This is a genomic window from Nonomuraea sp. NPDC051298, assembly GCF_055586305.1.
Genome location: NZ_JBVJIM010000001.1, coordinates 819,225 through 931,820 on the forward strand (window position 1 = coordinate 819,225; position 112,596 = coordinate 931,820).

Annotated in this window: 105 protein-coding genes, 1 other RNA gene and 1 pseudogene (2 of these 107 running past the window's edge); 54 read left to right on the forward strand and 53 right to left on the reverse strand. The window is 71.2% G+C overall.

Annotated features, from left to right (window positions below):
* Window positions 1-175, reverse strand: the start of a protein-coding gene (locus tag ACZ6S0_RS03995) for an OmpA family protein (RefSeq protein WP_465913082.1). The gene continues 1,166 nt to the left of window position 1, outside the view; the window shows 175 of its 1,341 coding nt (coding positions 1-175); it begins with the start codon at window positions 173-175; its stop codon lies beyond the left edge, outside the window.
* Between the two features lie 815 nt (window positions 176-990).
* Here ACZ6S0_RS03995 and ACZ6S0_RS04000 point away from each other — a divergent pair.
* Together ACZ6S0_RS04000 and ACZ6S0_RS04005 are read left to right on the forward strand one after the other, a co-directional pair.
* Window positions 991-1,350 carry a DoxX family protein gene (locus ACZ6S0_RS04000; RefSeq protein ID WP_465913083.1) on the forward strand — a complete coding sequence of 120 codons (360 nt, stop codon included), beginning with the start codon at window positions 991-993 and terminating at the stop codon, window positions 1,348-1,350.
* 7 nt (window positions 1,351-1,357) lie between these two features.
* The gene (locus ACZ6S0_RS04005; RefSeq protein WP_465913084.1) at window positions 1,358-2,002 is read left to right on the forward strand and encodes a TetR family transcriptional regulator; all 645 of its coding nucleotides are present in this window, start codon (window positions 1,358-1,360) and stop codon (window positions 2,000-2,002) included.
* 209 nt (window positions 2,003-2,211) lie between these two features.
* Here the strand turns inward: ACZ6S0_RS04005 and ACZ6S0_RS04010 are convergent, their stop codons facing one another.
* Window positions 2,212-2,613 (reverse strand): hypothetical protein, encoded by a 402-nt coding sequence (locus ACZ6S0_RS04010; protein WP_465913085.1) that lies wholly within the window; start codon window positions 2,611-2,613, stop codon window positions 2,212-2,214.
* A gap of 149 nt (window positions 2,614-2,762) precedes the next feature.
* On the opposite strand from ACZ6S0_RS04010, the gene ACZ6S0_RS04015 reads away from it, so the two are divergent.
* The 4 genes from ACZ6S0_RS04015 to ACZ6S0_RS04030 all read left to right on the forward strand — a co-directional run bounded on the left by ACZ6S0_RS04015 (window position 2,763) and on the right by ACZ6S0_RS04030 (window position 5,718).
* Window positions 2,763-3,524 carry a TetR/AcrR family transcriptional regulator gene (locus ACZ6S0_RS04015; RefSeq protein ID WP_465913086.1) on the forward strand — a complete coding sequence of 254 codons (762 nt, stop codon included), beginning with the start codon at window positions 2,763-2,765 and terminating at the stop codon, window positions 3,522-3,524.
* Window positions 3,521-4,111: a GNAT family N-acetyltransferase gene (locus ACZ6S0_RS04020; protein ID WP_465913087.1), complete on the forward strand. Its 591-nt coding sequence runs from the start codon at window positions 3,521-3,523 to the stop codon at window positions 4,109-4,111. Before ACZ6S0_RS04015 ends, ACZ6S0_RS04020 begins: the two co-directional genes overlap by 4 nt.
* A 123-nt stretch (window positions 4,112-4,234) precedes the next feature.
* On the forward strand, window positions 4,235-4,705 hold the full coding sequence (locus ACZ6S0_RS04025) for a TetR/AcrR family transcriptional regulator (RefSeq protein WP_465913387.1): 471 nt from the start codon (window positions 4,235-4,237) through the stop codon (window positions 4,703-4,705).
* 182 nt (window positions 4,706-4,887) lie between these two features.
* Complete coding sequence (locus ACZ6S0_RS04030; protein WP_465913088.1) at window positions 4,888-5,718, forward strand: maleylpyruvate isomerase family mycothiol-dependent enzyme; 831 nt, start codon at window positions 4,888-4,890, stop codon at window positions 5,716-5,718.
* Window positions 5,719-5,919: 201 nt separating this feature from the next.
* On the opposite strand, the gene ACZ6S0_RS04035 is transcribed toward ACZ6S0_RS04030, so the two are convergent.
* Window positions 5,920-6,366 carry a MarR family winged helix-turn-helix transcriptional regulator gene (locus tag ACZ6S0_RS04035; RefSeq protein WP_465913089.1) on the reverse strand — a complete coding sequence of 149 codons (447 nt, stop codon included), beginning with the start codon at window positions 6,364-6,366 and terminating at the stop codon, window positions 5,920-5,922.
* 71 nt (window positions 6,367-6,437) lie between these two features.
* Window positions 6,438-7,142 carry a sulfite exporter TauE/SafE family protein gene (locus ACZ6S0_RS04040; RefSeq protein WP_465913090.1) on the reverse strand — a complete coding sequence of 235 codons (705 nt, stop codon included), beginning with the start codon at window positions 7,140-7,142 and terminating at the stop codon, window positions 6,438-6,440.
* Between the two features lie 229 nt (window positions 7,143-7,371).
* Between ACZ6S0_RS04040 and ACZ6S0_RS04045 the strand changes: the two genes are divergently transcribed.
* Entirely contained in the window at window positions 7,372-7,587 is a 216-nt protein-coding gene (locus tag ACZ6S0_RS04045; RefSeq protein WP_344886070.1) for a hypothetical protein, read from the forward strand.
* Window positions 7,584-7,916 (forward strand): type II toxin-antitoxin system PemK/MazF family toxin, encoded by a 333-nt coding sequence (locus ACZ6S0_RS04050; RefSeq protein WP_465913091.1) that lies wholly within the window; start codon window positions 7,584-7,586, stop codon window positions 7,914-7,916. Before ACZ6S0_RS04045 ends, ACZ6S0_RS04050 begins: the two co-directional genes overlap by 4 nt.
* Window positions 7,917-8,488: 572 nt before the next feature.
* Here the strand turns inward: ACZ6S0_RS04050 and acnA are convergent.
* Both acnA and ACZ6S0_RS04060 read right to left on the reverse strand, forming a co-directional pair.
* The gene (gene acnA, locus ACZ6S0_RS04055) at window positions 8,489-11,239 is read right to left on the reverse strand and encodes an aconitate hydratase AcnA (RefSeq protein ID WP_465913092.1); all 2,751 of its coding nucleotides are present in this window, start codon (window positions 11,237-11,239) and stop codon (window positions 8,489-8,491) included.
* Between the two features lie 143 nt (window positions 11,240-11,382).
* Window positions 11,383-12,111, reverse strand: coding sequence for a metal-dependent hydrolase (locus ACZ6S0_RS04060; protein ID WP_465913093.1), 729 nt, complete (start codon window positions 12,109-12,111; stop codon window positions 11,383-11,385).
* 287 nt (window positions 12,112-12,398) lie between these two features.
* Between ACZ6S0_RS04060 and ACZ6S0_RS04065 the strand changes: the two genes are divergently transcribed.
* The 3 genes from ACZ6S0_RS04065 to ACZ6S0_RS04075 all read left to right on the forward strand — a co-directional run bounded on the left by ACZ6S0_RS04065 (window position 12,399) and on the right by ACZ6S0_RS04075 (window position 14,462).
* Complete coding sequence (locus ACZ6S0_RS04065; protein ID WP_465913094.1) at window positions 12,399-13,130, forward strand: PadR family transcriptional regulator; 732 nt, start codon at window positions 12,399-12,401, stop codon at window positions 13,128-13,130.
* A 34-nt stretch (window positions 13,131-13,164) separates the two neighbouring features.
* Window positions 13,165-13,692 carry a DUF1707 SHOCT-like domain-containing protein gene (locus ACZ6S0_RS04070; RefSeq protein WP_465913095.1) on the forward strand — a complete coding sequence of 176 codons (528 nt, stop codon included), beginning with the start codon at window positions 13,165-13,167 and terminating at the stop codon, window positions 13,690-13,692.
* Between the two features lie 89 nt (window positions 13,693-13,781).
* Entirely contained in the window at window positions 13,782-14,462 is a 681-nt protein-coding gene (locus tag ACZ6S0_RS04075) for a DUF6879 family protein (RefSeq protein WP_465913096.1), read from the forward strand.
* Window positions 14,463-14,470: 8 nt separating this feature from the next.
* Here the strand turns inward: ACZ6S0_RS04075 and ACZ6S0_RS04080 are convergent, their stop codons facing one another.
* From ACZ6S0_RS04080 to ACZ6S0_RS04095, 4 genes are read right to left on the reverse strand one after another with little or no spacing between them, the layout of a single operon-like run.
* A complete protein-coding gene (locus ACZ6S0_RS04080) occupies window positions 14,471-15,070 on the reverse strand; it encodes a response regulator transcription factor (RefSeq protein ID WP_344886091.1) in 600 nt (199 codons plus the stop codon).
* On the reverse strand, window positions 15,067-16,176 hold the full coding sequence (locus tag ACZ6S0_RS04085) for a sensor histidine kinase (RefSeq protein ID WP_465913097.1): 1,110 nt from the start codon (window positions 16,174-16,176) through the stop codon (window positions 15,067-15,069). Before ACZ6S0_RS04085 ends, ACZ6S0_RS04080 begins: the two co-directional genes overlap by 4 nt.
* A complete protein-coding gene (locus ACZ6S0_RS04090; protein WP_465913098.1) occupies window positions 16,173-17,288 on the reverse strand; it encodes a sensor histidine kinase in 1,116 nt (371 codons plus the stop codon). The genes ACZ6S0_RS04085 and ACZ6S0_RS04090 overlap by 4 nt, the downstream gene beginning before the upstream one ends.
* A 49-nt stretch (window positions 17,289-17,337) precedes the next feature.
* Window positions 17,338-18,411, reverse strand: coding sequence for a glycoside hydrolase family 18 protein (locus tag ACZ6S0_RS04095; protein ID WP_465913099.1), 1,074 nt, complete (start codon window positions 18,409-18,411; stop codon window positions 17,338-17,340).
* 147 nt (window positions 18,412-18,558) lie between these two features.
* Between ACZ6S0_RS04095 and ACZ6S0_RS04100 the strand changes: the two genes are divergently transcribed.
* The 5 genes and pseudogenes from ACZ6S0_RS04100 to ACZ6S0_RS04120 all read left to right on the forward strand — a co-directional run.
* Entirely contained in the window at window positions 18,559-19,473 is a 915-nt protein-coding gene (locus ACZ6S0_RS04100; protein WP_465913100.1) for an LLM class F420-dependent oxidoreductase, read from the forward strand.
* 98 nt (window positions 19,474-19,571) lie between these two features.
* Window positions 19,572-21,185 (forward strand): 3' terminal RNA ribose 2'-O-methyltransferase Hen1, encoded by a 1,614-nt coding sequence (locus tag ACZ6S0_RS04105; protein ID WP_465913101.1) that lies wholly within the window; start codon window positions 19,572-19,574, stop codon window positions 21,183-21,185.
* The gene (locus tag ACZ6S0_RS04110; protein WP_465913102.1) at window positions 21,169-23,631 is read left to right on the forward strand and encodes a polynucleotide kinase-phosphatase; all 2,463 of its coding nucleotides are present in this window, start codon (window positions 21,169-21,171) and stop codon (window positions 23,629-23,631) included. The genes ACZ6S0_RS04105 and ACZ6S0_RS04110 overlap by 17 nt, the downstream gene beginning before the upstream one ends.
* Before the next feature lie 97 nt (window positions 23,632-23,728).
* Window positions 23,729-25,129, forward strand: coding sequence for a sugar porter family MFS transporter (locus tag ACZ6S0_RS04115; RefSeq protein WP_465913103.1), 1,401 nt, complete (start codon window positions 23,729-23,731; stop codon window positions 25,127-25,129).
* Window positions 25,130-25,139: 10 nt separating this feature from the next.
* A pseudogene (locus ACZ6S0_RS04120) lies at window positions 25,140-25,430 on the forward strand (mismatch-specific DNA-glycosylase); the annotation flags it as partial.
* Between the two features lie 63 nt (window positions 25,431-25,493).
* Here ACZ6S0_RS04120 and ACZ6S0_RS04125 read toward each other — a convergent pair.
* A complete protein-coding gene (locus ACZ6S0_RS04125; RefSeq protein ID WP_465913104.1) occupies window positions 25,494-26,228 on the reverse strand; it encodes a TetR/AcrR family transcriptional regulator in 735 nt (244 codons plus the stop codon).
* Window positions 26,229-26,301: 73 nt separating this feature from the next.
* Between ACZ6S0_RS04125 and ACZ6S0_RS04130 the strand changes: the two genes are divergently transcribed.
* Entirely contained in the window at window positions 26,302-26,616 is a 315-nt protein-coding gene (locus ACZ6S0_RS04130; RefSeq protein WP_465913105.1) for a DUF1330 domain-containing protein, read from the forward strand.
* A 2-nt stretch (window positions 26,617-26,618) separates the two neighbouring features.
* On the opposite strand, the gene ACZ6S0_RS04135 is transcribed toward ACZ6S0_RS04130, so the two are convergent.
* The 5 genes from ACZ6S0_RS04135 to ACZ6S0_RS04155 all read right to left on the reverse strand — a co-directional run bounded on the left by ACZ6S0_RS04135 (window position 26,619) and on the right by ACZ6S0_RS04155 (window position 30,608).
* Window positions 26,619-27,737: a methyltransferase domain-containing protein gene (locus ACZ6S0_RS04135; protein WP_465913106.1), complete on the reverse strand. Its 1,119-nt coding sequence runs from the start codon at window positions 27,735-27,737 to the stop codon at window positions 26,619-26,621.
* Between the two features lie 168 nt (window positions 27,738-27,905).
* Window positions 27,906-28,451 (reverse strand): class I SAM-dependent RNA methyltransferase, encoded by a 546-nt coding sequence (locus tag ACZ6S0_RS04140; protein ID WP_465913107.1) that lies wholly within the window; start codon window positions 28,449-28,451, stop codon window positions 27,906-27,908.
* A gap of 140 nt (window positions 28,452-28,591) precedes the next feature.
* Entirely contained in the window at window positions 28,592-29,056 is a 465-nt protein-coding gene (locus ACZ6S0_RS04145; RefSeq protein WP_465913108.1) for an NUDIX hydrolase, read from the reverse strand.
* An 89-nt stretch (window positions 29,057-29,145) separates the two neighbouring features.
* Window positions 29,146-29,595, reverse strand: coding sequence for a hypothetical protein (locus ACZ6S0_RS04150; protein WP_465913109.1), 450 nt, complete (start codon window positions 29,593-29,595; stop codon window positions 29,146-29,148).
* A complete protein-coding gene (locus ACZ6S0_RS04155; protein WP_465913110.1) occupies window positions 29,592-30,608 on the reverse strand; it encodes a radical SAM protein in 1,017 nt (338 codons plus the stop codon). The genes ACZ6S0_RS04150 and ACZ6S0_RS04155 overlap by 4 nt, the downstream gene beginning before the upstream one ends.
* 231 nt (window positions 30,609-30,839) lie before the next feature.
* On the opposite strand from ACZ6S0_RS04155, the gene ACZ6S0_RS04160 reads away from it, so the two are divergent.
* The 3 genes from ACZ6S0_RS04160 (at window position 30,840) to ACZ6S0_RS04170 (ending at window position 33,596) form a co-directional block, all read left to right on the forward strand.
* Window positions 30,840-32,231, forward strand: a complete 1,392-nt coding sequence (locus ACZ6S0_RS04160; RefSeq protein WP_465913111.1) for a hypothetical protein — start codon at window positions 30,840-30,842, stop codon at window positions 32,229-32,231.
* A gap of 10 nt (window positions 32,232-32,241) precedes the next feature.
* Window positions 32,242-32,739: an NUDIX domain-containing protein gene (locus ACZ6S0_RS04165; protein ID WP_465913112.1), complete on the forward strand. Its 498-nt coding sequence runs from the start codon at window positions 32,242-32,244 to the stop codon at window positions 32,737-32,739.
* Window positions 32,740-33,368: 629 nt separating this feature from the next.
* Entirely contained in the window at window positions 33,369-33,596 is a 228-nt protein-coding gene (locus tag ACZ6S0_RS04170) for a hypothetical protein (RefSeq protein ID WP_465913113.1), read from the forward strand.
* A 154-nt stretch (window positions 33,597-33,750) separates the two neighbouring features.
* On the opposite strand, the gene ACZ6S0_RS04175 is transcribed toward ACZ6S0_RS04170, so the two are convergent.
* The gene (locus ACZ6S0_RS04175) at window positions 33,751-35,001 is read right to left on the reverse strand and encodes a class I SAM-dependent RNA methyltransferase (RefSeq protein ID WP_465913114.1); all 1,251 of its coding nucleotides are present in this window, start codon (window positions 34,999-35,001) and stop codon (window positions 33,751-33,753) included.
* A gap of 67 nt (window positions 35,002-35,068) precedes the next feature.
* On the opposite strand from ACZ6S0_RS04175, the gene ACZ6S0_RS04180 reads away from it, so the two are divergent.
* Entirely contained in the window at window positions 35,069-36,700 is a 1,632-nt protein-coding gene (locus tag ACZ6S0_RS04180; protein ID WP_465913115.1) for an alpha/beta hydrolase, read from the forward strand.
* Here ACZ6S0_RS04180 and ACZ6S0_RS04185 read toward each other — a convergent pair.
* Window positions 36,687-38,738, reverse strand: a complete 2,052-nt coding sequence (locus tag ACZ6S0_RS04185; protein ID WP_465913116.1) for an APC family permease — start codon at window positions 38,736-38,738, stop codon at window positions 36,687-36,689. The two genes, ACZ6S0_RS04180 and ACZ6S0_RS04185, sit on opposite strands and share 14 nt — an antisense overlap.
* A gap of 103 nt (window positions 38,739-38,841) precedes the next feature.
* Between ACZ6S0_RS04185 and ACZ6S0_RS04190 the strand changes: the two genes are divergently transcribed.
* Entirely contained in the window at window positions 38,842-39,507 is a 666-nt protein-coding gene (locus ACZ6S0_RS04190; RefSeq protein WP_344875194.1) for a potassium channel family protein, read from the forward strand.
* Window positions 39,507-40,166 carry a potassium channel family protein gene (locus ACZ6S0_RS04195; protein WP_465913117.1) on the forward strand — a complete coding sequence of 220 codons (660 nt, stop codon included), beginning with the start codon at window positions 39,507-39,509 and terminating at the stop codon, window positions 40,164-40,166. The genes ACZ6S0_RS04190 and ACZ6S0_RS04195 overlap by 1 nt, the downstream gene beginning before the upstream one ends.
* 136 nt (window positions 40,167-40,302) lie before the next feature.
* Here ACZ6S0_RS04195 and ACZ6S0_RS04200 read toward each other — a convergent pair whose 3' ends face one another.
* The 7 genes from ACZ6S0_RS04200 to ACZ6S0_RS04230 all read right to left on the reverse strand — a co-directional run bounded on the left by ACZ6S0_RS04200 (window position 40,303) and on the right by ACZ6S0_RS04230 (window position 44,996).
* The gene (locus tag ACZ6S0_RS04200) at window positions 40,303-40,551 is read right to left on the reverse strand and encodes a hypothetical protein (RefSeq protein WP_465913118.1); all 249 of its coding nucleotides are present in this window, start codon (window positions 40,549-40,551) and stop codon (window positions 40,303-40,305) included.
* Window positions 40,552-40,823: 272 nt separating this feature from the next.
* On the reverse strand, window positions 40,824-41,495 hold the full coding sequence (locus tag ACZ6S0_RS04205; protein WP_465913119.1) for a DUF3159 domain-containing protein: 672 nt from the start codon (window positions 41,493-41,495) through the stop codon (window positions 40,824-40,826).
* Between the two features lie 4 nt (window positions 41,496-41,499).
* Window positions 41,500-41,886, reverse strand: a complete 387-nt coding sequence (locus tag ACZ6S0_RS04210; protein WP_344875202.1) for an OB-fold nucleic acid binding domain-containing protein — start codon at window positions 41,884-41,886, stop codon at window positions 41,500-41,502.
* A 28-nt stretch (window positions 41,887-41,914) separates the two neighbouring features.
* On the reverse strand, window positions 41,915-42,553 hold the full coding sequence (locus ACZ6S0_RS04215) for a DUF3710 domain-containing protein (protein ID WP_465913120.1): 639 nt from the start codon (window positions 42,551-42,553) through the stop codon (window positions 41,915-41,917).
* A gap of 82 nt (window positions 42,554-42,635) precedes the next feature.
* On the reverse strand, window positions 42,636-43,115 hold the full coding sequence (gene dut, locus ACZ6S0_RS04220; RefSeq protein WP_465913121.1) for a dUTP diphosphatase: 480 nt from the start codon (window positions 43,113-43,115) through the stop codon (window positions 42,636-42,638).
* Window positions 43,112-43,666 (reverse strand): PaaI family thioesterase, encoded by a 555-nt coding sequence (locus ACZ6S0_RS04225; protein ID WP_465913122.1) that lies wholly within the window; start codon window positions 43,664-43,666, stop codon window positions 43,112-43,114. The genes dut and ACZ6S0_RS04225 overlap by 4 nt, the downstream gene beginning before the upstream one ends.
* A 76-nt stretch (window positions 43,667-43,742) precedes the next feature.
* Window positions 43,743-44,996, reverse strand: coding sequence for an AI-2E family transporter (locus tag ACZ6S0_RS04230; RefSeq protein WP_465913123.1), 1,254 nt, complete (start codon window positions 44,994-44,996; stop codon window positions 43,743-43,745).
* A gap of 202 nt (window positions 44,997-45,198) precedes the next feature.
* On the opposite strand from ACZ6S0_RS04230, the gene ACZ6S0_RS04235 reads away from it, so the two are divergent.
* The gene (locus tag ACZ6S0_RS04235) at window positions 45,199-47,355 is read left to right on the forward strand and encodes a DUF6351 family protein (RefSeq protein WP_465913124.1); all 2,157 of its coding nucleotides are present in this window, start codon (window positions 45,199-45,201) and stop codon (window positions 47,353-47,355) included.
* Window positions 47,356-47,474: 119 nt separating this feature from the next.
* Here ACZ6S0_RS04235 and ACZ6S0_RS04240 read toward each other — a convergent pair whose 3' ends face one another.
* Entirely contained in the window at window positions 47,475-48,335 is an 861-nt protein-coding gene (locus ACZ6S0_RS04240) for a helix-turn-helix domain-containing protein (RefSeq protein WP_465913125.1), read from the reverse strand.
* Window positions 48,336-48,471: 136 nt separating this feature from the next.
* On the opposite strand from ACZ6S0_RS04240, the gene ACZ6S0_RS04245 reads away from it, so the two are divergent.
* Window positions 48,472-49,344 carry an aldo/keto reductase family oxidoreductase gene (locus ACZ6S0_RS04245; RefSeq protein WP_465913126.1) on the forward strand — a complete coding sequence of 291 codons (873 nt, stop codon included), beginning with the start codon at window positions 48,472-48,474 and terminating at the stop codon, window positions 49,342-49,344.
* 35 nt (window positions 49,345-49,379) lie between these two features.
* On the opposite strand, the gene ACZ6S0_RS04250 is transcribed toward ACZ6S0_RS04245, so the two are convergent.
* Window positions 49,380-50,615, reverse strand: a complete 1,236-nt coding sequence (locus tag ACZ6S0_RS04250; protein ID WP_465913127.1) for an MFS transporter — start codon at window positions 50,613-50,615, stop codon at window positions 49,380-49,382.
* A 57-nt stretch (window positions 50,616-50,672) separates the two neighbouring features.
* Between ACZ6S0_RS04250 and ACZ6S0_RS04255 the strand changes: the two genes are divergently transcribed.
* Window positions 50,673-51,182 carry an ArsR/SmtB family transcription factor gene (locus tag ACZ6S0_RS04255; protein ID WP_465913128.1) on the forward strand — a complete coding sequence of 170 codons (510 nt, stop codon included), beginning with the start codon at window positions 50,673-50,675 and terminating at the stop codon, window positions 51,180-51,182.
* Window positions 51,183-51,187: 5 nt separating this feature from the next.
* Here ACZ6S0_RS04255 and valS read toward each other — a convergent pair whose 3' ends face one another.
* Window positions 51,188-53,698, reverse strand: coding sequence for a valine--tRNA ligase (gene valS, locus ACZ6S0_RS04260; RefSeq protein WP_465913129.1), 2,511 nt, complete (start codon window positions 53,696-53,698; stop codon window positions 51,188-51,190).
* A gap of 78 nt (window positions 53,699-53,776) precedes the next feature.
* Here valS and ACZ6S0_RS04265 point away from each other — a divergent pair, with 78 nt between their 5' ends.
* Entirely contained in the window at window positions 53,777-54,061 is a 285-nt protein-coding gene (locus tag ACZ6S0_RS04265; RefSeq protein WP_344875221.1) for a DUF4235 domain-containing protein, read from the forward strand.
* Here ACZ6S0_RS04265 and ACZ6S0_RS04270 read toward each other — a convergent pair.
* Genes ACZ6S0_RS04270 through ACZ6S0_RS04280 form a run of 3 tightly spaced genes read right to left on the reverse strand, consistent with a single transcriptional unit; the run spans window position 53,994 to window position 57,939 of the window.
* A complete protein-coding gene (locus tag ACZ6S0_RS04270; protein WP_465913130.1) occupies window positions 53,994-55,427 on the reverse strand; it encodes an alpha,alpha-trehalose-phosphate synthase (UDP-forming) in 1,434 nt (477 codons plus the stop codon). The genes ACZ6S0_RS04265 and ACZ6S0_RS04270 overlap by 68 nt on opposite strands.
* 26 nt (window positions 55,428-55,453) lie before the next feature.
* Window positions 55,454-56,995: an FAD-dependent monooxygenase gene (locus tag ACZ6S0_RS04275; protein ID WP_465913131.1), complete on the reverse strand. Its 1,542-nt coding sequence runs from the start codon at window positions 56,993-56,995 to the stop codon at window positions 55,454-55,456.
* Entirely contained in the window at window positions 56,992-57,939 is a 948-nt protein-coding gene (locus ACZ6S0_RS04280) for an MBL fold metallo-hydrolase (RefSeq protein WP_465913132.1), read from the reverse strand. The genes ACZ6S0_RS04275 and ACZ6S0_RS04280 overlap by 4 nt, the downstream gene beginning before the upstream one ends.
* Before the next feature lie 110 nt (window positions 57,940-58,049).
* On the opposite strand from ACZ6S0_RS04280, the gene paaI reads away from it, so the two are divergent.
* Genes paaI through ACZ6S0_RS04295 form a run of 3 tightly spaced genes read left to right on the forward strand, consistent with a single transcriptional unit; the run spans window position 58,050 to window position 60,335 of the window.
* Complete coding sequence (paaI, locus tag ACZ6S0_RS04285) at window positions 58,050-58,421, forward strand: hydroxyphenylacetyl-CoA thioesterase PaaI (protein ID WP_465913389.1); 372 nt, start codon at window positions 58,050-58,052, stop codon at window positions 58,419-58,421.
* A complete protein-coding gene (gene paaK, locus ACZ6S0_RS04290) occupies window positions 58,418-59,725 on the forward strand; it encodes a phenylacetate--CoA ligase PaaK (protein WP_465913133.1) in 1,308 nt (435 codons plus the stop codon). Before paaI ends, paaK begins: the two co-directional genes overlap by 4 nt.
* A 4-nt stretch (window positions 59,726-59,729) precedes the next feature.
* Window positions 59,730-60,335, forward strand: a complete 606-nt coding sequence (locus ACZ6S0_RS04295; protein WP_465913134.1) for a TetR/AcrR family transcriptional regulator — start codon at window positions 59,730-59,732, stop codon at window positions 60,333-60,335.
* A 42-nt stretch (window positions 60,336-60,377) separates the two neighbouring features.
* On the opposite strand, the gene ACZ6S0_RS04300 is transcribed toward ACZ6S0_RS04295, so the two are convergent.
* The 4 genes from ACZ6S0_RS04300 to ACZ6S0_RS04315 all read right to left on the reverse strand — a co-directional run bounded on the left by ACZ6S0_RS04300 (window position 60,378) and on the right by ACZ6S0_RS04315 (window position 63,876).
* Window positions 60,378-61,205, reverse strand: coding sequence for a hypothetical protein (locus tag ACZ6S0_RS04300; RefSeq protein WP_465913135.1), 828 nt, complete (start codon window positions 61,203-61,205; stop codon window positions 60,378-60,380).
* Window positions 61,206-61,297: 92 nt separating this feature from the next.
* Window positions 61,298-61,597 carry a DUF4193 domain-containing protein gene (locus tag ACZ6S0_RS04305; protein WP_020542847.1) on the reverse strand — a complete coding sequence of 100 codons (300 nt, stop codon included), beginning with the start codon at window positions 61,595-61,597 and terminating at the stop codon, window positions 61,298-61,300.
* Window positions 61,598-61,918: 321 nt separating this feature from the next.
* Window positions 61,919-63,184: a sensor histidine kinase gene (locus ACZ6S0_RS04310; RefSeq protein ID WP_465913390.1), complete on the reverse strand. Its 1,266-nt coding sequence runs from the start codon at window positions 63,182-63,184 to the stop codon at window positions 61,919-61,921.
* 38 nt (window positions 63,185-63,222) lie between these two features.
* Entirely contained in the window at window positions 63,223-63,876 is a 654-nt protein-coding gene (locus tag ACZ6S0_RS04315; RefSeq protein WP_344875238.1) for a response regulator transcription factor, read from the reverse strand.
* 233 nt (window positions 63,877-64,109) lie between these two features.
* Here ACZ6S0_RS04315 and ACZ6S0_RS04320 point away from each other — a divergent pair, with 233 nt between their 5' ends.
* Window positions 64,110-64,274 carry a hypothetical protein gene (locus ACZ6S0_RS04320; RefSeq protein ID WP_344875240.1) on the forward strand — a complete coding sequence of 55 codons (165 nt, stop codon included), beginning with the start codon at window positions 64,110-64,112 and terminating at the stop codon, window positions 64,272-64,274.
* A 102-nt stretch (window positions 64,275-64,376) separates the two neighbouring features.
* Here the strand turns inward: ACZ6S0_RS04320 and ACZ6S0_RS04325 are convergent, their stop codons facing one another.
* Entirely contained in the window at window positions 64,377-65,165 is a 789-nt protein-coding gene (locus ACZ6S0_RS04325) for an inositol monophosphatase family protein (RefSeq protein WP_465913136.1), read from the reverse strand.
* Window positions 65,165-67,141: a S9 family peptidase gene (locus ACZ6S0_RS04330; RefSeq protein WP_465913137.1), complete on the reverse strand. Its 1,977-nt coding sequence runs from the start codon at window positions 67,139-67,141 to the stop codon at window positions 65,165-65,167. Before ACZ6S0_RS04330 ends, ACZ6S0_RS04325 begins: the two co-directional genes overlap by 1 nt.
* Window positions 67,142-67,197: 56 nt before the next feature.
* Between ACZ6S0_RS04330 and ACZ6S0_RS04335 the strand changes: the two genes are divergently transcribed.
* Window positions 67,198-68,178 carry a ferrochelatase gene (locus tag ACZ6S0_RS04335; protein WP_465913138.1) on the forward strand — a complete coding sequence of 327 codons (981 nt, stop codon included), beginning with the start codon at window positions 67,198-67,200 and terminating at the stop codon, window positions 68,176-68,178.
* Here the strand turns inward: ACZ6S0_RS04335 and ACZ6S0_RS04340 are convergent.
* On the reverse strand, window positions 68,169-69,344 hold the full coding sequence (locus ACZ6S0_RS04340) for a lytic transglycosylase domain-containing protein (protein ID WP_465913139.1): 1,176 nt from the start codon (window positions 69,342-69,344) through the stop codon (window positions 68,169-68,171). The two genes, ACZ6S0_RS04335 and ACZ6S0_RS04340, sit on opposite strands and share 10 nt — an antisense overlap.
* 92 nt (window positions 69,345-69,436) lie before the next feature.
* Between ACZ6S0_RS04340 and ACZ6S0_RS04345 the strand changes: the two genes are divergently transcribed.
* The 3 genes from ACZ6S0_RS04345 to ACZ6S0_RS04355 all read left to right on the forward strand — a co-directional run bounded on the left by ACZ6S0_RS04345 (window position 69,437) and on the right by ACZ6S0_RS04355 (window position 72,753).
* Window positions 69,437-70,639: an MFS transporter gene (locus ACZ6S0_RS04345; RefSeq protein ID WP_465913140.1), complete on the forward strand. Its 1,203-nt coding sequence runs from the start codon at window positions 69,437-69,439 to the stop codon at window positions 70,637-70,639.
* Window positions 70,640-70,740: 101 nt separating this feature from the next.
* A complete protein-coding gene (locus ACZ6S0_RS04350) occupies window positions 70,741-71,418 on the forward strand; it encodes a polysaccharide deacetylase family protein (RefSeq protein ID WP_465913141.1) in 678 nt (225 codons plus the stop codon).
* A 57-nt stretch (window positions 71,419-71,475) separates the two neighbouring features.
* Window positions 71,476-72,753 (forward strand): D-arabinono-1,4-lactone oxidase, encoded by a 1,278-nt coding sequence (locus tag ACZ6S0_RS04355; protein ID WP_465913392.1) that lies wholly within the window; start codon window positions 71,476-71,478, stop codon window positions 72,751-72,753.
* An 18-nt stretch (window positions 72,754-72,771) separates the two neighbouring features.
* On the opposite strand, the gene ACZ6S0_RS04360 is transcribed toward ACZ6S0_RS04355, so the two are convergent.
* A complete protein-coding gene (locus ACZ6S0_RS04360; protein WP_465913142.1) occupies window positions 72,772-73,518 on the reverse strand; it encodes a hypothetical protein in 747 nt (248 codons plus the stop codon).
* A 112-nt stretch (window positions 73,519-73,630) separates the two neighbouring features.
* On the opposite strand from ACZ6S0_RS04360, the gene ACZ6S0_RS04365 reads away from it, so the two are divergent.
* Together ACZ6S0_RS04365 and sepH are read left to right on the forward strand one after the other, a co-directional pair.
* A complete protein-coding gene (locus tag ACZ6S0_RS04365; protein WP_465913143.1) occupies window positions 73,631-74,578 on the forward strand; it encodes a protease inhibitor I9 family protein in 948 nt (315 codons plus the stop codon).
* 160 nt (window positions 74,579-74,738) lie between these two features.
* Window positions 74,739-78,071, forward strand: a complete 3,333-nt coding sequence (gene sepH, locus ACZ6S0_RS04370) for a septation protein SepH (RefSeq protein WP_465913144.1) — start codon at window positions 74,739-74,741, stop codon at window positions 78,069-78,071.
* Between the two features lie 72 nt (window positions 78,072-78,143).
* Here the strand turns inward: sepH and ACZ6S0_RS04375 are convergent, their stop codons facing one another.
* Complete coding sequence (locus ACZ6S0_RS04375) at window positions 78,144-79,757, reverse strand: PH domain-containing protein (protein WP_465913145.1); 1,614 nt, start codon at window positions 79,755-79,757, stop codon at window positions 78,144-78,146.
* Window positions 79,754-80,257, reverse strand: a complete 504-nt coding sequence (locus tag ACZ6S0_RS04380) for a PH domain-containing protein (RefSeq protein WP_465913146.1) — start codon at window positions 80,255-80,257, stop codon at window positions 79,754-79,756. Before ACZ6S0_RS04380 ends, ACZ6S0_RS04375 begins: the two co-directional genes overlap by 4 nt.
* Before the next feature lie 1,001 nt (window positions 80,258-81,258).
* On the opposite strand from ACZ6S0_RS04380, the gene ACZ6S0_RS04385 reads away from it, so the two are divergent.
* The 4 genes from ACZ6S0_RS04385 (at window position 81,259) to ACZ6S0_RS04400 (ending at window position 86,939) form a co-directional block, all read left to right on the forward strand.
* Window positions 81,259-81,807 (forward strand): YbhB/YbcL family Raf kinase inhibitor-like protein, encoded by a 549-nt coding sequence (locus ACZ6S0_RS04385; RefSeq protein WP_465913147.1) that lies wholly within the window; start codon window positions 81,259-81,261, stop codon window positions 81,805-81,807.
* A 184-nt stretch (window positions 81,808-81,991) separates the two neighbouring features.
* On the forward strand, window positions 81,992-83,824 hold the full coding sequence (locus ACZ6S0_RS04390) for a hypothetical protein (protein WP_465913148.1): 1,833 nt from the start codon (window positions 81,992-81,994) through the stop codon (window positions 83,822-83,824).
* 78 nt (window positions 83,825-83,902) lie between these two features.
* Window positions 83,903-86,146: a SulP family inorganic anion transporter gene (locus tag ACZ6S0_RS04395; protein ID WP_465913149.1), complete on the forward strand. Its 2,244-nt coding sequence runs from the start codon at window positions 83,903-83,905 to the stop codon at window positions 86,144-86,146.
* A gap of 151 nt (window positions 86,147-86,297) precedes the next feature.
* Window positions 86,298-86,939 (forward strand): class I SAM-dependent methyltransferase, encoded by a 642-nt coding sequence (locus ACZ6S0_RS04400; protein WP_465913150.1) that lies wholly within the window; start codon window positions 86,298-86,300, stop codon window positions 86,937-86,939.
* A 67-nt stretch (window positions 86,940-87,006) separates the two neighbouring features.
* On the opposite strand, the gene ACZ6S0_RS04405 is transcribed toward ACZ6S0_RS04400, so the two are convergent.
* Together ACZ6S0_RS04405 and ACZ6S0_RS04410 are read right to left on the reverse strand one after the other, a co-directional pair.
* Window positions 87,007-87,174 (reverse strand): hypothetical protein, encoded by a 168-nt coding sequence (locus ACZ6S0_RS04405; RefSeq protein WP_465913151.1) that lies wholly within the window; start codon window positions 87,172-87,174, stop codon window positions 87,007-87,009.
* Window positions 87,175-87,341: 167 nt separating this feature from the next.
* Window positions 87,342-88,091 carry a DUF6461 domain-containing protein gene (locus tag ACZ6S0_RS04410; protein ID WP_465913152.1) on the reverse strand — a complete coding sequence of 250 codons (750 nt, stop codon included), beginning with the start codon at window positions 88,089-88,091 and terminating at the stop codon, window positions 87,342-87,344.
* 236 nt (window positions 88,092-88,327) lie between these two features.
* On the opposite strand from ACZ6S0_RS04410, the gene ACZ6S0_RS04415 reads away from it, so the two are divergent.
* Complete coding sequence (locus tag ACZ6S0_RS04415; RefSeq protein WP_465913153.1) at window positions 88,328-88,732, forward strand: ankyrin repeat domain-containing protein; 405 nt, start codon at window positions 88,328-88,330, stop codon at window positions 88,730-88,732.
* A gap of 117 nt (window positions 88,733-88,849) precedes the next feature.
* Here the strand turns inward: ACZ6S0_RS04415 and rnpB are convergent.
* From rnpB to ACZ6S0_RS04435, 4 genes are all read right to left on the reverse strand, one after another.
* Window positions 88,850-89,244, reverse strand: an RNA gene (gene rnpB, locus ACZ6S0_RS04420) — RNase P RNA component class A.
* A 70-nt stretch (window positions 89,245-89,314) separates the two neighbouring features.
* A complete protein-coding gene (locus ACZ6S0_RS04425) occupies window positions 89,315-90,634 on the reverse strand; it encodes a bifunctional RNase H/acid phosphatase (protein WP_465913154.1) in 1,320 nt (439 codons plus the stop codon).
* Window positions 90,631-91,371 carry a zinc ribbon domain-containing protein gene (locus ACZ6S0_RS04430; RefSeq protein ID WP_465913155.1) on the reverse strand — a complete coding sequence of 247 codons (741 nt, stop codon included), beginning with the start codon at window positions 91,369-91,371 and terminating at the stop codon, window positions 90,631-90,633. The genes ACZ6S0_RS04425 and ACZ6S0_RS04430 overlap by 4 nt, the downstream gene beginning before the upstream one ends.
* A 2-nt stretch (window positions 91,372-91,373) precedes the next feature.
* A complete protein-coding gene (locus ACZ6S0_RS04435) occupies window positions 91,374-92,174 on the reverse strand; it encodes a Nif3-like dinuclear metal center hexameric protein (protein ID WP_465913156.1) in 801 nt (266 codons plus the stop codon).
* A 106-nt stretch (window positions 92,175-92,280) separates the two neighbouring features.
* Here ACZ6S0_RS04435 and ACZ6S0_RS04440 point away from each other — a divergent pair, with 106 nt between their 5' ends.
* The 3 genes from ACZ6S0_RS04440 to ACZ6S0_RS04450 all read left to right on the forward strand — a co-directional run bounded on the left by ACZ6S0_RS04440 (window position 92,281) and on the right by ACZ6S0_RS04450 (window position 96,033).
* Window positions 92,281-93,741, forward strand: coding sequence for a flavin-containing monooxygenase (locus tag ACZ6S0_RS04440; RefSeq protein WP_465913157.1), 1,461 nt, complete (start codon window positions 92,281-92,283; stop codon window positions 93,739-93,741).
* Between the two features lie 95 nt (window positions 93,742-93,836).
* On the forward strand, window positions 93,837-94,865 hold the full coding sequence (locus ACZ6S0_RS04445) for a dipeptidase (protein WP_465913158.1): 1,029 nt from the start codon (window positions 93,837-93,839) through the stop codon (window positions 94,863-94,865).
* A 70-nt stretch (window positions 94,866-94,935) separates the two neighbouring features.
* The gene (locus ACZ6S0_RS04450) at window positions 94,936-96,033 is read left to right on the forward strand and encodes a M20 family metallopeptidase (protein ID WP_465913159.1); all 1,098 of its coding nucleotides are present in this window, start codon (window positions 94,936-94,938) and stop codon (window positions 96,031-96,033) included.
* Between the two features lie 483 nt (window positions 96,034-96,516).
* Here ACZ6S0_RS04450 and ACZ6S0_RS04455 read toward each other — a convergent pair whose 3' ends face one another.
* Complete coding sequence (locus ACZ6S0_RS04455) at window positions 96,517-96,912, reverse strand: SSI family serine proteinase inhibitor (protein WP_465913160.1); 396 nt, start codon at window positions 96,910-96,912, stop codon at window positions 96,517-96,519.
* 929 nt (window positions 96,913-97,841) lie between these two features.
* Between ACZ6S0_RS04455 and ACZ6S0_RS04460 the strand changes: the two genes are divergently transcribed.
* The 4 genes from ACZ6S0_RS04460 (at window position 97,842) to ACZ6S0_RS04475 (ending at window position 101,911) form a co-directional block, all read left to right on the forward strand.
* On the forward strand, window positions 97,842-99,278 hold the full coding sequence (locus ACZ6S0_RS04460; RefSeq protein ID WP_465913161.1) for an Nramp family divalent metal transporter: 1,437 nt from the start codon (window positions 97,842-97,844) through the stop codon (window positions 99,276-99,278).
* 22 nt (window positions 99,279-99,300) lie between these two features.
* Complete coding sequence (locus tag ACZ6S0_RS04465; protein WP_465913162.1) at window positions 99,301-99,648, forward strand: VOC family protein; 348 nt, start codon at window positions 99,301-99,303, stop codon at window positions 99,646-99,648.
* A 73-nt stretch (window positions 99,649-99,721) separates the two neighbouring features.
* Window positions 99,722-100,690: a helix-turn-helix transcriptional regulator gene (locus tag ACZ6S0_RS04470; protein WP_465913163.1), complete on the forward strand. Its 969-nt coding sequence runs from the start codon at window positions 99,722-99,724 to the stop codon at window positions 100,688-100,690.
* A 99-nt stretch (window positions 100,691-100,789) separates the two neighbouring features.
* Entirely contained in the window at window positions 100,790-101,911 is a 1,122-nt protein-coding gene (locus ACZ6S0_RS04475) for a C45 family autoproteolytic acyltransferase/hydolase (protein WP_465913164.1), read from the forward strand.
* On the opposite strand, the gene ACZ6S0_RS04480 is transcribed toward ACZ6S0_RS04475, so the two are convergent.
* The 3 genes from ACZ6S0_RS04480 to ACZ6S0_RS04490 are packed head-to-tail and all read right to left on the reverse strand — an operon-like array spanning window position 101,872 to window position 105,586.
* Window positions 101,872-103,380, reverse strand: a complete 1,509-nt coding sequence (locus ACZ6S0_RS04480; RefSeq protein WP_465913165.1) for an AMP-binding protein — start codon at window positions 103,378-103,380, stop codon at window positions 101,872-101,874. The genes ACZ6S0_RS04475 and ACZ6S0_RS04480 overlap by 40 nt on opposite strands.
* Window positions 103,380-104,423, reverse strand: coding sequence for an acyl-CoA dehydrogenase family protein (locus ACZ6S0_RS04485; protein ID WP_465913166.1), 1,044 nt, complete (start codon window positions 104,421-104,423; stop codon window positions 103,380-103,382). Before ACZ6S0_RS04485 ends, ACZ6S0_RS04480 begins: the two co-directional genes overlap by 1 nt.
* Window positions 104,420-105,586: an acyl-CoA dehydrogenase family protein gene (locus tag ACZ6S0_RS04490; RefSeq protein ID WP_465913167.1), complete on the reverse strand. Its 1,167-nt coding sequence runs from the start codon at window positions 105,584-105,586 to the stop codon at window positions 104,420-104,422. Before ACZ6S0_RS04490 ends, ACZ6S0_RS04485 begins: the two co-directional genes overlap by 4 nt.
* Window positions 105,587-105,732: 146 nt before the next feature.
* Here ACZ6S0_RS04490 and ACZ6S0_RS04495 point away from each other — a divergent pair, with 146 nt between their 5' ends.
* The 3 genes from ACZ6S0_RS04495 to ACZ6S0_RS04505 all read left to right on the forward strand — a co-directional run bounded on the left by ACZ6S0_RS04495 (window position 105,733) and on the right by ACZ6S0_RS04505 (window position 108,898).
* Window positions 105,733-107,070 carry a sensor histidine kinase gene (locus ACZ6S0_RS04495; protein WP_465913168.1) on the forward strand — a complete coding sequence of 446 codons (1,338 nt, stop codon included), beginning with the start codon at window positions 105,733-105,735 and terminating at the stop codon, window positions 107,068-107,070.
* A 169-nt stretch (window positions 107,071-107,239) separates the two neighbouring features.
* Window positions 107,240-107,839, forward strand: a complete 600-nt coding sequence (locus ACZ6S0_RS04500) for a TetR/AcrR family transcriptional regulator (protein WP_344875312.1) — start codon at window positions 107,240-107,242, stop codon at window positions 107,837-107,839.
* A 66-nt stretch (window positions 107,840-107,905) separates the two neighbouring features.
* A complete protein-coding gene (locus tag ACZ6S0_RS04505) occupies window positions 107,906-108,898 on the forward strand; it encodes an AurF N-oxygenase family protein (protein ID WP_465913169.1) in 993 nt (330 codons plus the stop codon).
* Here ACZ6S0_RS04505 and ACZ6S0_RS04510 read toward each other — a convergent pair.
* A complete protein-coding gene (locus tag ACZ6S0_RS04510) occupies window positions 108,855-109,625 on the reverse strand; it encodes a class I SAM-dependent methyltransferase (protein ID WP_465913170.1) in 771 nt (256 codons plus the stop codon). The genes ACZ6S0_RS04505 and ACZ6S0_RS04510 overlap by 44 nt on opposite strands.
* Before the next feature lie 51 nt (window positions 109,626-109,676).
* Between ACZ6S0_RS04510 and ACZ6S0_RS04515 the strand changes: the two genes are divergently transcribed.
* Window positions 109,677-110,354, forward strand: coding sequence for a copper resistance CopC family protein (locus ACZ6S0_RS04515; protein WP_465913171.1), 678 nt, complete (start codon window positions 109,677-109,679; stop codon window positions 110,352-110,354).
* Window positions 110,351-111,397: a copper resistance D family protein gene (locus ACZ6S0_RS04520; protein ID WP_465913172.1), complete on the forward strand. Its 1,047-nt coding sequence runs from the start codon at window positions 110,351-110,353 to the stop codon at window positions 111,395-111,397. Before ACZ6S0_RS04515 ends, ACZ6S0_RS04520 begins: the two co-directional genes overlap by 4 nt.
* A gap of 27 nt (window positions 111,398-111,424) precedes the next feature.
* Here ACZ6S0_RS04520 and ACZ6S0_RS04525 read toward each other — a convergent pair whose 3' ends face one another.
* On the reverse strand, window positions 111,425-112,596 hold the 3' portion of the coding sequence (locus ACZ6S0_RS04525; protein WP_465913173.1) for a hypothetical protein. Its footprint extends 22 nt past the window's final position; 1,172 of the gene's 1,194 nt are visible here — the last part of the coding sequence; its start codon lies off the right edge, out of view; the stop codon is at window positions 111,425-111,427.

Sequence of the window (112,596 nt, forward strand, 5' to 3'; positions counted from 1 at the left end):
CGCCGATGCCGGAGGCCCACTTGATCGCGCCGAGGGGGCGGGTGCGGTCGCCCATCTCGCCAGGCCAGGACAGGTGCTTGTCGGTGCCGGTGTTGGACAGGCGGATCTGGGCGATGAGGTGCCTGCCCTTGACGCGGTTGAGGCCGACGACCTCGACCTTGAGGTTCTCGGTCATGGTGCTGCGGGTTTCCGCCAGGGCCGGCCGGGCGTCTTGATCCGATGCCGTGGCAGTGGCAGTGGCAGTGGCGGGGGCAGTGGCGGGGGGAGCGCTGCCGGCCGGGGCACTCGACGTCGGCGGAGTGGTGGCGGGCGGGGGCGCGGCGTCCTTCATCGGCAGCACCCCGCACCCGGCCAGCGTGAGTATGGCGGTCAGGACCAGGATCCGATGAGGAATGGGGGAGAACATATCGTGTCCGAAATGTTGGCGCTCGGGCCGCGTGAGAGCGATGCGAACACTCCGGCCCGAGGTGTCCCGCCCGTCAGTCGCGCGCATGCGACACCACCAGGAACGAGCCCCGAGCCACCACGTCCATCACCGGCTTGATGGTCGCGTGCGGGTCATAATCCCGCGCGTTAGAGCCGGTGGGGATTGCACCAGCGAGGGCTACGGCAACTCCTGCGGCCCGTAGTTTTCTATGCATTGGAGACCCCTTTCTCGGATGGCCTTGGGTAAATACGTGCGGAGTGGGGGACGGCGAGCTGCGGTCGTTCGATCGCGGTCTTTACTTACTCCATGCGTGTCGCACTTGTAGTCGATGACGATTCCAGCACCCGTCATGTCGCGCCCGCGCTGCCTGCAGCCCTCGTACGTGGCGCGGTTCGCGAAACGGCACCCACACGGCCTCGATCGAGGTTTGGACCTGGATTCGCGGCGTTGGTGCCGATCGCGTCACGCACCCCTCCTTCCGGCAAAGCCAGTCTCCATCTCCGTACTATACGGTATGGTACGGCACGAGTGCATCGTGAGCACTTCATGGCCCGAGGAGAGAGATGTCAGCATTGCCCGATCCGGTTTGGCCGGTTGTCGTCCTAGCGATCATCCAGGCCGGTGATGCCGTCCTGTGCATCAAGCCCGTTCCGTTCATCGCCCAGTGCCTCGAAGACGTGAACTGGCCGCGACGTTACTGGTGGATCATGCCACCGCTGAAGTTCGCCGCCGCGGCCGGTCTGATCCTGGGAATCTGGCTGCCGTATCTCGGCGCCGTGACCTGTGCCGCGCTCGTCCTCTACTTCATGGTCGCCATCGCGATGCACATCGCGGCTCGAGACTTCGGCCGTAACCTCTTCCTCAACGCCACCGCCATGCTGCTGATCTGCATCGCGGTCGGCGTCTTCAGCTTCATGGCATGAAGCCCGCATGCGCCTCGGCAAGCGCGGCGCACTCCATACCCAGTGGTACGTTTTCCCGATGAGCACGGCACGAGACCGGTGGCTGGACGAAGGCCTGAAGGTCCTCGCAGAAGAAGGAGCGGCAGGGATTCGAATCGACCGGATCGCCGCTCGACTTAACCTGTCGAAAGGGTCGTTCCACCATCACTTCGATGGCGCCGAGGGATACAAGAAAGCGCTTCTCTCTCATTTCGAACATCTGTCGATCGAAATGTTCGAAAATGCAATTTCCGAGGTCGGTGAATCCGCTGGTGCCCGGGTGATACTTGCACGGCTGACGAAACTCGTCCGCCCTGGCGGCACAGGACTCTATCGTCCAGAACTCGACGTCGCATTGCGGGCGTGGGCGACATGGGATGCGGATGTGCGTGCCGTGCAGACTCGCCTTGACGAGGCCAGACTGTCTGCACTCCAGCGGGTGTGGCGATCAGTCGTCGCCAGCGACGAGGAGGCCCGGACGGCGGCCCTGTTGCCCTACCTGCTCGCGGTCGGAGCAACTGTCGTCTTTCCTCCCGTCGACGCCGACCAGCTTCGCGACCTCTATGAAATCCTCCTACCACTCGTGCCGGATAGCTCCAGCCGGACACACGATGACACGACGTCACCGCCGTGACCTGGCCAGGCGCCGGCCCTCTACCTTTCCCCAGTCATGAGGAGCATGGGCCCCGCAGGAGGCTGGAACGGGTGTAGCTCGTGCTCAATGATCTATGTGATCAAGCAGAGAGGACCTGTTCGTTCTGGCAGCCGGGGGCGTGACCCCGTATCCAAAGTGCGGTGGGGCGCCAACGGTGTCGTGCCTGCCGAAAACTCCGTCCGTGCAGTTCAAGCGGCACTTGAGTGTTCGTGCAGGGTGCCACCGAGCCGGTCCCGTCGTACGTTCAGATCGATGATGGAACCCGGGACTGCACGTAGCGATGCCGCCCGAGCCAGGGCTTGATGGGCCGGGTGGGCGGTGACGCCCAGGACGCGGACGCGTCGGGTGGCGGGCTCGATGACGGCCAGGATGTACTGACACTGCCCGTTCAAGGTGACGGTGTCAGCTTGGGACCACAGGAAGTCGGCCCACGCCGTGGACGCCCGCTCGGGTGCCGGATCAACACCTTCCTGCTTGAGGATCTCGCAGGCGGTGGAGGGCGCGACCTTGATACCGGGGGTGGTGAGGCACACCTCGCGAAGGACCAGGAAAGTCGTTTGACCTGCACGGATGACATTATCGGCAGGCACAGTAGGCGGCATCTTGCAGGTTCTGGGCCGCCGCGGTCGGCTCGGCGGCAAGATCGGCGGCTTTCTCCCACGCCCCGGCCTGCCGCCTGCCCACTATCTCCGTTCGATGTATAGTGTAGGAGGTACAGTGTAAGGCGTACAGTGATTTGATGCGGAGGCGTGTCATCGACAAGGGGCAAGAGATACCGGCGATCGTCGCGCGAATGTGGGGTCAGGAGCCCAAGACGTCTCACGGGCCACGGCCGAGCCTGACCCTGGGCCGGATAACCGAGGCCGCCATCGGGATCGCGGATGCCGAAGGGCTGGCGGGGGTGCGGATGAGCAGTGTGGCGGCGCGTCTCGGCGTGTCGCCGATGACGCTGTACGGCTATGTCGGCAGCAAGGAAGACCTGCTCACAGCGATGGCGAACGCGGCCACGCCCCCGCCGCCCGAGCCCGGCGGGCAGCACTGGCGGGACTATCTGGCCGCCTGGAGCCGGGCCTACCGCGACTTCCTGCTCGGCAGCCCCTGGCTGCTGGAAGTGTCGCCACTGGCTCCGCCGACCGGGCCGCGCGCGCTGGACTGGCTGGACCGGTTGCTGGTCGCGCTGTCCGGCGTCGGGTTGGAGCCCGGCGAGTGCGTCAACATCGCCACCGCCCTGTCCGCGTACGCCGTCAGCTCCGCCGCCCTCGCCCACAGCCTGCGGGGCGGAGCGGACGAGACGGGCATGGCGGGGCCCGGCGACTATGGCGCGATACTCACCCGCCTGGTCGACGCGGCGCGCTATCCGGGCCTGTCAGCGGCCCTCGGCGCCGGCGCCTTCGGCGGTGCGCAGGAGTGGGTCGAGGACGCCGACTTCACCTTCGGGCTCGGCCTGCTCCTCGACGGCATCGAGACACTCATCGCCCTGAGAGCGAAGGAAGAACGATGATCGAAGTAGTACGCGCCGCCGACCTGGGCGAGAAATACCGCCGAGCCATAGCCGCAGTCTTCGTCGACGGGTTCGGCCCCGACTTCTCCTTCTTCTCCAAAGACCCCGTGCAACTCACCGAAGCCCTGGAGCACGCTCTGGTGCTTGACCTGTTCTACGTCGCCCTCGCCGACGGGCAGCCCGCCGGGATCGTCGCCTGCACCAACGGCAGGCAACCGTCGCTCCGACACGACGGACGCCAGTTCCGCCGGTATCTCGGCCTCTACAAGGGAACCGTCGCCGACATCGTCTTCAGTCGCAGGTTCGGCCCGACGCTCCCGTACGCCGAGGACAAGAGGGCCTCACTTGAGTTCGTCGCCACCAGCGCGATGCACAGAGGCCAAGGCGTGGGCACGGCCTTACTGTCCCACCTGCTCGCCCTGCCCCAGTACGACGAATACGTGCTGGAGGAGATCTCCGACATCAACGCTCCGGCCCTGCGCTTGTACGAGAAGCTCGGCTTCCGCGAGTACAAGCGGAAGAAGGTGCGCCACACCAGGTGGTCAGGGATCAACTTCTACATCTCCATGCGGCTCGTTCAAAGCTGACGTATGAGCGCACCATGCGAGTGGCGTGCGCGGATCTGTGCCGCGACAGGAACGATCAGGAGACGGCTCTGGGAACATTCAGCAACACGGAGGGTCGACGGATGAACGACGCTCAGGCAGGCCCTGGTCGAGCTCATCGAGGAGCACGGCTTCGAGCGGCTCACGGTCGGGCAGATCACCGAGCGGGCCATGGTGAGCAGGGCCGCCTTCTACCGCAACTACCGCGACAAGTACCAGCTCGTGGAGCAGATCTTCGACGAGGCCATGACCGACCAGCCCAGCACGCCCGTGCTGGAGCGGTGGACCGGCTTCTTCGAGCACATCGACCATTACCACCGCCTCTACGGCGCGCTGCTGGGCAGCAACGGCAGCACCTGGTTCGCCCGCAGGATGCAGGCCACCCTCGCCGACATGACCGCCCAGCACCTGCCCAAGGCACCCGGGGACCTGGTCCCCACCCTCCTGGGAGGGATGTTCCTCCAAGCCATCGCCTGGTGGCTGGACACCGGCAGGCAGATCCCCGCGCGAGAGATCGCCGCCCAGACAGCCAGGCTGGCCTCAGCACTCATCTCCGAGGCCGGCGACAACGGGTAATCGGTAGAGCACGTACGCTCGAGGTCCTCATCCACCACCCACCACGCCAACTCATCGGCGGCCACCGCCCGCTCAGGCCGGAAGTACCGAGGCAGCGCAGCGCACCTGACATGCCTGCGGCGCGGTGAGGGCGTTTCAGCACCCTCCGAGGTCATTCGCCGTCCGCGCTAGCATTGAGCCACATGACGATCTTTGGTACGCCGATCGACGTGCGCCCGCTGTTCCCCGACGAGCGGCGGGCCCTGCTCGCGCTGCTGCGCGACCTGAGCCCGCAAGACTGGGCCAAGCCGACGGTCTGCCCGGGATGGGACGTCCACGACGTCGTCGGCCATGTACTCAACGACTACCTTCGCCGCATCTCGGGAAGCCGCGACGGGCATGCGGGGGCGCGCTTCGCCGAGGGCGAGACGCTGCCCGGCTACCTGGCACGGGTCAACGGCGAGTTCGTCCAGGCGACCCGCCAGATCAGCCCCGAGTTGCTGATCGAACTGCTGGAGCACCTGGGGCATCGGCTCGACGCTCTCTGGGCCTCCCGTGAGCTGGACGCGCCCGCCAACCTGAACGTGTCGTGGGCCGCCACCGACGTCGCCAGCCCCGCCTGGCTGGACATCGGGCGCGAATACACCGAGTTCTGGGTGCACCAGCAGCAGGTCCGCGACGCCGTCGCCCGGCCGGGGGCCACCGAGCCCGCGCTCCTGGCCCCGGTGCTGGACCTTTTCGCGCGCGCTCTCCCGCAGAGCCTGCAGGGCCACGACCGGCCTGAGGGGACGGTGGCCGAGTTGGAGGTACTCGGGGCCGCGGGCGGACGGTGGAGCGCGGCTCGGCAGGAGGGCCGGTGGCGCATGGCGGCGCCGGGGTCAGAGCCGGAGGCCCGCGTCACGATGGACCAGGACACCTTCTGGCGGCTCGCCACCCGGGGCATCACCGTCGAGCAGGCCCGCGACCGCTCCCGGACGAGCGGCGACCCCGAACTCACCGCCGCCATGACGGCTCTCCTCGCCGTCGTCGCCTGACCGACGCCGGGAACCTTCTCCGGAGCACCTTCGCCGACGCTTCCTGAACCCGGCACGTGCGCGCCATCAGAGGACGGGCACAGGCACAGGCACGGCCACAGTCGCAGTCACGGTCACGAGCCTGCGGCGGTCACGGTCACGGTCACGAGCCCGCAGTCACAAGCCCGCAGTCACAAGCCCGCGGTCGCTGTCGCTGCGCTGTCACGATCGCGGGAGGAGCTTGGTGAGCAGGTCGTGCAGGTCGCGGGTGTCGTCCGAGCCGAGGGCGGCCTCGACGTCGCGCTCGATGCCCGCCACGGCGTCGCGTACGGCGGGGAGGCGGGCGCGGCCGAGGTCCGTGAGTTCGAGGGCGTAGCGGCGGCGGTCGTGCGGGTCCTGCCCGCGTTCGACGAGTCCGGCCTGGACGAGTTCGTCCACCAGGGACGCGACGGTCGGCTCGGTGAGGTGGAGGTGGAGGTGGAGGTGGCGGGCGAGGTGCTGCTGCGGGCACGGGGCCAGCAGTTCCAGCGCGGGGAGCACAGCGAAGTGGCGGGTACGCAGGCCGTACTCCTGGAGCCGGTGGTCGCCGAGGCGACGCAGTCGGTAGTGAGCCTGGGCGATGAGGTGCTCGGCGCTGGCGATGGCGGGCTGCTCTTCGTCGGCGACCACCCTGGTCAGCAGTTCGGTGAGACGCCGGGGTCCGCCTCCTCGGGGTGGAGCGGAAGGGGCCGGGTCCCGGGTCAGGACCCCCAGAGCTGCGTGACGACGTTCTGTGCGATCAGTCCCACGGCCGAGGCCGCCGCCACGACCAGGACCGCCACCCGCACCCTGCCCCCGTCGAGATGACGCCGCAGCGGCCCCGAGACCAGGAACCCCAGCACCATGGGCACGATCAGCACACCGCCGGTCACCAGCGCCTGGGCGGGCAGTTCGTCGACGAACGCGAGGATGGCCAGCGACTGCGCGGCGCTCAGGAAGAAGAACATCGCCAGCGTGGCCCTGATCTGCGGGCCCTTGGCGTCCTGGTAGACGAGCGCGATGGGCGGGCCGCCGATGCCGGTGGCGGTGCCGGTGACGCCTGACACGAAGCCTGCCGAGGTGATCGTGTAGCTGTTGCGCGGCACGCTCAGCGCCCTGGCGGTCAGCGCCACGGCCACCAGCACCATGACCGCCACCAGGATGCCTCGGGTGTATACGGAAACGTAGACAATAATGACTGCACCTAAGGCGCTCCCGGGCAACCTGCCGAGGATCGCGAACCCCACCCCGCGCCAGTCCACCTTCCGCCATTCGACGGCCAGCGTGAACAACGGAAGGGTCAGGTTGACGACCTGGACGGCGCCGGGCATGAGGTCGGGCGCCAGCAGGGTGAGCATGGGGGCCGCGACCAGGCCGAGCCCGAAACCCACGGCCCCCTGGACGATCGACCCCACCAAAACCGCCAAACCACCTATAAGAACCACCAACGCCGCATTAGTCATGCACGAGAGTCAACCATCTTTACTCTCTGTTGCCGCAATGTCTGCGAGAGTGACCGCCGCACGGTAGAGTCGTCGACGACGCGGACGTAGCCTCTGGAGTATGAACATGAAGTCTAAAGCGGCGACGACGATACGCGTCAGCGTCACCACCCGAGACCGCCTAGCCCGCATCGCTCGACAGGAGGGCCGAAACATGACCGAGGTGCTCAACGACGCCATCACCAACTACGAGCAGAAACAGTTCTGGGAGACCGTCAACGAACAGATCGAGCGGACCCAGCGCGAAGACCCACAAGCTTGGGCCGACTATCTCGCCGAGCGCGAGCTCGTGCTGGGCCCTCGCCCCCGCGCCCGCCAGGTCGCGCCCGAATGGGAGGGCCTGATCGTATTTCCCGAGGAGAGACAGTGAAGCTAGCGCAAGGTGACATCTGGTTCACCCGGTTCGGCCGACCGACCGGTCGTGAGCAGGGTTTCGACCGCCCGGCTCTGATCGTCAGCAACGACAATCTCAACCAGTCACGCCTTGATCTCGTCCTGGCCGTGCCGCTGACCACGCGCGATCGCGGATACGTCACCCACATCCGCCTCGGGCGCGACAGCACCGGCCTGGCCAAGACGAGCTGGGCGATGGTGGAGCAGGTCAGGGCCATCTCCCCCGACCGGTTCGACTTCTTCGTCGGCAGCGTGCCAGAGGAGGTGGTGGCAGAAGCGGTCACCGTGCTGAGGCGGATGATCTGAGCGCCGCCCGGCGAAATAGGAGTTCGCCGGGTGGCTCTCCTCATCCTGCCACAATCGGGTGCCTCCAGGCTGCCCAGCGTGCCACTCTCGCCCCTCGACCTCACCCTGGCCACGCTCCTGGCAGCCACCCATCTCTCCCGCCCAGTCGGTGCCCCGGGGTGGCAGCACGCCGGAGGGGCCGATCAGTTCGGGTGGGATCCCGCAGAACCAGAGGGACCTTCAGACGGTCGTGAAATATCTGGATCGGCCCACCGGCTGAAGACCCTGGTCGCCCCCAGCGCAAAGGTGACCCGGGGAACCCGCCGTCACCGCATGACAAGAGCCGCCCCGCGGGGGGTGTCCCGCGGGGCGGCTCTCATGGGTGTCGGGTGGTTCCCCCGATTCGGGCGCGTGAGGATCGCGCCCAACCCCCGGCCCTACGGCCAAGGGTTCCCCGGCCCCCGTCTCGGCTCTTGACCGGGCGGGAGCGCGGGAAGCTCTGACTCGCTGGACGAGCCCCTGGCTCGGCGAGCCTCGGGCCTCACCATGCGAGCCTCGGGGCTCGGCGAGCCTCGGGCCTCAGCTTGCGGGGCTCACTTGGCGAGCAGGGAGCGGAGCACGTACTGCATGATGCCCCCGTGCCGGTAGTAGTCGGCCTCGCCCGGCGTGTCGATGCGGACCACCGCGTCGAACTCGACCCCGTCCCCGGCCGAGGACGCCGCCGTGGCCTTCACCCGCACCGTGCGCGGGATGCCGCCGTGGTTGAGTTCTTCGACGCCCGTGATGTCGAACGTCTCCTCGCCCGTCAGCCCCAGCGACTCCGCCGTGGCGCCCTCGGGGAACTGCAGCGGCAGCACGCCCATGCCGATCAGGTTGGAGCGGTGGATGCGCTCGTACGACTCGGCGATGACCGCGCGCACGCCCAGCAGCGCCGTGCCCTTGGCCGCCCAGTCGCGCGAGGAGCCCGAGCCGTATTCCTTGCCGGCCAGCACCACGAGGGGCGTGCCGGCGGCGGCGTAGTTGACCGAGGCGTCGTAGATGAACGACACCGGCCCGTCGGGCTGGGTGAAGTCGCGGGTGTAGCCGCCCTCGGTGCCCGGCGCGATCTGGTTGCGCAGGCGGATGTTGGCGAACGTGCCCCGGATCATCACCTCGTGGTTGCCGCGCCGGGAGCCGTAGGAGTTGAAGTCTTTCACCTCGACGCCGTTGGCCTGCAGGTATTGCGCGGCCGGGGTGCCGGTCTTGATGGAGCCGGCCGGCGAGATGTGGTCGGTGGTGACCGAGTCGCCGACCTTGACCAGCACGCGGGCCCCGGCGATGTCGGTCACCGGCTCGGGCTTGGACGGCATGCCGTCGAAGTAGGGGGCCTTGCGCACGTAGGTCGAGGACGGGTCCCACTCGAACGTGTCGCCGGTCGGGATCGGCAGCGAGCGCCAGTGGTCGTCGCCCTTGAACACGTCGGCGTAGTCGCGCTCGAACATGTCGCGGCCGATCGAGGAGTTGACCACCGCCGAGATCTCCTCGGGCGACGGCCAGATGTCGCGCAGGTGGACCGGCTCGCCGTCGGCGCCCACGCCGAGCGGCTCGGTGTCGAGGTCGAGGTCCATGGTCCCGGCCAGCGCGTAGGCGACCACGAGCGGCGGCGAGGCCAGGTAGTTCATCTTGACGTCGGGGTTGATGCGGCCCTCGAAGTTGCGGTTGCCGGACAGCACGGCGGTGACGGCCAGGTCGTTGGCCTGGATGGCGTCGGAGATCTCCGGCAGCAGCGGGCCGGAGTTGCCGATGCAGGTGGTGCAGCCGTAGCCGACGAGGTTGAAGCCGATCTTGTCGAGGTAGGGCTGGAGGCCGGAGCGCTCGAAGTAGCCGGTGACCACCTGCGAGCCGGGGGCCAGCGAGGTCTTGACCCACGGCTTGCGGGTCAGGCCCTTCTCGACGGCGTTGCGGGCCAGCAGGGCCGCGCCGAGCATGACGTACGGGTTGGAGGTGTTGGTGCACGAGGTGATCGCGGCGATGGAGACGATGCCGTGGTCGATCTCGAACGAGGTGCCGTCGGCCAGCGTGACGGGCACCGGCCTGCGCGGCCGGGCGCCGTTGGCGCGGGCGTTGGAGGCGGGCGCGTCGGAGGCGGGGAAGGTCTCCTCGACGGCCTCGTCGACGCTGTCGGTCACGTAGTTCTGTACGTCGTGGCGCCAGGTGGTCTTGGCGGCCGACAGGGCGATGCGGTCCTGCGGGCGCTTGGGACCGGCGATCGACGGGACGACGGTGGCCAGGTCGAGCTCGATGTATTCGGAGAACACCGGCTCGGGCGCGGCCGGGTCGAGCCACAGGCCCTGGGCCTTGGCGTACGCCTCGACGAGGGCGATCTGCTCCTCGGAGCGGCCGGTCAGGCGCAGGTAGCCGATGGTCTGGCCGTCGATGGGGAAGATCGCGCAGGTGGAGCCGAACTCGGGGCTCATGTTGCCGATCGTGGCCCGGTCGGCCAGCGGCACGGACGCGACGCCCTCGCCGTAGAACTCCACGAACTTGCCGACCACGCCGTGCTTGCGCAGGATCTCGGTGATGGTCAGCACCAGGTCGGTGGCGGTGGCGCCGGCGGGCAGCTTGCCGTTGAGCTTGAAGCCGACCACGCGCGGGATGAGCATGGAGATCGGCTGGCCGAGCATCGCCGCCTCGGCCTCGATGCCGCCGACGCCCCAGCCCAGCACGCCGATGCCGTTCTCCATCGTGGTGTGGGAGTCGGTGCCGACGCAGGTGTCGGGGTACGCCTTCCCGTCGCGCGTCATCACCACGCGGGCCAGGTGCTCGATGTTGACCTGGTGGACGATGCCGGTGCCGGGGGGCACGACCTTGAACTCGTCGAAGGCCGTCTGGCCCCAGCGCAGGAACTGGTAGCGCTCGCGGTTGCGCTCGTACTCGCGCTCGACGTTGCGCTGGAAGGCGTCGGGGTGGCCGAAGTAGTCGACGATGACCGAGTGGTCGATGACCATCTCGGCGGGCGCGAGCGGGTTGATGCGGGAGGCGTCGCCGCCGAGGTCGCGTACGGCCTCGCGCATCGTGGCCAGGTCGACGACGCAGGGCACGCCGGTGAAGTCCTGCATGATGACGCGGGCGGGGGTGAACTGGATCTCCACGCTCGGCGTCGCGGCCGGGTCCCAGCCGCCCAGCGCCCGGATGTGGTCGGCGGTGATGTTCGCGCCGTCCTCGGTGCGGAGGAGGTTTTCCAGCAGGATCTTCAGGCTGTACGGGAGACGTGCGGCGCCCTCGACGGCATCCAGCCGGAAGATCTCATATGACGCGTCGCCGACGCGTAGCGTGTCACGGCTGCCGAAGCTGTTCGCGGACACGGTGATTCGCCTCCTCCATAGACAGGTGTTCAGACAGAATCCTGCCGCATCGCGCGACTGGGGAGCACGTAAGGCAACCCTAACTCGCAGGCCGCGGCGGATGTCTCGACGTCAAGATATCTCTAGGATATCTCGACATCAAGTTAAACCGGCGCCAGCCGCCAGAACAGCAGCCCGACGATCGCCACCGACAGCGCCGGGGCCAGGATCTTCTGCTCGAACTTCCTGCCCGTCTTGATGCCGATCTTCCACGGCAGCACGAACTTGGCCCCCAGCGGCCACAACACCGGGCAGCCCCGCTCGGTCATGCAGTCGCCGACGACATGGATGAAGCAGCCGATCGCCACCGCGAGCCCCAGCCAGGCATAGCCCACGCCGAGGGAGAGGAAGACGGCGTAGAGCCCGGCGGTGAGACCCACGTTGATCAGCGCGGAGCCGAGCTTGTTGCCCGGGATGCCGACGCCGATGGCGCGCAGCGCGAGCCCGATGAGCAGCACCACCATGACGTCGCGCCCGATCGGATAGGTGTCGGCCAGCCAGTGCGCGCCCAACCCGAGCGCCACGGCGAACAGCAGCGAGTGCGTCGCGCCGCGGTGCCCGCCGGCGAGCCAGCAGACGGCCTTGCTGAGCGCCCACGTGATCGGCCCGAACGTCTGCGCGATCGTCGCGCTGGGGTGGTCGAGGTCGGGCAGCATGGCGGCGCCCGCGCAGAGGATCGCGCCGGCGATCAGCTCCGCGGGGGTGAGCGCATTGGCCATGATCCCGGTGTCGACGTAGCGGGAGGACTCGTTCAGCAGCGGCAGGGCGGCAAGGGGAGGCGCCAGCCCCAGCCAGGCGATGGCCCCGGTCATCGCGTGCGTGTGCCCCATCATGATCGGGACTGTACGGCAAAGAAGTTCTTTACGCGCCGAGGCGTGCCGGAGCCGTCGGGGGAAGTGCCCGCAAACGCAGACGAGGCCGCCTCCGCGGCGACAGCACCCCCCAGCCCTGCCGACGCGGAACGACCTCGTCCGACGTGAATAACGACGCCCTCCCCGATCCTGTTCCCAGATTCCGCAACTTTTTCGTGATCTGGCTCACTCCTCCACGAGGCTTGCTGACGACATACTATCGATATATCGTTGACGCATCGAGAATAGATCACGATATAGGGGGCACGATGACTCACAACATGGCGGCGAGCGGGCCCTGGCCCGGCGCACACGACTACAAGCGGGCGGCCCGCGAGGCGCTCCACGCGATGACCGACGCCTTCGAGCAGATCGGCGGCCACCACCGGGGCGGTCGCAAGGGCGGCCCAGAAGAGCACCGCCGTCGCGGCGGCGGGAGGGGCGGGCCCGGCCCGTTCCCGTTCGACTTCGGGCGCGGCGGCCCCTGGGGCGGTCCGGGCGGGCCGTGGGGCGGCCACCGAGGCTGGGGCGGCCGGAGCCGCAAGGCCAAGCGGGGCGACGTACGCGCCGCGATCCTGGCCCTGCTCGCAGAGGAGCCGCGCAACGGCTACCAGATCATCCAGGAGATCGCCGAGCGCAGCGAGGGCGGCTGGAAGCCCAGCCCCGGCGCCGTCTACCCGGCATTGCAGCAGCTCAGCGACGAGGGCCTGGTGATCTCGGAGGAGAACGAGGGCCGCAAGACCTTCCGCCTCACCGACGAGGGCCGCGCCTACATCGAGGCGCACGCCGACGAGGTCCGCGCCCCGTGGGACGAGATGCGCCCAGACATCGACGACAACACCGCCGATCTCTGGCATATCGCCAGACAGTCGGCATTCGCCATGATGCAGGTTCTTCAGACCGGAAACGACGCACAAATCCGCGAAGCGCGTAAGACTCTGGTTGAGACCCGGCGCAAGCTCTACCAGATCCTGGCCGACGGCGACCCGGGCGAGGAGTGACACCCGACGTTCGGGGAGAGCGAGGAATCCAGGCGTGGACCGCAACGAACTCCGCAACGAACTCCGCATCGGCGACGCCGAGCGCGAGCAGACGATGGCCGACCTGCGCGAACACTTCGCGCAGGGCCGCCTGACCCACGAGGAGCTCGACGAGCGACTCGACCAGACACTGGCCGCCAAGACGGTCCGCGACCTCGCGCAGGTGACGGCCGACCTCCCGGGGCAGCAGCCCGCCTACCAGGAGCCCGTCTCCCCCTACGAGACGGGCGACTGGCGGGCGACCGTGCACGCTCACATTCACGCCCACATGCACGCACAGCAGCATCAGATACAGACCATGCGGCACGCGCAGCGGGAGATGCACCGCGCCGCGTGGGCCGCCCGGCGCGGGCAGATGCGGCACCGGCACCGGGGGCCGCACCCGTTCCTGCCGATGTTGTTCGGGCTCATGATGCTCGGGCTGATCATCGGCGGATTCGGGATCTTCAAGGTGCTGTTCGTGGTGTGGCTGGGGGCCATGCTGTTCAGCCTCGCGCACCGGCGTTTCCACTACCGCGGCTGACGGCCCGGCCCGCTCGTTTTGGGCCTTGACCGGGTCAGGGGAGCCACTGATGATCTGGGGCGGGTCTTCAGAGCGAAGGGGAAAGCCGCATGACCGAGCAGGGCACTCCGGTCCGTCTCACGAATCCGTTCGCCGCCGTCGCCGACGCCGGCGGCCTCGTCCTGGACGTGCCGGAGTACCAGGCCGGTTTCGACCGTGACCACGCGGCCTGCGTCGAGCCGATGTGGAAGCTCGAACGCGCGCAGGACTTCTACGAGCCCGACGTGGCGAGCTGGCGGGCCATGATGGACGGCGACTGGGAGCGTTCCCTGGCCCTGATCGAGCGCGTGGCCGGGCCGCTGGCCGACTATTTCCTGCGCCGCCAGCCGGTCAGACGGGTGCGGGTGGTCGACTTGCCGGTCACCGCGTACCTGCAGTGGGAGATGCACGTGCTCGCGCTGCGCGCGGCGGCGGGCTCCCCGTGCCGGGTGGTGCCGAGGGCCCGCGTGGCGGCCCTGGACCCCGTGCCCGAGCTGGTGATCTTCTCTCCCTCCCTGATGTACGAGGTGCTCTACGACGAGTACGGCGGGGGCCGGGGCGGTCGGCGGATCACCGATCCCGCGGTCGTCGCCCCGTGCCTGCGAGCCGTCCAGGGGTTGTTCGAGGAGGGCGAGGACGTGCGCGACTTCCACGCGCGGGAGATCGTGCCGCTGCCCCCGCCCATGGTCACCGACGAGATGCGGGCCGCCGTGCCCGCCTACGGGCACCGCACCGAGGAGTTCAGGGTCTGACCCGGCCGTCACAGCCAGCCCATGCGCTGGGCCGTGCGGATGGCCTCCAGGCGGTTCTGGGCGCTCAGCTTGGTCATGGCGCTGGACAGGTAGTTGCGTACGGTGCCCTCGGTCAGGTGCAGCTCGGCGGCGATCCTGGAGATCGTGGCGCCGTCGCCCGCCAGGCGCAGGGCGTCGCGCTCGCGCTCGGTCAGCGGGCTGTCACCCGCGGCCATCGCGGCGGCGGCCAGCTCGGCGTCGAGGTAGCGCCCGCCCGACTGGACCTTGCGGATGGCCATCGCCAGTTCCTCGGCCGAGGCGTCCTTGCCGAGGAAGCCGCTGACGCCCGCCGCCATGGCCCGGCGCAGGTAGCCGGGACGGCCCAGGCTCGTCAGGATGACGATCTTGCACTGGGAGCTGATCTGCTCGGCCGCGCTGAGCCCGTCCATGCCGGGCATCTCGATGTCGAGCACGGCCACGTCGGGCCGGTGCGCGGCGACCGCCGCCACGACCTCGTCGCCCCGGCCGACCTGGGCGACTACCTCGATGCCCTCCTCAAGGTCGAGCAGGGCCGCGATGGCGCCGCGGATCAGGTGCTCGTCGTCGGCCAGCAGCACGCGGGTGGTCATGCCGGCACCGCCGCCCGCAGCAGGTAGCGACCGCCCTGGGCCGGTTGGGCCTCCAGGGTGCCGCCCGCCGCCCGCACCCGCTGGGCCAGCCCGGCCAGGCCGTTGGGCGCGTGCTCGCCCACCGGGCCGCTCACCCCGTCGTTGGACATCTCCAGCACCCCATCCTCGATCGTGATCGTGCAGCGTTCGGCCTTGCTGTGCTTGAGGACGTTCGTCGCGCCCTCGCGTACGACGATGGCCAGCAGCGTGCGGGTCTCGGGAGCCAGCATGCCGGTGTCGGCGTGCACGACGCAGCGTACGTCGGCGGCCTCCAGGACCGCGCGCACGCTGGCCAGCACCTCGTCGAGGTCGACGGCCCGATAGTTCTGCACGACGGTGCGCACCTCGCGCAGCGACCGCCTGGCCAGGTCGCGCACCTCGAACATCTCGGCCGCCGCGGCCGCCCGGTCGCGCTCCAGCGTCCGCTCGGCCCGCGCCGTCTTGGCCGCCACGTCGGTGAGGCTCTGCCCCAGCAGGTCGTTGAGGTCGCGGGCGAAGCGCAGCCGCTCTTCCGAGACGGCCAGCCTGGCCACCGCCTCCTGCCCGTCGTGGGCCTCCACGGTCAGGTGCCACAGCTTCAGGTTGGCCCACACCGCGCCGACGCTGACCGCCGTGAACGTGGTCTGGACCAGGACCATCAGCCAGATCAGATAGCCGCCCAGCACCGTGATGTACAGGTTGAAGGCCACGATCGTGGCGGCCGACACGGCGATGATCGTACGTTTGCGGACGAACGGGGTCAGCAGCGCCAGCCAGGTGCAAACCGCAAAAATCTGTCCGATCGCGGCCAGCGCCAGCGCGATCACCCCGGTCGCCGTCAGGACCGCCGTCGGCCCTCGGCCCCCGCGCACCGCGACCCGGAACGGCCGGAAGCTCAGCACGTTGAAGGCCAGCAGCAGGACGGCCCCGGCCGCGATGATCGGCCACGCCACGCCCGCCTGCAGGCGCAGGTAGAAGTCGTAGTAGCCGAAAAGGGAGAACACCTGCAGCATGTCGGTGCAGTAGACGATCACCCACTGGACCTTCGTCAGCCTCGGCGCGTTCCTGATCCGCTCGAACGCCCTCACCCCGGCACCACCGCCCGCAGCCGGAACTCCCCGCCCCCCGTGAACCCGGCGGAGAACGAGCCACCCGCCGCGACCAGCCGCTCCGACAGGCCGCGCAGGCCGTTGCCGGGCGCCGCCGCCGTGCCGTCCACCCCGTCGTTGACCATCTCCAGCACCCCCGCGTCGATCGTGATCGCGCAGCGCGTGGCCGCGCTGTGCTTGAGGATGTTCGTGCCGCCCTCGCGCACCGCCCAGGCCAGCAACGTCCTGGCGGCCGGCGACAGGTCGCCGGTGCTGGCCTCGACCACGCAGTGCGCGCCCGCCGCCGTCAGCGCCGCGCGCACCCCCGCCAGCTCCTCGTCCAGGTCGAGCGCCTGGTAGCCGTGCACCGCCTGCTGCACCTCGGCCAGCGACTCCCCGGCCAGCTCGCGTACGGCGGACATCTCGGCCGCCGCCCGGCCCGCGTCCTTGGTCGCCAGCTTCGCGGCCAGCTCGCTCTTCAGCGTGATGACCGACAGGCTGTGCCCGAGCAGGTCGTGCAGGTCGCGCGCGAAGCGCAGCCGCTCCTCCGCCACCGCGAGCCGGGCCCTGGCCTCCCTGCTCTTGTGCGCGTCCCTGATCACCCACCAGAGCCAGCGCCACAGCAGCATGGCCCCGACCACGATCGCGCTCATGACCGTCTGGCCGAGCAGCACACCCGGCCAGGAGTTGCCGGTCAGGTACACCATGTAGGCGCTCGCCAGGACGACCGTGCCCGCGCCCACCGCGAGCGTCGTCCGCGGCCTGAGGTGGAGGGCGGCCATCGACAGCCACAGCGCCGTGCAGTCCATCCACATGCTCCGTGCCTCCGCGCCGGTGGGCCCGAGCACGAGCAACGCCGCCGCGAGCACCCCCGCGAGCGCCAGCCGCCAGTCCAGACCTGAACCGCGGTCGAAGCCCGCGCGCAGCAGCAACGGGACAAGCCCGTAGAAGGCGATCAACAGGACGATGACGCCCGCCGCCCTGACGATCGAGGTCCTGCCCGCCAGCGCCTCACCGATCGTGAAGATCACCGACACGAGGAGCACGAGGCAGATGGTGGCGTCCATCCAGTAGATCAGCAGATTTCTCGCGGAATCGGAACGCGCCGCCATCACGCCCTCCCCGCCGACTCGACGCTCCCCCGTCAGCGGAATCCTATCTTCAGGCCGGAGTACGCCAAAGAATGTATGACACGTCCGGCTTCGGCATGACTCCGCGCAGTGACAGCCAGGCCAGTCCGTGGCGGTCGGCGTACGCGGTCAGCTTGCGGGCGTCCAGCTCGCTCAGGTCGCGCTCTCCCGCCAGCACCGGGGTCAGCGCGACGTGCCGCCACGCCTGCCCGGGGTCCTTCAGGTCATGGGCCCGCGCGAGCTGCTCGACGGCCGCCTGTACGGCGATCGCCACCTGTCCCAGCCGTCCGCCCTCGGTGCCGCGGGGTTCGACGGGGGCCAGCAGGTTGACGGTGGCGATCTCCGCGCCGGCCTCGCGGGTGAGGCGCAACATCGTGACGTCGCCGGGGGCCAGGCCGTCGCGCCGCAGCGGCAGCGTGACGCTGACCCGCAGGTCGCGCTCGTGCTGCAGGGCGCCGATGGCCCGCGCCCTGCGCAGCACGGTGGCGCGCTCGCCGCCGTCGCGGACCTCGAAGTCGACGGCGGTGGCGTCGAACGCGTCGGCCACCCGACGGTAGGCGTCGGTCAGAGCGCCGGACCGGGTGCAGGTGGCGGCCAGTTCCCTGCCGCCGGAACCGCCGAGCACGGGGACCACGTCACCGCCCGCCGCCCTGAGCCGCTCGATCCGCTCGGCCAGCGGGCGGGCGGATCGCACGTCCGCCGTGTCACCGTCCGGCTCCGCCGCGTCCCCGTCCCGCGCGGCCGTGTCGTTGTCCGGCTCGGCCGTGTCGTTGTCCAGCACGGCCGCGTCCCTGCCCTTGAGGCCCGCCCACTTGGGCGCGCAGCCGTCGCCGTCCGCGACGAGGTGGCCGAGGGCGTAGCGGCGGATGCCGGTGCGGCGGGACTCGGCGGCCAGGTCGAGGCCGGGCTCGCGGGCGGTGTCCACGAACCCCACGAACGCGGCCGGCGGCGGAGCCTGCGACGTCGGCGACGGCGGCGCGGAGGGCCGGGCGACCGGCGGACGGGCAGGGGGCGGCGCGGCCCCCGCGGGCAGCAGGCGGATCGCGACGGCGGTCCCTGCGGCGAGGGCGAGCGCCGAGAGAACGGCGAGAGGGCGTGGGAGCATGCCGGGCTCCCTCCTGTGCCGAGGCATGGGCCACCCCATGTGGTCGATCGACTACGTACGGCACTAGCGGGGTGAACGCTAGCAAGCGCGCGTGGTGTGGCGCGGGCCTTTTCCGGTTCGCGTCCGTTGTGTGCGGATAATGTGGTCATGAAGCTGCGGATCTTCACCGAGCCCCAGCAGGGCGCCACCTATGACGACCTGCTCTCCGTGGCCCAGGCCACCGAACGACTGGGCTTCGACGCGTTCTTCCGGTCCGACCACTACCAGCGCATCACCCCCGGCGACCCCGGACCGGGCTCGACCGACGCGTGGATCACCCTTGCCGGCCTGGCCAGGGAGACGTCCAGGATCCGGCTGGGGACATTGGTGTCGCCGGCCACGTTCCGGCTGCCCGGCCCGCTGGCGATCAGTGTGGCGCAGGTTGACCAGATGAGCGGCGGACGGGTTGAGCTGGGGTTCGGCACCGGCTGGTACGACAGTGAGCACTCGGCGTACGGCATCCCGTTCCCGCCCACGGGCGAGCGGTTCGGCCGGTTCGAGGAGCAGCTCGAGATCGTCACGGGTTTGTGGACCGCGGAGAAGGGCTACTCCTTCGAAGGCCGCTACTACCAGTTGGCCGACTCCCCCGCGCTGCCCAAGCCGGTCCAGCGGCCGCGGCCGCCGTTGATCATCGGCGGCTTCGGGGCCAAGCGCACGCCGCGGCTGGCGGCGACGTACGCCGACGAGTACAACGTGCCGTTCCACAGCCCGGCCGACACCGGGGAGGCGTTCGCGCGGGTGCGGGCGGCCTGCGAGGTGACCGGGCGGTCCGTACAGATGTCGGTGGCGCAGACCACGGTGGTCGGTGCGGACCGGGCGGAGGTCGAGCGGCGCGCGGCGGCCATCGGGGAGAACGCCGACACGCTGCGCGAGAGCGGGCTGGCGGGCACTCCGGCCGAGGTGCTGGAGAAGATCGGGAAGTACGCCGAGCTGGGGGCCGAGCGGTTCTACCTGCAGATCATCGACCTCCACGACCTGGAGCACCTGGAGCTGATCGCCGCCGAGGTGCTCCCGCACGTGTAGCCGCCCGTCCATCGGCTGCCCATCGGCTGCCCGTCCATGTCGGCGTACGTCCGGTAATCGGTTGGCGGTGCCTCACCCGCCTGCGGCAGACTTGGGGCGTGCTGCTGACGATCACGAACACCGCGAGACCCGCCACCGACCTGGGCTTTCTCCTGCACAAGCATCCCGGCAGAGTGCAGGAGTTCGGCCAGTCGTTCGGCACGGCCACGGTGTTCTATCCGGAGGCCGGCGACGAGCGCTGCACGGTGGCGCTCATGCTCGAGGTCGACCCGATCGCCCTGGTCAGGTCACGTGGCAAGGGCTCGCCCGACTTCAGCCTGTCGCAGTACGTCAACGACCGCCCCTACGCGGCCTCGTCCCTGCTGGCCGTGGCGCTGGCCGACGTGTTCCGCACGGCGCGGGCGGGCCGCTGCACGGCCAGGCCCGAGCTGCCCGGCACGCCGCTGCCGCTGGAGCTGCGCCTGCCCGCGCTGCCCTGCCGGGGCGGGCCCGAGCTGGCGCGGCGGCTGTTCGAGCCGCTCGGCTGGGAGGTGGACGCGCGCCCGTTGCCGCTGGACGAGGGCATCCCCGAGTGGGGCGAGTCGCGATATGTCGGGCTCACCCTGCGGGGCACCACCCGCCTGTCCGAGGCGCTCAACCACCTGTACGTCCTGCTGCCGGTGCTCGACGACGGCAAGCACTACTGGATAGCCCCCGACGAGGTCGACAAGCTGATCAGGGCGGGCGCGGGCTGGCTCGGCGGCCATCCGGAACGCGGCCTGATCACCCGGCGCTACCTGGGACGGCGCTGGGCGCTGGCCCGCACCGCGCTGGCCAGGCTGGCGGAGCTGGGCGACGAGACCGAGGAGGAGCTGGAGCCCGCGGTCGAGGAGGAGGCGCCCGCCGAGGTGACCGCGGCCGACGAGGCCGCCGCCGCGGAGGCCGAGGCCCAGGGCGACACCCCCGACGCCGAGCCCGGCCAGCAGCCCGAGCCCGGCTCGGCGGCAGCGCACGGCGCACAGGCAGAGCACGGCGCGGAGGCTGGGCACGGCGCGGAGGCTGGGCACGGCGCGGAGGCAGGGCGGAGCCCGGAGGCCGGGCGCGGCTCGGGGGCGGAGGCGAGGGCGGGGTCGCTCAGTGTCAGGCGGCGGGAGGCGGTGCTGGCGAAGCTGGCGGACCTGGGCGCGGCCAGCGTCATCGACCTCGGCTGCGGCCGGGGCGAGCTGGTCGGCGCGCTGCTGGCCAGGCCCGGCTTCACCAGGGTCGGCGGCATGGACGTCTCGCCGATGGCCCTCACCATCGCCGCCCGCAAGCTGGGCCTCGACCGGATGCCCGACGCCAAACGGGCCAGGCTCACCTTGTTCCAGGGCGCGCTGACGTACGCCGACAGAAGGCTGTCCGGCTACGACGCCGCCATCCTCATGGAGGTGGTCGAGCACGTCGACCCACCCCGCCTGGCCGCGCTCGAACACGTCGTGTTCGGCCGCGCCCAGCCCCGCCACGTGCTCGTCACCACCCCCAACATCGAGCACAACGTCCGCTACGAGTTCCTGACCGGCCTGCGCCACCCCGACCACCGCTTCGAGTGGACCCGCGCCGAGTTCACCGCCTGGGCCACCCGCGTGGCCGGCCGGTACGGCTACCAGGTCGCCTTCGAGCCGATCGGCGACGACGACCCCGAGGTCGGCCCGCCCACGCAGATGGGAGTCTTCACCCGTGATCAGCGTTCCTGAGCTGTCGCTCGTGGTGCTCGTCGGCGTGTCCGGCAGCGGCAAGTCCACGTTCGCCCGCAAGCACTTCAAGCCCACGCAGGTCATCTCCTCCGACTTCTGCCGCGGCCTGGTCTCCGACGACGAGAACGACCAGTCCGCCACCCCGGCCGCCTTCGACCTGCTGCACCACATCGTCGGCGTGCGCCTGTCCAGGGGCCTGTTCACCGTCGTCGACGCCACCAACGTCCAGTACGCCGCCCGTCGCGGCCTCCTCGACCTGGCGAGGCGGCACGACGTGCTGGCCGACGCGATCGTTCTCGACGTGCCGGAGGAGGTGGCGATCGAGCGCAACTCCGGCCGGCCCGACCGCGACTTCGGGCCCGGCGTGGTGATCCGGCAGCGCAAGGACCTGCGCCGCTCGCTGGGCAAGATCTCGGGCGACGGGTTCAGGCGGGTACACGTGCTGCGCGGCCTGGAGGAGATCGACGCCGCCGAGATCGCCTACGAGCGGGCGTGGTCCGACAAGACCGAGCTGACCGGCCCGTTCGACATCATCGGCGACGTGCACGGCTGCCGCTCCGAGCTGGAGACGCTGCTGGGCGAGCTGGGCTGGCGCGGGCTGCGCCACCCGGAGGGCCGCACCGCGGTGTTCGTCGGCGACCTGGTCGACCGCGGCCCCGACACGCCCGGCGTGCTGCGCCTGGTCATGGACATGGTCGAGGCGGGCACCGCGATCTGCGTGGCCGGCAACCACGAGCAAAAGCTGGTCCGCGCGCTCGAAGGCCGCAAGGTCAAGGTGGCGCACGGCCTGCGGGAGTCGCTCGACCAGCTCGCCGCGCAGCCGCCCGAGTTCGTGGAGCGGGCCAAGGCGTTCATGACCGGCCTGCTCAGCCACTACCGCCTCGACGGCGGCAGGCTGGTCGTCGCGCACGCGGGACTCAAGGAGGCTTACCACGGCCGTTCCTCCGGCCGGGTACGCGCGTTCGCCCTGTACGGCGACACGACGGGCGAGACCGACGAGTACGGCCTGCCGGTCCGCTACCCGTGGGCCGACGAATACCGTGGCCGGGCCATGGTCGTCTACGGCCACACCCCGACCGTGCGGCCCGAGTGGGTCAACAACACGATCTGCCTCGACACCGGTGCCGTGTTCGGCGGTCACCTGACCGCGCTGCGCTACCCGGAGCGGCAGATCGTCCAGGTCCCGGCGGAGAAGGTCTGGTACGAACCGGCCAAGCCGCTGTCCGCCGGAGCCGGCCGCGATCCGGGCATGCTCGACATCACCGACGTGATCGGCACCCGGTACGTCGAGACCAGGTTCGGCAGCCGGGTCAAGGTCGTCGACCAGAACGCCGCCGCCGCGCTGGAGGTCATGAGCCGGTTCGCGGTCGACCCGCGCTGGCTGGTGTACCTGCCGCCGACCATGGCCCCGCCGGAGACCTCCACGCTCGACGGCCACCTGGAGCACCCGCACGAGGCGTTCGAGGAGTTCGCCGCGGCCGGGGTGCGCGAGGTCGTGTGCGAGGAGAAGCACATGGGCTCGCGGGCCGTGGCCGTGCTGTGCCGGACCCCGGAGGTGGCCGCGGCCAGGTTCGGGGTGGCCGACGGCAGCGCGGGCGCGCTCTACACGCGCACCGGGCGGCCGTTCTTCGCCGACACCACGGCGCTGGTCGACCGGCTGCGCGAGGCGTGCGAGCCGCTCTGGGCCGAGCTGGGCTCCGACTGGGTGGTGCTCGACTGCGAGCTGCTGCCCTGGTCGGCGAAGGCCGGCGAGCTGATCAGGTCGCAGTACGCCTCCGTCGGGGCGGCCGCCCGCGCCGCGCTGCCCGAGGCGGTCTCGGCCCTGGAGGCGGCGGCCGGGCGCGGGCTGGACGTGGCCGCCCTGCTCGACCGCACCCGCCGCCGCGCCGGCAACGCCGTCCTCTTCCGCGACGCGTACGCGCGTTACTGCTGGCCGGTCCACGGGCTCGACGGCATCCGGGTGGCGCCGTTCCAGGTCCTGGCCTGCGAGGGGCGGGCCACGGCGCTGGAGCCGCACGCCTGGCACCTGGAGATGCTGGCCCGGCTCGACTCGCCGCTGATCACGCCGACCCGGCACCGCTTCGTCACGCTCGACTCCCCCGGGTCCAGGGCCGAGGCGACGGCCTGGTGGGAGTCGATGACGGCCGACGGGGGCGAGGGCATGGTGGTCAAGCCCGCCGCGTACACGCCGGGTCGGGTGCAGCCGGGGGTCAAGGTGCGCGGGCGCGAATACCTGCGCATCATCTACGGCCCCGACTACACCGAGTCGCTCGACGTGCTGCGCCGGCGCTTCCTCGGCAAGAAGCGCTCGCTGGCGCTGCGGGAATACGTTCTCGGGCTGGAGGCTTTGTCGCGGCTGGCGGACGGCGAGGCGGCGTGGCGGGTGCACGAGCCGGTCTTCGCCGTGCTGGCGCTGGAGTCGGAGCCGGTCGACCCCCGCCTCTGACCGGCTCTGACCGGCTCTGACCGGCTCTGCGGGCCTCCTGCCTGGGCATACGTGGGTGATCTTTGGGTAGTTCCCGATCATCGGGGGAAGGACCTGAATGGCCACTCAACACACCCGGCATGAGCCGCTGGGTCACGTGGTGTTCATCACGGCGGCCGCCGCGGTCGGCGGGTTCCTGTTCGGGTACGACAGCTCGGTCATCAACGGCGCCGTGGTCGGGATCCAGCGGTACTTCCAGGTGGGTTCCTTCGAGACCGGGTTCTTGGTGGCGATCGCGCTGCTGGGCTCCGCCGTGGGCGCGTGGGCGGGGGGCGGGCTGGCCGACCGGTGGGGGCGTACGCGGTCGATGCAGGTGGCGGCGCTGCTGTTCGCGGTCAGCTCGATCGGGCAGATGGTGCCGTTCGCGGTCTGGGACCTGGGGCTGTGGCGGGTGGTCGCGGGCTTCGCGATCGGGATGGCGTCGGTGCTCGGGCCCGCGTACATCGCCGAGGTGTCCCCGCCCGCCTACCGGGGGCGGCTGGGGTCGTTCCAGCAGCTCGCGATCGTGCTCGGGATCGCGGTCTCGCAGCTCGTCAACTACGTGTTCGCGCGGCTGGCCGGCGGGGACGTCAACAACCTCCTGTGGGGGTTGCAGGCGTGGCAGTGGATGCTGGGCGCGTGCGTCGTACCGGCGGGGGTGTTCCTGTTCTTCGCCCTGAGCATCCCCGAGTCGCCGCGCTACCTGATCATGTCGGGGCGGACCCGGCGGGCCCGCGAGGTGCTGGCCGAGATCGAGGCCGACGACGTCGATCTCGACGAGCGCATCGCGGAGATCCAGCGCGTGCTGCGCACCGAGCGCGTACCGGGGCTGAAGGACCTGCGCGGGCCGATGCTGGGGCTGCTGCCGATCGTGTGGACCGGCATCCTGCTCTCGGTCTTCCAGCAGCTCGTGGGCATCAACGTGATCTTCTACTACTCGTCCGTGTTGTGGCAGTCGGTCGGCATCAACCAGAGCGACTCCCTGCTGATCAGCTTCTCCAGCTCGATCATCAACATCGTCGGCACGTTCGTCGCGATCTCGCTGGTGGACCGGATCGGGCGCCGGCCGCTGCTCCTGGTCGGCTCGGCCGGGATGGCGATCTCGCTGGCCACGGCGGCGTGGGCGTTCAGCTTCGCCAGGGGTGAGGGCGGCGAGGTCTCCCTGCCCGACCCGCAGGGCGCGATCGCGCTCGTCGCAGCCAACGCGTTCGTGCTGTTCTTCGCGCTGTCGTGGGGGGTGGTGGTCTGGGTGCTGCTCGGCGAGATGTTCCCCAACCGGATCCGCGCCGCCGCCCTGGGCGTCTCGGCGGGTGCCCAGTGGCTGGCCAACTGGGCGGTCACCGTGTCCTTCCCGGCCATGGCGGAGTGGAACCTGCCGATCACGTACGCCGTTTACACCATTTTCGCGCTTCTGTCGTTCCTCTTCGTGGCCACGCGGGTCAGGGAGACCAAGGGGCGCAAACTCGAAGACATGGGCTAGTCTCCGGCACGTGCTCGACGACGTCCTCGGCCCCTCGCTCGACGTGCTGTTCTGCGGCATCAACCCCGGCCTCATGTCCGAGGCGACCGGCCACCACTTCGCCCGGCCCGGCAACCGGTTCTGGCCGGCCCTGCACCTGTCCGGGTTCACGCCCCGCCTGCTGGCGCCGGCCGAGCAACACCTGCTGCCCTCGTACGGGCTGGGCATCACCAACATCGTGCCCAGGGCCAGCGCCAAGGCCGCGGAGCTGACCCGGGAGGAGCTGGCGGCGGGCGGTGCCGCGCTGGCGGAGAAGGCCGCCGAACTCGGACGCTTGCGCGCCTCCCTCGACGGGCACCGGCGGTGAGGCCCGGCCCAGGCCCGATCAGCGGCCGGAGTGGGTCAGCTCCAGCGATCTGACCAGGTCGAGCAGCTCGGCGCGGTGCAGCGCGGCCGGGTTGCCCGCGACGGGGCCGATGTGGCCGTCGATCTCCAGTGCCACCAGGCCGTGAATCCGGCCCCAGACACGCAGCGCCATGGCCGCCGCGGCGGGCGGCACGTCGGGAAGCTCTGCCTGGATCTTGGCGGCGTAGTCGGGGTGCAGGTCGGACCAGGAGGAGTCCTCGGGCTGCGGGTGGCGGGCCGGTGACCACAGGGCGGCCACCAGACGGGTCAGGCCGTGGCACACCCGGCGGGCCGCCTGGTCGACCGGGCCGTCCTCGGGGGGCTGGTAGCCGGGGACGGGGTGGCCGTAGAAGAGCCGGAAGCTCTCCGGGTGAGCCAGCGCCCACTCCCGCAGGGCCTGCCCCCAGGCGATCAGCCGGCCGCCGGGGTCGGTGCCGGGCACGGCGGCGCAGGCGCTCTCCACCGCCTCGGCGATCGAGGCGCCGATCTCGCTGATCAGCGTCGTGACCAGGTCGTCCCGGGTGGGGAAGTAGCTGTAGATCGCGCGGGCGGTCATCCCCATCTCGCGGGCGATGCCGCGCAGGGAGATCGCCCCCGGCCCGCCTTCTGCCATCTGCCGCAGCGCGATGGCCTTGATCTCACGGGTCGCCTCCGCCCGCAGGCGCGCCCTGCGGCCGGCCGTCGCCACGACGCGTTCGCCCTCGTCCTCGCTCACGTTGACCTAGGTTACAGCAGTACATTAGGTTTCGGCGTGTCAAAAGTACACGCCGTGTCCGAAGGAGACAGTCGTGCCCGCTTACGTCATCGTCGGGGTCGACGTGCTCGACCACGAGACCGCTCTGGCCTACGCCGCCCCGGCCCAGCAGTCCATCCTCAGCCACGGCGGGCGTTACCTCGTGGCGGGCCCCACGTCCAACCCGGTCGAGGGCGCCTGGGACTTCTCCCGACTGCTCATCATCGAGTTCCCCGACCTCGACCGGGCCAGGGAGTGGTACGACTCCCCCGAATACCGGCGGGCCCGCGAGATGCGGAAGGACGCAACCCGGGTGCGCATGCTCTTCGCCGAGGGCACGCCGCCCGAGGGGTTCACCCTTCCCTCCTAGGATCAGGTCCTGGCAGGGCCCAGCGCACGCTCCGGAGTGTCCAGCCAGATCCGCCCGCCGTCCCGCGCGACGGTCATGCCGAACCGTTCCCGGCCCGGCTCACCCCACGACACCCACTGGGCGTAGGCGTCGGTGATCTCATCCCATAGGAGACGATCGCCGAGCTGGTACGCGATGTGGTCACCCTCCGGGTCGTGCACCGCCGCCGCCCAGTGGGCCGGGTCGGCGGGGTCGACGACGTACAGCACGAAGCGGTCACCCTCGTCGCTCTCGCGGACGTGCAGGCCGGTGAGAGCCGACATGGCCAGCCCCGCCCCCGCCGGCGCGTGCGCGATCGTGCGCGGATCCACCGGGGTCGCGGACCACCGGCCGCTGCCGTCGTCCTCGGAGACAGGCGACCCGTCCTGCGAGCGCATCATCATGTACGACGTGCGGCCAGGGAACCGGCCGACGGCGACCCCGTCCGGCAGGACCACGAGCCGCACGGACAGGTCGACGTCGAAGCCCGGCGAGAACGGCGCCACGATCACGCCTCCCGGCCGGGTCTGCTCGACCCACGCGTACGGCACCGTGTGGACGGCGCAGGTGGCGTGCACCCGGTCGTACGGCGCCTCCTCGGCCCATCCGCCCGCCCCGTCGCCGACGATCAGGCGCGGGTGCACGCCGGACGAGGCCAGCGCCTTCCCCGCCTGCTCGGCAACTGCCCGATCAACCTCGATCGACGTCACCCGGGCCGCGTCACCGACCAGGTGGGACAGCAGCGCCGCGGTCCAGCCCGTCCCCGTGCCGATCTCCAGCACCCGGTCGCCCGGCTCCGGGCCGAGCAGGGTGAGCAGGTCGACGACGGTTCCCGGGGCGGAGTTGGAGGAGGTGTAGCGCCCGTCCACCTCGTGGATGTCGGTCGCGCCCTGGTCGAGCTGCGTCACGATGGCGTCCGGTCCGTACACGGTGGCCCACCAGGTGTCCGGATCGGCGTCCTGGTCGATGAGGCGGGGGCCGCTCCCGGTGAGAGCGACCCCGGCGGGGGGCACGAACCGATGCCGGGGCACGGCCCGCAGCGCCTGCTCGATGACGCCACTGACCGGCCGACGCCCGCTGACGACGTCGATCAGGCCATCCATGCGGGCATTCAAGCCAAGCGTCACTTACCGTCCTTCCTGTCCCCGTCGCCACCGCCGCGCTTGCCCCCGCCTCCATCTCGACGAGTTTGCTTGCAGTGACCATAGGGCTACAGTCTGAGGGGAGCAAGAGGTGGAGGCTGTTGTCCCGCTGCCGGTCAGGACCGCATCTCACTCCTTGACCAGCAGGGCCACGCACTCCACGTGGTGGGTCATCGGGAACGCGTCGAAGGCGCGCAGGTCGGAGAGCGGGTAGCCGCGTTCCGCCAGCCACGCCAGGTCGCGGGCGAGCGTGGCCGGGTCGCAGGAGACGTACACGATGCGCGGGGCCTCCAGCGACGCGATCCGCTCCACCACCTCGCGCCCCAGCCCGGCGCGCGGCGGGTCCACCACCACGATGTCGGCCCGCTCGATCTGGAAGCGGTCGAGCGCCTCCTCCACCCGGCCCCGCTCCACCCGGGCCTGCGGCAGGTCGCGCAGGTTGGCCCGCGCGTCGCGGACGGCCGCCGCCTCCGACTCCAGCCCGAACACCGCCCCCTCCGCCCCCACGGCCTCGGCCAGCCCGGCGGCGAACAGCCCGACCCCACAGTAGAGGTCGAGCGCCCACTCCCCCGGCTCCGGCGCCGCGTAGGCGAGCACCGCGTCGAGCAACGTCTCGGCGGCCCCCGGGGCAGAGTTGGGGAGGTGTGGTGGCCACCCCGGCATGCACTCGGACAAGAATGTGATGTCTCCTAGGTTGTCGATCCCGGCAACTCCATAGCGAGGGAAGCCCCGCTCTGCCTCTTCGTGAGGCGCGGCGGGGTTTTCGTCGTGTCTTCGCTTCCGGGAAGTGCTCCCGACGCAAACGCTCTACGGCGTCAGGCGATGCGCTGCGTCTGCCAGCCGTCGAGACTGAACGCCTGATCACTGCGGAAGGCATCAAGGCCGGTACGGACGTAGGAAACAACGTCGTCAGGCAGGTCGTGGAGGTTGAACCAGTCGATCTTGTCACATTTGCCAGGCTCCGCGTTTGCAGGCACCCCGATCCAACGGGTGGTGGTGAAGAACACGCCGATACGTGCCTGGCCATCGGGGTCGGCGTGATGGCACAGACCCACGAAGACCAGGTCTGCGGGGTCGATGACGATGCCGAGCTCTTCGCGGGCCTCACGCGCTGCGCCCTCAGGCAGGGTTTCGTCGGCGTCGAGACAGCCGCCGGGTACCGACCAGGAGCCGTCGGCGAAGCCGGTGTTGGCGCGCAGCAGCAGCAGGACCTTGCCCGCCTCGATAAGGATCAGGTGGACGCCGACGTGTGGCCGAAACGATTCGGATGCTGTGGTCATGGCCGTGCTCCCCGCAGTGGGCGATGCGTCGTGGGTGCCACGCTACGCGGCCACGCGGGGAGCATGGGCCTGCTTCGGCCAGGGCGACTCTAGGCGTCGGTGCGAGGCTTTCGGACGCTGACCATCGCGTGGACCATGTCGGCGAGGTGATCGGCGAGCCGGTCCGGGGTTCGGCCGTCGGTGTGCATGTGGTCCGCGGTGGGGCCGCTGCCGACGACCTGGTCGTAGTGCTCCTGCAGCCGCCGCAGCGGAGCGCGGTCGGCGATCAGGTCGCGGTCGGAAGCGGTCTGGTCGGGCTTGACGATCATCCGCGCGGTCAGCTCGTCCAGGTCGGTGTGCAGATAGACGGTCAGGTCCGGCTGGACCAGGCAGCCCACGAAGGGCGCGATGGTCGCCGCGACGGCCACCGCATGCCCGCTCTGGAGCTCCTGGCGGGCCAGGTCAGAGGCGTGCAACGCCCCGGCGAGGTAGAACGCTAGCTGCGGTAGCGCCTGGGGCAGATGCCCGCCGATGCCGGGGCGGGGTGCGGCGATGGTCATTGCAGCGTCCCTTCGGTGAAGGCGTCCAGGTGGGCAGAGACGGCCGCCAGCAGGCCGGCCGGGTCCTGCGCGTACGGGGTGACGTTCAAGCGCAGATCGGGGCGGAGCAGGCACGGGCTGAGCGCGCCGGCCGAGTCCAGGCGCAGCGCCCAGAACCCTTCGATGCACTGCGCCCGCTTGGGGCAGGTCGCGCACTGGCCGACGTGGTGGCGACCGAGGGCGGCGTCGATGACCTCGATGGTCATCTCCCCGCGCCGACCGGGGATGGTGAAGACGCGGCGGCCCTGCCCGGTGCCGGAGGTGATCACCCTCTCGGCGGTGGCGATGGAGCGCAGGTAGACGCCGATATCACCGGAAGCCACCTTGACGCCGCCCAGGTCGGCGTTGTGGTCGGTGTCGACCAGTTCGATGATCTGCAGGCCGGTGCCGAGTTCGCGGGCGTAGGCGATGATGTCCATCACCTCGTGGGCGTTCTGCTCCTGCAGGAGCAGATTCAGCTCCACGATCGCGATGGCGTCGACGGCGGCCTCGACCCCGGCCTTGATCTTGGCGATGTCGCCGGGTTTGCCCTCGGCGATGGCGGCGATGGAGTCGTCGGAAAAGTAGTGCAGAGAGACCTTGATCCGATCCAGCGCGGTGGCGGCCAGCCAGTCGAGGTCCTTGGTAAGCGAGAGCCCGTTGGTGATCAGCGTAGTGGTGTAGTCGCTCATACGGTGCGAGGGCAGGCCCTCCAGGATCGGGCGGGCCAGTGGGGACAGCAGTGGCTCCCCGCCGGTGAAGAAGACGCGCTGTATCCCGGCGGCGGTCATCGCGTTGATCGTGGACAGGAAATCCGGTGCGCCCATCGCCCGGCGGCGGGGCTGGATGGCGCGGTCGTGGTGGGTGATTCGAGGCGGGATCTCGCCCTCGTTGTGGCAGAACCAGCACCCGAGCTGGCATCTGGGGGTGAGAGAGACTCTCAACTGACCACCGCGGCGGGCGAAGTCGCCCGCGCCCCCAGCAAGCTGAGGCATGGGCAGATCGGTGCTCAGGGTCATCGGCGGGCCTTTCGTGTCGGTCGGCGCGCCCGGATGGTCGCCGTCGCCTCACGATGCGACGCTGCGAAGAAAGGCAGCAGATGGAGCGGCCTGTGCGACGCTGTGGACGGGCTTGCGGACTTGCGCGTTCTTGCGCGTCGGATGACGGCCCTGCCGCCAGCGCCTACCGTGAGAATGAATCCAGGGGCCGCCTGAAGGGGGCGTCTGATGACACGGCCGGTCACCAACCACGAGCTGGAGAGCCTGCTCGCTGAGGCGTCCTATGACCGTTCGCTGGCTGCGTTCGCCCGTCAGGTCAGCCGGGCCGCGGACCGGCAGTACGGCCTGGTGCTCCGCTACGACGGCGCGTCGGTGTATTGGTGGCTGCGGGGCCGCTGCCCCGAACAGCCGGTCCCCGAACTCATCGCCGAGGTGCTCTCTGCCCGGCTAGGTCGCGTCATCCAGACCAGCGACCTCGGTTTCGCCCGATTGGCGGGCGAAGGCGACGCCGAGGCGCTGCTGTTTCCCGTCACGGTGCGCGCGGCAATCGATACGGCCGCCGGGCTGTGGCGTCGGCTCGGCCGCAACGCCTCGTCAGAGGCGTCGGCTCCGTTCGTCGCCGCCGCGGCTGCCGAGGCTGGATGGCGCTGGCACTTCGACCCTCCCGATTCGAGCGTGGCGCGTTCGGCAGGACGGGTTGTCGATGCTGAGGACGTCCAGATGCTGCGCTCGTGCGCCGAGCAATTCCTTGACCTCGACCGGCAGCACGGCGGCGGGCATGCCCGGGTGTTCCTGGGCGATTTTCTCACCCGCGATGTCGCGCCGCTCCTGCGCGGCTCCTACTCCGATGCGGTCGGACGAGAATTGTTCGCCGCAGCAGCCGAGCTGACCGGCATGGCTGCCTTCATGTCCTACGACGTCGGTGACCACGGTGCCGCCGAGCGCTCCTTCATCCAGGCGCTGCGCTTGGCCAAGGGCGCCGGCGACCGCCTGTACGGGGCCCACATTCTGGCTAACCTCGCCACCCAGGCGATCTACCTCGGGCTGCCTGACGAGGCCGTACGGCTGGCCCGAGCCGCCGTGCACGGCGCAGGCCGCCATCCTCACGCAGCCGTGGCCGCCCGGCTGCACACCACCGAGGCAGGCGCTCACGCCCTGGCTGGGGACCTTCGGGAGTTCAAGAAGGCGATCGCTTGCGCCCAGCATGCGCTGGAACGCGATGACGGCAGCGCCCCAGCCTGGGCCCACTACTTCAGCCCTGCCCATCTGGCCGGCACCGCGATGCGCTCCCTGTTGGATCTCCAGCGACCCCGCGAGGCACTGGCTTACCAGCAGCAGGCTCTCGACCTGGCGTCGGCCAACCTGCGCACCCGCGCCCTGCATACCGCGCTGAGCGCGACCGCGCACGCTCAGGCCGGCCACGTTGACCAGGCTGCGATCCTGGGAGTACAAGCGCTGCACCTTGGCCGCCGGATCCGCTCGCGCCGCGTCACCGCCCGTTTCGCCCTGCTGTCCGACGTGCTCGCCCCGCACGGATCCGTGGTTGAGGTACGCGCGTTCCTTGACCAGGTGCCAGCCCAGATCCGGCGTGAACAGAGTGGACAAATCGCGCGGGGGTAGCCTGATTCAGGTGAGCACGTCCTACCTGCCGCCGTCAGAGTGGTACGCCAGCCTGCCCACCGTTCACGTGTCGGCGTGCATGCTCCTCACTGACGACGCCGACCATGTCCTGCTGGTCAAACCCAACTACCGCAGCTACTGGGCAATTCCTGGTGGCATGGTCGAGGACGGTGAGCCGCCGCACACGTGCGCCACCCGGGAGGTCGCCGAAGAACTCGGCCTCGACGTCCAGCTCGGGCCGCTCCTCGTGGTGGACTGGGTGGCACCGGCGGGTGACCGGCTCCGCCCGATGATGAACTTCATCTTCGACGGCGGCACCGTTGCAGATCCCTCCCGAATCCGGCTCCAGGTCGACGAACTTGATGCCATCCAGTTCTGGCCGTGGGACGAGGCGGCTACCAAACTCCCCACCAGCACGGCCGCTCGCATTCCAGCGGCTCGCGCTGCGCGCAAGAACCAGCAGACGATCTTCCTTCCCGCCGAACTGCCAGATCAGCGAATCCTCTGATGCCCTCTCCTTCGGGAGAGGCGGGGCTTCGTCGTCATACGGGTACAACAGGCTGCCACCGTCGATCCTGGGGGGAGAGAGATGCGGCCATCCCATGACATAGCAAAGCCCTGCACCCTAGCCTGAAGTTGCGACGTTCAGGAAGGTGCAGGGCTGATGAATGCACTGGTCTTCGGCGCCGCCACGTTCGCGATCGCATCTACGATGCAGGAAAGTCGCGGGCCCGCGACGGACGCGGCCCGAACGCCCCATCCGAGGGGTTCAAGGGTGAGAAGTTGCCGCTACCCACGGACCGGCTTCCGCCGTTCCGGGGTGGCGTCCACGTCCGCCCGCTTGCAGCCCTTCAGAGCCCACCCGTCGACCTTCGCGTCCTCGCTCGGAACGCCGAGGCCGCGCAGCAGAGCACCGATCGACTCCGGGATGATGTCCGCACAGCTCCGGCCGCGACTCGGCGAGTAACTCGGCCTGCCACCGCACCCCCGGCCACCCGGCTGGCCACACCCGCACGACGTCGATGCGCACGTCGAGCCGCGGCACGTCCGCACTGTCGGAACCGACGATCCGGCCGCCGCAGAACCGGGTGGCACGGGCCAGGATCTTCGCGGTCCTGCCCGGCGAGGCAGGCGCGCATGGTGATGCAGCGGATGACGTTCGGCGGGACGCTCTTCCTTGTCGAGGATCTGCGCCGCCAGGATGACGATGAGCCCGAGGACCGGCCGCGCTTGATGAGCCGCTCGGCCGCTGCTGTGACCTCCTTCCTTGAGGCCCTCCCGCGCTGTCGTTGCCTCCCGGGCATAAACAAAACGCCCGGGATTCCACGCCGGATCACGCCGAACTTTCTTGACGATGACGAGTAGGCCTGCACTCAAGCGCACCGCCACCCCCGAGTTGGAGGTGGCGGTGCGCTTTCATGATCGTGCGCTACGCATGCGTCATGACATCGAGAATCCCAGAGACACCATGGGACAGCCTGAACCAGGCTGTTGTCCCGCTGCTGGTCAGGACCGCATCTCACTCCTTGACCAGGAGTGCCACGCACTCCACGTGGTGGGTCATCGGGAACGCGTCGAAGGCGCGCAGGTCGGAGAGCGGGTAGCCGCGTTCCGCCAGCCACGCCAGGTCGCGGGCGAGCGTGGCCGGGTCGCAGGAGACGTACACGATGCGCGGGGCCTCCAGCGACGCGATCCGCTCCACCACCTCGCGCCCCAGCCCGGCGCGCGGCGGGTCCACCACCACGATGTCGGCCCGCTCGATCTGGAAGCGGTCGAGCGCCTCCTCCACCCGGCCCCGCTCCACCCGGGCCTGCGGCAGGTCGCGCAGGTTGGCCCGCGCGTCGCGCACGGCCGCCGCCTCCGACTCCAGCCCGAACACCGCCCCCTCCGCCCCCACGGCCTCGGCCAGCCCGGCGGCGAACAGCCCGACCCCACAGTAGAGGTCGAGCGCCCACTCCCCCGGCTCCGGCGCCGCGTAGGCGAGCACCGCGTCGAGCAGCGTCTCGGCGGCCCCCGGGTGCACCTGCCAGAAGCCGCTGCCCGCCACCCGGAACTCCCGGTCGCCCACCTGCTCGTGCAGCACGCCCGAGCCGCGCCGCGGCACCGTACGGCCCTTGCCCTGGTCGAGCAGGATCGAGGCGGGCGCGTCCAGCTCGGGCACGGTGACGCTGCGCCGCGGGCGGGGCGAGACCACCACGGCCCGGTCGCCTTCGGAGGAGGCGATGACCTCGACCCCGGCGGCCCCCTCCCACAGGTGGCCCTCCGCGCCGACCGCCTCCACCTCGGGGTGGGCGATCAGGCAGGCGTCCACGACCTCGACGTCGTGCGAACGGTGCCGGCGAAAGCCCAGCTCACCGGAGGGCAATGCGGCGAACTGCACCCGCGTACGCCAGCCGAGCCCGTCCTTGGCCCCCGGCACCTCCTCCACCACGACCTCGCGCTCGATGCCCGCGAGCCGGCTCAACTGCTCGGCCACGACCTGGGCCTTGAGCCGCCGCTGCGCGTCCAGGGTGGCGTGCTGCCAGTCGCAGCCGCCGCAGCGCCCCGGCCCGGCGTAGGGGCAGGGCGGGACGACCCGGTCGGGCGAGGGCTCCAGGATCTCCACGGCGTCGGCCCGCAGGAAACGGGACGTCTCCTCGGTGACCTCGGCGATCACCCGCTCGCCCGGCAGCGCATGCCGGACGAACACCACCCGCCCTTCGTGGCGTGCCACACACCAGCCGCCGTGGGCGACCGGACCGACCGTTAGCTCGAGAGATGCCTGTTTCACGTTCGACACCTTAGTGCCCATATCTGGACGACCACGCATTCGACTTGACCCACTACTCTAAGTGTCCATGGAGAGGGTGGTGCGCCGGCGGCTCGGCTTCGGCGGCACGCTGCTGGCCACGTTGTTCGCCTGCGCCTCGCTGACGCCGTCGCTGCTGCCCCGCCCGTGGCTCTACCAGGGCGTGATGGGCGCGGTCACCGGCATACTCGGCTACGCGGCGGGCGCCTCGCTCGGGGCGCTGGGGCGGGCGCTGATCCCCTACCGGCCGCCGGAGCGCGGGCGGCGCATCGCCTGGCGGGTCATGCTCGCCGGCTGCGCCGCGCTGGCGGTCGTGACGCTGTGGTACAGCTTCGACTGGCAGCGCGACCTGCGGGCGCTCATGGGGATGGACACGCGGATCACCTGGTTCCCGCCGGTGATCCTGGCCGTGACGCTCGCGCTGTTCGCCCTGGCCCTGCTGGCGGCCAGGCTCGTCCGCCTCGGAGGGCGCAGGCTCAACGCCTGGCTCGACCACTACGTCCCCGCCTACGTGGGCCACGCCGTCGGCGCGCTGGTCATCGCCCTGCTGGTGGCGGTGTTCGCCAACGACGTGCTGTTCAACGGGTTCGTGGCCCGGGTGAGCGACGTCTCCTCGGTCGCCAACCAGCGCACCCACCCCGGCGTGAGCCGGCCCACCTCTGCGTACGTGTCGGGCGGGCCGGGCTCGCTGGTGACCTGGGAGTCGCTGGGCAGGGAGGGGCGCCGCTTCACCGGCACCGCCGCGACGCCGGCCCGGCTGGCGGCGTTCTCGGGGCGGCCGGCGGCCCAGCCGATCCGGGTGTACATCGGGCTCGACGGCACCTCCTCCCCGCGGGCCCAGGCGGCGCTGGCGGTACGCGAGCTGGAGCGCACCGGCGCGTTCGGCCGGCCCGTGCTGGCCGTGCTGGGCACCACGGGCACCGGCTGGGTCGACCCGCACATCGCCGACCCGCTGGAGTACATGTACAACGGGCGCTCCGCGATGGTCGCGCTGCAGTACTCGTACCTGCCGAGCTGGGTGTCGTTCATGGTCGACCGGGACAAGGCGGCGGCGTCGGGGCGGGCGCTGTTCGAGGCCGTGCGCGAGCGGTGGTCCCGGCTGCCCGCCGGGTCGCGGCCGCGGCTGCTGCTGTCGGGCGAGAGCCTCGGGTCGTACGAGCTGGAGGAGGCTTTCCACAGCCTGTCCGACCTGGTGGCCAGGGCCGACGGGGCGGTGTTCGTGGGCCCGCCCAACGCCAACCCGATCTGGCAGCAGCTCACCAACGGCCGCCGGCGCGACAGCCCCGTGTGGCGGCCCGTCTACCGCTCGGGCCGGACGGCCCGGTTCGCGCAGGACCCCGGCGACCTCGGCCGGCCGCCTGCGCCGTGGCCGCACCCCCGCGTGGTCTACCTGCAGAACTCCACCGACCCCGTGGTGTGGTGGTCACCGCGGCTGCTCTACCACCGGCCGGCCTGGCTGGAGGGCGCGCGCGGGCCCGGCGTGAACCCGCAGATGAACTGGTTCCCGCTGGTGACGTTCTGGCAGGTGCTGGTGGACATGACGGCCGCGCTCGACGTCCCGCCCGGGCACGGCCACCGCTACGGCGCGAACATCGTGGACGGCTGGGCCGCGGTCGCCGCCCCGCCCGGCTGGAGCGGGCACGACACGTGGCGGCTGCGGGCCCTGATCAACTGGTCGTGATCTGGCCGTCTTCCTCGTCCTTGACCGTCTGGTGCCACGGCCGGCGTACGGAGCCCGGCGCGAACGGCTCCGGCCTGCCCATGAGCCGGTCGGAGGAGTGGAGCTGCCAGGGCACGCTGGTCACCATGACGCCCGGCTTGAACAGCAGCCGCGCCTTGAGCCGCAACGCGCTCTGGTTGTGCAGCAGGTGCTCCCACCAGCGGCCGACCACGTACTCGGGGATGAAGACGGTCACCACGTCGCGCGGCGAGCGCCTGCGCAGCGTCTTGACGTAGTCGAGGACGGGCTGCGTGATCTCGCGGTAGGGGGAGTCGAGCATCTTCAGCGGCACGGGGATGCGCAGGCGCTCCCACTCCTCCTGCAGCTTGGTGGCCTCCTCGCCCTCGACGCCGACGGTGACGGCCTCCAGCGTGGACGGGCGGGTGGCGCGGGCGTACGCGAGGGCGCGCATGGTCGGCTTGTGGATCTTCGAGACGAGCACGATCGCGTGGTTGCGCGCGGGCAGCATGGCCGGCTCGTAGTCCTCGGTGATCTCCAGCTCGGCCGCCACCTTGTCGTAGTGACGCCTGATGCCCTTCATCATGAGGAACAGGATCGGCATCGCGATCACCACGATCCACGCCCCGACCAGGAACTTCGTCAGCAGTACGACGATCAGCACGAGCCCCGTCATGACCCCGCCGAAGAAGTTGATCACGCGGGAGCGGTGCATCTGGTGGCGGATCCTGGGGTCGGTCTCCGTCTTCAGGTGGCGGGTCCAGTGGATGACCATGCCCGTCTGGCTGAGCGTGAACGAGACGAAGACGCCGACGATGTACAGGTTCAGCAGGCGGCTGACGTCGGCGTTGAACCCCCACAGCAGCAGGCAGGCGCCCAGCGCCAGGATGATGATGCCGTTGGAGAAGGCCAGCCGGTCGCCCCGGGTGTGGAGCTGGCGCGGCAGGTAACGGTCCTGCGCCAGGATCGAGCCGAGCACCGGGAAGCCGTTGAACGCCGTGTTGGCCGCCAGGAAGAGGATGAGCGCGGTCACCGCCGAGATGACCACGAACGGCAGCGACCCGCCCCCGAAGACCGCGTCGGCCACCTGCGAGATGATCGGCTGCTGGTAGTAGCCGGGGCCGACGGGCGTGCCGTCCGGCTTGAGCAGGTCGTGCGCGACGACCGAGGGCTCGGCCATCTTCACCCCTGAGGCCAGGCCGAGCCCGATGATGCCGCTGAACATCGTGACCGCGACCAGGCCCATCAGCAGCAGCGTGGTGGCGGCGTTCTTGCTCTTGGGCTTCCTGAACGCGGGCACGCCGTTGCTGATCGCCTCGACCCCGGTCAGGGCCGCGCAGCCGGACGAGAACGCGCGCAGCACCAGGAAGGCGGCGGCGAAGGCGGTGAGGTTGGTCTGCTCGGGCTCGATCGTGAACTGGGCGCTCGGCGCTTGGATCTCCTCACCCAGCACCAGCAGCCGGAACCCGCCCCAGGCGACCAGGCCGAGCACGGCGATCATGAACGCGTACGTGGGGATGGCGAAGGCTGCGCCGGACTCGCGGATGCCGCGCAGGTTGACCACGGTGAGCAGGATGACGATGGCGATGGCGACGGCGGGCTTGTGCTGGCCCACGAACGGGATCGTCGCGCCGACGTAGTCGACGCCGTTGGCGACGGACACCGCGACGGTCAGCACGTAGTCGACCATGAGGGCGCTGGCCACGGTGAGCCCGGCGTTCTTGCCGAGGTTGGTGGTGGCGACCTCGTAGTCGCCGCCGCCGCTGGGATAGGCGTGCACGTTCTGCCGGTACGACGCCACGACCGTGAGCATCACGACCACGACGGCGGCGGCCACCCAGGGGCTGTAGGAGAAGAAGGAGACGCCCGCGAGGGACAGGATGACGAGAATCTCCTGCGGCGCGTACGCGACGGAGGAGAGCGCGTCGCTCGCGAAAACCGGCAGTGCGATCCGTTTGGGGAGTAGTTGCTCGTGAAGCTGCCCGCTGCGCAGGGCGCGCCCCACGAGCAAGCGTTTGACAAGATCCGTTACCTTCGCCACGTAACGAGATGCTAGTCCTCAATGGTGGGCCTCAACGAGGCGCTCCCCGATCGGGCCATACTGGTGTCGAGCACACCGACCGACCGCGAAGCTGCGGGGGGAAATGCATATAGTGATCATGGGCTGTGGGCGGGTCGGGTCGACCCTCGCGCACATCCTCGAAGACAGCGGCCATTCCGTCGCCATCATCGACCGCGACCCGCAGGCGTTCCGGCGGCTGCGCGCCGGGTTCCGTGGGCGTCGGGTGACCGGCATCGGCTTCGACCGCGACGTGCTCACCGAGGCCGGCGTCGAGTCGGCCACCGCCTTCGTGGCGGTCTCGAGCGGCGACAACTCCAACATCATCTCCGCGCGGGTGGCGCGCGAGACGTTCGGCGTCGACAACGTGGTGGCCCGCATCTACGACCCCCGCCGCGCCGAGGTCTACCAGCGACTGGGCATCCCCACGGTGGCGACCGTACGCTGGACCGCCGACCAGATCATGCGCCGCATCCTCCCCGAGGGCGCCGAGCCGCTCTGGCGCGACCCCACGGGCACCGTCATCCTGGCCGAGGTCACCGTCCACCAGTCCTGGATCGGCACCCGCGTCACCCACCTCGAAGCGCGGGCCAAGGCGCGCGCCGCCTTCATCAACCGGATGGGCGAGGCGGTGACCATCGGCGACGACACCGTGGTCCAGGAGGGCGACGTGCTGCACGTCATCGCCGCGGAGAACGACATGGACCGGATCAACAAGGTGCTCGCCGCGGCACCGGAAGAGGACGAGTGATGCGCGTCGCCATCGCCGGGGCGGGCGCCGTGGGCCGCTCCATCGCGGCCGAGCTCCTGGAGAACGGCCACGAGGTCCTGCTCATCGACGTGGACCCCCGGGCCATCAAGATCGACAGCGTGCCTCGCGCCGAGTGGCTGCTGGCCGACGCGTGCGAGATCGCCTCCCTCGACGAGGCCGGTCTCAACAACTGCCACGTCGTCGTCGCCTCCTCCGGCGACGACAAGGTCAACCTGGTGGTCTCGCTGCTGGCCAAGACCGAATACGGCGTGCCCCGCGTGGTGGCCCGCATCAACCACCCCAACAACGAGTGGCTGTTCAACGAGTCGTGGGGGGTCGACGTCGCCGTGTCCACCCCACGGCTGCTGAGCGCGCTGGTGGAGGAGGCGGTCAGCGTCGGCGACCTCGTCCGGCTCATGACGTTCCGGCAGGGGCAGGCGAACCTGGTGGAGCTCACGCTGGCCGACGACGCGCCGGTGGTGGGGCAGCGGGCGGGGTCCGTACCGTGGCCGGTGGACTCGGCGCTGGTGGCGATCCTGCGCGAGGGCCGGGTCCTGGTGCCCACGGCCGACGATCCGCTGGAGGCGGGCGACGAGTTGCTCTTCGTGGCCAGCCAGGAGGTCGAGCAGGAGCTGGCCCACCTGCTCTCCCAGCACTGAGCCCAAGCACTGAGTCCAGGCACTGAGCCCGAGCGCTGGTCCCGGACGCGCTCGCCACGCACCCGGTCACCGGGGCGGCGCGGGCGCGCGGGCCCGCGCCGGGCCCGGCGCCCCAGGGCCGAGACGCGGTACGACGTCACCGCATGCGGCGCGCGTACCACTCGTCGTGGTGCTCCTCGTCCTCGTCCTCGTGCTCGTCCTTGCAGTGGTCGGAGCCGCCGAACCAGATCACCAGCGGCGCGCGCAGCTTGACGAAGCCCGCGGCCTCCTTCTCGCACCCGATGTGCGGCCCTCTGAAGTCGTCGTCGTCGGCGATCGCGGGCGCCGGGGCGAGGAGCAGGGCGGCGGCGGTCATGGTGACGGCGGCGATGACACTTCTGTACATGGTGGTCCCCCGATAGGGTGTGAAGCGATCTTCCGCCAGGCTTCGTACCCGCACGCGTGGATCAAGTGGTTAAGCGTTCGGCCCGCAGATCTTTACCTCAGCCGCGCGACCGGCCCGCCGACCGCGCGCCCTGCCAGCGGGCCGACCACCCGGCCGACCCTTCACCGACGTCGACCCCGGTCATGACCACCACGACCACCGGAACTCAGACGGACGCCACCGGCCGCCCGATGGGATCTCGGGCGGGCACCGGCGGCGGCTCGATCGAAGGCTCAGGCGGACGGCACCGGCGGCTTGAGCGGGGTGCGACCCCGGCCCAGCACCCACAGCATCGCCCCGAGCGCCGCCACCTGGAGCGGCCAGCCCATCACGATCTTGGCGAACCCGAGCGCCGCCACCGCCTGGTCACCGCCACCGAACAGGTAGACGGGCCCCTGCACGGCCACCCTGACCGCGCAGGGCAGCATGAGCAGCCAGGTCAGCCGGGTGCACAGCTTCACGATGCCCGGATCCTTGTGCCAGGCGGTCGGATCGCCCGTGACCGAGCCGATCAGGAAGCCGACGACCGGCCACCGGGTGACGATGGAGATCAGCATCCCCACCATGTAGCCGGCGTTCCACAGGATGCCGGGCAGGAAGTAGTCTTTCGCGTCGCCCGTACGGCTGGCGAAGAAGGCGCCGATCGCGATGCCGATCAGGCTGTTGATCACGAACTGCGGCGTCGACCGCTGGACGATCCGTGCGAGCAGGAGCACCACCGACAGCGAGACGCTGATGATGAGAGACAGCTTCAGATCCTCGGTGAAGATCCACGACAGCGTGAACGCCACCGTCGGGACGGCCGCCTCGATGATGCCGCGGACACCGCCGAACGCCTTGGCGAGCTGTGCCCGCACCGCCGCCTCGACGGTGTCATGGGCGACCTCTTCGGCCTCAGCACTCACCTGATCAACTCCCTGGGCGCAGCTCGTAACGCGGATTGAACATCACCTTGCGCCCGTCCTGCATGCTGACGAGGCCCTCGGCCTTGACGGTGCGGCCGGGCTCGATGCCGGCGATCTTGCGGCGGCCGAGCCAGACCAGGTCGATCACGTCGGACCCGTCGTAGAGCTCGGCCTCCAGAGCGGGGGCGCCACCCCTCGGACGCAGTGTCACCGTACGTAGCGTACCCGCCACGCAGAAGCGGCGGCGGCCGCCACACGAGACGATCGGGGTCGCACCGACCTCATCGGCGTCTTCCCGTAGCTCCTGGGCCTCGATCTCGGACTGGGTGGAGGCCAGCCGACTGAAGAACCCGCGCAATCCCCCGCGTTTGGGGGGCTCTGCCGTACTCATGATGCATCAGCCTATGTGATGTAAGCCGTCAGCGAATCTCGCTGATTTCAGGTCCTCGTTTGAACGGGTTGAAGCCGGGCCCCTCGGGTGTCTCCGCGCCGCTCTGCTCGTTGGGACGGCGCAGCGGGATCGCCTCCTCACGCGCCATCGGCTCGTCGCCGCGCACGACGACCACGTCCTTGATGAAGTCGATGTACGGCTCGGCCGTGGCGTCGTCGACCGCCGCCTTGCCCGAGATCACCGCGAGCAGGAACCAGCGCGGGCCGTCGATGCCCACGTAGCGGGCCGGTCGGCTGTCGCCCTCGACCCTCATCTCGCCGCTCAGCTCGGTGCCGAACGGCCCGTCCTGCTCGTGCAGGTGATCGGCCTGGGCGAGGATCTTGGTCTTGACCTCCTCCCACAGCCCCGAACTGCGCGGGGCCGCCAGGGCCTGGAGCTGCAGCGAACTCTCGTCGTACAGGACGACCACGCCGACGTGCTGGTCTCCCACCGAGGCCAGCCGTACGTCGAAGTCCGGGTTGTGTGGCAGCCGCAGGCCGCCGAGGTCGATCCGGTCGGCCTCGGGGTGGGGCTCGTCGGCGTCCCACGGGCCGGTATCGCGCGTGGGTGCGGCAGCCTCCCGCTCGGCCAACTGATCCGGCTGCTCACGACGACGACGTCGGAACACGTTCCTCACTCTCCCTGCTCGTCGGGCCGTGGTCCGGCCCGTTGTTCATCAGGCCCCTGCCGGGCCCCTTTGTCTCACCCGGTCAGCGCCCGGTCGATCCGAACCCGTTGGCGCCGCGTACGGACCCGGGCAGCCGTTCGACCTCGTAGAACCCCGCGCGTTCCACCCGCTGCACCACGAGCTGGGCCACGCGGTCGCCCCGCCGAAGCCGGAACGGCTCCTTCGCGTCGGTGTTGATCAGCGTCACCCTGATCTCCCCCCGGTAACCGGCGTCCACCGTGCCGGGGGCGTTGACCAGCGTGACACCGTGCCTGGCCGCCAGCCCGGACCGCGGGTGCACGAACGCCGCGTAGCCGTCGGGCAGGGCGATCGCCACCCCGGTGCCGACGACCGCGCGTTCGCCGGGCTTCAGCTCGACGTCCTCGACCGCGTAGAGGTCGGCCCCCGCGTCGCCCGCGTGGGCGTACGACGGGAGCGGCAGCTCGGCGTCGAGCCGCTGGATCAGGACCTCCACGGTCGCGGCCTTCGGCGGTCCGCCGCGACCGGCACCTGCGTTGCTCAAGGATTCACCTCGTAGTCGTGGTGTTCGGCGGCGATGGTGGCGACATCGCCGTGCTTGGCGAAGTGTTCCATGTTCACCTCGACGAACAGCGCTGCCGCGCGGACGGCGACCGGTCCGTCAGGGGCGCCGATTCGTCCCTCAGCCTCAAGGTACGCCTTTCTGCCCATGATGCCGTTGCACCAGGCACGCAGGTGGAGTGTCGTGCCCACGGGAACGGGGAGCAGGTAGTCGGTCTCCAGACGTCCCGTCACATAGGGCTTACGGAAGAGGTAGACGGACATTCCGATGACCTCGTCCATCGCGGCGGCCAGCACCCCGCCGTGCGCCAGCCGGGGCGCGCCCTGATGCGCCTCCCCGACCGTGAACTCCGCCTCGACGGTGGCGCCATCGGGGGTCGCGGCCTTGAGATGTAGCCCGGCCGGATGCCCGGCGCCGCACCCGAAGCACTGGCTGTAGTGGGAGTCCAGAGCAGCGCCCGGAGCTGGAGCCCCAGGTTGTGCCACGGGCGGGACCGCCCCTGGTGGCGGGGTGGTGAGGGAGGAACGCGTCACGGGTGACGAGGTTACTCGCTCTCCCCCGCCCTTCCATCACACCCGCCCATCCGCTTCGGGGCCACGCTCGCGGGCCTCACCTGGCCCGGAGACCGTCATCCGCCTCGGAGCCGTCACGCGGCCCCTCGGCCCCGCTCGGCCCATCGGCGGCGTCGGGCGCCCCGGCGGCCGGGCGCGGCCCATGGAGACCGGTGTCGTCGCCGGGGCGGCCGTCGTCCGCTCCTGGCGGTGGCGGCGGGCCGCTGGCGGCGAGGTCGTCGTGGCCGGGTGGCAGCTCGGGTGGACCGTGAATCAGCTCCGGCAACGCCCGGTAGATCACCGCCGCCACCGGCACCGCCACGGCGGCGCCGGCGATGCCCGCCAGGATGCCGCCGACCGACAGCACCAGGATGATCGCCAGCGGATGGAAGTTGAGCGCCCGCCCCACGATCAGCGGCTGCAGGACGTGGTTCTCGAGCTGCTGCTCCACGATGAGGATGCCGAGGAAGATCAACGCGTAGACGAGCCCCTTGGCCCCCAGCGTGACGAGGGTGGCGACCGTGCCGGCGAAGAAGATGCCGACGATCGGGATGAAGCTGGCGAAGAAGATGAGCACGGCCAGCGGCGCCCACAACGGCACCCCCATCCCCGCCAGCACGATGCCCATGACGAGCCCGTGCACCGCCGCCACCGCCACGGTGCCCTGGACGTAGTGGGAGAGCGTGGTCCACGCGGCCCGCCCCGCCCGGTCGACGCGCGGCGCGACCCCGCCGAACGCCCTCAGGAACCAGCCCCAGATCCGGTCGCCGTCTTTGAGCAGGAAGAACGTCACGAACAGCAGCAGCACGATGGACGCGAGCACCTCGACCGCCACCGCCCCCGCGGTCAGCACCGTGCCGGTGATGGCCGTGCGCTGGGCGTTGACCATGGCCGCGATCTCGTCGACGTAGCCGGTGATCTGCGCTTCCTTGAGGTGCAGCGGACCGGTGATCAGCCACTCCTGCACGGATCTGGCCGTCTCCTGCACCTGCCGGACCAGGTTCGGGAACTCTTCACTGGCCCGCGCGCCGACCAGCCAGCCCGTGCCGACGAGCACGGCCAGGGCCACCAGCATGGTGATCCAGGTGGCGTAGATGGGTCGCAGGCCCGCGTTGCGCAGGCCCCTCGTCAGCGGGAACAGCAGCGCGGTCAGCAGCAGCGCGATCGCCACGGGCAGCGCCACGAACGCGAGCCTGGCGATGGCCTGGACGATGAAGTAGACGACCACGCCGACGAGGATCAGGCACGCGGACCAGGTGGCCATCTTGGCCAGCACGGGCGGCACGAGCTTGGTTGGGCGGTCGGACAGCACGTGTTCCAGACTGGCACGTCCTGGCCCAGGATGCGCGCCGATAATCGCCCCGCAGCTCAGAGCGTAACCGTACGGGGCCGTCCGGCCACGCTCCGCCGCCTCCCGGATGCGCCGTGGGGCACCGGAACACCCCTGCTCGAGCACGGGTAGGGCCCGAGATCGGGTCTGGGCAAGCGATGGCGGCCGTGTCACCGTCGTGGTCATGAAGGCTGTGATGGTCCTCACCCTCCTGACGTCCCTCGTCACCGCGCCCGCCGCCACCCCCACCCCCGCCGGCGGCTCCCTGGCCCTGGAGGTGCTCTCCAGCCGCCCCGACCAGGTGAGCGGCGGCGACGCGCTGATCAGGGTCCGCCAGTCCCGTGGCGCGACGGCAGAGCCCAGGGTGCTGCGTGACGGCGAGGACGTCACCTCCGCCTTCACCCGGAACGGGGACGTGCTCACCGGCCTGGTGACCGGCCTGAAGAACGGTGACAACACGATCACCGCCGTGGCCGGGCGCCGCCGGGAGAGCATCAACGTGCGCAACCACCCGATCCAGGGCCCGATCTTCTCCGGCGCCCACCAGTACCCGTTCCTCTGCAAGACCGAGCGCAGCGGCCTCGGCCCGCCGGTCGCCGACAACCAGGACGGCCAGGGCATGCGGGTGAGCGGCGGCTGGAGCAGGGACTGCTTCGCCCCGACGGTCACCGACCGCCTCTACCGCTCCACGGACGGCACGTACCGGCCCATGCCCGCGCAGCGCCCCGCCGACCTGGCCACGACCACGCTGCTGGACGGCCGGACGGTCGACTTCGTCGTACGGCGCGAGCGCGGCGTCATCAACCGCTTCCTCTACTCGATCGCCATGCTGGAGGACGGCTGGAACGGCAGGGCGATCTACCGTTTCGACGGCGGCGTGGCGATCGGCCACGACCAGGGCACGCTGGGCGGCGCCGCCCTCGACCCGTACGGACTGGGCAAGGGCTACGCGATCCTGCACTCCTCGGGCACCCGCACCTCCACCCACTACAACCTGATCCTGGGCGGCGAGACGGCCCTGATGGTCAAGGAGCGGTTCGTCGAGCGGTACGGCCCGCCGCTCTACACGGTGGGCGTCGGCGGCTCGGGCGGCGGGATCCAGCAGTACATCTACGGCCAGAACCACGGCGACCGGGTGATCGACGCCGCCATCCCGCAGTACTCCTACCCGGACATGGTCACCCAGACCATCCACGTGGGCGACTGCGAGCTGCTCGAACGCTACATGGACCACCACCCCCGGTGGGCGAGGTGGGAGGAGCGCACGGCACTCATCGGCATGAACGCCAGCGACACCGTGGCCAACCCGTACACCGGCAGGCCGGGCTCCGACGAGTGCGTCAACGGCTGGCGCGGCCTGACCCCGCTGACCATGAACCCGCTGTGGACGTCCAACAACGACCCCGAGTGGCAGCGCATGGACCCTCCGGGCGTCAAGGACACCGTCCGGTGGACGCACTGGGAGGACCTGCGCACGGTCTACGGCGTGGACGAGACCGGCCACGCCCGTTCGACCTGGGACAACGTGGGCGTCCAGTACGGACTGAGCGCGCTCACCGGAGGAGTGATCACGCCGGAGGAGTTCCTCGACGTCAACGCCGAGGTCGGCTCGTGGAAGGAGGCGGCCGACATGGTCCAGGAGGGCTGCCCGTTCACGCCGTCCGCCTGCCCGGCCGACCTCGACCCGTGGAGCAGCCGCAACGCCCGTCTGGGCGACCCGGCCCCGAGGCGGACGGGCGACCCCGTGGCGATCAGGAACGTCCAGCGCAGCGGCCTGGTGTTCGGTGGCGACATCGACCTCCCGGTGATCGACTGGCGCCACTACCTGGACGACCAGTTGGACATGCACAACGCGCACCAGTCGTTCGCCTCCAGGAAGCGGATGCTGGACCACGACGGACGGGCGGGCAACCAGGTGATCTGGTTCACCGACGCCCGGCCGGACGGGCCGAGGTTCGACCAGACGCCCGAGGCGCTGCGGGTGATCGACGAGTGGATGGCCAACATCCGCAGGCATCCCGGGCGCGGCGTCGAGGGCAACAAGCCGTTCCAGGCCGTGGACCGCTGCTTCGCCACCGACGGCAGCGAGATCGCGGCGGGGCCGCGCGTCTGGGACGGGGTCCTCGACCGCCGCCCGCCCGGCGCCTGCACTCAGCGCTTCCCGCTCTACTCGACCTCCCGCGTCGTGGCGGGCGGCCCGATCGAGGGCGGCGTCTACAAGTGCCGCCTGCAGCCGGTCGACCGGGCGGTCGCGCGGGGCCTGTACGGCTCCTGGCGGCCCACGCCCGACCAGCGCGCCCGGCTGAAGCAGATCTTCCCCACGGGGGTGTGCGACTACTGACCCGCCGCCGCCCGGAGGGGGCTGGAGAGCATGATCCGGACGCTCACGCGGTCCCGGTACCGGCGAGCGCGATCCGGACGCTCACGCGAACCCGGTACCGGCGAGCGTGATCCGGACGCTCACGCGATCCCCGTGTCGGCGTCGGCCTCGGGCGGCCGGCCCTCTTCCGCGGCGGCCCGCGCGGCGAGCGAGTCGAGCAGGCGGGCCGACTCCGAGCCCCGCTCGGCGTGGTAAACCGCCAGGATCTGCCCTCCGGAGTCGCTGAGCGGCAGCTTCTCCCTGCGCAGTTCGAGCAGGCCGACCTCGGGGTGGCGCAGCCGCATCGCGCCTCCGGCCAGCTCGGTGACGTCGTGCCGGGCCCACAGTCGCCGGAAGGGCTCGCTGGCCAGCGACAGCTCGCCGACCAGCCGGACGATCCGCGGGTCGTCGACGTCGCCGCCCACGGAGGCGCGGAACCCCGCGACCATGCCTTTGACCGCCTCTTCCCAGTCGGGGTACAGCTGCCGGTCCGCGGGGTCCAGGAAGATCGCGCGCAGCCGGTTGACCCCCGGCCGGAGGTTGGCCGACACGGCGGTGGCCAGCCGGTTCGCGGCGAGCACGTCGAACGTCCTGCTCTCCACGAACGCCGGCAGGTTGATCACGTCGAGCAGTTGCCTGATCCCGGCGGGCACCACCTCGCGGCGCGTCCGCCGGGGCGTGGCCGGGCGGGCGGTGGACAGGCTCAGCAGGTGTCGCGTGGCGGTCGCGTCCAGGTTGAAGACCCGGGCCAGGGCCTCCAGCACCTGCGGCGACGGGTTGCGGTCGCGGCCCTGCTCCAGCCGGAGGTAGTAGTCGGCGCTGATCCCGGCCAGGGTGGCGACCTCCTCACGGCGCAGCCCGGGGGTGCGGCGTACGCCGACGATCCGCAGCCCCGCCTGCGCCGGGTCGATCAGCTCACGGCGCGCCCTGAGATACTCCCCGAGCGCGTTCGGCCTGCTCATGCCCTCGATCGTATGGGCCGGAGCGGGCCTCGCGCCTGGTCCTGCCACTCCCAGGATGGGCGGGGTACCGGCTGCGCCCGTCGGCGCTCGTTACCGTGAGACCGCTCCCGGAGACGCCGGTGAGCGGAAGGGAAACATGCCAGGCGACGAGCTTCCCGGCGGCACGTACCGCGTGGGCGACCTCACCCTCACCCGGTTCGGCTACGGGGCCATGCAACTGGCCGGGCCTGGCGTCTTCGGCCCGCCCAAGGACCGCGACGCCGCGATCGCCGTTCTGCGCACGGCCGTCGAGCTGGGCATCCGGCACATCGACACGGCCGACTTCTACGGCCCGCACGTCACCAACGAGATCATCCGCGAGGCGCTCGCGCCGTACCCGGACGGCCTGCACATCGTCACCAAGGTCGGCGCCCGGCGCGACGAGCGGGGTGGGTGGCCGCACGCCCGCACCCCGGCCGAGCTGACGCAGCAGGTCCACGACAACCTGCGGCGGCTCGGCCTCGACGCGCTCGACGTGGTGAACCTGCGGGTCGGCGGCTTCGACTCGCCCGAGCCCGGCTCGATCGCCGAGCAGTTCGGCGCGCTCGCCGAGCTGCGCGAGCGGGGGCTGATCCGGCATCTCGGGCTGAGCACGGTCGACGCCGATCAGCTCGCCGAGGCACAGGAGATCGCCCCGGTGGTGTGCGTGCAGAACTACTACAACGTCGCCCACCGGCAGGACGACGAGCTGATCGACAGCACGGCCGGGCAGGGCATCGCGTACGTGCCGTACTTCCCGCTGGGCGGCATGTCGCCGCTGCAGTCGGACGCCCTGCGGCGGGTCGCCGCAGGGCTGGGGAGCACGCCGCTGTCCGTGGCGCTCGCCTGGCTGCTGCGCCGCTCGCCGAACGTGCTGCTCATCCCCGGCACGTCATCGGTGGAGCACCTGCGCGAGAACCTGGCCGGCGCGGCACTCGACCTGCCCGCCGACGCCCTCGCCGACCTGGACGCCATCGGGAACGACGACTGACGCATCAGGGACGACGACCAGCGCCGCACGGCACGTCACCGGTCGGCGAGCGCCTGTCCGGCGGGCAGCTCCCGCATCGTGCGCAGGGGCGAGGCGAACACCCACAGGAACGCCAGGCACGCCCCGGCCGCGGCCACCACCAGCGTGTTCCTGACCCCGATCAGCCCGCCCAGGGCCCCGCCCGCCAGCCCGCCGAGCGGCATGGTGCCCCAGACGACGAAGCGGAAGGTGGCGTTCATGCGCCCGAGCAGCGCCTCGGGCGTGATGGCCTGACGGAAGCTGAGCTGCGTGATGTTGAAGACGACCGCGCCCGCCGCGAAGCAGAGTTCGAACACCGCGAACAGGCCCAGCCGCCAGTCGGCCTCCACCCACGGCACCAGGAACATCAGCGGCGCGGTCAGCCCGACGGTCAGCCAGATCGTCGGCCCCTGACCGAAGCGGGCGACCACCCGGCGGTTGACCAGCGCGCCGATCACGCCGCCGAGCCCGCCCGCGGCCAGCAGCAGCCCGATCGTGCCCGCCTCCAGGCCCAGCTCCCTGGCCAGCAGCAGCAGGATCGGAGGCTGGGCCATGCTGGCGAACAGGTTCGCGGTGGCGGCGCAGGCCACGATGCGGCGCAGCAGCGGGTGCCCGAACACGAACCTGACGCCCTCGCCGATCTCCCTGCCCAGATGGGCGCCGCGGCGCTCCTGGCGCTCCTCCCGCTTGCGGATGCCGGCCAGGCACAGGCCCGACCAGGCGTACCCGAGCACGGTGACGACGAGCGCGAACGGGGCGGTGAGGAACTGGACCAGGTAGCCGCCGACGCCGGGCCCGCCGAGCTGCGCCACCGTACGCACGCCCTCCAGCAGGGAGTTGCCCTCGACCAGCCGCTCGCGCCCGACGAGGTGCGGCAGGTAGCTCAGGTACGCCGAGTCGAAGAACACGGTGAACACCCCGAGGACGAGCGCCACGGCGTAGAGCTGATGGATCGTGAGCACGTCCAGCCACCAGGCCACCGGCACGGACGCCAGCGCCAGGGCCCGCGCCCAGTCGCTGACCATCATCACCGCGCGCTTGCGCAGCCGGTCCACGATCGCGCCCGCGGGCAGCCCGATCACCACGAAGGCCAGCGTCTGGCACGCGGCGAGCAGCCCGACCTCGAACTCCGAGGCGTGCAGCGCCGACACGGCGACCAGGGGCAGCGCCAGCAGCAGGAGCTGGCTGCCCACCTGGCTGGCGCTGTCGGCCAGGAACAGGCCGCGGAAGTCGTGATCGCGTAAGAGGCGCACGCGCACAGGCTTCCACGTCCGATTGAGAAAAATCAACCGGTTATAGGGTGGCGTGCCATGGGCACCAAACGCCGCCCCGCCACCGAGGCGGAGGCCCGCGCGCTGGCCTCCTCCACGCGGCTGCGCATCCTGCGGCTCTGCCTGGACCAGGCGCTCACCAACAAGGAGATCGCCGACCGGCTCGGCGCGAACCCGGCCACGACCCTGCACCACGTGCGCAGGCTCGTCGAGACCGGCTTCCTGGCGGCGGCGCCGAGCCGCCCCGGGCCGCGCGGCTCCACCGAGATCCCCTACCGGGCCACCGGCAAGTCATGGGAGATGGACATCCGCGAGAGCGGCGTGAGCAGCGCCATGCTCGACGCCTTCCTGGAGGAGGTGAGGTTGGCCGACGTCGAGGAGGGCGACTTCACCCGGCTCGGCCTGCGCCTCACCCCCGAGCGGCACGACGAACTGCGCCGGCGGCTGCAGGAGCTGCTCGACCACTTCCGCGACCTGGGGCCCGAGCCGGGCGGGGAGGCGTACTCGGTGTTCGTGGCCGTGCACCGCGACGTGACCCGAGACGCCTGAGCGCGTCAGCCCAGGTGGACCTCCACCTTCAGCGTGTCACCGTGGTCGAGCACGAACTCCTCGACGTTGCCCGCCGCGCACAGGTCGTCCTGTGCCCGCCGGACGACCTCGACGTCGGGCGCCCAGACGATCAGCCGCGACACCTCGGCCCGCATCGACGCCTTGGCTTCCGACTTGGCCTTGCGCACCTGCCCGAGCACCTCCGAGACCACGGCCAGCACGGCGGGGTCGCCCGCGCCGCGCTCCACGGCCGGCCAGGAGGCCCGGTGCACCGAGCCCTCGCGCCACCACGACCACACCTCTTCCGTCACGAAGGGCAGGAACGGCGCGAACAGCCGCAGCAGCGCGTCGAGCGCCTGCCGCAGCGCCGCGTGCGCCGAGGCCGAGGCGGCCCCCGACTCGTACGCGCGGGCCTTGACCAGCTCGACGTAGTCGTCGCAGAACGCCCAGAAGAAGCGCTCGACGGCCTCGATCGCCCGGGTGTGGTCGTAGGCGTCGAACGCCTCGGTGGCCTCACGCACCGCGTCGGACAGCGCCGCCAGCATCGACAGGTCGAGCGGCTCGGTGACGCCGGCGCCGTCGCTCTCGGCCAGCCCCAGCACGAACTTGGAGGCGTTCAGGATCTTGATGGCCAGCCGCCGCCCGATCTTGAGCTGGCCGGGGTCGAAGGCGGTGTCGACGCCGTAGCGCCCGTTGGCCGCCCAATAGCGCACCGCGTCGGAGCCGTGCTGCTCCAGCAGGTCGAGCGGGGTGACCACGTTGCCCTTGGACTTGGACATCTTCTTGCGGTCGGGGTCGAGGATCCACCCCGAGATCGCCACGTCGCTCCAGGGCAGCCCGTCGAACTCGTCGTGCGACCTGACCACGGTCGAGAACAGCCAGGTACGGATGATCTCGTGGGCCTGCGGCCGCAGGTCGGCCGGGTAGACCCGCCGGAACAGGTCGTCGTCGGCACCCCAGCGGCCGGCGATCAGCGGGGTCAGCGACGAGGTGGCCCAGGTGTCCATGACGTCGGGGTCGGCCATGAACCCGCCGGGCACGCCGCGCTGCTCCTCGGTGTAGCCGGGCGGCACGTCGGAGGACGGGTCGACGGGCAGCAGGTCCTCGGTGGGCAGGATCGGCGCGTCGTGCACGGGCTGCCCCGACGCGTCGATCGGGTACCACACCGGGAACGGCACGCCGAAGAAGCGCTGCCGCGAGATCAGCCAGTCGCTGGTGAGCCCCTCGACCCAGTTGTCGTAGCGCACCCGCATGTGCGGCGGGTGCCAGGTCAGCTCGCGCCCGCGGTCGAGCAGCCGTCGCCGCAGCTCCTCGTCGCGCCCGCCGTTGCGGATGTACCACTGGCGGGTGGTGACGATCTCGAGCGGCCGGTCGCCCTTCTCGTAGAACTTCACCGCGCGCCGCACGGGCCGGGGCTCGCCGTCGAGGTCGCCGGACTCGCGCAGCAGCTCCACGATGCGCTCGCGGGCGCTGTGCACGGTCTTGCCGGCCAGCTCCTTGTACGGTTCGGCCTCCACGCCGTCCGGCGGCTCGGGCAGCATCCGCCCGTCCCAGCCGATGACCGGGCGGGTGGGCAGGTGCAGCTCCCGCCACCAGGTGACGTCGGTGACGTCGCCGAACGTGCAGATCATCGCGATGCCGGTGCCCTTGTCGGGCTCGGCCAGCCGGTGGGCCAGCACCGGCACCTCGACCCCGAACAGCGGCGTCAGCACCGAGGTGCCGAACAGGTCACGGTAGCGCTCGTCGTCGGGATGGGCGACCAGCGCCACGCAGGCCGGGATCAGCTCGGGCCGGGTGGTCTCGATCCAGACCGAGCCCTTCTCGCCGTAGAAGGAGATCTTGTGGAAGGCGCCGGGCCACTCCCGGTCCTCCAGCTCGGCCTGGGCCACGGCGGTGCGGAAGCTGACGTCCCACAGCGTCGGCGCCTCGGCGAGGTACGCCTCGCCGCGCAGCAGGTTGCGCAGGAACGCCCGTTGTGAGATCGCCTGCGACTCGTCGCCGATCGTGGTGTAGAGCAGCGACCAGTCGACCGACAGCCCGACGCGCCGCCAGACCTCCTCGAACGCCCGCTCGTCGACGGCGGTCAGCTTGTGGCACAGCTCCACGAAGTTGCGCCGGGAGATCGAGATCTCGCGCTTGCCCGGCTTGTCAGGCGGGACGAAGCCGGGGTCGTAGGGCAGCGACGGGTCGCAGCGCACGCCGTAGACGTTCTGCACCCGGCGCTCGGTGGGCAGCCCGTTGTCGTCCCAGCCGATGGGGTAGAACACCGACTTGCCGATCATCCGCTGGTAGCGGGCCACGATGTCGGTGTGGGTGAAGGAGAAGACGTGACCCACGTGCAACGACCCCGACACGGTCGGTGGCGGCGTGTCGATCGCGTAGACCTGCTCACGTGGCTTGGAGCGGTCGAAGCGGTAGGTGCCCTCGGCCTCCCAGCGCGCTACCCATACCTGCTCCAAGCCGTCAAGGGTCGGCTTGTCGGGCATGGCGGAATGGCGTAGTCGCTGTTGAGTCATGCCTCCGTATGGTACGGCGTCGCAGGCGCGGCAAGAGGTAGAGACTAAGGTTCGTTACAAAGGGGAAGGGAGATCGACATGGCGGAGGAGAAGCCAGATATCGCCTGGCGCGTCATCGGCGGCCTGGTGGGTCTGGTGACCGCGTGGGCGGCGAGGAAGGTCCTCGGGTTCGCCTGGCAGAAGGCGACCGGCAAGGAGCCGCCCATCGACACCGACTCGCCCGAGGTCAGCATGGGAGAGGCGATCGGCTACGCGGTCGTCATGGGCGTGGGCATGTCGGTGGCCCAGATCGTGGTCAACCGGACCGCCAAGAAGCGCTACGACGCGTGGAAGTCACTGAAGCAGGTGACTCCAGGGCCGTGAGAAACTCGCTCGCCCAGCGGTCCACGTCGTAGGTGGCGACCCGGCGGCGCATCGTACGCATGCGGCGGGCCAGCTCGTGCGGCGTGGCCCGCATCGCCGCCAGCATCTGGCGCTTGAGGTCCTCCACGTCGTACGGGTTGACCAGGTACGCCTGCCGCAGCTCGTCGGCCGCCCCGGCGAACTCGCTCAGCACCAGCCCCCCGTGCAGGTCGTGGTGGCAGGAGACGTACTCCTTGGCCACCAGGTTCATGCCGTCGCGCAGGGGTGTGACGACCATCACGTCGGCGGCGAGATAGAGCGCCGCCAGCTCCTCGTGGTCGTACGACTGGTGGAAGTACCACACGGGCTGGTAGCCGAGCTGGGCGTGCTCGCCGTTGATCCGGCCGACCTGCAGCTCGATGTCGTCGCGCAGCTTGCGGTACTCCTCCACCCGTTCCCTGCTCGGCGTGGCGATCTGCACGAACACGGCCTCGCCGGGGTGCAGCCGCCCGTCGTTGAGCAGCTCGCCGAAGCCTTGGAGGCGCTGCCCGATGCCCTTGGTGTAGTCGAGCCGGTCCACGCCCAGCAGGACGTGCTCGGGATCGCCCAGCTCCACCCTGATCTCCTTGGCCCGCGCCACGATCTGCGGCTCGCGTACCAGTGAGTCGAGCTGGGCGAAGTCCACGGAGATCGGGAACGCCTGCGTGGTCACGGTCCGGTCGTCGAGGAAGATCTCGTTCCCCTTGTACGGCAGCCCCAGCAGCCTGCGGCACAGCCGCCGGAAGTTCGAGGCGCCGCCGGGGAGCTGGAAGCCCACCAGGTCGGCCCCGAGCAGCCCTTCGACCAGGTCCTTGCGCCACGGCAGCCGCCAGAACAGCTCCGTCGGCGGGAACGGGATGTGCAGGAAGAACCCGATCCGCAGGTCGGGCCTGAGCCTGCGCAGCATGGCGGGCACGAGCTGGAGCTGGTAGTCCTGCACCCACACGACCGCGCCCTCGTCGGCCGCGTCGGCGGCGGCCTGGGCGAAGCGCTGGTTGACGCTGCGGTACGTCTCCCACATCTCCCGCTCGAACACCGGCGTCACCACCACGTCGTGGTAGAGCGGCCACAGGCTGGCGTTGGAGAAGCCCTCGTAGTACAGCTCCACCTCGCGGGCCGACAGCGGGATGGGGATGAGGCTCATCCCGTCCTGCTCGAACGGCTCCAGTTCCTCGTCCGGCGCGCCGTGCCAGCCGGCCCAGGCTCCGTGGCGGCGCTTCATCACCGGAGAGAGAGCGGTGACGAGCCCTCCTGGGCTCCTGCGCCACGAGGCCGTTCCGTCCGGCTCGATCGTCCGGTCCACCGGCAACCGGTTCGCGACGATCAGAAACGAGCTACGGCCAGTCACGCGCTCCTCCTCTATGGGGTCATGTGTCAGGCAGGGCCGCCGAGCGCGCGGCCCATGGCGGCCACCACCGCGTCGGGCCCCGCCCGGGGGATGATCGCGGCGATGTGGGAATCGGGCCTGATGAGCCATGCCTCATCCGGCCCGGCGCCGAGCCTTTCCGCGAGTGAGCCGGTTCCGTCCATCTCCACGAGCCCGCGTACGGCGAGTGGCGCCGTAATGACCTTGCCCAAGACCTGTACAAACAAACGCGAATTACACATATCACCCAGCAACACCAGGAATCCATCCCGGGAAAACTCCCGCAACCGGCCTCCCGGCAGCGGCGCGTCGGGCAGGATCACGCCGGGCACGGGCGGGCACGGCGTGCCCTTCGGCGGGCGGCCGGGGAAGGGCCGCGCGGGCTCGGGCGTGGTGAGCGGGGAGTCCACGTACCAGAAGGGCTCGGCGAAGCGCCCCGAGTCCACCTCGGCGGCCCGCCCGCCCTCCAGCGCGGCCCGCCGCCGCATCCGCTCCTCGGCGCTCCTGGGCGCGAGGAAGCGCATGGTGGCGCCGGTCACCTCCAGGTTCTCCATGGCGGCCGCGTGCCGCTCGGCGTGGTACGACTCCAGCAGCCCCTCCCCCGCCCACCCGTTGAGCACGAAGGCCAGCTTCCAGGCCGCGTTCTCGGCGTCCGGCACGCCGGAGTTGAGCCCCCGCGCCCCGAACGGGGCCACCAGGTGGGCGCAGTCGCCCGCCAGCAGCACCCGTCCGACGCGCATGCGGGAGGCGATGCGGGAGTGGAAGCGGTAGGTGCTGTGCCAGAGCAGCTCGTACGGGCGACCTCCAATGATTTGCCGGATTTTTCGCGCTATTTCAACATCTGTTGGGATGGAGTCTGGCGGGATCTGCCAGTCGATCCGGTACGTGCCTCCCGGGCAGGGATGGATGAGCACCTGCCGGCCCGGGTTCCAGACGGGGTCGAAGTAGAAGCGGCGCTCGTTCTCCCACCCCGGCAGGTCGGCCCTGATGTCGCAGATCAGGAACTGGTCGCCGAACGTCTCCCCGCCGAAGGAGACCCCCAGCGCCGCCCGTACGGACTGGGCCCTGGCCCCCGCGCAGGCCAGCACGTAGGGGGCGCGCAGCAGCCGCCGGCCGCAGTGCACGGTGACGCCGGAGGCGTCCTGGGTCAGGCCGGTCACCTCGTGCCCCCAGCGCACCTCGATGAGCGGCTGCGCGGCGATCGCCTCGTCGAGGATCTCCTCGGTACGGGTCTGCGAGATGTTCACGCACGCCGGCAGCGGCCCCTCCCGCTCGAACGACCAGGAGAACAGCTCGCGGTCGCGGTAGTAGGTGCGGGCCGTGGTCCAGGCCAGCCCCTCCTCGGTCACCCTGCCCGCGCCCGCCGCGGCCCAGATGTCGAGCACGTCGCGCTGCTGGCAGATGGACTTCGAGCCGCTCGGCCCCCGTGCCGCGCGCTGGTCGAGCACCAGCACCTGGACGCCCCAGCGGGCCAGCAGCAGCGCGGCGCTCTGTCCCACCGGGCCCGCCCCGATCACGATGACCTGCGCGCCGCTCGTCTCGGGGATCACGACTGCAGTTCGTCCCACACGAGCCGGTCGCGCTCGGCGGTCCACACGCGGGGCCGCTCGACGCCGTGCAGTTCGTCCCAGAGCCTGGAGACGTTGAACGGCAGGCAGTGCTCGAAGATCGGCCAGGAGCCGTAGCGCGGCGCCAGGGCCCGGTGCGTCCGCTCGAACGCCTCCTTGAGCGACCCCGCCGCGCCCACCTCGCGCAGCATCACGGTCAGGAAGTCGCGGGTCTGCCCGATGGCCGCCGCCACGCCGTCGCGACCCCTGGCCAGAACGCCCCGGCCGCCGATGAGCGTCTCGGCCCCGAACGAGGCCACCCGGTCGAGCGTCGCCGAGGCCCAGTCGCGGTGGAAGGCGTCGCCGGTGTAGAGGGCGGCCTGCGACTCCACCAGGTCGCCCGCGAACAGGACCCGCTGCTCGGGCAGCCAGGCCACCAGGTCGCCCTCGGTGTGGCCGCGCCCGCAGTATTGGAGCACCAGGTCGCCGCGCCCGCCGCCGAGGTCGATGGTGAACCGGTCGCTGAACGTCGCCGTGGGCCAGGTCAGGCCCGGGATCGAGGCGGGCTCCCGGAACAGGCGGGGCATCCTGGCGTACTCGCCGGCCCAGTCTTCCGCGCCGCGCTCGGCGATCAGGTCGCGGGTCTTCTCGTGGGCGACGACGACGTCCGCGCCGAACGCCGACGCGCCCAGCACCCTGACCGCGTGGTAGTGCGACAGCACCAGGTATCTGACCGGCTTGCCGGTGTGCTCGCGCAGCCGGGCCAGCCAGGCGCGGGCGGCCACCGGGGTGGCCAGCGCCTCGAAGCAGACGAGGAAGTCCTCGCCCTCGATGGCGCCGACGTTCGGGTCGCCCTCGGCGGTCAGCGCGTACACGCCCGGCGCGGGCATCTCCAGGGACTGCCTCTTCTCGCCGAGATCCGCCGACGAGGCGAACGGCTTGGCCATCGCCCCTCCTCCCGTCGTCTGCCCACTTGACAGTGAAGTCCGGACGATGATTTGTTACCGAACATTCGGTCAGTTGACAAGGGAGAACTGCGTTGGAGAGCGCGCGTCGCATGATGGACGCCGACACCGCCTCCGCCGCCCTGGGCATCGAGCCGACGGAGCTGGGCGAGGGCCGCGCCGTGTGCCGCATGACCGTGACCCGCCAGATGATCAACGGGCACGACCTGTGCCACGGCGGCTACGTGTTCCTGCTGGCCGACACGGCGTTCGCAGGCGCGTGCAACAGCCACGGCCCGGTCACGGTCGCGGCCGGCGCGGAGATCGCCTTCGTCTCCCCCGCCCGCCTGGGCGACGTGCTGGTGGCCGAGGCCGCCGAGCGGACGCGTTTCGGCCGCAGCGGCATCTACGACGTCACCGTCAGAAGACAGGAAGACGGTCAGGTGGTCGCGGAGTTCCGCGGCCGGAGCCGGGAGCTGAAGTGAGACTGGGAGATCCCCCTGCCCCGCACGAGCTGGACCCGATCGAGCGGGTGTCCCGCGACGAGCTGATGGCGCTGCAACTGGAGCGCCTGCGGCGCACCCTCAGCCACGCCTACCACAACGTCCCCGTCTATCGGGACAAGTTCGACCGGGCCGGGGTGCACCCCAATGACTGCGAGCAGCTCGCCGACCTGGCGAAGTTCCCCTTCACCACCAAGCAGGACCTGCGCGACGGCTACCCGTTCGGCATGTTCGCCGTGCCCCGCGAGCAGGTCGCCAGGATCCACGCCTCCAGCGGCACCACCGGCCGTCCGACCGTCGTCGGCTACACCGCCGCCGACCTCGACGTCTGGGCGCAGGTCATGGCCCGTTCGATCCGCGCCTCCGGCGGGCGGCCCGGCGACATCGTGCACGTGGCCTACGGCTACGGCCTGTTCACCGGCGGGCTGGGCGCCCACTACGGGGCCGAGCGGCTGGGCTGCACCGTGGTGCCGGTCTCGGGCGGCATGACGCCCCGGCAGGTGCGGCTCATCGCCGACTTCCGGCCCGACATCATCATGGTCACGCCGTCGTACATGCTGGCCCTGCTGGACGAGTTCGCGGCGCAGGGCCTCGACCCGCGCGCCTCGTCCCTGCGGGTCGGCATCTTCGGCGCCGAGCCGTGGACCGAGAGCATGCGCGCCGAGATCGAGGAGCGCTTCGACCTGCACGCCGTGGACGTGTACGGCCTGTCGGAGGTGATGGGCCCCGGCGTGGCCAACGAGTGCGTCGAGTCGAAGGACGGCCTGCACGTCTGGGAGGACCACTTCTACCCCGAGACCGTCGACCCGTTCACCGGCGAGCCCGTCGGGGAGGGCGAGACGGGTGAGCTGGTCTTCACCAGCCTCACCAAGGAGGCCATGCCGGTCATCCGCTACCGCACCCGCGACCTGACCCGGCTGCTGCCCGGCACCGCCAGACCGGCCTTCCGCCGGATGGAGAAGGTGACCGGGCGGACCGACGACATGATCATCCTGCGCGGCGTGAACGTCTTCCCGACCCAGATCGAGGAGATCGTGCTGGGCGTCGAGGGCCTGTCGCCGCACTTCCAGCTCCACCTCACCCGGCCCGATCGGCTCGACGTGATGACGGTCATGGTCGAGGCGCGGCCCAGCCTCGGCGACGGGCGCGCGCGGGCCGGGCAGGCGCTGCGCAGGGCGGTCAAGGACAGCGTCGGGGTGAGCGTGGAGGTCGAGGTGGTCGACCCGGAGACGCTGGAGCGGTCGGTGGGCAAGCTCAAACGAGTCATCGACAAGCGGGATAATTGACGACATGGCCACCTCGAGCCCCACCCGTCAGCGCAGGCGCGGGCACGACCCCGAGTCGGTGCTGTCGATCGCCGTGGGCGTGTTCAACGAGCGCGGCTACGACGGCACCAGCATGGAAGACCTCGCCAGGGCGCTCGGCGTCACCAAGTCGGCCATCTACTACCACGTGCCGGGCAAGGAGCAGCTCCTCGCCCGTGCGCTGGACCGGGCGCTGGACGGGCTGTTCGAGATGGTGACCGACGAGCGCGCGGTCTCGGGGGCGGCCGTCGACCGGCTGGAGTGGGTGGTCCGGCAGAGCGTGCGCATCCTCGTCGACCGCCTGCCGTACGTGACGCTGCTGCTGCGGGTGCGCGGCAACAGCCGTACCGAGCGGGCGGCGCTGGAGCGGCGGCGGGAGTTCGACCGCTTCGTCAGCGGCCTGGTCAGGGAGGCGGCGGCGGAGGGCGGCATCCGGGCCGACGTCGATCCCGGCCTGGTGACGCGCCTGCTCTTCGGCGCCGTGAACTCGATCACGGAGTGGTACCAGCCGGTCCGTGGCGCCTCGGCCGACGCCCTGTCGGACGCCCTGCTCAAGATGACCTTCGACGGCCTGCGCTCCGGCGCGGCCTGACGGCCGGCCCTGCCGGGACCCGCGTGGGGTTGGTGCCGCGGCTCAGCGGTCGAGCTCGCCGCGGCTGTCCGGCTCGACGGACGTGTCCCGCGCCCCTCGGACCAGCGGGTGCTTGCCGCGCAGGTCGTTGCGGACGGCCTCGCCGAGCTTCTTCGTCGCCATGCGGTTGAGCGCGCCCCCGGCGACGGCGCCGGTCAGGAAGGGCCCGAACGTGGTCAGATGGCGCCCCAGCGTACGCATGAGGCGGTTGCGCAGCGCCGTCTTGGTGGCCGCCCCGAGCGCCAGGGAGACGGACGCGGGGGCGAGCGGGTCGATGCCGCGTTGTCTGGCCCAGGCCGCGGTGAACGCGGCGGCGCGCTGGGCTCCAGAGCCCTCGACGCGTACGCCGTAGACCTCGTGCAGCTCGGCCAGCAGCTTGACCTCGACGGCGGCGACGACGATGGTCTCGGCGACGAGTTGGGCGGGGGCGGAGAGCAGGAGGGGTGGCGCGGCGAACTCGGCCGCCGCCAGTGCTCCGCCGATCGCGCCGACCGCCATCGTGGCCTTCTGGGCGGTACGCACCAGGTCGTCGGCGAGTTCCTCGCCGGTCAGGCCGTGATGATGCTCGGCAAGCGTGTGCAGATCCCTGATCGGGATGCGCGGCGCGATGTTGAGGAAGATGTCTGCCAGCCAGCGACCCCGGCCCACGCCGGACGCCCTTGCCCGCTTCGCCCCGGCGGAGAGCGTATGGGCTAGTCGGCCGAGCAGCCTGCGCCGCTCGGCCGGCTCGAGCTCACCGGACGCGGTGAGCCTGCCTACGAGTTCGCCGACCTCACGTTCGGGGTCGGCGACCTCACTGCCTGGTTGCCGATCTTTCTCGGGTACGGCCACGCGATTGCCTCCGTGTCTCATGGTCGCGATCGCTCAGGTTTGGCGGGTTTTCGATGCGTGTTCCCTCTGGCCTGAGTCTGTCGCTCCAGAAATTAGGCGGCGCACTCCCGGCAGACCTGCTGGCCGTTCTTCTCGGAGGCCAGTTGGCTGCGGTGATGCACCAGGAAGCAGCGCGAGCAGGTGAACTCGTCAGCCTGACGGGGGATCACCCGCAGGGACAGCTCTTCGTTCGACAGATCCGCACCGGGCAGTTCGAGCGACTCGGCCAGATCGGTCTCGTCGATGTCGATGCTGCCTGAAGACTTGTCGGTGCGCCGCGCCTGGAGCTCCTGGAGGCTGTCCTCCCCCAGGTCGTCGTCTGTCTTGCGCGGGCTGTCGTAGTCGGTAGCCATTGTGCTTACTCCATCCCCCTCATCTATATGTCTTCGCGCTCGTCGCGCGTCTTGTAACGTCCGGGAAGCCCATCTTGTGCCCGTTCCGTCGGGGAGATTTCCCATCGGTACCCCGCGGAAACGGACAACGAACCTCCCAACACGGACGGGCCTGCCGCCGATGGCAATGGTTAGCCAAATATGGCGAAACCCACAGCCTTGGCGTCATGCACCACCGTGTTCGACGGCACATCCAACCACATGTGCGGCGTGAATGAGACGCCCCCCGGGGCTCAACACGCACATCTGCGCGCGGACGAACGCCCCTGAATGGCACGGACGTCAGCGCCTCGGCAGTTGAATGGTCACGACGAGCCCTCCACCATCACGCGGCACAGCGGTCACGTTCCCCCCGTGCGCCTGTACCACCGCACGAACGATGGACAGCCCCAGACCCGATCCCTTGGCCGAATCCACACGGTCCGCGTGGAGTCTCCTGAACGGCTCGAACAGGCTGTTCACCTCGTACGCCGGGACGTGCTGCCCCGTGTTGGCCACCTGAACAACCAAGGCACCGTCCGCCATTCCCGTCCGGATCCAGACTTTTCCGTTTTCGGGAATGTTGTACTTGACCGCGTTCTCGAGCAGGTTGCTGACCGAGCGCTCCAGGAGCACCGGATCGCCTATGGTAGGCGCGCTGACCAGATCGGCGCTCACGGTCACGCCGTGCTCGTCGGCGAAGGGCGTGACCTGCTCCACGGCCGTCTGGGCGACCTCCTTGACGTCGAGCGGCTTGCGCACGGCCAGCTCGCGTTCGCTCCTGGCGAGCAGCAGCAGCCCCTCGATGAGCTTCTCGTTGCGCGCGTTGACCTCGAGGAGGGTACGGCCGAGCGCCTTGAGATCCTCCGACGCCTCAGGGTCCGACAGGGCGATCTCCAGGACCGTCCGGTTGATCGTGAGGGGGGTGCGCAGCTCGTGCGAGGCGTTGGCCACGAACCTGCGCTGGGTGTCGAAGGCGACGTTGAGCCTGGTGAGCATGGCGTCGAAGGTGTCGGCCAGCTCCTTCAGCTCGTCGCTGGGGCCTTCGAGGGCGATGCGCTGGTGGGCCAGGGTGCTCTCGGACAGCTTGCGCGCCGTGGCCGTCATCCTGGCCACCGGCCGAAGCGCCCGGTCGGCCACGAAGTAGCCGATGATGAGCGCCAGGATCCCCACGCCCACCAGCGCCATCACCGAGTTCCTGAGCACCGCGTCCCTGGCGTACTGCACCGCCACCGGCTGAAATGCGCGCATGGCCTGCTGGAGCTGCGCGTCGAAGGTCGGCGACAGGTCGGTCCTGAAAGTGGGCCACGCCTCGCTGATGGCGTTGCCGACGATGACGTAGACGGAGAAGAGCAGCACGGCCGCGGCGGCGAACACCAGCGCTCCATAGGTGAGCGTCAGCCGCCACCGGATGCTGACCTTGCCGGGAAGGTCCTTCACACGTTCCATAGTGGAGCGTGGAGTCGTCGCCTGCCCAAGCGGAGGGGGGCCGTCCCAGGCGGGTGGCCCGGCAGGTGGCGGGGCCTCCTGCACGCGCGTGGCCTTCCTGGACGAATGCGGGCTGATCATCGGGTGCGTCGGGCCCGCCTCGCGCTCTGGCCTGTCGGTCACAACTTGTACCCAACCCCGGGCACGGTCTCGATCACCTGAGGCTCGCCCAGCTTCTTCCGCAGCGTCATCATGGTCACGCGGACCACGTTCGTGAAGGGGTCGATGTTCTCGTCCCACGCCTTGTCCAGCAGGTCCTCCTGGCTGACGACGGCGCCCTCGGCCCGCATCAGCTCCTCGAGCACCGCGAACTCCTTCTTGGTCAGCACGACCTCCCTGCCGTCGCGCTCCACCAGCCGCTTGCCCGGGTCGAGCCGGATCCCGGCCCGCTCCAGCACGGGCGGCAGGGCGGGGGCGGAGCGGCGGCCGAGCGCGCGGACCCTGGCGACCAGCTCGATGAACACGAACGGCTTGGCCAGGTAGTCGTCGGCACCGAGGCCGAGCCCCTCGACCTTGTCGTCCACGTCGCCGGACGCGGTCAGCATGAGGATGCGCGAGGCCGACCGTTGCTCCACCAGCCGGCGGCACACCTCGTCACCGTGCACGACCGGCAGGTCACGGTCGAGCACGATCACGTCGTAGTCGATGTAGGAGGTGCGCTCAAGGGCGCCCCCGCCGTCGTACGCGACGTCGACGGCCATCGCCTCACGGCGCAGCCCGGTCGCGATCGCGTCCGCGAGCACCCGCTCGTCCTCTACCACCAGCACGCGCACGCCTGGCACACCTCTCTCCGGTTCCGGTCACTCATTCTGCCCACAGCATCGATAAGCGCACGGTAAGGCATGTTCAGGCGTTGGTACGCCATGGTGCGGCGAAGCACGGAGAAATTCATGTTTCGGGGTGTGACCAGCCGGGGTATGCCTGCGGGACACCCATTGCCCGGACTTCATCCGGCATTGGGAGACTTCGCCCCCCGCACAGTTCGAACCCCCAGGGAGTAGGTGAGATGGGCGAGTTCACGACCACGATCGAACACCGCCTCGACCAGGCTTACAAGGGCCTCCGGGAGGCCCGTATCGTCGGCGACGACTACCTCGCCGACACCCTCACCGCCGAGATCGAGGACCTGCGCAGGCTGGCCGACGATCACGGCATCCCGTTGCCCCGTTAACCGAGCGAAACGGCCGGAGCCCGGCTCCGGCCGTTTCGCGCCTCCATCCGGACGCCTCCGCCCCGACGGCACCGTCCCGACGGCACCCGGGCGGGGCTCGCGTCAGGAGTCGCGTTCCGGGTTCAGCGGGGCCAGGAGGTCGTGCAGCTCCTCGAACAGGCCCTGAGCCGCGCACAGCGCGTAGTCGGGGCTGACCGGCCTGCCGCGCAGCCCGCCGAGCCGGGCCCCCGCCTCGGTGGCGACCAGCCCGGCCGCGGCGTAGTCCCAGTAGTTGACGCCGCGCTCGTAGTACGCGTCCACCCGGCCCGCCGCCACCGAGCAGAGGTCGATGGCGCACGAGCCGCCGCGCCGGATGTCGCGTACGCGCGGCAGCACCTTCGCCACCACCTCGCCCTGGACCTCGCGCCGCGCCGTGGAGTAGCCGAAGCCGGTCGCGACCAGGGCCCGCGCCAGCGGCACCCCGGTGTTGCAGCGCAGCCGTTCGCTCCCCAGCCAGGCGCCCTCGCCGAGCGCCGCCGTGTAGACCTCGCCGCGCTGCGGCACGTTGACGACCCCGGCCACGACCTGGCCGCCGACCTCGACGGCGATGGACACCGCCCAGTCCGGCAGGCCGTACAGGAAGTTGACGGTGCCGTCGACGGGGTCGACGATCCAGCGCACGTCGGACTCGCCGGGCGCCTCTCCCCCTTCCTCGCCGAGGATCCGGTCGCCGGGCCTGGCGGCCAGGATGCGTTCGCGGATCAGCTCTTCCGACGCCTTGTCCAGCGCGGTGACCACGTCGGTGGGGCTGGACTTGGTCTCGACCTCGCCGGACATCGTGGGCCGCTTGGCCAGCAGCATGTCACCGGCCTCGCGGGCGATGTCGGCGGCGAGCCGCAGGAAGGCCGTCATCAGGCCACCGAGTCCGGGCGCTTCCACTCCTGGCCGAGCACGTGGTGGGCCAGGAAGGCCAGGACCGTCTCGTACCAGGCGACGGAGTTGCCGGGTTTGAGTATCCAGTGGTTCTCGTCGGGGAAGTACAGGAACTTCGACTCCACCTCGCTGCGCCGCAGGTCCCACCACAGCCGCAGGGCCTCGCCGATCGGCACCCGGTAGTCCTTGTCGCCGTGGATGACGAGCAGCGGGGTGGTGATCTTGTCGAGGGCGTGGTGCGGGGACAGGAGCTGGTAGCGCTCGGAGCCGGGCTCGCCGAACTCGCGCTGCCAGTACATGGCCAGGTCGGTGGTGCCGGCGAACTGGTCGAGGTGCCACAGTGAGGCGTGGGTGACGATGGCCTTGTAGCGGTCGGTGTGACCGGCGAGCCAGTTGGCCATGTAACCGCCGAACGAGCCGCCCATCGCGGCGATGCGCTCGCCGTCGATGTCGTCCCTGTCGAGGACGGCGTCCACGATCGCGTCGAGGTCGGCCTGGGTGCGCGGGCCCCAGTTGCCCCAGCCCCGGTCGATCATGGGCTGGCCGTAGCCGGTGGACAGGCAGGGGTCGGGCAGGAGCACGGCGTACCCGTGCTGCACCATGATCCACGCCTGCCAGCGCCACTGCCAGTCGTTCCACGAGGCGACCGGGCCGCCGTGGATCCACAGCAGGAACGGCGCGGGGTCGGCGGCCGAGGCGCCCTCGGGCAGGGCGAGCCAGCCGCGGATGGTGGCGCCGTCGTCGGCGGTGGCGGTGACCTCGGTCAGCGTGCCGGACACCGCGGGTCGCGGCGCGGGCGAGGGCAGAGCGGCGATCTCGCCGGTGACGGCGTCGATCCTGGCCGGGGCGGGCGCGAGGTCGACGGCGCTGTGCACCGCGTAGACGAAGCGGCCGTCGGGCGACGGGTTCAGCTCGCGGTAGGCGGCGTCGTCGCCGGTGAGCCGGGTGGCCTCGCCGTCCAGCGGGACGCGGAAGACCGGGCGGCGGCCCTGGAAGTCGGCGGTGAGGTAGACGGCCGAGGAGTCGGGCGCCCACGCGACGCCGTCGGGGAACAGGTCGGGAGCGTACGCGCGGCCCTGCCCGGTGGCGAGGTCGGCGATCCACAGCTCGCTGCGCGCCGAGACGTCCAGCCCGGTGTGCCGTTCGCGGGAGCAGGCGATGCTGGCGCCGTCGGGGGAGATCGCCAGCGGGCCGCCGAAGTCGTGGCCGGCGTCGGTGAGCAGTACGCGGCGCTCGCCGGTGGCCACGTCGACGGCCACCAGGTCGGTCCGCCACTCGCCCTTCGGCAGGTAGGTGCGCCAGGTGGTGATCACGGTGGCGCCGTCGGGGGTCAGCTCGAACGCGCCCTCGCGCAGCGCCTCACCGGCGTCGGGGGTCAGGTCGCGCACGTCCTCCAGCCGGTCGTCGCCCAGCCTGGCCGCGAACAGCCGGGCGCGGCCGGGGCCGAGGTCGTGGTCCCAGAAGCGCATCGGGTAGCCCTCGAACAGGACGGCGCTGATCCCGGCGTCCTTGCGGGCCTTGCGCTTGTCGTCCTCCGCCGCCTCCTCGCCGTCGAGCACGTCGGCGGAGAAGACCACCACGTCGCCGACCGTGCGTACGGCGCCGATGCCGCCGGGCCTGGTGGCCACCTGGCGGGCCTCACCGCCCGCGCGGGGCAGCAGCCACAGCGAGGAGACCTCGTCGCCGGAGTCCTTGACGGTGGGGTCGGGGCGGGCGGAGGTGAACAGCACGTCGCCCGCGGCCGTGAAGACCGCGGCGCCCTCTCCCTTGGCCGAGCGCGTCAGCCGGTACGGTTCGCCGTCCACGGGGATGGCCCAGAGCGCGGTGCCGAACGACTTGCCGTCGGGGTTGAGTGACTGAACGGTGGAGACCAGCCTGGAGCCGTCGGGAGAGAGTCTCAGCGAGAGGACCCGGGGGATGGCCACATAGTCACGAATGTCATTGAATGCGCTCACTCGATCGAACCTACCTCCCGGGAGTGACCATGGACACTCCGCCATAGGGTTGTCACGTGGGAATTTACGACGCCTTGCTGGTCCTGTCGTTCGGCGGCCCCGAGGGGCCCGACGACGTGATGCCGTTCCTGGAGAACGTCGTGCGCGGCCGGGGCGTGCCGCGCGAGCGCCTGCTGGAGGTGGCCGAGCACTACCAGAGCTTCGGCGGGGTCAGCCCGATCAATCGGCAGAACCGTGACCTGGTCGAGGCGCTGCGTCCGACCGCCGGGGTGCCGGTCTACTGGGGCAACCGCAACTGGCGCCCGTTCGGCGAGGACACCGTGCGCGAGATGCGCTCCGACGGCGTCAGGAAGGCCGCGGTGTTCGCCACGTCCGCGTTCGCGGGCTACTCGAGCTGCCGCCAGTACTATGAGGACATCGACCGCATCTCGGTCGAGGGCGGCCCCGAGCTGGTGAAGCTGCGCCACTACGGCGAGCACCCGGGCTTCGTGGCGGCGCTGGCCGACCACACGCGGGCGGCGCTGGAGCGGCTCGGCCGCGACGACGCCCGGCTGGTCTTCACCGCCCACAGCATCCCGGTGTCCATGGCCGAGACCGCGGGCCCGTCGGGCGGCCTGTACGAGGCGCAGCTCCGCAGGAGCGCCGAGCTGGTCAACCAGGCGCTGGGCCGCACGCGGCCGTGGGACCTGGTGTGGCAGTCGCGCAGCGGGCCGCCGCAGGTGCCGTGGCTGGAGCCGGACGTGTGCGACCACCTGCGCAAGACCGACGCCGGCTCGGTGGTGCTGGTGCCGATCGGGTTCGTCTCCGACCACATGGAGGTGGTCTACGACCTCGACACCGAGGCCAGAGCGGTGGCGGCGGAGCTGGGCCTGCCGATGGAGCGGGCGGCGACGGCCGGCACGCATCCGAGTTTCGTGCGGATGGTGCGCGAGCTGATGGAGGAGCCCGAGCCCGTGCCGTGCCCGCTCACCTGCTGCCCGCCGCCCCCGCGCAGGCGTCCCCAGGCGACTCCGGTGGCGCAGGTGCCTCAGGTGTAGGTGCGGGCGTACGCCTCGGCGATCCCCATGACCTTGTTCACGTAGTCCCACGAGTGGTTGTAGAACCAGATCGCCTTGCGCAGCTTCTCGCCGCCCTGCCCGGCCTTGTTGGCGCACAGGTAGTTGGCCGCGCCGGGCACGGCGTCGTACGCGCTCCAGATGTCCTTCTTGCCGTCACCGTCGCCGTCCACGCCGTACGCCTTCCAGGTGGCGGGCATGAACTGCATCGGCCCGAGCGCGCCCGCGCTCGACGGCCCGTTGTTGCGGCCGTGCCCGCTCTCCACCTGGCCGATCGCGGCCAGCACCGTCCACGACAGCCCGGGGCAGCGGGTGGCGGCGGCCTTGTAGAGCTCCAGGTAGCTGCCAGGACGGCCGACCGTGACCTGCTGCGGTTGTTCGGCGGGCTGCTGCTGCTTGGGCGTGCGGGCGGCCGCGTCCAGCATGACGACCTGGGCCTTCTTGCCGAGCACCTTGCGCACGCCCGACTCGCTGATCTTGCCCTCCTTGCCGTGCAGCAGCACCGCGACGCCCGGCGCGAACCCCAGTGACCGGCCCGCGTCCGCGCTGATCAGGCCGTCGACGCCGGAGAGCCCGAGCGTGGCCGAGGCCGCGACGCGCAGCCGGGGACCGCCGTCCACCTGGTAGAGGCCGCCCAGGACCATCCCGAACTTCTTCATCGAGCCGGCGTCGACCACCAGCTCGCCCCTGACCAGCGCGCTCCACACGGCGGGCTGGTCGGCGACGGGCCCTGGCGTCCAGGAGCGGAAGCCGGCCGGGTCGACGGCCAGCAGGTTCAGTGTGGTGCCCGACACCTTGACCGCGCCCGCGTCCACGACCGTCACCTTCTGCACGTGCGCCAGCTCGCTCAGCGCGAACCTGGTCTCCTTCGGCACGGTGCCCGCGGCGACGGCCAGCACGCGCGGCGGGGTCGGGGTGACGCCGGGGCCGCCCTGCCCGAAATCCTGGACCGGAGCGGCGCTCGGGACGAGCCGGTCGAGGCCGGCGGCGGCGGTCTGCTGGGCGAGCGGCTGCCTGCGCGCCGGTTCCTGCGCGCTCTTGACCAGGTCGTCACCCATGATCACGACAACGCCGCCGGCCGCCGCCGTGACCGCGAGCACAGCGGCGGCGATGAGCATGACCGCACGGAGCGTGGGAAGACCCGACACTCGGGACACGTTAACTCACCCCGCCCGTAAAGCACTTGCCAGCAGGACATACGGTGCGTAATGGTTAGGTGCTTTCGTCAGGAGGAAAGAACGTGGTCGGGCCTTACCGGGGGTTGTTCGACAGGCCCGGCGTCAAAGCGTTCGTGCTGGCCGGGCTCATCGGCCGGATGCCGATGTCGATGCTGGGCATCGGCGTCATCCTGCTGGTCTCCACGCTCACCAAGTCGTACGCCACCGCCGGCGCGGTCGCGGCCACCACCAACGTCGCCTTCGCCGTGGCGGCGCCCCTGTCGGGTCGGCTGGTGGACAGGTTCGGGCAGGGGCGGATCATCCCGCCGTTCGTCTTCGTCAACGCGGTGGCGCTGGCGGCACTCATGGTCTTCGCCGGGTCCGGGCTGCCCGAGTGGACGCTCTACGCGTCGGGTCTGATCGTCGGCGCCACCTCCTTGTCGATCGGCTCGATGGTGCGGGCCCGCTGGTCGGTCATCTACGGCGGGTCGGGCAGGCTGCACGCCGCGTTCGCGTTCGAGTCGGTGGCCGACGAGGTCGTCTTCGTCACCGGGCCCGCTCTGGTGACGGTGCTGGCGACCGCGGTGAACCCGTACGCGGGGCTGATCGTGGCGCTGGTGTGCATGTTGCTCGGCTGCCTCGCGCTGGCGTCGCAGCAGCGTACGCAGCCGCCGATCCAGCAGGTCAGGTCGGCGGAAGGCACGCCCATCCTGATCCCGGGCGTGGCGCTGCTGGCGTGCGTCTCCCTGGCGCTGGGCGCGGTCTTCGGCTCGGTCGACCTGATCACGGTGGCCTTCGCCGAGGAGCACGGGGTCAAGGGGGCCGCGGGGTTCCTGCTGGCCTCGTTCGCGGGCGGGTCGATGGTGTCGGGGCTCTGGTTCGGCTCACGCGACTGGCGGATCTCGCTGCGCGCCCGCTTCGTCAGGGCGCTGGCGCTGTTCGTGGTGGGGCTGACGCCGATCATGTTCATCAACCTCCCGTGGGCCATGGCCGGCGCGCTGTTCCTGGCCGGTTTCGCCATCTCGCCGACGCTCATCACCTGCTTCTCGCTCACCGAACGGCTGGTGCCCCAGTCGCTGCTCACCGAGGGCATGGCGTGGATCTCGACGGCCATCGGGTTCGGCGTGGCGGCCGGCGCGTGGGCGGGCGGGCGGCTCACGGAGACGTACGGATCCTCCACCGCGTACGGCTTCTCCATCGCGGCGGCGGCGGTGGCCGTGGCCGTGGGGATCGGAGGTTCGGGTTTGCTGAGACTTCCTGAGGCTCCTTCACCACCGAAGAGCTGATCCGCTACGGTCGGGAGATCCCTCGCAACACCCATCACACTGGAAGCACACTAGTTATGTCCCGACACATCAGTTCACTTCTAGCTATCGCGGCTGTTTGCGTGACCATTGCGCCGGCCCCCGCCCTCGCGCAGCAGGAGAAGAAGGAGCCGGTCGACTGCACGCAGGTCAAGTGCATCGCGCTGACCTTTGACGACGGGCCGGGCAAGTACGCGGGCACATTGCTCGACACACTCAAGAAGTACGACGCCAAGGCGACGTTCTTCCTCGAGGGCCAGTACGTGAAGAGCCGCCCCGCCTACGTCAAGCGCATGGCCGCGGAGGGCCACGAGCTGGGCAACCACAGCTACAGCCACCCCGACTTCACCAAGATCGAGGCCGGGGCGGTCAGGAACGAGATCCAGAAGACCCAGGACGCGGTGAAGAAGGCGGCGGGCGTCGAGCCCAAGCTGCTGCGTCCGCCGTACGGGATGGCCGACCTGGCGACCTCCGACGTCGCCGCCGAGTTCGAGATGCCGATGATCCTGTGGACCGCCGGTTCGCAGGACTGGAGCTCGAAGAACATCGAGGCCATCCAGAAGCAGACCCTGGCCGTGGCCAAGCCGAACGGCATCATCCTCATGCACGACTGGGTGAAGCAGACGGTCGACGGCATGCCCGCGCTGATCAAGACGCTCAAGAACAAGGGCTACCACCTGGTGACGGTGTCCGACGTGATCAAGAACGAGAAGCTGGAGCCGGGCGACATCTTCCCCGTTCCCGCGGGCTGGGAGCAGTGAGTATCGTTCGCGTCCAGCCGGACGACGCTGGAGGGGTGCCCCGTGGCCTTCGAGAACGTGGCCTTCGTGAACTGGGCACGCAACCAGTCGGGCGCCCCCGCCGAGGTGCGTACTCCGGCCTCCGTTCCTGACGTCGTGCGCGCCGTGCGCGACGCCGCCGCCTCCGGGCGGCGGGTCCGCATGGTCGGCACGGGCCACTCCTTCACCGGAGTGGCCCTCACCGACGGCATCATGCTCCGCCCCGGCGCGCTGACCGGGATCAGGTCGTGGGCGGACGACCGCGTCACCGTGCTGGCGGGCACGCCGGTGCGGACGCTGAACGAACTCCTCCACGAACGCGGCCTCGCCCTGGCCAACATGGGCGACATCACCGAGCAGACCGTCGCCGGCGCGATCCAGACCGGCACCCACGGCACCGGACGCGACAGTGGCGGCCTCGCCGACCAGGTCACCGCGCTGGAGCTGGTGCTGGCCGACGGCACGGTGGCCACCGCCGCGCCGGGCGAGGAACTGTTCGACGCCGCCCGGGTGGGACTCGGCGCCCTCGGGGTGCTGACGGCCGTGACGTTACGGGCCGAACCGGCCTTCCTCCTGCACCACCGGCGGCGCAAACTCGGGCTCGGCGACATCCTCGGCTCCCTCGACGAGCTGACCTCCGCGAACGAGCACCTCGACTTCTTCTGGCTGCCCCACACCGACGCCTGCCTGGTCAAGACCGGCAACCGCAGCCCCGGCCCGGCCCGGCCGCCCGGCGCGCTGCGGCACTGGCTGGACAACGTCTTCCTGGAGAACACGCTGTTCGGCGCGGCCTGCGCGCTCGGGGCCCGCTTCCCCGGGCTGATCCCGCGCGTCAACGAGGTCAGCGCGGCCGCGCTCGGGGAGTCGGAGTCGGTGGACGTCTCGTACCGGCAGTTCACCTCGCGGCGGGACGTGCGCTTCCTGGAGATGGAGTACGCCGTGCCGCGCGACCGCCTGGCCCAGGCCCTGCGCGAGACGCGCGACCTCGTCGAGCGGATGGACTGGAAGATCACCTTCCCGGTGGAGGTGCGGGTGACGCCGCCCAGCGACGCCTGGCTGTCCACCGCGTACGGGCGGGCGTCGGCGTACGTCGCCTGCCACGTCTACCGGCCGACGCCGAACCCCGCGTACTTCGAGGGCGTCGAGGAGATCATGACGCGCCTGGGCGGGCGTCCGCACTGGGGCAAGCTGCACACCAGGGACGCCGCCTACCTGGCCACGGTGTACCCGCGCTTCGCGGACTTCGTCGCCCTGCGCGACCGGCTGGACCCCGGGCGGCTGTTCGCCAACGCCTACCTGGACACGGTGCTCGGCTGACACCTCCGGAGGCTCGACTCACCCCGGGCGCTGCCCGCCCGGCGTGGACCGCGACGGGGCGGCGGGCGTCTCGTCGCCCGAGCCCGGCTCCTGCTCCTGCGGCGGCGGCTCGCTCGTGGCGGGATCGTCCGACGGCGGGAGCGAGCCCGAGCCCGGGTCCTCGGTCGTGGGCGTCGGGGAGGGCGTCGGCGTGGGCGTCGGCGTCGGCTCCTGGGTGGGACGCGCGCTCGGCGTCCTGCTCGGCGTGGGGGTCGTGCCGGGCTCCGGGGTCCACGGCGCGCCGGTCTGCGGCGGCGGGTACGCGGGCGCCCGGCTCTCCGTCCCCCGTCCGGCGGGCGGCTCCCGGTCGCCGTCCCGCTGGGCCTTCGCCGGGGTCTTGCCGGTGACCTGCTCGTGCACGGTCTGCTGGGCCGCCGCCTGGTAGACCAGGATGCTCCCCATGCTGATCCCGAACACGATCGCCGCCGCGGCCCCGACCTTCGCCCAGGGCAGCCGCCGGTCCCTCCGTACGCGGGGCAGGACCGGCGTGGAGTCCTCCGTGCGCGGGGCCGGGCTCGCGTGCTGCTTGACCCGCTCTCCGGTGCGCTTGAGGTAGTGCGTGTAGATCGCCGTGCCGACGGTGCTGGCGACGCTGAACACCGCCGCCCCGATCACCGTCCCCGCCACGCCGAGGTACGACGCCGCCACGGCCGCCGTCACCGCCGCCAGGGCACTGCCCAGGATCTGCGGCATGCTCAGCTCGAACTTCCGCTGCCCGCCGCTCATCCCCCGGATCAGTCCTCTCTGTCATGCGTTCGGTAAAGAGCTGTCTCGTGAATAGACGCGAGTGCGTGTCCCGTTGTTCCTGTGACCTGCATGACAGGCACCCTTGTAACTCGTGCCCCGACGACTCGGCCTGCCCTCCGTGTATCTCGCCGCGGCCGTGGCAACGGCCGCCACGACCGCCGTACCCCTGGCCATGACGCCCGCCTCAGGACTCGCCCTGCGCCCCGCCCCGGTGGAGCCCGCCCGGTCCTACATCGTCACCGCCCGTGACCGGGTGGCCGCCCGCGATCTCGTCGGCGAGGTGCGCTGGCGGGTACGCCGCTACTACACCTCGGCGCTGCCGGGGTTCGCGACCTTCCTCACCCCCGCCGAACTGGCCGAGCTTCGGGCCGACACACGGGTGCGCACGATCGAGCCGGACCGCGAGATCCACGCGATGGCCGGCCGCGGCCCGTCCCGTCCGTCCGGCGGACGGGCGAGCGGCGCCGGAGTCACCATGTACGTCGTCGACAGCGGCGTCGCGGTGCGCCGGGACGAGTTCGGCGACCGGGCCTGGCGCGCCTTCGACGCCACCGGCGGCACCGGACGCGACTGCGGCGGCCACGGTACCCGCCTCGCCTCCCGCGCCCACGACGGCGCGCCGAAGGCGGGGATCGCCTCGGTGCGGGTGCTCGGGTGCGGCGGCTCGGGCACGCTGGCCGACGTGCTGGCGGGGCTCGACTGGGTGCACCGGCACGCCCGCGGCCCCTCGGTGGCGACCCTGTCGTTCGACGGCGCCGACTCGCCCGCCCTGGCCAGGGCCGCCGGGTCGCTGTCGGAGTCGGGGGTGTTCGTGGTGACCGCGACCGACGGCGGCGCCTGCCGTGTCACGTCCGACGGCCGGGCGTTCTCCGGGCACGCGCCGTACCTGGCCGCGGCCGCCGCCCGTCACCTGGAGCTTCACCCGGACGCAGGTCCCGCCGCCCTGGCGTCCCGGCTCAACTGCGGAACCGCCCGGGGCGCGATTCGCCAGAACCCGTCCGGGCCAAATAACCTCCTCATGCGCAACGGCGGGCTCTAGAGGAATGGACAACTCGAATGTGACCGGCGTCACATCACCCCGGGGCTATCCCAGGAAGGCGATGTTCGGACATGCCGGGTACGGTGCTGGCAGGCAACCGGCACACGCGAGAGACTCAAGGGTCCGGGGGAAGAATGGCGACGCTGACGAAGGGACTCGCATGCAGGAGCTCCGACTCGTCGCGGTGAGTGAGGACGGCACATACCTCGTGCTGGCGACTGCCGGGCGGGGCACGCGCTTCACCCTTCCCGTGGACGACCGGCTCCGTGCTGCCGTCCGCGGCAACTTCTCCCGTCTCGGCCAGTACGAGATCGAAGTGGAGAGTCCGTTGCGCCCCAAGGAGATCCAGGCCCGCATCCGAGCCGGAGAGACGGCCGAGGAGATCGCCGCGACCGCCGGGATCCCGGTCGAGCGCGTCCGCTGGTTCGAGGGGCCGGTGCTGCAGGAGCGGGAATACGTCGCCCAGCAGGCGCAACGTGTGTCCGTACGCATGCCCGGCGAGTCCGCGCCAGGGCCCACCCTCGGCGACCTCGTGGCGGAGCGGCTGACCAGGCGCGGCGTGCCCGCCGACGAGATCGACTGGGACTCCGCCAAGCGCGACGACGGCCTCTGGCGGGTCAAGCTCGGCTACGTCTGGAACGGTCACACCCGCCACGCCGAGTGGCTCTTCGACCCGCGCAAGCGCCACGTGACGCCCCACGACGACGAGGCCCTGCGGCTGTCGGCCGCCGACTTCGACCCCGAGCCGCCCGTGGTGGAGGACACCACGGTGACGCCGTTCGCGCCCCGGGTGGCCAAGCTGCAGCCGGTGCCGCCGCTGCCGTCCGACGCGCTGCCGTTCCCGTCCGTGGTGCGGCGCGAGCCCGAGGAGCCGGCGGTCGGCTACAACCCGCCGCCCAGGTCGCCGGAGACGGCGTACACGCGGGCGCCCGACCTGCCGTCACGCGAGACGCCCTTCGACCGCGACCCCGGCCCGCGCCACGAGCCTCCGTCCCCGGAGCCCTTCCGCCACGAGCCACCGGCCCGCGAGACCGGCTACACCCGCCCAGGCGACACCTCGTCCCGCCGTGGCGGGACTTCGCCGTGGCTGCCCGACTTCAGCGCGGGACGCACCGGCGACCGTGAGACCGACTCCATCTACGCCCCGGCCACCCCGCGCCCCACCGCCGAGGACCCACCCGCCCCGCACCCCACCCGCCCAGGCGGGGAGCACCAGCCCCACCCGTACCCCACCCGTCCTGGTGGGGAGCACCAGGCCCACCCGCACGCCACCCGGCCCGCCGCCGAGGACGTGCCCAGCCCGCACCCCACCCGTCCCGGTGGCGAGAACCAGGCCCACCCGCATGCCGCCCGCCCTGGTGGCGAGGACCCGGCAGCCCCGCACTTCACCCGGCCCGCCGTGGGGCAGCCGACCGTTGCCGCCGACCGTGACCGGCCGCCCGCGCGCCCGGAGCCGCCGGCCGCCCGCCTCGACGCCCCGGTCGCGCCGACGCCCTCCCCTGCCGCGCAGGCGACGCCCACCGCCGACACGCGTCCCCTCGCGCAGAGCGAGCCGACCGCTCAGGGCTACCCGGCCGCCCACGATCGTCCGGCCGCGCAGGACCACCGTCCGGCAGCCCAGGAGTGGCAGACCGCGCAGCCGATGGAGACGTCGGCCGTCGCCCAGGACGAGCCGAGCACCACCGCCCCAGCCCAGCCGACCACCGCCTCGCCACCCCAGCCGAGCCCCGCGCCGACCGGCCAGTGGACCGCGCCCGAAGCCCGGCCCACCACGCCGTCCCAGGACACCACCGCCGTGACGGCCAGGGACGTACCCGCGCCGGAAACCCCGCACGGCCCCGTGGCGAGCGCCCCCGTGGCGAGCGGCGACCTGGCCACCACCGAAGCACAGCCCTCCGCCGCGTCGGCCCAGCACACCGCCGTAGCGAGCGGCGACACCACGACCGGGGCGCAGCCCGCTGCCGCACCCGCCCAGCACGCCACCGCGCCGAGCGCGGACGCCGCCGCCGTGACCGGGGCGCAGCCCGCCGCCACACCGTCCCAGGGCACCGCCGCCATGGCGGGTCAGCCGACCGCCGAGCCCGCACCGGCCGCGTCGACCGCATCCGTCGCGTCGCCTGCATCCGTCGCGTCGGCCGCACCGGCCGCGTCGACTGCTCCGACCGGACCCGCCGCAACGGCCGCCTCGACGCCGCAGCAGGACACCGAGCCCACGCCGGACGCCACCGTGACGCCGGTCCCGGAGCACACCACGACGTCCACCACGCCTCAGGCGTCCACCACCCCGCACACGTCCGCCACTCCGCAGGCTGCTGCGGTCGCGGAGGTGGCTGCGGTCGCGGAATCGCCCGCCGTCGTCACCGAGCCCGCCGCCCGTGCGGATGCCGTGTCGGAGGCCGGACCCCAGGTCCACGAGGCGCAGGTCCAAGAGGCGCAGCGCCAGGAGGCCAAGGTCCCGGAGGCCACGGTGCCGGAGACGGTTGCCGAGCATGCGGCCACCGTCGCCCTGCCGAGCGCGCCCGCGCAATCCGCGCCCGTTACGGAGCCCGAGGCCGAAGCCGTTACCACCTCACCGGCCGAGGCGGCGACCACCGCCGCTCAGCCGGAGACGGCGGCCACGGAGACCGCCGCCGGTACGCCCACGGAGTCCGTCGCGAGGACCACCACGGAGTCCGTCGCTGACGCCGCTGTCGCCGAGCACGCTTCGGGATCCACGGCCGCCGACCCGACCGCGGCGTCCACGACCGCCGAGCCCGTCGCGACGTCCGCCGCCGCCGAGCCCACTGCGGCATCCACCGCCGCCGAGCCCGCTGCCGCGTCCACGGTCACCGAGCCCGATGCGACGCCCGCGTCCGCTGAGACCGTCTCGGCCGCCGCTCCCACGCCCCAGACCTCCGAGACGGAGACCGTCGAGGCCCGCGACACCGTCGAGAAGACCGCCGAGAAGGCCGACAAGCCGGAGACGCCGGAGAGCACCGATGACGGCACGACCGTCACGGCCGTGACGACCCCAGCCGAGACCGCCGCCGAGCCTGCCTCGCCCACGCCGTCGCCCACGCCGGGGAAGCCCACCGCCACCGAGACACCGGCCGCTCCCGAGCAGCCGACCGCGCCGACCGCCGAGCGTCCAATCGCTGAGCAGCCGGTCACCGAGCAGCCGGTCACCGAGCGGCCGGTCACCGAGCGAACCGTCGCCGAGCAGCCGGTCGTCGTCGAGAAGGTCGTCGAGAAGAAGGCCGTTCAGCGCGAACGGGAGCCCGAGCAGCCCGCCGCGGAGGCCAGGCCGCCGCGTCCCGCGCCGAAGCCGAAGCCCGCCCCGGCGGTCCCGGCCGCGCGGACGGGCAAGGACGAGGTCAAGGAGGAGCCGCCCGTACCGGTGCCGTCGCCTCCGCCCGCTCCGGCCGCCCGCCAGGCGCGCAAGGGGTCGAGGGGTCGCCGGGCGTCCGTGCCGACGTGGGACGAGATCATGTTCGGCGCCCGCCGCCAGGACTGACCGCCGCTCCCACCCACGCCAGGACGCCCTGGACGGGACGCCGCACGCCACGAGGCCCGCGGCCACCCCGCGTCAGGGGGTGCCGCGTTCCAGGAACGGGGCCAGCCATTCGGGCGTGACCTCCGTGGGGAAGGCCGTCCCCTCGGTCACCGACACGTCGATCGCCGAGTAGCCGCCCTTCCCCGCTCCTACTCCCGCGATCAGCGTGAGGACCCCGGCCCGCCGCTGGAACCAGGTCTGCCGCAGCCGCCAGCCCACCACGGCCCGGCGTTCGACCACGGCCTGGGCGCGGCGCAACGACCCCGACCGCACCGCCAGCCGGACGCCGTCGTAGCCGTGGCCCAGCGAGGCGTACCTGTCGAGCCCCAGTGGCACCCCGACGCCCGCCAGCAGCAGCGCGAACACCAGCAGGGTCCACCACAGGATCGACCCGGTGGCCCACACCGCCGCAGCGCTCAGCACGGCCACGATCAGCCAGGGGAAGACTGCGCGGAACAGGCGGCGCCTGCGCGCCACGGGCGGGTGGGCCCTGAGCGGGCCGCGGTAGGGCCCGACCGCCTCGCCGGTCACCTGGAAGGCCACCTCGCGCGGCACGTCCGGCAGGAGCTGCCCCCGCGTCTCCGAGTCGCCCAGCCCCGTCACGATGGCCCAGACGCGGGCGACACCGGCCCAGCGTTCTGGCAGGCCCTCCACGATCTCGTAGCCGCGTACCCGCTGGGACTCCAGCGACACGCTGCGCCGGTTGACCAGCCCGCGCTCCGCCACCAGGTAGCCGTCACGGCGCTTGAGCTGGAAGTCCCAGTTGAAGATCGCGTACATGAGCCCGCCCGCGAACGGCATGGCCAGCACGAGCAGCACCGCCACGGCCAGCAGGAAGTAGGGGTGCTCCCACAGCCACTCCCCCGCGCTCCAGGCGGTGTCCCCGCTGATGCCGAAGTTGTCCCCGAGCTGGAACGCCAGCCCCACCGCGCCACCGGCGAACGCGAAGGGCGTGAGCAGGTACGCGCCCGACAGCGGCCCGTACAGCAGCCATTTGCGGGGCACGCGGAAGATGGGCCGTTCCCTGGGGCCGGCGGGCGTCGCGGCGTCGGCCGTCTGCTCCCGCTCGGGCTCGGGTTCGGCGGTGCGGCGCAGGAGGAGGGTCCTGAGCCGTTCGGCCTCGTCGCGGGTGACGCCGTCGAGCTTGGCCTCCTCCTCGTCGCCGCTCGCTCCTGTGTCGATCTTCAGTACGGCCAGGCCGAGCAGCCGGTGCATGGGCGGGGTGGACACGTCGACGCCGCGGATCCGATCCAGCGGAATGGTCCGGATGGAGCGGCTGACCAGCGACCGCTTGGTCTCCAGACGGTCGCCGACGACCTCGTAGGTGAAGGTGGCCCACCTGATGATCGAGAACACCACGGCGCCGACCACGCCCACCGCCGCGAAGCCGTACGACCTGGCCGAGAAGCCGCCCACGAACAGGACTCCGACCAGGGGGAGGAGGAGGGAGGGCAGCATGCGTACGGGGTCGATGAGCAGGAGCTTGGGGCTGAGGTGCTGCGGCGCCCGCGCGACCGGCGCCGCCTGCCCCGGGGCGTACTGCGGCGGGGCGTAGTGCGGCGGGGCGCCCTCCCACGGGCCGTACTGCGGCGGTCCTGGACGGGTTTCCTGGGAGGGTGGGGGGTCGTCCGGGTGGGGGCCGGTCACGTCGCGTCGTCCCTCAGCTCTTCGGCCCGCCGCGCGAGCTGCTCGGCGAGCCCGGCCGCCACTCCGTAGTCGAGTCCCTTGATCGTCGAGGACCCGGCATGGGATGCCGTACGGATCTCCAGCGTGGCCACACCGAGCATCCGCTCGAACCACCCTTGGCCCTTGTCGACCGTCTGGATGCGGCTCACGGGCACGAACACCCACTCCCTGGTCAGGTAGCCCGACCGGGCGTAGACGACGTCCCCAGACAGCTCCCAGCGGTGTACGGCGTACCGTACGAACGGCTCGGCCGCCAGGAACGGCAGCACCAGCACCACGACCGCAGCGGGCAGCAGCCAGGGGTCACGGGCGAACCACTCCGGCACCCACGCCCAGCCGCTCCCGCCGACCCACCGCGACACCAGCAGCGCGCCGCCGAGGAAGAACGCGAACGCGACCAGCGACTCCAGCAACCACAGCCGGACGGCCTTGGGCGAGACGCGGTTCGCTGGATCGCGCAAGGGGCCAGATGACGTCACAGGGTCAGCTTATGGTGCGAACCCGGCAATCGATCTGCCGAAGCGACGGCGAACCGGCCCGACGACACGGACCGGCACAGAACCAGGCGCAGGACCGGCCCAGGACCCGGCCCAGGACCCGGCCCAGGACCCGGCGCGGTAAATCCGGCCCAACATCTCAGCACGGCGTCCAGCACGGGCTCCGGCACGGCAAATATCGGCGGGGCGTCCCGGCGTGTCGGCCAACTGTTCGGAGGACCCGGTGCCATGCTCGGTGGCGGCCGGCCGCAGGCTGTCGAGCTTGGCCACGTCGGCGGCGCCACGTTCGTGCCAGCCAGGCCCGGCCAGCGCGCGTGACCGCACCACAGCGCGAGCGCCTCACGCAACGTGGCAGCCGCCGTCCGCGTCCACCGTCACGCAACGTCGTCGCACAACGGTCGCCACACAACACCGTCACACAACGTCGCCGCGGCAGATCGTCCCCGCACACCACCCCCGCACACCACCCCCGCACACCGTCGTCGCACACCACCCCCGCACGCCACCCTGCACACACCGTCGTCGCACGCCCTCGTCGTACACGGTCATGCCGGTCACGAGGGCGACGCCCTCTCGCGGCGCGCATCCCGCCATCCCATGGCAGGAAACCGGAGATCTCACCGCTCCTCGCTCCCCTAGCGTCACCACCGATCAGGCGCACCTGGTTTTTGTGGCGTGGGCGCGTCCGAAACCAATGTCCGTTTTGCCGGAGTGGAACGCGTCAGCCCCCGCCCGTCCCCATCCGCGGCGTACCCGCAGGCCGCGGAACTCTCCTCGGTACAGCCGGATCCAGGCCCGCAGAGCGTCTCGGAGGCCACCGTTGTGTCCAACTTCACTACCCGGATGCCGTCATTCCGGCGGTTTTCGGATCCTTTACCGACCACCGACCATCGAGAAACGGTCTGCGCATCGCCGAGAGCCGCGTAGCATCGTCCGGCATGGGGCTGTGTAACACGGCATCACTCGTGCGACGGATCGCCGTCACCGTGACGGCGGTGTCCGTCGCGTTCAGCTTGTCGGGTTGTGCCGCCCTCGGCTTCGTCGGCAGGTCCCAGGCGAAGGACCTCGCGGAGGTCAACGTCGCGAGTCCCGAGCTGGCCGAGGGCAAACCGCTGCCCCGCGAATACTCCTGCCGCGGCGACCAGGGCAGCCCGCCGCTGCGCTGGTCGAGCCAGCCTCTGTCCGAGGCCAAGTCGATCGCCATCGTGGTCGACAGCCACACGTCATCGATTCCGGCCGTGCACTGGGTGCTCTTCAACATCCCGGCGACCACGACCGAGCTGGGCCCCAACGCCGCCGCCGAGCCCCCGGAAGGGACCGGCCAGGCGAAGGTGACCAGTGGAAAGGTGGGCTACGAGCCCCCCTGCGAACCTGGGGCCAGCTACCGGTTCACCGTCTACACGCTGAACGGCAAGGTCAACCCCGCGAAGAGCGCCGAGCTCTCCGAGGTCCTGAAAGAGATCGCGGACATGACCATCGCCCGCGGCCGACTCACGGTGGTGACCACCGGGTGAGCGGGCCAACACGACATGTAGTGCCGGTGTACCAATTCTTCACGTAGGGTGTGACAACTCTCATAGTGGTCCGACACAATCAGATCCAATCGTTAGGCACTGGTGATCAAAGGGGGCAGATCGCGTCGATGGCCGCGCGATCTCATCGGTGCAAGAGGGAGGCCATGGCCTTGAGGGTGGTGCAATGATCGCGGTCGTAGTGAGCTTGGTCGCTGTCGTGCTCCTCGTGCTCGTCGTCGTGGCACTGGGCATGCGTTCGATGAACCGCAGGGAGAGTTCGCTCCCTCCGGAACGGCTGAAGGAGATGGCCGAGAAGGAGGAGCAGACCCAGACGCGTTCCACGGACCAGTTCGCGGCGCACGAGCCTCGGATGAACAACTTCAGCCCCGACTTCAGCCCCATAGACGAGCCGAAGCAGAAACCGGTGCGCACCGGTCAGCGGGGGCGCCGGGGCGTCGACGAGTGGGGCAACCCGAGCAACGATGACGACGACGACGAGACGTTCTGGGCCAACATCCGCAGCGACGCGGAGGAGGGCGGCTTCGGCGCCGGCGGCACCGTGGCGGCCAGGAAGGGCGCGTCCCGTCCGGTCGAGCGGGAGCGTCCCACCGAGCATCCCACCGAACGCGAACGTCCCGCAGAGCGCGAACGTCCGGCTGCCGAGCGCGAGCGTCCGGCTGAGCGGCAGGCCACCGCCGCGTCCGAGCGCAAGACCGAGCGCCCGGCGACCCGCTCCGGGCGCAAGGCCAAGCCGCAGCCCGCGACCGCGTCCGCCGCCGACCCCAACGCCACCACGGTCCAGGCGCCGCTCCCCCAGCGTCAGCCCGCCCCCGCGGCCGGCCTCGCCGACCTGGTCGAGCCGCACAAACGCGCCACCCCCTCCCAGGCCGCCATGGCCGACCAGCGCACCATGACGTTCGCGGCCCCGACCGACGTGATGAGCATCCTCGCCCCTGGCGCCCAGCCGGTGCCCGCGCCCACGCGCCCCGAGCCGGCCCCCGCCACGCGACCCGCCCCCGTGACGTCCGGCGGCACAGCCTCCGGCAGAACGGCGTCCGGCAGCACCGCATCCGGCACCGCCGCGTCCAGCAACACGGTGTCCAGCAACACGGTGTCCAACAGCAGGACGTCCAACAGCCCTGCGCCCGCCACCACCACCGGCGGCGTGTCGTCCAACAGCTACCCGGCCGGCGGCAGCGGGGCCTTCCCCGCCACGGGCGGTGGCTCCTACTCCTCGGGTACGGGTTCCTCGTCCGGCAGGGCCGGCGGCGGCTCGTACGGCGCGAGCGGCGACTCCTACCCCGCCACCCCGGCCACGACCGGCAGCGGTTCCTTCCCCGCGGTCAGCCCCACCTCCAGCGGCAGCTTCCCGGCGGTCCCCGCCTCGCCCCTGCACGGGGCCCCGACGAGCGACCCGTTCCCCGCCTACGGCGCCGGCGCCGGCGCCGGTACCGGCTCTGGCGACCCGCTCGACACCACCTGGCCCGGCCAGCCCGGCACCCCTTCGTCCGCGGCGACCACGTCCGGCTCCTGGGCGGCGGCCGCGCCCGACATCTTCGACGACCCCACCCCCGCCACCCCCCCGTACGGCCCGGCGGGCTCCTGGCCCGCCTTCGAGCAGCCCGCCGCGAGCGCGTCGTCCTACCCCGCCTCGTACGAGGTGCGCTCCGGCTGGGCCGTGGCCGACGACGCCGACCCGCTCACCGGCCCCTCCCCCGCCACCGGCACCCCGACCGTGCCGGGCCGGACGGTGTCCAACTACGACGCGCTGTCGGCCCCCGCGCCCGCGCCGTCCCCGTTCGCGGCGGGCGCGTACGAGACGGGCGACGTCACCACCAGCCCTGGCGCCGCCGGCTGGCCCGAGCCCCCGTCGCCCTCACCGTCGCCCAGCGGCGGCAGCGGGGCGCAGGCGGCTTGGCCCGCGTACGACGGACAGCAGCCGCAGGCGGACAACGGCGGCCGGGGCAGCCATCGGCGAGCCTCCGACCCGGATTATCCGCACGACTACTACCGGTGATCTTTAGTACCCATTAATCCGTAAAACCCGCGTGACGCCCCCGTATAGCGGGGTCGAGGGGCCAATAGGGTTTGGTCCATGTTCCGCGACACGCAGAGTAGCTGGCTGAGCACCCTCCGGCATGACGTGCCCGCCTCGCTCGTGGTTTTCCTCGTCGCGGTGCCCCTCTCCCTGGGCATCGCGATGGCCTCCGGAGCGCCCCTCGCCGCCGGGTTGATCGCCGCCGTGGTGGGCGGGATCGTGGCGGGCGCTCTGGGCGGTTCTGCCGTGCAGGTGAGCGGCCCCGCCGCCGGTCTGTCGCTGGTGGTCGTGGATCTCGTGCACACGTACGGATGGCGGGCCACCTGCATGATCACCCTGCTGGCGGGGGCCGTACAGCTCGTGCTGGGGGTGTTCAAGGCGGCCAGGGCGGCGCTGGCGGTGTCACCCGCGGTCATCCACGGCATGCTGGCGGCCGTCGGCGTGATCATCGCCCTGGCCCAGCTCCACATCGTGCTGGGCGGCAGCTCGCAGCGTTCGGCCGTGGCGAACCTGCTGGAGCTGCCCGGCCAGATCGCCAACCTGCACGGGCACAAGGTGGCCGTGGGCGTGCTCACGATCACGGTGCTGGCGCTGTGGACGCGGCTGCCGAAGCGGATCAAGGCGGTGCCCGCGCCGCTGGCCGCGCTGGCGGTGGCGGCGGTCACGGCGTGGGCGTTCGGCTGGGACGTCACGCGGGTGGACCTGTCCGCGGGGTTCAGCGACTGGGCGTTCCCGGTGCTGCCGCAGGGTGACTGGCATCTGGTCGTGGCCGCGGTGCTGCTGGTGGCGCTGCTGGCCGGGTGCGAGTCGCTGCTGTGCTCGGTGGCGATCGACGGCATGCACGGCGGCCGCCGGGCCGACCTCGACCAGGAGCTGACCGGCCAGGGCGTGGCCAACATGGTCACCGGCGCGCTCGGCGGCCTCCCCGTCGCCGGGGTGATCGTGCGAAGCACCGCGAACGTGCAGGCGGGGGCGCGTACCCGCTGGTCGACGATCCTGCACGGGGTGTGGGTGCTGGTGTTCGCGATGGGGTTCGGCTGGATGATCACGCTGATCCCGCTGGAGGCGCTGGCGGCGCTGCTGGTGTTCATCGGCGTGCAGATGGTGAACCTGGGCCACGTCAGGAAGGTGCACGGGCACGGCGAGGTGCCGGTGTACGTGGTGACGATGGTCGCGGTGATCCTGCTCGGGCTGGCCGAGGGGGTGCTGGCCGGGCTGGCCCTGGCGGCGTTGCTGGCGCTGCGCCGCCTGACCTGGGTGACGGTGCTCAAGCGCGAGGACCGCGAGGGCCGGTTGCACGTGACGATCTCGGGGTCGCTGACGTTCCTGGGGGTGCCGCGGCTGACGCACGAGCTGCGGACGATCCCCGCGGGCACGTCCGTCGACCTCGACCTGAACATCGACTTCATGGACAACGGCGCCTTCGAGGCCCTCCACTCCTGGCGGCTGGACCACGAGCGCATGGGCGGCAGCGTCGACATCGACGAACTGCACGACGAGTGGTACGCGCTGGCGGCCAGCGGGGCGCGTACGTTCCCCATGAAGTCGCCGCCCAGAGCGCCCGACCGCTGGTGGCTGCCGTGGTCGCACCGACGCCATGGCGAGACGCCGTCCGTACCGTCGCCCGACGGCACGGCCGGGCAGGCGGAGTGCCTGCTCACGGCGGGGGCGCGCGAATACCACCGGCGTACGGCGCCGCTCGTCCGGCCGATCTTCACCGAACTGGCGCGCAAGCAGCAGCCCTCGCACCTGTTCATCACGTGCGCCGACTCCAGGATCGTGCCCAGCCTGATCACGGCCAGCGGCCCAGGCGACCTGTTCACGGTGCGCAACATCGGCAACCTGGTGCCGCGCAAGGGCTCCGAGCCGCACGACGACTCGGTGGTGGCCGCGATCGAGTACGCGACCCAGGTGCTCGGCGTGCACACGATCACGGTGTGCGGGCACTCGGGCTGCGGCGCGATGGCGGGGGTGCTGAGCGGCGGGGTGCAGGCGGGCAGCCTGCCGGGGCTGCGGCGGTGGTTGCGGCACGGGGACCACAGCCTGGCCACGTTCATCGAGACCGAGGGCGACCGGCTGCACCCCGGGGCGCTGGACGTGCTGTGCCGGGTGAACGTGCAGCAGCAGCTCGAGAACCTGCGGACGTACCGGAAGGTGGACGAGCAGATCCGGGCGGGCAAGCTGGAGCTGGTGGGGCTGTTCTTCGACATCGGCTCGGCGCGCGTGCACATGGTGCCGCCGCTGCGCGCCACGCCCTCCCTGCGAACCTTCGATCGCCGGGTGGCCATCGGCGAGGAATGAGCCCCCGCCGGTGCCCCGGCGGCGGCGTGGGAGGCCGTCGGACGCGTCAGCGAGACGGTCCCCACGGGGGCTGTCGAAAAGGTGACCCGAGAATGCCCCACGGAGGCCGGACGGCGGCATCCTGGAAGGACGGCACTTCGGAGGGACCGCGATGGCACAGCTCTCAGACTTCCAGCATCCCCGGTTCGCGGCCGCCTACGAACGGGCGTCCAAGCTGGCCGACCGGCGCGGCGCGTACGAACACCGCCGTCGCCTGCTGGCCGGGCTCACGGGGAAGGTGATCGAGGTCGGGGCAGGGAACGGCCGGAACTTCGCCCACTACCCGGCCGCGGTCACCGAGGTCGTCGCCGTGGAGCCGGACGACACGCTGCGCGCGCTGGCGGCGAAGGCGGCCGGGGCCGCGCCGGTCCCCGTGTCGGTGGTGTCCGGCCATGCCGAGGCGCTGCCCGCCGACGGCGCCTCGTTCGACGCGGCGGTGGTGTCTCTGGTGCTGTGCTCGGTGCCGTCGCAGCCGCGGGCGCTGGCCGAGATCGCACGGGTGCTCGCGGACGGCGGCGAGCTGCGCTTCTACGAGCACGTACGCTCGCCCAACCCGGCCCTGGGCCTGCTGGAGGACGTGATCGTCCCGCTGTGGCGGCGGCTGGCCGGAGGCTGCCGGCCCAACCGCGACACGCTGGGGGCCATCGAGCGCGCCGGGTTCGCCGTGTCCGAGGTCGACCGCTTCACGTTCGCCCCTGAGCCGCCCGTCCCTGCGCTGTCACACGTGCTCGGACGGGCCTGCCCGACCCGCTAGTCATCGAGCAGCGACCGCGCGAGCACACCGCTGCCGTGGACCTGCAGCTCCCGGCCGGGGCGGGCCTTCACCCGTCGCTGGTGTCCTCGGTGGGCTTTCCGAGGGCCTGCATGACCCCGTCCAGCAGAACCGCTGCCGGGGTCCGCATCGAGCTGGACGTACCGGAGGTGGCGTCCCCGATGTCCGGACTCGCGGTGCTGGGACCGAGCGTCAGCGACAGCGCCACCTCACCCACGCGCAGACTGGCCTCAGCCCTGACCCCCACGAACCCGGAACACGTGAAAGCCGGGTATGACCGCCGACTGTCCCAGCAGACCGAACATCAGCCCATGACCCGCGCCAGGAGCCACGCCATGAGTGCAAGCACCCACCTGGCGGAGCACAACAGCGCGGACCCGCGCTTCAGGCGTCGCGATGGCGGAGGACCGCCGCAAGATCATGCCTGTCCGCCCTTTCGCCCGTCGTACTGCCGGATGCCGGAACACCACCCGGCTCGGTGTCGGATTTTCCCTGGTAGAAGTTGGCGATCGGGCCTGCGAGCAGCGCGCCTTCCAGCAGATCGGCGGTGAACGTCACGCCGGTCAGCCGTGCCGCCAGCGCGAACGCCCGTGCCAAGCCGTGCCGCACCAGGTCGTCGCACCTGGCCTCCCACTCGTCGTCGTCCTCGGTCTCGTCAGGGGGCAGGCCGACCTCGCGCATGAGGTGGTTGAGCCGGTCCTTGTCGGCGCCATAGCGCCGGTCCGGCGTGACCGGGTCGAAAGTGGTGACCACGGCGCCGTCGACCGCGTAGGCGAAGTGGTCGTCCGCGTAGTCGTGCCGCGTGACGGCCACGACCTCGGAGCCCACCGACAGCCGGGCCAGGACCCCGTCCATCACCGCCGACCAGCTCAACGGTTCGACCGCCACACACCAGTCACCCGCCGCCACCACCCCGACGTAACCACCGCCGTCTCCGCCACCCGTCACCATGACGAAGTCGCCGACCTCCAAGGTCAGTTCGGCGAGGCTCATCTCCCTCCCCTCACCGGAGCCGAAACGGCGCAGCACCTCGGCGGGATCAGGCTCGCGGACGAAAGCCACGGAGTAGATCTCGTCGAGTGGGCAGTCCTCCCCCTGCAGCCAGCGGAACGGGGCCAGTGAGTCAGTCATCATGCCGCAGATCGTGACAGGCCCCTCCGACAGAATCCGCCAGGGCAGGCACCTCCCCGCAAGCGCCAGAAAGTGCCCTCAGGTCCTCACGGGCGGGACCAGGCGCCACACCGGGGAGGTTCGTGGCCGTGTCTTGCGGTGCGATGCTCCCTGGAAGTGCCCGGCGAAGAGGCGCGCTTCCGCCCTGACCCCATGCTCGGCCCAAGGATCGTGATGGGTTTTCTGCTTTGATCACAGCCATGGACCATGAAGCGGCAGCCTACGAGCCGATGACTCAGGCACATCAGGCGGTGGAGCACGGTGACCTGGAGGAGTTGACTCGGCTACTCGATGCCGGTGCCGATCCGAATGAGGTGTGGTCCGGCATGACCTTACTCTTGCACGCGATCGACATGGAAGCTGATGGAGCATCCCAGACCCGACAGCCGCTGAACGCCGCATGTACCGCCGTGCTTTTGGCTTATGGGGCTGACCCCGAACGTCCGGGCCCTGACGGCGACGTTCCGCAGCTCTTCGCCTTCCACTACCGTCACGGACCGGCCGTTCGGTCACTTGAGGCTCACATCGCTCGTCGTCACGGCGGCACGGTGCCGAGCCCCTGTCCCGACCTTCCTCCAGCGGAACCACGTCCGTGGCCGATTTGAACCTGCGTAGGTGCGCGAAGTGCCCATGCCGAAGCACTCGACAGGGCGTCAGGATCATCACTGATGTGCCCTGATCTTGGGGAGCGCCCGTTCTCTACCAGGTCAGAGCGGGATTGGGTGACGAGTCGGCCTGTAGGCCGGGTTCTGTCCTTCGTGTGAAGGGGCGACCATCCATCTAGGACCGCCGTTGCCGGCGGCCTCGAGCGGTCTACCCGCGCGGCTCGGGCGGGCAGCCCTCGAACGTCGCGCGCGGAACGCCCCGAAGGACGTTCCTTCTTGACCTTGCTCCGGGTGGGGTTTACCGAGCCGCCCACGTCACCGTGGGCGCTGGTGGTCTCTTACACCACCCTTTCACCCTTACCGTCAGGCCCGGCCGGGTCTGACGGCGGTCTGCTCTCTGTGGCACTTTCCCGCGGGTCACCCCGGGTCGGTGTTACCGACCACCCTGCCCTGTGGAGCCCGGACCTTCCTCGGCGGGCCCGTGGGCCCGACGCGGTCGCCCGGCCGACTCGTCTGGAGGAGGTTATCAAAGTTTACGCCGTTCCCCCGCACGGTGGGGTTCCCAGGCGGCAGGCGGCGCGGTCAGCGCAGGTGTGAGGTGTCGTTGAAGGACTTCACGACGGAGGGGCCGTCGGCGTAGTACTCGATCAGCGACAGGCACGCCAGGTCGAGGTGCATGCGATAGAGCGCCTCCAGCGGCGCCAGCAGAGCGTCTCGGAGGATGAGCTTGATCGGCGTCACGTGGGAGACGGCGAGCACGGTCTTGCCCTCGTAGCGCTCCACGAGCCGCTCCCTGGCCGCGCGCACGCGGCGGGCGGCCGTGGCGAAGCTCTCGCCGCCCGGCGGGGCCGCCTCGGGGTCGGCGAGCCAGGCGGCCAGCTCGGCGGGCCAACGACGCTGCACCTCCGTGAACGTGTGGCCCTCCCAGGCGCCGAAGTCGGCCTCTCTGAGGTCGTCCCACACCTCCATCTCAAGGCCGGTCTGCTCGGCGACCGCCTGCGCGGTCTGGCGGGCGCGGGTGAGGGGCGAGGTGACGATCACGTCGAGCCGGTACGGGTCCCGCGACAGCCTCACGGCCGCCGCCGACGCCTGGGCCAGGCCGTTGGGCGTGAGCTCGGCCTCGCCGCGGCCGGAGAAGCGGCGTTCGAGGGACAACTCGGTCTCGCCGTGCCTGAGCAGCAGCAACGACGTGGCCACGCGCGTGGGCGGGGCCCAGCCGGTGCCGGTGCCCGAGCCCGTCCGGGTGCCCAGGCCCGCGCCTGAGCCCTCCCGCGTGCCCTCCCGCGTGCCCGCCCGGGTGCCGGTGCCCGTCTGCTGGGCCGTGGCGACGGAGGCGGTGGGGGCGGAGAGCGCGGAGATGTCGCCCGCGTCGAGGAGGTCTGTCTGCTGGGCGGACGGTCTCTTGCGGGTGCTCGCCTTGGCTGCGGCCCCGCCGGGCTCCCCGCCCCCTGCGGAACCGGCCGGGCCGCCCGCTTTCCAGGGCAGGCCCTTGGCGGCGGCGTCCATGGCCTCGTTGGCCAGGCGGTCGGCGTGCTGGTTGCGTTCGCGGGGGATCCAGGTCCATTCCGTCACCCGCAGCCGCCTGACCAGCGACCCGGCCTCGGCGGCCAGCGGGCGCAACCCCTCGTGCTTGACCTTCCAGCGGCCCGCCATCTGCTCGACGACCAGCTTCGAGTCCATCCGTACGGCCACCCGCGCCCCGTCACCGGCCAGGTCGAGCACGGCCCGGAGGCCGGCGATCAGGCCGCGGTACTCGGCGACGTTGTTGGTGGTGACGCCGATCGCCTCGGCCGCCTCCGCCAGCACCTGGCCGTCGGAGGCGTCCTTGACGACCGCGCCGTAACCGGCCGGGCCGGGGTTGCCGCGCGAGCCGCCGTCAGCCTCGATGACGTAGGAGGTCACAGGCCCGACTCTGCGGTGCGTACGAGGATGCGCCGGCACTCCTCGCACCGCCACACCTCGTCGTGCGGAGCGCCCTTGATGGCGTTCGTCTCGGCGATGGACAGGGCGACCTTGCAGCCCTGGCACCGCCCGCCGCGCAGCATGGCGGCGCCCACGCCGTACTGCTCCCTGAGCTTCTCGTAGAGCTTGAGCAGGTCGGCGGGGATCTCGCCGGCGACCGCGGTGCGGCGGCCCTGGACGTCGGCGGCCTCCGTGTCGATCTCGCCGAGCGCGGCGTCTCGGCGCCCCTCCACCGTGGACAGCGCGGAACGGACCTCGTCGCGCTTGGCCACCAGGTCGGTGGCCTTGGTGTCGGCGGCCTCCCTGCGCTCCATGATCTCCAGCACGACCTCCTCCAGGTCACCCTGCCGCTTGTTCAGCGAGACGATCTCGGACTGGAGGCTCGCCAGGTCGCGCGGCGAGGTCACCGCGCCGGAGTCGAGGCGCTTCTGGTCGCGCTCGGCGCGCGTGCGCACCGCGTCGACGTCGTTCTCGGCCTTCGACTGCTCGCGCGCGAGGTCGCCCGCCTCGGTCTCGGCCTCGATCACCTGTGTGGCCAGCTTGGCGTACGTCTTCGAACGCTCGTCGATCTCGGCCAGCTCGGGCAGGGTGCGGCGGCGGTGCGCCAGCCGATCAATCACGGAGTCGAGCTCTGCCAGGTCGAGCAGTCGCTTCTGGGCCTCAGGGGCTGCTTTCATGATCAATATCCTCTTGTCCAAGCATCGGTGACCGTGGCGGAGACACGCGTCTCAACGGTAACGCCACTGGCGCGCAGGATCGACGCCGCGCTGTCGAGCCAGGGCCACTCGGTCGCCCAGTGCGCGGCGTCGACCAGCGCGGGCCCGCCCGACTCCACGAACTCGCTGGCCGGATGATGCCGCAGATCGGCCGTGAGGAACGCGTCGACGCCCGCCGCCTTGGCGGTGTCGAGGAGGGAGTCGCCGGCCCCGCCGCTCACCGCGACGCGCGCGACCGGCCTGGACAGGTCTCCGGCCACCCGGATCCCCGAGGACGTGCGCGGCAGCCCCTCGGTCACGCGCGCCGCGAACTCCCCCAGCGTCATCTCCTCCGGCAGGTCGCCGATGCGGCCCAGCCCGCGCCACGGGTCGTCGGGGAACGGCTGGAGCGGCACCAGGTCGCCCACCAGGCCCACCGCCCTGGCCAGGGCGTCGGACACGCCCGGATTGGCCACGTCGGCGTTGGTGTGGGCGGTGTAGAGGGCGACGTCGTTCTTGATCAGGTTGTGGACCAGGCGGCCCTTCGGCGTGGTGGCGGCCACGGTGGTGGTGCCGCGCAGGTAGAGGGGGTGGTGGGTGACGATCAGGTCGGCGCCCCATTCGAGGGCCTCCTCGGCCACGACGGCGACCGGGTCGACCGCGAACAGCACCCGCCGCACCGGCTGGGCAGGATCGCCGCTGACCAGCCCCACCGCGTCCCACGACTCGGCCCGGGCGGGCGGGTAGGCCGCCTCGAGCACCTCGATCACGTCCGTCAACGTCACAGCAGCCACCTGCGCAGACTACCGGTACGCGAGTCGGCGGGGTGTCCTCGGAGCGCGGCCCGGCGTACCGTAAGTGGATCCTGACTTCTGCCTGCGGGAGGACGGCATGGCACCAAGCGTCGCGATCGTCGGGGCGGGGTTCGGCGGGCTGTGCATGGCGATCCGGCTCGAACGCGCCGGGATCCGGTCGTACACCGTCTTCGAGAAGGCGGACGACCTCGGGGGCACGTGGCGTGACAACAGCTATCCAGGGGCGGGGTGTGACATCCCCTCCCATCTGTACTCGTACTCGTTCGAGAGGTACGCGAGCTGGACGAGGCGTTATCCCGAGCAACCCGAGATCTTGGGTTATCTCAAGCACTGCGCTGAGAAGTACGACGTGAAAGGGAAGATCAGGTTCCGTACGGAAGTGCGGCGGGCGGTCTTCGACGGGGCGAAGTGGCAGGTCACCACCGCCTCCCCCGACGGCGGCGGCGAGGCGCGCACGGAGGCGTTCGACGTGGTCGTCATGGGGGTCGGCCAGCTCAACCGGCCCAGCCTGCCGGACATCCCGGGCATGGCGGAGTTCGAGGGGGTCTCGTTCCATTCGGCCCGCTGGAACCACGGTCACGACCTCACCGGCAGGCGCGTCGCCGTGATCGGGAACGGCTCGTCGGCGGCCCAGCTCATCCCGCGCGTCGCGGAGCGGGCCGAGCACCTGTACGTCTTCCAGCGCACGCCCAACTGGGTCATCCCCAAGGCGGACGCCGCGTTCGGGCCGCCGGCCAGGCTCGCGTTCCGGTTCGTTCCCGGGCTGCAGCGGGCCTACCGCGAGTGGCTCTTCCGCTACGCCGAGGGCGCGCTCCATCCGGCGCTCGCCCGCGGGTGGAGCGAGGGGCTGCTGAGGCAGCGGGCGCTGCGGCACCTGCGCGACCAGGTGCCCGACCCCGAGCTGCGCGCCAGGCTCACGCCCCGCTATCCGCCCGGCTGCAAGAGGGTCGTCATCGACAGCGCCTTCTACCCGGCGCTGACCAGGCCGAACGTGTCACTGGTGACAGACCGGATCACGCGGGTCACGGCGAAGGGGATCGAGACCGACGGGGGCTCGTACGAGGTCGGCACGATCGTCTGCGCCACCGGCTTCAGGAGCACCGAGTTCCTGGTCCCGATGGAGGTGGTGGGGCTCGGGGGGCGTTCGCTGCGGGAGCGGTGGAAGGACGGCGCGGAGGCGTACCTGGGCATCTCGGTGCCGGGGTTCCCGAACCTCTTCCTGCTGTACGGGCCCAACACCAACCTCGGGCACAACTCGATCGTGTTCATGATCGAGTGCCAGGTGAACCACGTCATGTCCTGCCTGCCGTACCTGGCAGGAGCCGGGCCGATCGAGGTGCGTCCCGAGGTGATGGCGGCCTGGCGCGGGCGGCTGGACGCGTCGATGGCCGGGATGGTGTGGGGCGCGGGCTGCCGGAGCTGGTACAAGACGGCCGACGGCCGCGTGACGAACAACTGGCCGGGGCCCGCGACGCTCTACCGCAGGCTCACGGCCCTGCCACCCGGCCCGGCCTACCGGGCCATCGGATCCGGGTAGGACCGGCCGCCCGCCGCATCCGACCCCGGTCGTACGGAAAAGATCGGACCCAGGACGCATTGGAGCAGGTCCTGGCCTCGCGATAACGTCCAGGCATGACGCATCCCCTGCACCGGCGCGCGATCGTGGCCGACACCCACAACGATCTGCTCATGGCGGTCGCCGCGCGCCCGCCGCGGCAGTGGGGCACGTTCTTCCGGGAGAGATGGCTGCCGCAGTTGCTCGACGGGGGCGTCGATCTGCAGGTGCTGCCCGTCTTCATCGACGATCAGCACCTGCCCGAGGGCGCGCTGCGGCAGACGTTGCGCATGATCGAGTGCGCGCACGTGCTGGCCGAGGCGAACGCCGACCGCGTACGGATCTGTCTCGACGCCGGCGACATCGACCGGGCGCTCGACGACGGCAGGATCGCGCTGGTGCTGGCGCTGGAGAGCATGCCGGGCCTCGACACCAACGTCGAGCTGATCCCGACCATGCACCGGCTGGGCGTGCGGGTGGCCTCCCTCGCCCACTTCGGCCGCACCCCGCTGGCCGACGGCAGCGGCGAAGACGCCACCGGCAGCGGGCTCACCTCCCACGGCGTGGCCGCGCTGCGCGAGATGGAGCGGCTCGGCATCGTGTTCGACGTCTCCCACCTGGGCGCCTCCGGCGTCGCGCACGTGCTCGAGCTGGCCACCAGGCCCGTCATGGCCACCCATTCGGCCGCCCGCGCCCTGCGTGACCACCACCGCAACCTCACCGACGACCAGCTCCGCGGCGTGGCCGCCACCGGGGGCGTGATCTGCGTCAACTTCTTCGCCCCTTTCCTGGCCGAGCGGCAGGCGGACATGACGCTCGATCGCCTGCTCGACCACATCGAGCACATCGTCTCGGTCGCGGGCGTCGACCACGTGGGCCTCGGCCCCGACTTCATCCGCGAGGTCATGGCCGAGCTGACGCCGCCGTGCTGCGAAGACGTTCACACCAGGGGCGTCGATCCCAGGCAGGCCGTGCCGGGGCTGGAGGGGCCCGCCGGGCTGCCCCTGGTGACCGAAGGGCTGCTGGCCCGGGGGCTGCCCGAGAAACACGTCATGCAGATCATCGGCGGCAATGTGCACCGCTTCTTCGGGGAGTTGCTGGCGTGACCGTTCTTCGTTCGTCGGCGGGAACCATTCCTCTTGGAGGGCTCGCGTCTCTTCTTGGAGGGCTCGCGTCATGACCCACGACGGCAGCGTTCAGGCGACTGACCGCATGCTCGGCGACCTCGAGGAGCTGGTGCTGTGCGAGTCCTTCTCCAGTGACCTGGAGGCCGTCGCCCGCAGCGCGAAGGTGGTGGCCGCGGTGGGGGCCCGCCACCTCGGCACCGGGCCGGAGTTCCTGGTGATCGACGGCGTCACGCACCTGCGCTGGTCGTTCGGCGTCCCCAAGGTGCTGCTGCTCGGGCACCACGACACCGTCTGGCCGATCGGCACCCTCGCCACGCATCCGTGGTCCGTGGTCGACGGGGTGGCGCGGGGGCCGGGGGTGTTCGACATGAAGGCCGGGCTGGTGCAGACGTTCCACGCGCTGGCGGGGCTCGACTCCCTCGACGGCGTCACGCTGCTGGTCACCGGCGACGAGGAGGTGGGCTCGCTCACCTCGGCGCGGCTGATCCGGGAGACCGCACGCGGGCCGGCCGCCGCCTTCGTCATGGAGGCCAGCGCCGACGGCGGGGCGCTGAAGACCGGCCGCAAGGGCACCTCGCTCTACACGGTCAACGTGCACGGCAAGGCCGCGCACGCGGGGCTGGAGCCGGAGAAGGGGGCCAACGCCGGGATCGAGCTGGCTCACCAGATCCTGGCCGTCGCCGCCATCGGGGCGGGCGCGACCACCGTCACGCCGACGGTCCTGTCGGGTGGCTCGACGCTCAACACGGTGCCCGCGATGGCGTCCGTGGGGGTCGACGTACGGGTGGCCGAGCTGGCCGAGCAGGAACGGGTCGACGCGGCGATGCACGCGCTGCGCCCGGTCGTGCCGGGCACCCGCCTGGAGATCCTGGGCGGGCCCAACCGGCCGCCGCTGGAGACGTCCATGTCGGCCCGCCTCTTCGAGCTGGCGCAGGAGCTGGCGGCGGGGCTCGGGCTGGGGCCGCTGACGTCGGCCTCGGTGGGCGGGGCCTCCGACGGCAACTTCACGGCCGGGGTCGGCTGCCCGACACTCGACGGCCTGGGGGCCGTGGGGGGTGGGGCGCATGCGGACCACGAGCACGTCATCGTGTCCGAGCTGCCGGGCCGCACGGCTCTGCTACGCGCACTGATCGAGGCGGTCCGGTAGCCGAGGGCGTTGGCGGGGAGCCGTGGCGGGGAGCGCTCGCGGGTAAAGCACGCCTGCCCGGCCTGGGGACAGGGCCGGGCAGGCGTGAGCGAGCGTGCCCTGCTCGGGGAAGGGGGAAGAGCGGGGCAGGCAGGGTGTCGCGCCGTTGCTGGTCGGCGCCCGCTGGGCGGCGGTCCGCGCTCGGCGGGCGACACGCGGGGGCGGCGGTCAGCGCCCAATGGGCGGCACTCGGCGGGCGGCGGACGGCGTGCTGGGTGGCATGCGGTGGGTGGCGGGCGGCGGACAGCGCGCTGGGTGGCACGCGGTGGGTGGCGGGTAGTGATCAGCGCGCTGGGCGACGGGTAGTGGGTTGGCGAGCGGGGTCAGCGCACTGGGCAGCAGGTGGTGGGTTGGCGAGCGAGGGTCAGCACGCTGGACGGCAGGTTGTGGCTTGGTGAGCGGGGTCAGCGCACTGGGTGACAGGTGGTGAGTTGGTGAGCGGGATCAGATGACGGGGCCGAGTTTGCGGTCCAGTGCGCAGCGGTTGACGAACTCGGCGACGTACGACACCGGCCGGTCGTACCAGTGGCCGTGCACCCTCACGTCCACCGGGTCGTGGATCAGCGGGCACGGTCCGGGATTGACGTTCAGGGCCTCGACGTCCCCGTCCACCCTGCGCAGCACGGCGCACGCCTCGCGCGGGCGTGGGTGGACGCCGCCGTCCGGGTCGCACGTCAAGCGCATCGCGTACGCCCCGCCCGCCTGGGGAGTGACGGTGATGATGAGCACCGCTCCCGCCGCGGCATTGGCGGGCAGCGCGGTGAACGGCAGGGCGAGGGCCGCGGCCGTGCACACTCCGAGCGCGACCAGCCTGCGGGCGGCGGTCAAGACGAGCGGCATGAGAACCTCCCTGGTCAGCGGGCATTCCGGGGCCGGAACGCGCACTCACCATGACTACAGGTAGTGAATCTCTCGCCACCATGAGTGGCGCTGCCAGCTCATGGTGATCGCGAAGATACGGAGAGGTGTCCATGCAGGTCATGGACCTGTGTGACGGGCTCCGGCAACGGCGAGTGTGGATAAAGGCACGGGGAGCCAGTAAAGGCACGGGGAGCCAGACGGCCGGGGCAGCAGCTGGAACTGACCGACCAGCGCAACCGCCGCACACCAGGCGACTGACCGACCAGCGCAACCGCCGCACACCAGGCGACTGACCGACCGGCGCGGCCCTGCACCCCCGCGGAGGCAGAAGACCAATGACCGGCGCGGCCCTCTGCACCCCCAGAGGCAGGAGACCGACCGAACTGGCGCGGCCCCCTGCACCCCAGAGGGAGAAGAAACTGACCGGCGCGGCCCTGCACCCCCGGAGGCAGAGGACCACTGACCGGCACGGCCCCCTGCGCCCCCGGAGGGAGAAGACACTGACCGACGCGGCCCTGCGCCCTCTGGAGGCAGAGGGCCGACCGAACCGGCGCGGCTGGGTCTGCGTCTCCGGGAGGTTGGAGGACTGGCTGACCGGCGCAGGGCCGGGTGCCCTCCCTGGGAGGCAGGGGACTGGCCGACCTGGGAGGCGGGAGGAGTGGCCGACCTGGGAGGCGGGAGGGCTGGCTGGGCGGCGCGGGCCTGTGCCTTTGGGAGGTTGGAGGAGGGGCCGGCCGGCGCGAGCGTGTCCTCTCCCCGGGAGGGGAGTTGATGGCCGACGCGTTGCTCGTTGATCGACAGAGGGTTTGACGGGCATGGGATTGAGGACTGGTGGTTGACCGGCTATTCCACCGGCATTTCGGGTCTCTGTAATGTGGCGGAAAGGAAAGCCGAACAAGGAGATCCGCATGGCGGAGTTCACCCCCACCGTTCCTGCGCGAGTCCTACCGTCCGTCGCCGTCCGCGACCTTCCAGAACCGCCCCGATCGACCTGGCGCATCGTCGGCCCCGGCCTGGTCGGCGCCGGTGTCGGGCTGGCGTCGGGCGAGTTCATCCTCTGGCCGTACATCGCCTCACAGGTCGGCCTGATCTTCATCTGGGGCGCCGCGATCGGCATCATCACCCAGTGGTTCCTGAACATGGAGATCGAGCGTTACACGCTGGCCACCGGCGAGACGGCGCTGACCGGGTTCAGCCGCATGTGGAAACACTGGGGTCTGGTCTTCGTCGTGATGACGCTGTGCTCGAACCTCTGGCCGGGCTGGGTGACCACGTCCGCCACGATGGTGACGTACCTGACCGGCTCCGGCCAGGGCTCCGTACGGTGGATCGCGATCGGCATGCTGATCGTGATCGCGCTCGGCCTGACGCTGGCCCCGGTGATCTACACCGTCCTGGAACGGGTGATCTTCGTGAAGATCGCCCTCGTGGCGGCGCTGGTGGTGGTCGCGATCCTGGTCGCGATCAGCGCCGAGAGCTGGGCGGAGCTGGGCAAGGGCCTGACCGTGAATGCCGGGTTCCCGGTGCCGCCGCTCGACTTCGCGGTGCTGATGGGCGCCATCGCGTACGCCGGAGCGGGCGGCGGCCAGAACCTGTGCCAGAGCAACTGGATCCGCGACAAGGGCTTCGGCATGGGCCAGTACGTGCCGCGCCTGGTCAGCCCGGTCACCGGTCACGAGGAGGCGGTCTCGTCGACCGGCTTCCAGTTCGCGCCGACCAAGGAGAACCTGGCGCGGTGGCGGCAGTGGTGGCGCTTCGCGAACGTCGAGCAGGCGTGGACGTTCGCCATGGTGTCGTTCGTGACGATCGCGCTCATGTCGATGCTGGCCTATTCGACGGTGTTCGGCCGCCCTGGGCTGGAGAACAGCATCGCGTTCCTGGAGGCCGAGGGGCGGGTGCTGCAGGACACGGTCGGCACCTGGTTCGGGCTGCTGTTCTGGGTGATCGGGGCACTGGCCCTGTTCGCGTCGGCCATGGGGATCGTCGACTACACCTCGCGGCTGGCCTCCGACACGATCAAGACGGTCTACCTGCGCGACAAGCCGGTCTCGGTGAACCGCGTCTACTTCTTCGTGGTGTGGGCGATGGCGCTGGTCGGCACCGGGATCCTGCTGGCGGGCCTGGACCAGCCGCTCATCCTGCTGGTGTTCTCGGCGTGCTTCGCGGCCGTGATGATGTTCGTGTACTCGATCCTGCTGATCATCCTCAACCGGCGGTCGCTGCCGGAGGCCATCAGGGTGCGCTCGTACCGGCTGGGGGCGCTGATCTGGTCGGTGGCGTTCTTCGGCACGCTGACCGTGATCGTCGTCATTCAGCAGGCTCAGAAGTTGTTCGGCGTATCGTGAACGGGTGATCAACGGAGCCCATGTGATCATTTTCAGCCGGGACGCGGAGGCCGACCAAGCCTTCCTTCGTGACGTGCTCGGCTGCCCGAACGTCGACGCGGGAGGCGGCCGGCTGATCTTCAAGCTGCCTCCCGCGGAGGTCGCCGTGCATCCCACGGACGGCGCGGACATCCACGAGCTCTACCTGATGTGCGACGACATCGACCGCACCATGGCCGAGTTGCGGGAGCGGGGCGTGGAGTTCGCCGCGCCGGTGAGCGAGCAGCCCTGGGGCGCGCTGACCGCGCTCAACCTGCCGGGCGGCGGACGCCTGGCCCTGTACGAGCCCCGCCACGAGACCGCGTACGACCTCCCCGAGGACCTCCCCTGACAGGCGGGAACGGCCGCGGGCCGGTCATCAACGCGGAAGCGGACCTGCCGCGTTAACAGGCACAATGATGGGCATGCTGGACACCTCGGCCCGCCTGCTCAAGCTGCTGTCCCTGCTCCAGGCGCACCGCGACTGGTCGGGGCCCGAGCTGTCGAGCCGGCTCGGTGTCTCGACCAGGACGATCCGCAACGACGTCGAACGCCTGCGCTCGCTCGGCTACCCGGTGCACGCCACGCCGGGCGTCGCGGGCGGCTACCGGCTGGGCGCCGGGGCCGCGCTGCCGCCGCTGCTGCTCGACGACGAGGAGGCCGTGGCCGTCGCGGTGGGCCTCGGCCGCGCGGCCGGAGGCGGCGTGGAGGGCATCGAGGAGTCCTCGGTACGCGCCCTGGCCAAGCTGGAGCAGGTGCTCCCGTCACGGCTGCGGCGGCGGGTGAGCGCGCTCAACACCTACACGGTCCAGATCCCCGGCGAGGCGCCCGCGGTCCCTCCCGACGTGCTGACCACGATCGCGAACGCGGCCCGCGACCACGAGCGCCTGCGCTTCGACTACACCGCCCACGAGGGCGAGCGGAGCAGGCGCGACGTGGAGCCGTACCGGCTGGTGCACCGGCGCGGGCGCTGGTACCTGGTCGGCTACGACCTCGATCGGAACGACTGGCGCATGTTCCGGGTGGACCGGATGAGCCCGCGCACCCCGGCGGGTCCCCGGTTCACCCCGCGCGACCTGCCCGGCGACGGCGACGTGGCCGCGTACGTGGAGCGGGCCGTCAGCACCGCCATGTGGCGTTACCGCGCGAGGGTGCTGCTGCACGCCCCGGCCGAGCAGATCCGGGCACTGCCGCTGAGCCTGGAGGTCGAGCCGGTGGACGAGCACACCTGCCTGGCCCATCTGGGCGGCGACGACCTGAACGGGATGGCGGTGTGGATCGGGTTCATCGGCGTGGACTTCGAGGTGCTCGACCCGCCCGAGCTGGCCGAGCACGTGCTGCGGCTGTCGGAGCGCTACCGCCGGGCAGCGGGACGATCAGAAGGCGGCCGGTAAGAGCGTCGTCAGCGGCCGGTAAGAGCCGGTCAGAGCGTCACCCGCGGCCGGTCAGCGGCCGGTAAGAGCCCGGTCAGCGCCCCCGGCCAGGCTCGGGGCATGAAGAACATGACGCACGTGGCCGGCGGCAAGGCCGACTTCCAGCTCGTCACCCATCTCACCCTCTCCGGCAGCCAGTACGAGATCGGCAGGGCACTCGCGCAGGAGGCCCGTCGCCTGGGCTGGGCGCCCACCCAGGGCGACCCGGTCGTGAACCGGGCCCGCCGGACCTGGTTCGAACGGCACTGGCCGCAGCACCACGCCCGCATGGACGGCGCCGCGCAGGCCCTCGGCCTCGACCCCGACCAGGACGAGCTGGCCCTCGACGGCCTGAACTTCGTCCCCACCGGCTACGGCTGCTCCGCGATGTGGATCCCCCCGTCGGCCGCCGCCGACGGCCACGGCCGGGTGGGCCGGAACTACGACTTCTTCCCCACCACCACCAGCGAGATCATGGGCGGCGAGCCCCAGCCGGGCGAGCTGCCCATGGCCGCCCGCCCCTACGTGATCACGACGGTGCCCGACGAGGGCCTCGCCGCCACGGTGATCACGATGTCGGCCCTCGACGGCTGCATGGACGGCATCAACTCCGCCGGACTGGCCGTCACGCTGCTGGTGGCCGACTTCGAGAGCGCCGCGCCGCCGGAGGACATGTCGCCGCAGGTCGGGCTGGACAGCGTGCAACTGCCCCGCTTCCTGGTCGACACCTGCGAGAACGTGGAGCAGGCCAAGCAGGCGCTGCTGGGCGCCAAGCAGTACGACTTCGGCATGCCCCTGCACTACCTGGTGGCCGACGCGAACGGGCAGGCGTTCGTGTGGGAGCGGGGCAGGGACGGCAAGGAGCACGTCATCGAGTTCGGCGACGGCCCGCTCTGCGTCACCAACCATCTGCTGCACCGCCACCGCGACCCGATGAACCTGCCGGAGGACACCCCGGGCAGCTTCGCCTCCTACTCCCGGCTGCGCACGCTGTACGAGCGCAGCAAGGGCGTGACGATGTCGTCCCAGGACGTACGCGACAGCCTGCGCGCCGTCCGGCAGCCCGAGGAGGCGGCGGTGCCGTTCCGCACGTTGTGGAGCACGGTCTTCGACACCGCCGATCGCACCCTGTCCACCCGCTTCTACCTGGGCGACGGCGGACGTTACAGCGAGGAGCTGGTGTTCCCCGCCTCCGCCAGGTAGTCCTGGCGGACCTTCGAACGCGACAGCTTGCCGGTCGGGGTACGCGGCAGCGCGGCCCGGTACTCGATCAGCTTCGGCCGTTTGAACCTGGCGATGCGCGGTTCGCAGTGCTCCAGCAGCTCGGCGGTGAGCCCGGGGCCGGGCGTGACGCCCTCGGCGGGCTGCACGAGGGCGACCACGCTGTGGCCCCACTCCGCGTCGGGCGCCCCTATCACCGCCACGTCGGCCACGGCGGGGTGCTCCAGCAGGGCGGCCTCGATCTCGGCGGGGTAGATGTTCACCCCGCCGGAGACGATCAGGTCGGTGCGCCGGTCGCACAGGAACAGGTAGCCGTCCTCGTCGAGGAAGCCGATGTCGCCCGGCGTGTACCACTCCCCCATCATGCTGGCGGCCGTCTTGCCGGGGTCCTTGCGGTACTCGAAGGTACCCAGGCTCGACTTGACGTAGATCGTTCCTGGCTCGCCCGGCGGCAGCTCCGCGCCGGACTCGTCGCAGATCCTGGCCTCGAACGTGGGCGCGGGCCGGCCGACGGTGCCCGGCCTGGCCAGCCAGTCGTGCGGCTTGACGGCGAAGGCGATCGTGGACTCGGTGGAGCCGTAGTACTCGTACAGCACCGGGCCCCACCACTCCATGATCTGCCGCTTGACCGCGACCGGGCAGGCGGCGGCGGTGTGGATGACCTGGCGCAGGCTGGAGACGTCGTACTTGGCCCGGACGTCCGGCGGGAGCTGCAGCATCCGGTGGAACATGGTCGGCACCATCATCGCGTTGGACACCCGGTGGCGCTCGATCAGCTCCAGGATGTTCACCGGGTCGAACCTGGGCGTGATCACCACCGTGTGACCGAGGTGCAGCGCGAACTGGACGTGCGCGCACGGCGCCGAGTGGTACATCGGCGAGGTCACCAGGTGGATCTCGTCGCCCGGCCTGAGGTCGACGACCTCGCCGACGAACCACGCGTGCAGCGGCACGATCGCCTCGGGCTCGGCCCCGGCCAGCGGACGCTGCACGCCCTTGGGGAAGCCGGTGGTGCCGGAGGTGTACCACATGACGGCGCCCGCCGTACGGTCGGCGGGGGCGTGCGCGGGTTGCCCGGCCGCCAGCCCGGCGGTGCCGACCTCCCCTCCCGGCACGGTGTGCCCGGCGTCGGTGACGACCACTTCCGCGTCGCAGTCGTCGAGGATGTACGCCACCTCGGAGGGCGTCAGATGCCAGTTGATCGGCACGTAGTAGAGGCCGATCTGCCCGGTCGCCATGACCATGACCAGGGCGTCGATGCCGTTGGGCAGCACGCCCGCGACGACGGCCCCGGTGCCGAGCCCGCGGGCGCGCAGCCCGTGGGAGACCTGGTTGACGCGGGCGAGCAGGTCGCCGTACGCCGTGCGGGTGCCGTCGGTGTCGATCACGGCCAGACGGCCGGGGTCGGCGGCGGCGATCGCGTAGAAGCCCGGTAGTCCGCTGATGTCCATCACAGCTCCAGCAGTCGCGCGAGTCGGGCACGGTGGATCCGCGGCGGGCCCAGCAGCACCTCGTCGGCCTTGGCCCGCTTGTAGAACAGGTGGGCGTCGTGCTCCCACGTGTAGCCGATGCCGCCGTACAGCAGCAGGTGGTCGCGGCAGACCTCGAAGCAGGCGCGGCCCACGTACGCCTGGGCGAGCGCGGCGGCCTCGGGCAGCTCGGCGGGCGACTCGTCGGCGGCCCAGGCGGCGTACCTGACGATGGACTCGGCCTGTTCGAGCTTGCCGTGCATGTCGGCGAGCTTGTGCTTGACGCCCTGGTAGGAGCCGATGTAGCGGCCGAAGGCGACACGGATCTTGGCGTAGGCCACGATGGCGTCGAGGGCGGCCCGCATGACGCCGAGCTGCTCGGCGGCCAGCGCCACGCAGAGCCGCTCGCCGACGCCGGTCTCGGACAGAGGGCCGAGCAGCCGGGCGGGCGCGCGGTCGAGCACCACCTCGGCCTGGCCGCGGGTGAGGTCGAGCGTCTCCAGCGCCGTACGGGTCACGCCGGGCCCGGACAGCTCGACGGCCGCCAGGCGCACGCCGTCACCGGTGCGCGCGGGCACGACCAGCACGTCGGCGTCCATGCCGGACAGCACCTGGGCGAGGCGGCCGCTGACGCCCGTGCCGTCGTGGGCGACCTCGGTCCTGTCGAACGTGGCCGCGACGCGGCCCTCGGCGATGCCGGCCATCAGCTCCTTGTCGAGCACAATGGCAGGCACCGGGGCCGGCGTGGTCAGCGCGATCGCCGCGAACGCGGTGGCCAGGAAGGGGCCGGGCAGCAGGGCCGCGCCGGTCTCCTCCAGGGCGACCGCCAGCTCGGACAGGCCCGCTCCCGCGCCGCCGTACTCCTCGGGGACGATCAGCCCGGACAGGCCCAGCTCGCCGTTGAGGCGGGCGTACACCTGCGGGTCGTAGCCCTCGCGGGCCTTGGGCAGGGGCGAGGCGGCGCTCAGGAAGGCGCGTACGGCCTCGCGCAGCTCCCGCTGTTCCCGGCTGAGTACGAGCTTCACGCCTGCGTCCCCACCTTCAGGTCCTTGAACGGCACGGTCTTGTCCACGCGCGGCTCCGGCGGCAGGCCGAGCACGCGGTCGCCGATGATGTTGCGCATGATCTCGTTGGTGCCGCCGCCCAGCGCCAGGCCGGGGGCCGTGGAGATCGCGCGGGCGAGCGGATGCCCGGCCAGCCCCGCCTCGGGTCCGACGAGCCGGGTGGCCAGGTCGGCCTGGAACAGGGTCAGCTCGGCCAGCAGCAGCTTGGCGGCGCTGCCCCGCGCGCCGGGGAAGAGCCCGGCCCTGGTCTCCTGGGCCAGCCGCTCGTTGAACAGCTCCAGCGCCCTGCTGCGGAGGTGCAGCTCGACGAGCTGGTCGCGGACCAGCGGGTCGCCGGTGTCGACGACCTGGCGCAGCGCCTCCAGCGAGGCCGGGTTCTCCCGCTGCCCGCTCATGCCGACGCCCGCCGAGATCGACAGCCGCTCGTGCAGCAGCGTCGTGACGGCCACGCTCCAGCCGTCGTTCACCTCGCCCACGCGGTGCTCGTCGGGGACGGTCACGTCGTCGAAGAAGACCTCGTTGAAGTTGGCCCTGCCGGACATGTCCTTCAGCGGCCTGACCGTGACGCCGGGGTGGTGCATGTCGACCACGAACATGGTCAGCCCCTTGTGCTTGGGCGCCTCCACGTCGGTACGGGCCAGCAGCAGCCCCCAGTCGGCGTGCTGGGCGACCGAGGTCCACACCTTCTGGCCGTTGACGACCCAGTGGTCGCCGTCGCGCACGGCCCCGGTCTGCAGGCCGGCGACGTCGCTGCCGGCGCCGGGCTCGGAGAAGAGCTGGCACCAGATCTCCTCGCCGCGCAGCAGCGGCCGCAGGAACCGTTCGCGCTGGGCGTCGGTGCCCCGCTCGGCGATGGTGGGCCCGGTCATGCCGAGGCCGATCGAGAAGACGTAGATGGGGAGGGTGTGGTCGCGGGCCTCCTCGGCGAACACGCGCTCCTCCGCCTGGGTCAGCCCCTGCCCGCCCCACTGTTTCGGCCACGTGATGCCGGAGTAGCCGGCGTCGTGGAGCCGGGCCATGAAGTCCTTGGCGTGGGCGATCCCGCCGGCCTCCGGGTGGTCGTCGGACGGAGCGTGCTCCCGCAGCCAGGCCCTGGCCGCACGTCGATAATCCGCAAGGTTCACATCGACTCCTCGGCATCAGTGTTCACTTACTCTAATCAGGTCGCCGCAGCCCGCATAGGGCAGCGAACTGGCGGGCTTTAGCCTGCTTTGTCAGGGAATCTCCGCTGATTCGGGGAGAGAGCACCCCGTGTGGTCACCTGATTAGCGTGATCACACGGGTGGGCCGTTCCCTGCGCGCGCGGCTGGCGCTGCTGGCCAGCGTCGGCATGGCGATCCTCTGCCTCACCTCCTCCGGCCTGCTGCTGTGGTCGGCACGCAGCACGATCATGGACATCCGTACGCGGGAGATCATCGGTTCCGCCCTCCGCCTCGCCCATCGGATCCAGGACCACCGCCTGCCCCCTGAGGTGAGCATGGAACTGAACGGCATGCAGGTGGTGGACGCGCACGGCCGGGTGGTCTCCTCGACCCCGAACCTGACCAGGTCGCCGCGCCTGAGCCGCCTGGTCCCCGCCCCCGACCAGGTGAGCAGCACCGGGAGGCTCTGCGGGCGTCCGGAGTTCGAGGGCGAGTGCCAGACGGTGGTCTCCTTCCGGGTGGACATGACGGACGGCGACTGGTTCGTCTACGCCTTCGACCCGGAACCGCCCTGGTACATCGACCCCGCCGCGATCGCCATCCTCGCCGGGACGTCCATGGGGCTGGTGGCGCTGACCTGGTTCGGCGTCTCCCGCGTGGTGGCCAAGACACTGGCACCCGTGAACCGCATCACCGAGCGCCTGGCCGAGATCACCGCGAGCGACATCAAACTGCGGGTGCCCGTGCCCGAGAACGCCGACGAGATCAGGGCGCTGGCCCAGACCGCGAACCAGACGCTCGCCCGCCTGGAGGAGGCGCTGGAGCAGCAGCGCCGCTTCGCCTCCGACGCCTCCCACGACCTGCGCAGCCCGATCACCGCCATGCGCGCCGAGTTGGAGGAGGCGCTGATCACCCCCGGCGAGACCGACTGGCGCGAGGCCGGGAGCAAGCTGCTGAGCAGCCTCGACCGGCTCCAGAACATCGTCTCCGACCTGCTCACGCTGGCCCGGCTCGACGCGGGCGAGCCCGGCCGGCCCGAGCCGGTGGACCTGGCCGAACTCGTCGCATCCGAGACCACCCGGCCGCGCTCCAAGACGGTCATCACCTCGCTCCAGCCCGGCGTGGTGGTCAGTGGCGACCGGCTCAGGCTGGCCCGCCTGCTGACGAACCTGCTGGACAACGCCGAACGGCACGCCGAGAACACGATCGCGGTGACCGTGCGGCGCGACCATGACGCGGTGCTGGAGGTGCTCGACGACGGGGCCGGCATCGCGCCCGCGTACCGCGAGGCCGTCTTCAGGCGTTTCACCAGGCTGGACGCGGCGCGTAACCGCGACGCCGGCGGCACCGGGCTCGGCCTGTCGATCGCCCGCGAGATCGCCGCCTTCCATCAGGGCACGTTGCGGATCGAGGACTCCAAGACTGGCGCCCGTTTCGTCCTACGGATGCCGGTAAGGGAAGAGTGAGGCGGATTTCCTGACCCCCACCGACAGGCATCGGTGCCTGCGGTTACCATGATCAACGTGACTGTCGGTGAACGAGAGAATCTGACCGTGCCCGGACCCCCTCCGCCGGGACAGCCGGTGCCCGTTTTGTCCTACAAATACTAGTGATCAGAAATTAGAGTTACCCGCTGTGACAACTGGTTTCAGCCGATTACGGCGCGAGGACTTGCTGAAGACGGCCTGCGAGGTGATCGCGGAGCAGGGATTCGGCCACACCAGGACCCTGGACATCGCCAGGGCCGCCGGGGTGAGCCAGGCGCTGCTCTTCTACCACTTCGAGACCAAGGAGCGGCTGCTCGCGCAGGCCTTCGGCTACGCCGCCCGCCTGCACCTCAACGCGCTCGCCACCGTGGAGCGCTCCTCGGGCACGCCGCTGGAGCGCCTGCGCTCCCTGCTGCGGCTCTGCTCCCCCGCGATCCCCACCGAGGGCTGGCGGCTGTGGATCGACGCCTGGTCGGAGGCGATGCGCAGCAGCGAGCTGGAGGAGACCTCGCGGCGGATCGACGCCAGGGGCCGCACGCTGATGCGCGGGATCATCGAGGCCGGGGTCGACTGCGGCGAGTTCGCGTGCGCCGATCCCGACGGGACGACGTGGCGGCTGTTCGCGCTCATCGACGGGCTGGCCGTGCAGACGCACGCGCACCCCAAGGTGTTGTCACGGCGCAAGGTCAACACGCTGATCCGTACGGCGGCGGCGATCGAGCTGGGGGTGCCCGCGGAAAAGCTGTGACCCTGCCCTTCCCAGCGCTATTGGATGCTTCGTACAATTGCTGGGCGAGGGAGAGGAGCGCACGCGATGACATCCGCACCGAGCCCCGCCGCCGCCGCCGGTGAGCACGACGGGCGGGTCGCGAGCAGGAGCGCGTACCGGGCGGTCATCGAACGCCTCTCGAAGGCGTCGGTGGACAAGCACTGGGAGCCCTACCGCGACATCCCGTGGGACGACCCCGAGTTCCTCGTGGACCCCGTCGACCCGCGCTGGGAGCTGCCCGAGATCGACCGGCTGGGCGGCCACCCCTGGTACCGCGGCCGCTCGCCCGAGGTCCGCGCGCGGATCGGGCTGTGGCGGGTGGCCACGGCCATGAAGATCGGGCTGCAGTTCGAGAACCTGCTCAAGCGCGGCCTGCTCAACTACGCCTACCGGCTCCCGAACGGCTCCCCGGAGTTCCGGTACGTCTACCACGAGACCATCGAAGAGGGACATCACGGGATGATGTTCCAGGAGTTCGTGAACCGTACGGGGATGCCGATCCGCGGCATGCCCGGCCCCCTGTCACTGATCGCCCAGGTGGCGCCCTGGATCCCGCTGGTCTCGACCGAGCTGTTCTTCGTGTTCGTCCTGGGCGGCGAGGACCCGATCGACCACGTCCAGCGCAAGTTCCTCAAGGAGGGCCGGGTGCACCACCCGCTGGAGGAGACGATCATGCGCATCCACGTCGCGGAGGAGGCCAGGCACCTCTCCTTCGCCCGGCACTACCTCCGTGACCGGGTGCCGCGCATGCCCGCGTACCGGCGGCTCGTGCTGGGCCTGATCGCGCCCGTCATCCTCGGCGTGATGGCCCGGATCATGCTCGCGCCACCCGGCCCGATGATCCGGCGCTTCCGCATCCCCGCGAACGTGGTGGCCGAGGTCTACCTGCTCGACCCCGCCGCCAGGCGCGACCTGCGCGACTCGGTGGGCAGGACGCGCGAGCTGTGCGCGGAGATCGGGCTGGTCAACCGGCTCACCCGGCGGCTGTGGAAGATCATGGGGATCTGGGCGGACGTCGCGCCGTCAGCACCTCGGTGACCGACACCAGCTCCCACGTGCCCGTGGGGTTGAGCGCGAGCAACTCCCGCCTGGCCGCCTCGGTGAAGGCGGGCAGCCGGTCGCCGAGGCGGGCGGGCGCGGTGTAGGAGTAGGAGAGCTGCAGGCCGATCACGGCCTCCAGCCCGTACGTGTGGCGCTGCTCGTAGCGGACCCGGTCGAGGACGCCGAACGCCGAGCCGGCCAGCACCTCCTCGTGGTGCACGCCGGTGGCCTGGTAGGTGTTGGCCGCGGTGAAGGTGTTGACCTCGAACTCGTCGCGTACCCGCCGCATGGCGGGCTCCCACGGCTCCTCCGCCACGCGGCGCGGCGGGCCCACCAGCGCGACCACGCCGCCGGGCGGCAGCAGCCCGTCCAGCTCCGCCAGCACCGCCCGCCGGTCCATCCAGTGGAACGACCTGCCCATGACGACGTGCCCGAACTCCGGCAGCTCGCGCAGCGTCCCCGAGTCGCCCCGCAGCCAGCGGATGTTCGCCGCCCGCCCGGCCAGGCGGCGGCCCTCGGCCAGCATCTCCGCCTCCGGGTCGACGGCCAGCACCTCGCGCACCCGCGCCGCCAGCGGGATCGCCACCGTCCCCGGCCCGCAGCCCAGGTCGAGGACCACGCCGTCCGCGCCGAACGTCGCCGCCAGGTGCTCGATCGCCGGGTCGGCGTACCGCGTGCGGTATTTGGCGTAGTAGGGCGCCGCGCCGCCGAACAGGTCCTTCATGGGTGGGACCATATACGGGTTCGAGAGTTGTTCGATGGAAGGTTCTGATCTGTGAGGCGGCTACTCACGGTCCTGCTGCTCGCCTGCGCCGCGGCGGGGGTGATGTGCTCCCCTGCCCAGGCGCACAACGTGCTGATCGGCAGCGACCCCGCCGAAGGAGCCACGCTGACGGCCTCGCCCGCGCAGGTGACGCTCGTCTTCGACCAGGCGGTGCGCCAGGGGTACGCGCAGGTGGGCGTGACGGGGGCCGACGGGTCCTCGTACGCCGACGGGAGCGCCGTGGTGGCGGCCGAGCGGGTGTCGGTGAAGGTGAAGCCGCTGCCCGCCGGGGGGTCGTACGTGGTGGGCTACCGGATCCTGTCGTCCGACGGGCACCCGGTCACCGGGAAGATCGGCTTCCGGCTGGCCGCCGGTGCGTCCGAAGTCACTGGCGAGGTCACGGGCGAGGTCACTGGCGGGACGGCGGCGGGCGGCTCCAGCGCGGAGGCCGCCGAGGCCGCCGCCAACGGCGGGGCCGGGATGGCCGTGGTGTGGATCGTGGGGGCGCTGCTGGTCCTGGCGGCGGGCACCGCCGTCGCCCTCCGCCGCTCGACGACCGCCCCCGCCTCCGCCCTCGCCTCCGCCCCCTCAGCCGCCTCTCCCTCCGCCTCCTCCGCCTCCTCCGCCGTCGTGGCCGAGGGTGCGGCCGAGGGTGCGGGCTCAGGTCCCGCCGAGGAGAGGCGCGCGTGAGCGTCGCCGCTCCCTCACTCCCCCGGGAACGGCAGGAGCCGCGACCCGGCGGCGGGCGGCTCGTGGCGGGCGCGTTCGGGGTGTGCGCGGTCGTCGCCGCCGTGGCCGCGAGTTCCCTCACCGCCCAGGAGTCCGTGCCCGGCATCCCGATGCCCGGGGCGGTCGTCTCGATCGGGCTCCCCGTCGTCCGGGTGCTGCTCGACCTGGCCGCCGTGGCCGTGGTCGGGCTCAGCCTGCTGCCCAAGCTGCTCGGCTTCGACGCGCCCGAGCGTACCGAGCCGGTCATGCGCAAGGTGCGCCCACTGGCCGTGGTCGCCGCCTGGGTGTGGGCGGTCTGCGCGCTGCTCACGATCGTCTTCCAGACCGCCGAGCTGAACCCCGGCGCCGTGCCCACGTTCGGAATGATCGCCGGTTACGTCGAGACCGTCGGCACCGGGCAGGGGCTGCTGTTCAGCGCGGCCTGCGCGCTGGCGGCGGCCGGGATCGGGCTGATGGCGGTGCGGTTCGGCGAGAAGGTTCCGGCCGAGCTGCGGGTGATCGTGGCGCTGTTCGGGCTGCTGCCGATCCCGGTCACCGGGCACGCGGTGAACTCCGTCTGGCACGACCCGATCATGATCTCCATGGAGATCCACGTCATGGGCGCCGCGGCGTGGACCGGCGGGCTGCTGGCCACGGTGGTCTTCCTGGCCCCGCACCGCGACCTGCTGGCCCTGGCGCTGCCGAGGTTCTCCAGGATCGCCACCGTGTGCCTGCTGCTGGTGGCGCTGTCGGGGCTCGTCACGGGGCTGGGCACGATGGCGCTCACGCCCGGCGTGAGGCTGCCCGACGCGATCGTGACCAGCCACTACGGGGTGCTGATCGTGGTGAAGGCCGCGCTGGTGGCGCTGCTGGTGCCGCCGGCGGCCCACATCCGGTTCCGGTTGCTGCCCGCCGTCCGCGCGGGGCGGGCCACCGCCCTGGTGGGCTGGGCGGCGGCCGAGGTGGGCGTGATGGGGCTGGCGTACGGCGTGGCGGTGGCGATCACCCGCGCCTCGATCGCCTGAGCCCCTCCTGGGGGCGGCGCGGGGTGGTCAGGGGGTGGCGGGGGCCGTCACGGGCGGCATGGTGGGTTCGGCCGTTCTGGGCCGGAGCCGCCGCCTGCCCACGAGCAACTCGATCGCCAGCCAGGCGGCGAGCAGCCCGAGCCCGGCCCACCCGGCCGACGACGTGGCCAGGGGAGGCGCCCCGAGCAGCCCCTCCTGGCCCTTGATCGCGCCGTACACCGGGCCCATGACCGCGCTCTGCGCCGCCAGCGTCGCGTAGGCCGCGGCCGTGACGACCGCCGCGCCGAGCACCGCTCGCAGCAGCGGCCTCCGTACCAGGAAGGCCAGGTCGACCAGCAGCCCGGCGACCACCAGGAAGAACGGCACCGCGGACGGCGGGAACCCGGTGAAGGTCAGCAGCGGCCAGATCGCCGCCCTGAACCCCACGTAACCGGCGGCGACGAGCGTGGCCGCGCCGAACCTGCCGATCAGCAGCCTGGCCGCCACCAGCACCGACAGCCCGGCGACCACGGCGTAGACCGGGTAGAGGAAGTCGGGCACGGGCAGGGTGAACCCGGCCATCATGACCCGGTCGATCGGGCGTCCCATCTGGTCAGCCGCGAACTGGAGCAGGATCTGCTCGGCGTAGGTGGCGTGGTTGTCCCAGGCGCCGAGGGACAGGATGCCGTACTCCTGGTGCTGTTCGGGGAAGTGCACGTTCTCCAGGAAGAACGCCAGGAACGCCCCCAGCACCACCACCCGCTCCCGGCCAGGAGGCGCGCCCATGAACCAGCCGCGGACCACACCCGCGATCATGAAGAACGTTCCGACGTAGAGCATGATGTGGGACGGGCTCCACGAGGTGATGTCGAGCCCGTTGACGCGGTGGTTGATCAGGTCGAGCGGCACCGCGACGAGGAAGATGCCGGTGCCCCACTGGATGAGCCGCAGCGCGGCCTTGTCGACGCCGTAGCCGGTGTAGCCGTGGATCACGGTCAGGGCGACGGCGAGCGCCGTACCGGCGGAGTTGAGCAGGTGCGGCGGGGCCAGGTCGTCGCGCAGCCACATGAAGTGCCACGATACGTCCCAGGCCGAGCCGAGCACCTTGAGCGTGAACGCCGCCAGCCAGCCGAAGTAGAGCACCCTGAACAGGTCTTGCGGCGTCTCGCGGCCCGCCTCACCGCGGGTCCAGTAGGGCAGGGCCCACGCGGCGGCCTTCT

Coding starts and splice junctions, on each gene's coding strand:
- ACZ6S0_RS04265 (WP_344875221.1), top strand. CDS start 53,777: ATGGCGGAGGAGAAGCCAGATATCGCCTGGCGCGTCATCGGCGGCCTG.
- ACZ6S0_RS04075 (WP_465913096.1), top strand. CDS start 13,782: ATGACCGAGCAGGGCACTCCGGTCCGTCTCACGAATCCGTTCGCCGCC.
- ACZ6S0_RS04060 (WP_465913093.1), bottom strand. CDS start 12,111: ATGATGGGGCACACGCACGCGATGACCGGGGCCATCGCCTGGCTGGGG.
- ACZ6S0_RS04280 (WP_465913132.1), bottom strand. CDS start 57,939: ATGGCCAAGCCGTTCGCCTCGTCGGCGGATCTCGGCGAGAAGAGGCAG.
- ACZ6S0_RS04170 (WP_465913113.1), top strand. CDS start 33,369: ATGGTGATGCAGCGGATGACGTTCGGCGGGACGCTCTTCCTTGTCGAG.
- ACZ6S0_RS04245 (WP_465913126.1), top strand. CDS start 48,472: ATGCCAGGCGACGAGCTTCCCGGCGGCACGTACCGCGTGGGCGACCTC.
- ACZ6S0_RS04210 (WP_344875202.1), bottom strand. CDS start 41,886: ATGAGTACGGCAGAGCCCCCCAAACGCGGGGGATTGCGCGGGTTCTTC.
- ACZ6S0_RS04410 (WP_465913152.1), bottom strand. CDS start 88,091: ATGATGACTGACTCACTGGCCCCGTTCCGCTGGCTGCAGGGGGAGGAC.
- ACZ6S0_RS04115 (WP_465913103.1), top strand. CDS start 23,729: ATGGCCACTCAACACACCCGGCATGAGCCGCTGGGTCACGTGGTGTTC.
- ACZ6S0_RS04325 (WP_465913136.1), bottom strand. CDS start 65,165: ATGACGGCCTTCCTGCGGCTCGCCGCCGACATCGCCCGCGAGGCCGGT.
- ACZ6S0_RS04090 (WP_465913098.1), bottom strand. CDS start 17,288: ATGGCGGCGCGTTCCGATTCCGCGAGAAATCTGCTGATCTACTGGATG.
- ACZ6S0_RS04510 (WP_465913170.1), bottom strand. CDS start 109,625: ATGAAGGACCTGTTCGGCGGCGCGGCGCCCTACTACGCCAAATACCGC.
- ACZ6S0_RS04430 (WP_465913155.1), bottom strand. CDS start 91,371: ATGAAAGCAGCCCCTGAGGCCCAGAAGCGACTGCTCGACCTGGCAGAG.
- valS (WP_465913129.1), bottom strand. CDS start 53,698: ATGACTCAACAGCGACTACGCCATTCCGCCATGCCCGACAAGCCGACC.
- ACZ6S0_RS04235 (WP_465913124.1), top strand. CDS start 45,199: ATGAAGGCTGTGATGGTCCTCACCCTCCTGACGTCCCTCGTCACCGCG.
- ACZ6S0_RS04505 (WP_465913169.1), top strand. CDS start 107,906: ATGACATCCGCACCGAGCCCCGCCGCCGCCGCCGGTGAGCACGACGGG.
- ACZ6S0_RS04390 (WP_465913148.1), top strand. CDS start 81,992: ATGATCGCGGTCGTAGTGAGCTTGGTCGCTGTCGTGCTCCTCGTGCTC.
- ACZ6S0_RS04030 (WP_465913088.1), top strand. CDS start 4,888: ATGACGATCTTTGGTACGCCGATCGACGTGCGCCCGCTGTTCCCCGAC.
- ACZ6S0_RS04400 (WP_465913150.1), top strand. CDS start 86,298: ATGGCACAGCTCTCAGACTTCCAGCATCCCCGGTTCGCGGCCGCCTAC.
- ACZ6S0_RS04445 (WP_465913158.1), top strand. CDS start 93,837: ATGACGCATCCCCTGCACCGGCGCGCGATCGTGGCCGACACCCACAAC.
- ACZ6S0_RS04195 (WP_465913117.1), top strand. CDS start 39,507: ATGCGCGTCGCCATCGCCGGGGCGGGCGCCGTGGGCCGCTCCATCGCG.
- ACZ6S0_RS04200 (WP_465913118.1), bottom strand. CDS start 40,551: ATGTACAGAAGTGTCATCGCCGCCGTCACCATGACCGCCGCCGCCCTG.
- ACZ6S0_RS04045 (WP_344886070.1), top strand. CDS start 7,372: ATGACCGAGGTGCTCAACGACGCCATCACCAACTACGAGCAGAAACAG.
- ACZ6S0_RS04440 (WP_465913157.1), top strand. CDS start 92,281: ATGGCACCAAGCGTCGCGATCGTCGGGGCGGGGTTCGGCGGGCTGTGC.
- ACZ6S0_RS04240 (WP_465913125.1), bottom strand. CDS start 48,335: ATGAGCAGGCCGAACGCGCTCGGGGAGTATCTCAGGGCGCGCCGTGAG.
- ACZ6S0_RS04415 (WP_465913153.1), top strand. CDS start 88,328: ATGGACCATGAAGCGGCAGCCTACGAGCCGATGACTCAGGCACATCAG.
- ACZ6S0_RS04395 (WP_465913149.1), top strand. CDS start 83,903: ATGTTCCGCGACACGCAGAGTAGCTGGCTGAGCACCCTCCGGCATGAC.
- ACZ6S0_RS04095 (WP_465913099.1), bottom strand. CDS start 18,411: ATGCTCCCACGCCCTCTCGCCGTTCTCTCGGCGCTCGCCCTCGCCGCA.
- ACZ6S0_RS04100 (WP_465913100.1), top strand. CDS start 18,559: ATGAAGCTGCGGATCTTCACCGAGCCCCAGCAGGGCGCCACCTATGAC.
- paaI (WP_465913389.1), top strand. CDS start 58,050: ATGATGGACGCCGACACCGCCTCCGCCGCCCTGGGCATCGAGCCGACG.
- ACZ6S0_RS04455 (WP_465913160.1), bottom strand. CDS start 96,912: ATGCCGCTCGTCTTGACCGCCGCCCGCAGGCTGGTCGCGCTCGGAGTG.
- ACZ6S0_RS04065 (WP_465913094.1), top strand. CDS start 12,399: ATGACTCACAACATGGCGGCGAGCGGGCCCTGGCCCGGCGCACACGAC.
- ACZ6S0_RS04135 (WP_465913106.1), bottom strand. CDS start 27,737: ATGGATGGCCTGATCGACGTCGTCAGCGGGCGTCGGCCGGTCAGTGGC.
- ACZ6S0_RS04155 (WP_465913110.1), bottom strand. CDS start 30,608: ATGCCTCAGCTTGCTGGGGGCGCGGGCGACTTCGCCCGCCGCGGTGGT.
- ACZ6S0_RS04470 (WP_465913163.1), top strand. CDS start 99,722: ATGCTGGACACCTCGGCCCGCCTGCTCAAGCTGCTGTCCCTGCTCCAG.
- ACZ6S0_RS04160 (WP_465913111.1), top strand. CDS start 30,840: ATGACACGGCCGGTCACCAACCACGAGCTGGAGAGCCTGCTCGCTGAG.
- ACZ6S0_RS04305 (WP_020542847.1), bottom strand. CDS start 61,597: ATGGCTACCGACTACGACAGCCCGCGCAAGACAGACGACGACCTGGGG.
- ACZ6S0_RS04480 (WP_465913165.1), bottom strand. CDS start 103,380: ATGGACATCAGCGGACTACCGGGCTTCTACGCGATCGCCGCCGCCGAC.
- ACZ6S0_RS04180 (WP_465913115.1), top strand. CDS start 35,069: ATGGAGAGGGTGGTGCGCCGGCGGCTCGGCTTCGGCGGCACGCTGCTG.
- ACZ6S0_RS04450 (WP_465913159.1), top strand. CDS start 94,936: ATGACCCACGACGGCAGCGTTCAGGCGACTGACCGCATGCTCGGCGAC.
- ACZ6S0_RS04020 (WP_465913087.1), top strand. CDS start 3,521: ATGATCGAAGTAGTACGCGCCGCCGACCTGGGCGAGAAATACCGCCGA.
- ACZ6S0_RS04005 (WP_465913084.1), top strand. CDS start 1,358: ATGCGCCTCGGCAAGCGCGGCGCACTCCATACCCAGTGGTACGTTTTC.
- ACZ6S0_RS04310 (WP_465913390.1), bottom strand. CDS start 63,184: ATGATCAGCCCGCATTCGTCCAGGAAGGCCACGCGCGTGCAGGAGGCC.
- ACZ6S0_RS04000 (WP_465913083.1), top strand. CDS start 991: ATGTCAGCATTGCCCGATCCGGTTTGGCCGGTTGTCGTCCTAGCGATC.
- ACZ6S0_RS04460 (WP_465913161.1), top strand. CDS start 97,842: ATGGCGGAGTTCACCCCCACCGTTCCTGCGCGAGTCCTACCGTCCGTC.
- ACZ6S0_RS04190 (WP_344875194.1), top strand. CDS start 38,842: ATGCATATAGTGATCATGGGCTGTGGGCGGGTCGGGTCGACCCTCGCG.
- ACZ6S0_RS04360 (WP_465913142.1), bottom strand. CDS start 73,518: ATGAGCGGCGGGCAGCGGAAGTTCGAGCTGAGCATGCCGCAGATCCTG.
- sepH (WP_465913144.1), top strand. CDS start 74,739: ATGCAGGAGCTCCGACTCGTCGCGGTGAGTGAGGACGGCACATACCTC.
- ACZ6S0_RS04295 (WP_465913134.1), top strand. CDS start 59,730: ATGGCCACCTCGAGCCCCACCCGTCAGCGCAGGCGCGGGCACGACCCC.
- ACZ6S0_RS04015 (WP_465913086.1), top strand. CDS start 2,763: ATGCGGAGGCGTGTCATCGACAAGGGGCAAGAGATACCGGCGATCGTC.
- ACZ6S0_RS04475 (WP_465913164.1), top strand. CDS start 100,790: ATGAAGAACATGACGCACGTGGCCGGCGGCAAGGCCGACTTCCAGCTC.
- ACZ6S0_RS04145 (WP_465913108.1), bottom strand. CDS start 29,056: ATGACCACAGCATCCGAATCGTTTCGGCCACACGTCGGCGTCCACCTG.
- ACZ6S0_RS04080 (WP_344886091.1), bottom strand. CDS start 15,070: ATGACCACCCGCGTGCTGCTGGCCGACGACGAGCACCTGATCCGCGGC.
- ACZ6S0_RS04320 (WP_344875240.1), top strand. CDS start 64,110: ATGGGCGAGTTCACGACCACGATCGAACACCGCCTCGACCAGGCTTAC.
- ACZ6S0_RS04255 (WP_465913128.1), top strand. CDS start 50,673: ATGGGCACCAAACGCCGCCCCGCCACCGAGGCGGAGGCCCGCGCGCTG.
- ACZ6S0_RS04150 (WP_465913109.1), bottom strand. CDS start 29,595: ATGACCATCGCCGCACCCCGCCCCGGCATCGGCGGGCATCTGCCCCAG.